Genomic DNA, 113,308 nt, shown 5'->3' on the forward strand with positions numbered 1-113,308 from the left:
GAATGACCCGCTGTTTTTCCGCGAAGGGCATCGTATGTCCCCCAGCGTTTATGCCTCTCAGCTCGCACCTTCGATTGCTTCCGCACTCTCGTTCCTTAATCATGAACTGACCCCGCAGCCGGAGTTTGATGCAGCCACCAGTACGGAGAGCCTGCAGATTGCGATAACGGACTTTACCGCGCTTTGCATTTTTCCGGCTCTGATGCACAGTCTGCAGCTTACTGCCCCTGGGTTACGCTTTGAATTGCGCTATCTGCCGCACAGTCCGGCGCTGACGGAACTGCTGGCGGGCGAGGTGGATCTGGCGCTGGGCTTCAGCACTCAGGATGATATCCGACACCCGGAACTGGAAGAGATCGACTGGTTTGAAGATGAGTATGTGGTCATCAGCAACGCGCGGCGGACGCGTCTGACGCTGGAGGATTATCTCGCGGCCCGACATCTGGTGGTGACCCCATGGAATGAGAAGCAGGGCGTTCTTGACGTACGGCTTGAGCAGCTGGGCTATACACGGCAAATCGCGATCAAAACGCCGTCAATGCTCAGCGCACCGTTTATCATAGCGGAAAGCGACCTGCTGATGGCGATCCCTCGTTACGCCGCTGAGAAGCTGGTTGCGGCAGCAGACCTGAGGATTTTTGCTTTACCGTTTTCGATACGCACGTTTGAAGTGAAAATTTACTCGCATAAACGCAGCGGCCAGCGGGGCGCGACCCGCTGGCTGAAGGAGGAACTGCAGGCGCTGGCGCAGGCTGTCAGGGGACGGTAGGCTATTTGTTAGCGGTCAGCCCAGCCCGCGCTTTAATATAGAGCAGAGCGAGTCTGTCCATAGAAGCTTAGGTCCTGAAGATTTTATTCATCCAGTAACGGTTTTCGATTATCTTTCGCTGGCTCTGGCTTGAGTTTTTCAACGGGAATACTGCACATGCTTTCCGCTATTATCCCAAAAAGAGAGTCTTTCGGGTAACTTTCCCATTGTCCCACATCCTGTGTCACATGTACGACATCGCCTTCCGCGAACGGTTTCGAAAAATAGGTTCGTGCCATAATAGCACGCTGGTTTTTGTCGCAGTTAATCACGTCGATTGCCCGGGAGCTCGCTATGTAGACGGGAGGATTTTTTATAATGAGTGTTTTCTCGGCGTAGTTATTGATGAAATAAAAGCGGCGCAAGTGGCCGTTACCCTGATAAGTTGAAATCACCCGAAAATCGATATACGAAGCAATTCTTTTATCTTCAAGGATTTTTATGACGCCTGCCGGTGGCTTGGGGGTAGACTGGGGCTGGGGTTTACTTGTCCCGGTACAACCTGTCAGCATAAGTAATACCAGCCATGTTAGCTTTTTCATTTCGCATCCCCTGCGGATAAATCAGGTCGTAATGTCGTCAGCATGTCAGGCGTTACATTTCCCTGAACGGTACAGAGCAATAATGTCCCGTCTTTACCTTTGCTGAGCATTAACAGCTTTTCGGTACTTTCTTTTGCCGGAGCAATACCTGACACCGCCTGCGCGTTGTCTTCCCAGTCACTGTTTGGGTTGATTTTAATCATTGTCTGAGAAACATAATCATCTCCCGCCTTTTTCCAGGATAAATGATCAAGTCTGGACATTACTTCTTCTTGCGACTCTTTGAAAATGAGTCCCCAGTAATAGTACTTACCGTAATTGATTTCATCGAGATTGCTGGTTTGCAGGTAATATCCCGATACCGTCAGATTTAATTCATGCAGCGGTTGAGCAAACCAGATGGTGCGATTGCCGTCTTCAGGGGCTTTGAACCAGGCTTGCGAATGCTTGTTGAGCGTTAAGGGGGCTACGCGGCTGAGTTTGGCTCGCTGATGATAAATCTCGTTGAAAAAGGTTGAGTCGCAGCGGGTTAACGTTTGTGTCAACGTGCTGGCGTGAACCGCGGGTGTGGCTACAGCCATACCTGCTATGAGCCCAATGGAGGAGATGTGTTTACGCATGTAATATCCCTATATTAAAAAAAGACCCTATTTTTATCGGCTTATCAGGATGAGACTTTACGCTTTTTTATTTTGCTTCGTTATCAGGCGTATTGAATACCTAACCTACAGTCAGTTAACCCTGCTCATCGAGCATCTGGCGATGGGTTATTGCCTTCGTTTAAAACCCTGCGAAGTTTTAGTATCCATGAAAGAAGTAGCGAATCTTCAGGCCGATAAACTTCAGTACAGGCCAGACATAATGCTGAATTACATATAAGACAGGTGGCACAACCAATGTCGCACCAGTTGCGCAGATTGCGTATACCGCCGAATCCTTTGCAATTAACCCATAGTTTAGGTTAAGTGTTTCAAGATTAATTGCCTTGGCTGTATTCGAACCTACAAATCCAGAACTAAAAACGACCAGGAACACATAAAGTGATGCTGTTATGAGTTTTAAAATTAGCCAAAAAAATTTCACAATAATCACCTGCTGATTGATGCCACCATTTAACACAATAACGTCCAGCTTAGCGAGTTTATGGTTTGGGTTGTTCTGAATAGTATTCAGATCATGACACCTCATCATCTTCCAGGAATGTCGCCGGGTATTTAATTCAGGCAGCAGAAAATCACTTTCAGATACCTCGTCACTATTTATCTGATGTCACGAATAGGGCAGAGAGAAAAGAATTGCGTAACGAAACTTTTAACATGTTAAGTAACTGGCTGATAATCATAGAAAACATAAGGTTTACATAAAGCACCTTTAAAAGATACAATACCCCCCTATAGTATCAGGAGGGCGTATGCCGCATTCACCCGAAGATAAAAAACGTATTCTTACCCGCGTCCGGCGTATTCGGGGCCAGGTAGATGCCCTTGAACGCGCGCTGGAGTCGGGCGATCCCTGTCTGGCCATCCTTCAGCAAATTGCCGCCGTGCGCGGGGCTGCCAATGGCCTGATGGGCGAAATGGTTGAGATTCACCTCAAAGATGAGCTGGTAGAGGGGGAAACCACGCCGGATCAGCGTGCCGTACGCATGGCGGAAGTCGGCCATTTACTGCGCTCTTATCTAAAATAAATCCACATACCTGACAAGAAGGGAAGACATATGAAATCTCGCGCTGCAGTTGCATTTGGCCCCGGCCAGCCGCTCAAAATCGTTGAAATTGACGTGGCACCGCCAAAGAAAGGGGAAGTGCTGATCAAAATTACCCATACCGGCGTATGTCATACCGATGCGTTTACGCTCTCGGGCGACGACCCGGAAGGCGTTTTCCCGGCGGTACTCGGCCATGAAGGCGGCGGGATTGTGGTGGAAGTGGGCGAGGGCGTGACCAGCCTGAAGCCAGGGGATCACGTGATCCCGCTGTACACCGCGGAATGCGGCGAGTGTAAGTTCTGTAAATCCGGCAAAACTAACCTCTGCCAGGCGGTGCGCGCCACTCAGGGGAAAGGGCTGATGCCGGACGGTACTACCCGTTTCTCGTATAACGGCGAGCCGGTTTATCACTACATGGGCACCAGCACCTTCAGCGAATACACCGTTTGCGCGGAGATCTCGCTGGCGAAGGTGAACCCGCAGGCGCCGCTGGACAAAGTCTGCCTGCTGGGCTGCGGCGTAACCACCGGCATCGGCGCGGTGCACAACACGGCAAAAGTTAAAGAGGGCGATACCGTGGCGGTGTTCGGTCTCGGCGGCATTGGTCTGGCGGTGATTCAGGGGGCGGTTCAGGCGAAAGCCGGTCGTATCATCGCGGTCGACACCAACCCGGAGAAATTCAGGCTGGCGGGTGAAATGGGCGCGACCGATTTCGTGAACCCGAAAGATCACGAGAAGCCGATTCAGGACGTCATCGTTGAGATGACCGACGGCGGCGTGGACTTCAGCTTCGAGTGTATCGGCAACGTCAACGTGATGCGTTCCGCGCTGGAGTGCTGCCACAAAGGCTGGGGCGAGAGCATCATTATTGGCGTGGCCGGAGCGGGCCAGGAAATTAAAACCCGTCCATTCCAGCTGGTCACCGGGCGCGTATGGCGCGGTTCCGCGTTTGGCGGCGTGAAGGGGCGTACACAGCTTCCGGGTATGGTTGAAGATGCTATGGTCGGCAAGATTCAGCTCGATCCGTTCATTACCCACCGCTTACCGCTGGAGCAGATTAACGAGGCGTTCGATTTGATGCACGAAGGAAAATCCATCCGTACCGTTATCCATTTCGGCGACAAGTAACTCTTCTGCCAGCGGTTTTTCGCCGCTGGCGTTTCTTTAATAATCTTCTCTAAAGTGTGACCAGTGCGGCGTTTTTAGCCGTAATCTAAATCTCTGCCGTGCCGATGACTATTTAACAGGCGTGTTTTTACGCATCTTACCTACAAGAGAGTCGACGGTCATGGACAACACTACTTCGATGCTGGCGCAGCGCAAGCTGGGCTTCTTGCATCACATCAGGCTGGTTCCGCTGTTTTCCTCCATTCTCGGTGGCATTATTCTTCTGTTTGCCTTGAGCTCGGGTCTGGCAGGGTATTTCCTGCTGCAGGCCGATAACGATCAGCAGGATGTCACATCCGAAATTCAGGTGCGTATGGGGCTGTCGAACAGCTCAAACCATCTGCGAACCGCGCGTATTAATCTGATCCACGCCGGTGCGGCAAGCCGAATCGCGGAGATGGATGCGATGAAGCAGAACATCAGCGAGGCGGAAACACGCATTAAGCAGTCTCAGGATAGCTTTACCGCCTACATGAATCGCGCCGTGCGTACCGCCGAGGGCGCAGCGCTGGATGCGGAGCTTAAGACCCGGTATGACGCCTATATCGCGGGCATGCAGCCGATGGTGAAATTCGCCAAAAACGGCATGTTCGAGGCGATTATCAACCATGAAAACGAAACGGCGCGCCCGCTGGACGACGCTTACAACGCCGTACTGCTGAAGGCAATTAAAATCCGTACCGACCGTGCCAATGCGCTAACGGCGCAGGCTCACAGCCGCACGCAGTTGGGCCTGATGTTTATGGTGGGCGCGTTTGCGCTGGCGCTGGTGCTGACGGCGATGACCTTTGTCGTGCTGCGCCGCACGGTAATCAATCCGCTGCAGCGTGCAGCGAAACGTATCGAGAATATCGCTAAGGGCGACCTGACGATGCCGGACGACGTGGCCGGGCGCAGCGAGATTGGCCGCCTGACGCGCGATCTGCAAACCATGCAGCACTCGCTTGAAAAAACGGTCGGCACCGTGCGTCAGGGGGCGGAGGAGATTTACCGCGGCACCAGCGAGATCTCTGCCGGTAACACCGACCTCTCTTCCCGCACCGAGCAGCAGGCTGCCGCCATCGAGCAAACCGCCGCCAGCATGGAACAGCTGACCGCGACGGTGAAGCAGAACGCCGATAACGCCCATCATGCCAGCAAGCTGGCGGAAGATGCCTCCGGTAAGGCCAGTCGCGGCGGTCAGATGGTTTCCGGCGTGGTGAAAACCATGGGCAATATCTCCAGCAGCTCGAAGAAGATCTCTGAAATCACCGCCGTGATTAACAGCATTGCCTTCCAGACCAATATCCTGGCGCTTAACGCGGCGGTAGAAGCGGCGCGGGCGGGCGAGCAGGGGCGCGGATTTGCCGTGGTGGCAAGTGAAGTGCGCACCCTGGCAAGCCGCAGTGCGAACGCCGCAAAAGAGATCGAAAGCCTGATCAACGAATCCGTATCGCTGATCGACCAGGGTTCCGGTGAAGTTGTCGCCGCCGGTAACACTATGAATGAAATCGTCGAAGCGGTTAAACGCGTGACCGACATCATGCTGGAGATTGCCGCAGCGTCCGATGAGCAGAGCCGCGGTATCGTGCAGGTGAGCCAGGCGATTTCCGAGATGGATAAAGTGACCCAGCAGAACGCCTCGCTGGTGGAGGAAGCCTCCGCGGCGGCGGCGTCTCTGGAAGAACAGGGCGCGCGTCTGACCGAGGCGGTCGGCGCATTTCGGTTGAGCAGCAAGACACAGGGGCGTACTCAACCGCAGAACTCCGCAGCGGTAAAACCGGCTGCACTACGTCCGGCGGTTGCAGATAGCGGGGACAACTGGGAGACGTTCTGAGTCGACAGCCGTGTCGGGTGGCGCTTCGCTTACCCGACCTACAAAAACTGACCTACAAAAAAGGGACCTTTCGGTCCCTTTTTCACATCTTATTTCTTATCGGGTAATGCGTACGCGATAACGTAATCACCGCGATCCGGCGACTGGCGGGCGCCACCGGCGTTAATGATGATGTACTGCTTACCGGTTTTCGGCGACACGTAGGTCATCGGGCCGGACTGGCTGCCAACCGGCAGGCGGTCTTTCCAGATCTCTTTCCCGGTGGCGGTATCAAACGCGCGCAGGTAGAAATCCTGGGTACCGGCAAAGAACAGCAGGCCGGACTGGGTAGAGAGCGACGCGCCCAGGGTCGGCATACCGATCGGTATTGGCATGTGCATGCGAATGCCCAGCGGGCCGGTATCTTCCACCGTGCCGACAGGAACCTGCCACACCAGCTTGCCGGTTTTCAGGTCAACGGCTGACATGGTGCCAAACGGTGGCTTCTGGCACGGAATACCCAGCGGCGACAGGAAGCGTTCACGCATCGCGCCGAACGGCGTGCCGTCCATTGGAACTATCCCCATCTCAATGCCGCTGGCATTTTTCGCCACGTTCGCGCGCGGCACCATATAGTTTGCCAGACCCAGGCGCATATCGTTGACGAACATCAGGCTGTTGTTCGGGTCAACTGAGATGCTGCCCCAGTTCATCCCGCCGAGTGAGCCAGGGAACTGCAGGGAACGATCGAGACCAGGAGGGGTGAAGACGCCCTGATGACGCATCTCTTTAAACTGAATGCGGCACAGCAGCAGGTCGACAGGCGTCGCGCCCCACATGTCGGATTCGGTCAGCGTCTGGTTGCCAATCATCGGCATGCCGACGGAGTACGGCTGGGTCGGGGAATAGCGTTCACCTTCAACGTTACCCGCCGGGACAGGGCGTTCCTCTACCTTCGCGACCGGCTTACCGGTTTCGCGGTTAAGCATGAAGATCATGCCCTGCTTGCTGGTCTGCACCAGCACAGGCGTGGTGCCGCCCTTACCGTCAGGCAGGTCGTACAGCAGCGGCTGGGAAGGCAGGTCGAAGTCCCACAGGTCGTGGTGGGTAGTCTGGAAATGCCAGCGAACCTGACCGGTGGCCGCGTCGACGGCGACGATGGATGAACTGTACTTATCGTCCAGCGCGGTACGCTCTCCCGCCCAGAAGTCTGGCGTGGCGTTGCCGGTTGGCAGGTAGATTAGATTCAGTTTGGCGTCGTAAGACATCGCTGACCAGACGTTCGGCGTACCGCGGGTGTAGGTCTGGCCTTCCGGCGGCAGGCCGGTCAGGTTCGGATTACCCGGATCCCACGCCCAGGCCAGCTTACCGGTGTGAACGTCGTAGGCGCGCACCACGCCCGGCGGCTCGCCGGTTGAGTAGTTATCCGCGACGCGACCGCCGACGACGACAACGTTCCCGGCAACCAGCGGTGTGGAGGTTTGCTGATAATATCCGGGCTTAATCTCACCCATGCCGACGCTCAGATCCACGGTGCCATGGTCGCCAAAGTCGTCGCAGACCTTGCCGGTATCCGCGTTGATGGCAATCAGACGGGCATCGGTAGTGGGCAGGAACAGGCGGCGAGGGCATGCTGCAGGCTGCGTTTCTGCCTGTGACGTTGTCACGCTGGAGTGGTCTTCAAAATAGCCCAGACCGCGACAGCGCTGCCAGTTAGGGGCCGTGGCTTTGGAATCGTAGCGCCATTTTTCTTTACCGGAATCCACGTCCAGCGCCACAACTTTACTGTATGGGGTACAGACGTACAGCGTGTCGCCAATCTGCAGAGGCGTGTTTTGATCTTCCGCACCCGAGCCGTTGCTCTGCGGAATATCGCCGGTGTGTGCAACCCACGCGACTTTCAGCGAGCTGACGTTTTGCTTGTTAATCTGGTCCAGCGCGGCGAAACGGTCGCCGTGGGTGGTATTGCCCCAGTGCTCCCAGTTCTTTTGCTGCTCGCCAGGGGCGACGGGTTTCACCGGAACGGGCTCGTTGGCAGCCACGAGGGTCTGAGGCTTAAACATCCAGCCCAGGCTGGCCAGCATGGCCACCGCGAGCAGGGCCGCGACGCCAAAGGCGGGCGTCTTGTTCGGTGCAGCGTAGTTTGCCGCGCGCAGGAAGGGCCAGACGATGGCGCACAGGAACGCCAGTACGGCAAAGGTAAACAGGCGGGAGAAGAGCGGCCAGAAATCCCAGCCCGCATCGCTTACCGCCCAGAACAGCGAGGCAATAAATCCAATGCTATAAAGCACGATCCCGCTGGTGCGGTTGAGGAAAATCAGGATCGCGGCAATCACCATTACCACGCCCATTATCAGGAAGTAACTACTTCCGCCCACGGTGGCGAGCTTTAAGCCCAACCCGCCGACGGCCAGACCGATGAGCATCATCAGTCCGGCAAGAAGCCACTGCAGAATACGAGGTATCCCGCGCGGCGCGCTGCCAAATGCCATTTCTGTCTCCTTAGCTCCCCCCGCCGTGTCGGGTATGTACCAGTTGGGTAATAAATGCGGTGGGATTGATGGTTGATACCGGTGAATTCGTTTATATCAAATAATTTGCGAACCATTTGGTGAATTCGCCGCTATGATAAAACTGTTAAATTGTTTTACGCAATTGTTAATGATTTATTCCGCATTATTTGATTAACGCACAGGTCAACCCCCTCGCCCCTAAGGGGAGAGGGTCAGGGCGAGGGGCAAAAAGGTTCTAAACCGGCATTGATTTACGGATGGCGCTCAGCAGCGTCTGCGCACCCGTTGAGAGTGGGGTGTCGACGCGGGTCAATATGCCGATAGGTTCACCGGGGCCAGGGGAGGTAATCGGCAGCGCGATCAGCGTTGCCTGGCGTAAATCATCTTTTACCGCCCCGGAAGGGACGAACCAGACGTAGTCATAATCCAGCGTAAGCTGGCGTGAAAGCGAGGCTGACAGCGTTTCGATACACCCTGAGGGCAGCGTACACCCCTGCATTTGCAGCAAGGTTTCGGCGGTCTGGCGCGGGACGGTCCCTTTCGGGCACACCACCACCGGCCACTCCATGACGCGGCTTAACGTCACCGTGTCCTGCAGCAGCGGGTGATCGGGACGAACCACCAGCTTCAGGGACTCCAGGAACAGCAATTCGTAATTGAGCCCCCCCATCAGTTCAGGGTCGGACATGCGGCCGATACCGATATCCAGCTCGCCCGATTTCAACCCCGCGAGCAGCATCGTGTTATTCATGGTGGCAACCTGAATCGTGGTATGCCGTTGCTGCTTGTGGAACTGGCCAATCACCGGCGGAAGAATGCCCAGCGCGGCGGTGGGCAGGGCCCCGACGCGGACGACCTCGCTGGTGTGTTCTTCTTTACGGTGCAGGGACTGGCCTGCGGTATTGAGCGCATCCAGCACCTTAACGGCGTGCGTAAGGAACTGTTCGCCCACGATGGTAAGCTGCGCCCCCAGCCGACCGCGGTCAAAAAGACGGGCGCCGGTCAGCTGTTCAAGCTCGTTGAGGGTTTTTGAGAGCGCAGGCTGGCTCAGGTTAAGAGTTTCAGCCGCACGCCCCAGCGTTCCCTGTTGAGCGACGGCCACAAATGTATGCAAATGGCGCAAGCGTATGCGCTGACTGAACAGACCATTTTTTTCCATAGGCGATGTTAAAAACAGAGCGATGCGGGTGACAAGTTAAGTTATTTAATTTTGATAACCTGATAGCAAAATATTTTTAACATTTGATCTGTTTGAGTTACAACATGTTTTTCGGCGGGGAATAAGAGCGAACGTCCTTGTTCATTTATTGCTCATTGCTGAGGGGAAAGGGTTAAGCGTTTAGATTACGCCGTCACCGCCGTCAGAACACCACACCTGGCCGGACGTAAACGAACATTCATCCGAGGCCAGCGTGACGTACAGCGGGGCGATCTCGACGGGCTGACCCGGACGTCCCAGCGGCGTATCTCCGCCAAACTCCTTCACTTTTTCCATCGGCTGGCCGCCGCTGGACTGCAGCACCGTCCAGTACGGGCCGGGAGCGACCGCGTTGACGCGAATGCCTTTCGGACCCAGCTGCTTGGCTAAGGATTTGGTAAATACCGCCAGACAGGCTTTGGTCTGGGCGTAGTCCAGCAGCACCGGGCTGGGCTTCACGGCCTGAACGGAGGAGGTATTAATGATAACGGACGAGGCCTTCAGGTGCCGCAGGGCCGCCTTCGTGATCCAGAAAGGGGCATACACGTTAGTTTTAAACGTTGCGTCAAAATCTTCGGTAGTCAGCTCTTCAAGGGATTCACGGAACTGCTGGCGACCGGCGTTGTTGATCAGAATATCCAGCCCGCCCAGCTTCGAGACGGCTTCTTCGACCAGGTTCTGGCAGAAGGTTTCGTCCCGAACGTCCCCCGGCAGCGCGACGGCGTTCCGGCCTTCGGCTTTGATCAGGTCGATGACCTCCGCGGCGTCTTTTTCCTCTTCAGGCAGATAGTTAATCGCCACGTCAGCGCCTTCACGGGCATAGGCGATGGCCACTGCGCGACCGATACCCGAGTCACCGCCGGTGATCAGCGCTTTTTTACCTGCCAGGCGGCCATGCCCTTTGTAGCTGGTTTCCCCGTGGTCGGGTACAGGCTGCATTTCGGATGCCAGTCCCGGTGGCGTTTGTGGCTGTTCCGGGAACGGGGGCTGCGGATAAGCGTTCGTACGTTGTTGGGTATCACTCATAGCTGACTCCTTAAGCCAAGGGGTGAGATTTGATGGATAACTGCAGCGTTAACGCTTCGCTGAATTATTTCTGCAAACGATCGACGCGGACGACGGCAGGAGATGATTTTTTATCAAGCGAACCGTTGATGCTGATCATCTGGTCGGGTTTTACCGTTCTGCCATCGAAGACTGCCTGGGGAATAATAACGTCGATTTTTCCGGTTTTATCCTGAAATACAAACTTATCGCCGCTACCGTCAATAAGATTACCGCGCAGTGAAATGGTGGCACCGTCGTGCAGTTGTTTTGCCTGATCGATGGACATAATACGCGCATCATCGGTTCCGCGATATCCGCTATCCAGCGCATGGGGTGGCGGCGGGGCTTCACCTTTTTGTAACCCGCCGTTATTATCTGCGAAGGCGGCCGGAACCAGAAATATCATAAAAGCGGAAATAAGCGATAATTTCATCGGATATCCTTCATTTTGGGTGTCTTGACTTATTAAGTATTGTTGCTATTCCTTTATGTGGCAAATGTGATAAGTCCTAAAAACATTCGCGTGAGAAATCAAACTTATCGGATAATAAGCGAAACGGTGACGATGACCATGAAGCGTGAAAATGAAAAGTTGCCCGGGATAGATGAGAGTTTTCGCTTGCTGACGTTTGAATACGCGTTTCGTCAGGTGGGTTTTATTGTTCTGCTGGCTATTATCATCGCGGCTATCGCCGGTCTGTTTTCAAGCGGGTGGGTCAGCGATACGGTCAAAACCAATTCCGCAAAATCACTGACCATAAGCTATGAACGGTTTGGCCGCCGGGAGACGGAGACGCGAATGGAGCTGGCGTTCCCGGTGCAATCAGAGGGTAAGTATGTTCTCAGCATGACCAGCGAGAGCAGCGATGTTTACGAGCCTGGCAGCGTCTGGCCGCAGCCGGACAGCATGTTCAGCCGTGGCAAGACCCTCTATTTCGTCTATAACAACCTGAAAAAGTCAGACCGCTTCGCGGTGTTATTCTTCACCACGCCTTCGAGAGCCGGTAAATGGAACACAACCATCCGTATTAACAGCGAGCCGGAGATAACCTTCTGGCAATTTATTTACCCCTAGGAGGCTGATATGGATATGGTCTTTCGTGCGCTGGCGATTTATCTGTTCCTCGTGGTGGTTTTTAAAGTGGCCGGGCGGCGTGCGCTGCTGCAGATGACCAGCTTCGATCTCATTCTTCTCCTGATAATTAGTGAAGCTACTCAGCAGGCGCTTCTCGGACAAGATTTTTCCGTCACCGGTGCGATGATTACGATTACCACCCTGGTGGTAGTGGATATTATTTTTGGCCTTATGAAGAAGTATTTTTCCCCGGTGGAGAATATTCTGGACGGCACTCCAGTGATTCTTGTGGAAAACGGCGTACCCCTGGCTGATAAACTCAAAAAGGTCGATGTCTCTTGCGATGATATTCTGGTGTCAGCGCGTCAAAATAATGGTATTAACGAAATAAGCCAAATTAAATATGCCATACTGGAGCGCAATGGACATATTTCAATCATTCCATTCGAGAAATAAGAGGCGCAAAGATGAGCAATCTTTTTCACGACAACAATTATACCGTGGGTGAACTGACGAAAAAACTGGCGAGCAAATTAACCGATCTCGGGCTTCGCTTAACCACGGCGGAATCCTGTACCGGCGGAAAGCTATCGGTAGCACTTTGTGCCGAAGAGAACACGGCCGATTTTTATGATGTTGGCCTGGTCGTATTCAGCGACGAAGCCAAAGCGCGGATCCTCGGCGTTCGTCCTGAGACGCTCGCGCGGTATACCGCGGTCAGTGAGCAGACGGTGACCGAGATGGCCGCCAGCATCCGCGACATCGCCCAGGCTGATATCAGTATCGCCATCAGCGGCTATGCTGGCCCGGAAGGGGGCGACGACGGCACGGCGGCGGGGACGGTCTGCTTTGCGTGGAACATTCGCGGCGAGACGCAAACCCGCACCGTACTGTTTTCCGGAGACTGTCAGGACGTGGTGGAAAAAGCGGTGCATTTTTCGCTGGCCGAGCTGGTGACAGCATTGTCGGACGGGCATAAAGGTTGAGTTTACGTGGAGGTTCTATGGCTGTCATAGTAATTACCGGTGGGACGGCGGGCGTGGGAAAAGCCACGGCGCTGCGCTTCGCAAAAGCAGGTTACGATGTCGGCCTTATCGCCCGCGATGAGGCCAGCCTGCACTCAACCCAGGAAGAGCTGCGCCGCTTCGGCGTAAATGCACACGCCGTGCAGGCGGACGTCGCCGACAGTCAGGCGGTGGTGGATGCGGCTAACGAGATTGAGTATCGCCTCGGCGCGATTGATGTCTGGGTGAACAACGCCATGGGGGCCGTGCTGGCGCCGTTTCGCACCCTTACGCCGGACGAGTTTCGTCGCGTGACTGAGGTGACGTACCTCGGCTACGTGAACGGCACCCGCGCGGCGCTGGAGCTTATGGTTCCGCGCGACAGGGGCGTGATTATCCAGGTAGGGTCCGCGCTGGCCTACCGTTCCATTCCCCTGCAGTCCGCCTACTGCGGGGCCAAAGCGGCGATCCGCGGGTTTACCGATGCGGTGCGTACCGAGCTGATGCATGAAAACAGCCGGGTTCAGCTTTCGATGGTGCAGATGCCGGGGCTTAACACGCCGCAGTTTGAATGGGCAAGGAACAAGTTCGCGTGGGCAATGCGCCCGGTACCGCCGGTGTTCGAGCCTGAAGTCGCCGCCAGCGCCATCTTCAGGGTGGCGCAAAAGCCGGTACGCGAGCTGTGGGTTGGCAGCAGCACCATTCAGTCGATTGTCGGGCAGTTCCTCTTTCCGGGTTTTCTGGACAGGCTGATGGTGAAGAAAGCCTGGGAAGGCCAGATGACCGACGATCTGAACGCGCCGGACCGTCGGGATTATCTCGACCAGCCGGTTAACGACCTGCACAAAATCCATGGCCGTTTCACTGATGAAGCGAAAACCCGCGCGTCGTCCGTGACCTCCGGTATGCCGGGCAAAGTGGCGTTAGGGGGGCTGGCGTTGGCGGGTATTGTGTTGACGCGTTTGCTAACCCGCCGGAAACCATAATCAGCGCAGCGCGCTGCGGTGCGTCCAGAACCAGCGATAGCCGTAGCCGCCAAGGCTGAGCTCAACGGTTTTACCGCAAACCAGCGCGTCATCGTAGCGTTTGTCCGCAAGACAGGCGGTCCAGGTGGCGTTGCGGATCCCCTTGACGGTGAACCGTACCGGCTGGTCGCTGAAGTTAACAAAGGTCAGGATGCTGCGTTCTTCGGTCTCGTAATAGATCCCCAGCACCGCGTCATTATCGATCGTGAGGAGCCGAAAGGGCGCAACGGCGATTTCGGGGAACTCCGAACGGGTATTGGCGATATCAATGATCCGGTGCAGAAGCGAGTTGCGGTGGAGGAGCGAATCGGCGACGTTGATTTTCTGATAGCGATAAGGGCCGCGGTCGATAATCGGCGCGATAAATTTTTTCGGGTCGGCAGCCGAAAAACCGCCGCCTTGCGATCCCGCCCACTGCATCGGGGTGCGCACAGCGTAGCGCTCCTCCAGATCGAGGTCATCCCCCATGCCGATCTCATCGCCGTAGCGCATCACCGGAACGCCGGGCAGGGAAAATAGCACCGCATGGCAGAACGCCAGCCGCTTCCGATCGCCATTGAGCATCGGCGCCAGGCGGCGGCGGATCCCGCGCTGATAGACGTTCATCTCCTCTTCAGGGGCGAAGGTATCGAGGACAAACTGTTTGTCTTTCTGGCTAATGCCCTCCAGATCCAGCTCGTCGTGATTGCGCAGCCAGTTGGCAAAACAGCATGAATCGGGCGGGACGATCATCTTCTTCACCGCGTTGCGCAGCGAACGGGCGCTTTTGCGGGCCAGGCTGACGTAAAAATATTTGTTGAGCCAGAAGTTGAGCACCAGATTCAGGCGGTCATTATTGCCAAAGTAGTCCTGATAGGCCTCCACCTCAACGTCGACCTCACCCAGCAGGATCGCGTCCGGGTTGTGTTGCTCGATAAGACGACGCATATGCTCGAGGATCCACAGGCCCTTTTTTTCATCACCGTTTCCCGCCTGGGTGGTCAGGTGGGACGCGGCATCCAGGCGAAATCCCGACACGCCCAGCTTGAGCCAGAAGAGGATGATGTTCTCAATCTCTTTCAGCACCGCGGGCGAGGTCAGGTTCAGGTCCGGTTCGTGGCGATAGAACATGTGCCGGTAGTATTGTCCCGCCTCGTCGTCCCAGCTCCAGATGCTCTTTTCGACGCCGGGAAACATGGGGGGCGTATCGTCCTCGTCACTATCTGACCAGAGGTAGTAATCCCGGTAGGGTGACGCCGGGTTGCGGCGGGCCTGCTGGAACCAGGGATGCGCGTCGGAGGTGTGCTGGATCAGCAGCTCGATAATGACCTGCATGCCCAGCTCGCGGGCCTGTTCGATAAAGGCGATGATATCGGCCAGCTTTCCGAATCGAGGGTCCACCTGGAGATGGTCGCTGACGTCATAGCCTTCATCAAGAAAGGGCGTGAGGTAAAACGGGGTGATCCAGATAACCGTCGCCCCCATGCGGCGAATGTAGCGCAGCTTGGCCGCTATCCCGGCGATGTCCCCGCAGCCATCGCCGTTCAGGTCATAAAAGAGTGCGGTATCAATCTGGTAAATAATGGCCCGTGTATGCCAGTCCGTCATAGCGTTCCTCAGTGATAGCCTTCAGTATCCGAAACCTTGCCCCGGAACACGTAATAGCTCCAGGCGGTGTACACCAGGATCACCGGAATAATCAGTAACGTCCCGACCAGCATAAACAGCTGGCTGGCAGGCGGGGCCGCGGCCTCCCACAGAGTGATACGCGGCGGAATAATGTTCGGCCAGAGGCTGATGCCCAGCCCGCTGAACCCGAGGAAGATCAGCCCCAGCGTCAGGAGGAAAGGGCGCGCGTGGCTGTCCGGATTGCGGGTCAGGCGCCAGATCAGCACGCTGAAGATCCCGACCAGCAGCGGAACCGGCAGGAACCAGAAGAAGTTGGGCAGGGTAAACCAGCGGTCGGCGACGTACTGCCAGCCGAGCGGCGTCCAGACGCTGACTACCGCGATAACTACCATCAGGGCCAGCAGCACGTGGCGGGTCAGCTCGCGCATGCGCTGTTGCAGCGCGCCTTCGCTTTTCATAATGAGCCAGGTGGTGCCCAGCAGCGTGTAGGCGACGACCAGCCCGATGCCGCAGAACAGGTTGAAGGGGGTGAGCCAGTCCAGCGCCGAGCCGACAAAGCGTCGGCCCTCCACGTCAAAGCCGTTGATCACGGCGCCCACCACCACGCCCTGGCTGAAGGTAGCGAGCAGGGAGCCGCCGGCAAAGGAGTAGTCCCAGAATTTGCGGTGTGAAGGGGTGGCTTTGAAGCGGAACTCAAAGGCGACGCCGCGAAAGATGAGGCCGATCAGCATTGCGGTGAGCGGGATCGTCAGCGCATCAATAATGACCGCATAGGCCAGCGGAAACGCGCCGAAAAGCCCCGCACCGCCGAGCACCAGCCATGTCTCGTTGCCGTCCCAGACGGGCGCGACGCTGTTGACCATCACATCGCGCTCTTTCGCATCGCCCACGAAGTTAAACAGCAGGCCAATCCCCAGGTCGAAGCCGTCCATAATGATATACATCAGCGTGGCAAACACGATGATGGCAAACCAAATCACCGAGATATCGACGCCCATCAGATTCTCTCCTCTTCCGGAACAGACTCAGCGGCAGACAGCGGACGGGCAGGCGTGCCCGAGGTGTTTGACGTCAGCGTATCGACGGGCTGAGGACCTTTCTTAATCAGCCGGATAAGATAAACATAGCCCACGCCAAATACGGATGAGTAGACAACGAAGAACGCCAGCAGGCTGATGCTCATCTGCAGGGTGCTGTGCAGCGATACCGCGTCGATGGTGCGCAGGTAGCCATAGACAACCCACGGCTGACGGCCCACTTCGGTGGTCACCCAGCCGGCGAGCAGCGCCAGCAGCCCGGCAGGCCCCATGCAGAGGGCAAACCAGTGGAACGGACGCGAGTGGTAAAGTCGATGGCGATAGCGCAGCCAGAGGCTGACCAGACCGAGGGTAATCATCAGCAGCCCCATCCCGACCATCACGCGGAACGACCAGAAAACGATGGTAGAGTTTGGGCGATCCTCTTTCGGGAAGTCTTTCAGCGCGGGGACCTGTTTATCCAGGCTGTGCGTCAGAATCAGGCTGCCAAGCGCGGGGATCTCCAGGCCGTATTTGGTGCGCTCTTCCTCCATATCCGGCAGGCCAAACAGCAGCAGCGGGGTGGCCTCACCGGGCGGATTTTCCCAGTGACCCTCAATGGCGGCAATTTTTGCCGGCTGATGCTCAAGCGTGTTCAGGCCGTGCATATCGCCCACCACCGCCTGAATGGGCGCGACCAGCAGCGCCATCCACATCGCCATCGAAAACATGGTGCGAACGGCTGGCGTATCGTTCCCGCGCAGCAGGTGCCAGGCGCCCGACGCGCCGACAAACAGCGCGCTGCTCAGGAACGCGGCGATAGCCATATGAATAAGACGGTAAGGGAAGGAGGGGTTAAAAACGATGGCCAGCCAGTCCTGCGGGATAACCTGCCCATTTTCGATAGTGAAACCCTGCGGCGTATGCATCCAGCTGTTGGAGGCGAGGATCCAGAAGGTCGACATTAGCGTGCCGAGCGCCACCATGCAGGTCGAAAAGAAGTGCAGCCCCGGGCCGACCTTGTTCCAGCCGAACATCATAACGCCGAGGAAGCCGGCCTCCAGGAAGAAGGCGGTTAACACCTCATAGGTCAGAAGCGGGCCGGTAATGCTGCCCGCGAACTGGGAGAACCCGCTCCAGTTGGTGCCAAACTGATACGCCATAACCAGCCCGGAAACGACGCCCATGCCGAAGTTAACGGCAAATATCTTTAGCCAGAAGTGGTATAGCGATCGCCAGACGTCGTTTTTGGTGCGCAGCCACATGCCTTCCAGCACCACCAGATAGCTGGCGAGGCCGATGGTGATCGCGGGAAAAAGGATATGGAACGAGACGGTAAAAGCGAACTGAATTCTGGCCAGATGAAATGCATCGAGTTCGAACATGGTCCGTACCTCTGAGACGATGGGGCACGCGACTTGCCGGGCAGTTCAGGACTGCCCGGCAAACCGATTACGGTTTAGTCTTACCGGCACCCAGCTCGGCACCGGTCAGCGGGTCGGAATGTGGATCGGACTTCGTGCGGGCAGACATCGCCTTAACCAGGGTTGCCTGCTCGGTTGTGAGCGTCACGCTGGCACTGCCATCGCCGCCGTCAACCGCAGGCTGGGGGGACTCAACGTAATCGAAATGTTTATCGCTGTTCCAGCTTCCGCGAACCTCTCCACCTTCTGACATATTGTAGTACTTGTTGGTGAATTCCTCGATTGGCGGCAGTTTTCCCGGCGGGAAATTATTACGGATGGACTGCAGCGCCTTCTCAAAGGAGAGCTGATGCGCCGCCTCACGCGTCATCAGAAACGCCAGCGCGTCCTTAACGCCGGGATCGTCGGTCACGTTGATCAGCCGTTCATAGATGATTTTGGCTCTGGCTTCGGCCGCCACGTTCGAACGCAGATCCGCCGTCGGCTCGCCAATGGTGTCGACGTAGGCCGCCGTCCAGGGCACGCCCGCTGAGTTGGTGAGCGGAGTGCCGCCGCCGTAGAGCAGGGAGGTGATGTGGCTGTCATTCCCGTTTTCGGTCATGGAGCGATACAGCTCGGCCTCATTTTCCACCCCTTCCGCCAGCGCCCCCTTGGCACCTTTATTCAGCATACCGACCAGGGTGCCGATAATTTCGAGGTGGCTTAACTCCTCGGTTGCGATATCCATCAGCATATCCTTACGGCCCGGATCGTCATCGCTCAACCCTTGCGTAAAGTACCGGCAGGCGGCGGCCAGTTCACCCTGCGGCCCGCCAAATTGTTCCAGTAAAAGGTTGGCAAGGCCGGGATTCGGTTCGGCGACGCGAACCGTGTATTGCAGCTGTTTGACGTGTCGAAACATGCTCACTCTCCTGTGGGTTATTTTTTCGCTTCGACACCCGACGCGTCTGAACGCAGCAGGAACTGTTCCGTCGTTTGCGGGATATGACGAATCAGCCAGTCGGCCATTTCGCGCTCTTCGGCGAGGATCGTCTCAATAGCGGGTATTGAAGCGGTATCGCCCGCTTTTTTCGCCGCCGCGAGCAGGGAGGTATAGCAGGCGATTTCAAACTGTTCGAAAACATAGCCGCTGATCGAGCCCTTCACGATTTCGTCGGAAGGGAACATGCCGCCGATGGATTGTCCCAGCGCCGCCATTTTGCTCATCGAGTCTTTTAAGACCGAACGAGAAATATCATTACGGTCGAGGATTTCCTCCAGCAATGTGATTTGCCGTTTTGTCTCATTAATATGTTGCTCAATTCTGGCGCGAACATCAGGATAATTATCGATACGGCTGGCCATGGATTCCAGCATTGATTCGGCTTGCTTTTCCATTGCATGGGCATCGCGTAGCCAGTCATGGTAGTGTTCTACGTGATTCATCATTGTATCCTCATTAGGGGTTCGCTTATTTGTTCTCACTTTCAGCAGCCTGATCGGCACGTGCGGCACTGTAGCCAGATAAATGGCCGACAATATTGGCATAAATACTGATGATAATGACCCATAGCACGCTGTTCTTCCACCATATTACGGAAGGAATAGCGAGAATGAACCATATTATTGCTGCCGCTAAATGGCACCGTTTAATTGTCCTGGGACTGATGCTCATTTTATTTAACCTGTGTTATAGCGTCATTTTTGCGCTTTTTGGTTAATATTGCCTACGGCCAGGTCGGTGAGTTTCAGGTCGGTCTCTTTTTCTTCTTCCAGCGTTTCGGCAAGAAGCTTAACGGCTTTTTTATAGCCCAGTTGTTCTGCTAATGTGGCAAGAGTACCGTAGCTGGCTATTTCATAATGCTCGACTTTTTGCGCAGCGGCAATTAAGGCAGCATCACGCACTTCATTTTTTTCCGTACTTTCGATAACTTCGTTGGCTTCTTCAATTAAGCCTTCCATCGCCACGCATTTCATGCGTTTAATCTTAATTCCTTCTTCCTGTTCGACAATCTGGTCGATACGTTCGATCTGACCCTGCGTTTCCTCCAGGTGCGCGGTAAAGGCTGCGCTCAGCTTCTCGCTGGACGCGGCGCGGGCAAGCTTGCTAAGCGCGCGAGTCAGCTGCTTTTCCGCACTGTAAGTATCCGAGAGAAGATGAATAAATACATCCTCAACACTTTTCATATTCATAATAATTACGCTCCGGTAAAATAAAGAAAGGGAACTGCGAGCTTTTCAGCCCGCAGCATGCTCTCTGGTTTTATTAAAAGAGTACTAAATAAGATCAGGAGTTATCAGACTTACGGCCTCCGCCGTGACTGTTCTGTCCCCCTTTCTTACCCGCTTCAGATGCGCGTTGCGGATCGTTTTTAAAATTACCACCGCTGTGCTGGCCACCTTTACGTCCAGCTTCTGATGCTTTTTCACGGTCTTCAGCGAAATTACCGGAACCACCACGATGCTCTGCCATATTAAACCTCATAGTCATATATTGGTTATGTCAGTACGATACGAAAATATTCCGTATCACTCGTCGTTCGAGTAATAACTCTAGTCGCTGTGTGAGATCCGTCAAATGCGTTTTGCTATTTACGGCTGCGTTGTTTTTAAATATTTGTAAATTTGCGCTTCGCTTGCTTTGGAAATATGGATAGACAGGAAGGACTTGTAAACAACCGTTCAGATTATTCCTAACTTTGAGCTAAAAATTTGAAAGGTGAGGATAAAAATAATGACGCGTTAAAATTGGTTAATTTGCGGTCAGAGGAAAATAAAAAATACTCCTTTATAGCTAGAAAGCGAAACCCTAAATAATTATAAGGAAAATCCTGGATAAAAAGCGTCGGGCACGAAAGGGCGGTTTCGTTGAGGCTTGTTAAGAGGCCAGCCGCACACGGTTTGACCACTGTCGTCTTAAGATCACAAATCAGAAATCTTTCCCCCCGGAAGGAACGGGTTTCTCTACACTCCAGGTAATATTCACTGGAGGCATGACATCATGGCGAACACCATCACGGCTGATGACATTCGGGAACACTTTTCGCAGGCTATGTCGGCGATGTACCAGCAGGAAGTTCCGCAGTACGGCACCTTGCTTGAACTGGTAGCGGACGTAAACCTGGCGGTGCTGGAAAATAATCCACTATTACATGAACAACTGGCAAACGCTGATGAGCTTGCGCGCATGAACGTGGAGCGTCACGGAGCAATTCGCGTTGGCAGTGCGCAAGAACTTTCAACCCTGCGCCGTATGTTTGCCATTATGGGCATGTACCCGGTCAGCTATTACGATCTCTCCCAGGCGGGGGTGCCGGTTCACTCAACGGCGTTTCGCCCGATCGATGATGCGGCGCTGTGCCGTAATCCGTTCCGCATCTTTACGTCGCTGCTGCGCCTTGAGCTGATTGAAAACGTCGCGCTGCGCGAACGTGCGGCGGAAATCCTCTCTCACCGGAATATTTTCACCCCGCGCTGTCTGGCGCTTCTCGATCTGTATGAATCGGAAGGGCAGTTTACTGACGAGCAGGCGCACGAGTTTGTGCAGGAAGCGCTGGAAACCTTCCGCTGGCACCGTCACGCGACGGTCGATCAGGAAACCTATCTTGCGCTGCACAACGAGCATCGCCTGATTGCTGACGTGGTCTGCTTCCCCGGCTGCCACATTAACCACCTCACCCCGCGCACGCTGGATATTGATCGGGTGCAGGAGCTGATGCCGAAGTACGGTATCGAGCCGAAAATTCTGATAGAAGGCCCGCCGCGTCGCGAGGTGCCCGTCCTGCTGCGTCAAACCAGCTTCAAGGCGCTGGAAGAGCCGGTGCTGTTTGCCGGGGAACATAAGGGCACCCACACCGCGCGCTTCGGTGAGATTGAACAGCGCGGCGTGGCGCTGACCCCGAAAGGCCGGGAACTGTACGATAGCCTGCTTGCCCAGGCCGGTACCGGTAAAGATAACCTGACCCATCAGCTGCATCTGCGGGAGATCTTTAGCGCCTTCCCGGACAGCGAACTGTTAATGCGCCGTCAGGAGCTGGCGTATTTCCGCTATCGCCTGACGCCTGCGGGTGAAGCGCATCGCCATGCGTTCCGGCCGGGAGACGATCCGCAGCCGCTGATCGAGCGCGGATGGGTGGTTGCCCAGCCGATCACCTACGAAGATTTCCTCCCGGTCAGCGCCGCGGGGATTTTCCAGTCCAATCTCGGGAATGAAACACAGGCCCGCAGCCACGGTAACGCCAGCCGCGATGCGTTTGAAGACGCGCTGGGCTGCCCGGTGTATGACGAGTTTACCCTCTACCAGGAGGCTGAAACGCGCAGCAAACAGCGTTGCGGTTTGCTCTGAAATCGTTACTCTGCTGGGGTGTGATGGAAAAAATAAGGTCGTTATGCAAAATCCTTCCGCCCCTGTGGTTGAAACGCGCCAGGGCGCACTCTCTGGTTTAACCGATGAAAATGTCCACGTCTGGTGCGGTATTCCTTATGCTGCACCACCCGTGGGCGAGTGGCGCTGGCGCTCTCCGCGGCATCCTGATCCGTGGGATGGCGTTCGCGAGGCCACCGCCTTTTCGGCCTCAAGCTGGCAAAGCAGCGAATATTGTCAGGAGCTGGGCGGGGGCGATCCCGGCCAGTTCTCGGAAGACTGTCTTTATCTGAACGTCTGGTCCCCCAAAGAGCGCGCCGGGGCGCTTCCGGTTATGGTCTGGCTGCACGGTGGTGGCTTTACCATTGGCGCGGGGGGCTTACCGCCCTATAACGGCAAAGCGCTGGCAACGCGCGGCGTTGTTGTCGTGACGATCAACTACCGTCTCGGCCATCTCGGCTTTTTCGCCCATCCCGCGCTGGAGGGCGAGGAAGATCGCGTGGTGCATAATTTTGCATTGCTGGATCAGATCGCCGCGCTCGAATGGGTTAGGGACAATATCACCGCATTTGGTGGCGACCCCGCTAACGTGACCCTGTTTGGCGAATCCGCCGGTGCGCGTAGCGTGCTCTCTCTGCTGGCATCGCCCCTGGCGGCTGGCTTGTTCCACAAGGCTATTGTGCAAAGCGGGTACACCTTGCCGGACACGCCGCGCGAACAGGCGCTGCAAAAAGGGGAGGCGCTGGCCGCCCATTTTGGCCTGGAGAAGGCGACTGCTGAGCAGCTGCGCGCCATTCCGCCGGACGCGTTCTGGCCGTTAACCGCGCCGCTGAACGTCGCACCGGCGCCCATCGTCGGGGACTGCGTTCTGCCAGAAGCGATGCTTGACGTCTTTTTCGCGGCCCGCCAGCATCCCGTACCGGTGATGATTGGGTCGAACAGCGATGAGGCCAGCGTGATGGCGGTGTTTGGCATCGATCTCGCCGGGCAAATCCAGAAGCTCCGCCGGGAGCGGCGCTTCGGACTGGGGCTGATTAAGTTGCTCTATCCGGGCGTTAAAGGCGATGAAGAGCTGGGCAGGCAGGTGTGCCGCGACATGGCGTTCACCACGATGGGCTACGTCGTGATGCAGGCTCAGCAGCGCGTCGGCGGATTGTGCTGGCGCTACTGGTTTGACTATGTCGCGGAGGCGGAACATGCCACCTATATCAACGGTGCCTGGCACGGCAACGAGGTTCCCTATGTCTTTGATACGTTAGGTCAGGTGGAGCCTTCACGTCAGTACGTCAACGAACGGGATCTGCAGTTTGCTGCCCACGTGGCCGATTACTGGGTGAGCTTTGCGCGTGACGCTGGTCCTCGCGAGATCCTGCCAGGGCCGACGCACTGGCCCGCATGCCGAAAAGGGCGGGACGTTTTGTTACGCATTGGTGTGAATAAACATGCAGGTTTCCGGCTTGAAAACCGCTTTATGCGCGCCCGCATGAGCCTCTTCAAACGGGTGATGAAGCACCACGTCAGCCTCGATTAAGCAAACAGGCGCGAAACGCCGCCAGTCCATTTTCCTCGCCTGGCGTTTCGCGCAGCACCAGCCGGTAGCTCGCGCCGGTTTTTATGCTGGTTTCATAAGGTCGCATCAGTCTTCCCGCGCGGACATCTTCGGCCACCAGCGTTTCGTCGGCAATGGCCACGCCCAGCCCCTGAATGGCGGCCGTAATCGCGAGATCCATCGTGTCGAAGTGTTGATTTTTGTGCATGGTAAAGCCCGGCCCTTCCTGTTTCGTCAGCCACAGCGACCAGTCTGTCTTATCTCTTGTCGGGTGCAGGAACGTCAGCGATCCCAGCGTTGCGCCCGCCCGCACCGGGCTTATCACCGGGGTGAGCGCCTCTTCGAACAGCAGGTCGCCTGCGCTCATGTGCGTCCCGAACACGATGGCCGCGTCGTAAGATTCGGTTTTGAAATTGACGTTGTGATCGGTAGTGGTGGTCAGGGCGATCTGCAGATCCGGCTGCTCACGCTCCACCTCCAGCAGGCGCGGCACCAGCCAGCGCATGGCGCAGGTGGGTGCCTTGAGCCGGATCACGGTCTGCTGGCTTCGGGCCCGATCGGCTACGGTCAGCAATTGTTCAAAAGCAGACTGCAGCTCCGGAAGCAGGGCGCTGCCCTGCGAAGAGAGGCGCAGGCCGCGCGCGTGGCGTTCAAAAAGCGGAAAGCCAAACCACGCTTCAAGGGACGCGATCTTGCGGCTCACGGCTCCCTGCGTCAGGCAAAGTTCTGCGGCAGCATGGGTCAGATTCAGGTGACGCGCGGTGACTAAAAATGCGTCTATGGCATTGAGCGGGAGCGAACGGCGCGACATGGAAAACCCTCAGCTATGCATTTTACTCATTGCTATTATGACAACAATTCGATTGTCCCGACAACAGAGATGTTGTTTGAATAGTTATGCAATGTCCATGAGAAGGGAAAGAGGATGACTTTACGAACGCCAGTGCAGACGCGCTCCAAACTGCCCGATGTGGGCACCACCATTTTTACCGTTATCGGCCAGCTCTCGGCGCAGCATAACGCGATTAACCTTTCTCAGGGCGCACCGAATTTTTCCTGCGACCCGAAGCTGATTGCGGGCGTCACCCGCGCAATGGAGTCGGGGCATAACCAGTATGCGGCGATGACCGGCCTGCAGCAGCTTAAAGAGCGCATTGCCGATAAAATTGCCACGCTTTACGGCACGCGCTATGACCCGGCCGGCGAGGTCCTGGTGACCGCCAGCGCCAGCGAAGGTCTCTATTCGGCGATTAGCGGGCTGGTGCACCCGGGTGATGAGGTGATTTACTTTGAGCCCTCTTTTGACAGCTACGCGCCGATTGTCCGTCTGCAGGGGGCAACCCCAATTGCCATCAAGCTGACCGTGCCGGATTTTGCCGTCAACTGGGATGAGGTCCGGGCTGCCATCTCCCCGCGCACGCGCATGATTATCATCAATACGCCACACAACCCGAGCGGTCAGGTCTTCTCCGCCGACGATCTGCAGCAGCTGGCGGCGCTGACCCGCAATACTGACATCATTATTTTGTCTGACGAAGTGTACGAACACGTGGTGTTTGACGGTGAGCCGCACCACGGGATGGCCACGCACCCGCAGCTGGCGGAGCGTAGCGTGATTATTTCTTCTTTCGGAAAAACCTATCACGTCACCGGCTGGCGCGTGGGTTACTGTGTTGCACCGGCGGTGCTGATGGACGAGATTTGTAAAGTCCATCAATTTTTAATGTTCTCTGCCGATACGCCAATGCAGCACGCGTTTGCTGAACATATGGTCGACCCGCAAACCTGGCTGTCGCTGTCGGCGTTTTACCAGCGTAAGCGCGATCTGCTGCAGAGTCTGCTGGCCGATTCGCCGTTCACGCTGCTGCCCAGCGCCGGCTCGTTCTTCATGCTGGCGGACTACAGCCAGTTCAGCGACGAGCGCGACAGCGATCTGGTGAAGCGGCTGATCGTCGAGTACGGTGTTGCCACTATTCCGCTGTCGGCGTTTTATGCGGACGGTACGGATAATAAATTGATTCGTCTCTCTTTTGCGAAAGATGAGGCGACGTTACGGGCAGGTGCCCAGGCCCTGTGTCGGGTTAAACCACGCTAAGGAGTTTGAGATGAAATTACGCGCGCTAGTTGTCGGCATGGGATTGCTGTGTACCTTTTCCTCCTTCGCAGCGTCCGAGCTGCGTTACGGTCTGGAAGCCGAATATCCGCCGTTTGAAAGCCGCAATGCGGCAGGCGAACTGGAAGGGTTTGACGTTGAGCTGGGGAATGCCATCTGTAAAGCGGCAGCGCTGAAGTGCAGCTGGGTGGAAACCTCGTTTGATGCGCTTATCCCGGGGCTGGTGGCGAAGAAATTCGACGCCATCAACTCGGCGATGAATATCACCGAGCAGCGCCGCAAGAGCATTGATTTTACCCAGCCGATCTACCGTATTCCGTCGCAGCTGGTCGGCAAGGCCGGTACGGCGGTCGAGGCGACGCCTGAAGGGCTGAAGGGGAAAACCATCGGCGTGCTGCAGGGCTCCATTCAGGAAACCTATGCCAAAGAGCACTGGGAAAAGCAGGGTGTCACCGTGGTGTCTTATAAAGATCAGAATATGGCCTGGGGCGATCTGCTGAATGGTCGTATCGACGCCTCGCTGGTCATGTCCGCGGCCGGGCAGGCAGGTTTCCTCAGCAAGCCGCAGGGAAAAGGGTTTGGCTTCATCGGCAAGCCGGTGTCTGACGACACTATCCTCGGCAGTGGGATCGGCTTTGGGTTGCGTAAAGGTGACGAGGCCACCAAAAAGCAGCTTGACGCCGCAATTGATAAAGTACGTGCCGACGGCACGATCGCCAAACTCGCTGATAAGTACTTCCCGGGTATCGATGTCAGCGTAAAATAACCGCCTCATTAGCCCCGGCGAACGATGTCGCGCCGGGGCATTTTTCTACACATTTTCCAGGCTTTCTTTACACCACTTTCGGGCCGTTCTGGTCGACAGAAAATATTTCTCACTTTGTTCATATAATCACCGGCCAACAATTGGATTCTTAACCATTTTTGTTTAGGCTGTGCGTTCTTTCTTGCCGTCATTTCGCCGAGCGCGGAACACATTCACACGACCATAAGGACGTTTTTCCAGGCATGAATCGCAGACGTTTTCTAAAAGGCTCGCTGGCAGTGGCAGCCCTGAGCGGCACATCCGGCCTTGCCTCCCTGTTTTCCAAAGCGGCATACGCCGCCGACTCTGACATTGCTGACGGCCAGAGCCGTCGTTTTGACTTCTCCGTACTGCAATCCATGGCGCATGACCTGGCAAAAACCCCGTGGGGTGGCGCGCCGCGCCCGCTGCCGGAGACGCTGGCCACCATGACGCCGCAGGCGTACAACGCCATCCGCTACGATGAAAAGCAGTCTCTGTGGAACAACATTGAAGGGCGTCAGCTGGACGTGCAGTTCTTCCATATGGGAATGGGGTTCCGCCGTCGCGTGCGGATGTTCTCGCTGGACCAGTCGACCTCTATGGCGCGCGAGATCCACTTCCGTCCTGAGCTGTTCAGCTACGGTGAAACGGGCGTGGATACCAAACAGCTGGAAGGGCAAAGCGATCTCGGCTTTGCGGGCTTCCGCGCCTTTAAGGCGCCGGAGCTGGCGCGTCGCGATATCGTCTCCTTCCTGGGCGCGAGCTACTTCCGCGCGGTGGATGACACCTACCAGTACGGCCTTTCCGCCCGCGGTCTGGCGGTAGACACCTTTACCGACACGCCGGAAGAGTTCCCGGACTTTACCTCCTTCTGGTTTGAAACCGTCAAGCCTGGCGACACGACCTTTACCGTTTATACGCTGCTCGACAGCCCGAGCATCACGGGTGCCTATAAATTCGTGATCCACTGCGAGAAGAGCCAGGTGATCATGGAGGTGGAAAACCACCTCTACGCGCGTAAGGACATCAAGCAGCTCGGCATTGCGCCGATGACCAGCATGTTCAGCTGCGGTAATAATGAACGCCGCATGTGTGACACCATTCACCCGCAAATTCATGACTCCGACCGCCTGGCGATGTGGCGCGGCAACGGGGAGTGGATCTGTCGTCCGCTGAACAACCCGCAGAAGCTGCAGTTCAATGCCTATATGGACAAAAACCCGAAAGGGTTCGGTCTGCTGCAGCTCGATCGCGATTTCTCGCACTATCAGGACGTGATGGGGTGGTACAACAAGCGTCCAAGCCTGTGGGTGGAACCGCGTAACGACTGGGGTAAAGGCGCGGTTGGCCTGATGGAGATCCCGACCACCGGCGAAACGCTGGATAACGTGGTTTGCTTCTGGCAGCCGGAAAAAGCCGTCAAAGCGGGCGACGAGCTGGACTTCAAGTATCGCCTCTACTGGAGCGCGATGCCGCCTGTGCGCTCCCCGCTGGCCAACGTCTTCGCCACCCGTACCGGCATGGGCGGCTTCCCGGAAGGCTGGGCGCCGGGCGAAAACTACCCGAAAGTATGGGCCCGTCGCTTTGCGATAGATTTTGTCGGCGGCGATCTGAAGGCCGCTGCGCCAAAAGGCATCGAGCCGGTGATTACGCTCTCAAGCGGTGAAGCGAAGCAGGTGGAGATCCTCTACGTTGAGCCGTTTGACGGCTATCGCATTCTCTTTGACTGGTACCCGACGTCGGATTCGACGGAGCCGGTGGATATGCGTCTGTTCCTGCGCTGCCAGGGCGACGCCATCAGTGAAACCTGGCTGTACCAGTATTTCCCACCGGCGCCGGATAAACGTAACTACGTTGACGACAGGGTAATGCGTTAACTATCGATTCCCTCTCCCTCCGGGAGAGGGTTAGGGTGAGGGGCTATGACCGCAGTAAAATCCGAAATTATCCCGGTATCTGACGCTCTCGAGCTTCGCGCCGTCGAAGAGCGCTATACCGCCGATCTGCACAACCTCGTCGTCAAAAACAGAATCTTTCTGCAAACCGCCTTTGACTGGGCGCAGCACGTAGGTAGCGAAGAGGATACCCGCCGCAACGTGCAGAGTAACCAGATGCTGCACCAGCGCGGCTACGCCAAAATGTTTTTGATCTTCAAGGATGATGCGCTGGTTGGCGTCCTGTCGTTCAACACCATTGAACCGACCAACAAGGCCGGGTACATCGGCTACTGGCTGGATGAAGCCCACCAGGGGCAAGGTATTCTCTCCCGGTCGCTGCAGGCGTTTATGCGCTACTACGCAGAGCGCGGTGAGATCCGTCGTTTTGTGATCAAGTGTCGGGTGGCGAATCAGCACAGCAACAACGTTGCCGTGCGCAACGGTTTTTCGCTGGAAGGGTGCCTGCGGGAAGCGGAATACCTGAACGGCCGCTTTGACGACGTGAATATCTACGGCAGAATTTATACCCTATAACGCACCCAGCAGCGGCGTGCGGGTGATGCGCTGGTCGCCGTTAATCACTTTTTCGCCGCGCAGGTGAATGCTCTCGCCGGCAAATGCTTCAATGACCGCATCGTCGGTGATTTCAACCCGATGTTCGATAAGCACATCCCCGCTGATGCGCGCGCGCCCCTGAATCACGACTTTATCATCCAGCATGATCGGCCCGCCGCGCAGCCAGGCCTGACCGCCAATCAGGACGTGATGCTTGATGACGCAGTTGCCTTCGACCACGGCATTCTCCGCAATCTGCGAGCTGTAGCGCACCGTCGGGATGGCATCGTCGTCAAAGCCGGCTATCACGCGGGCGTTACCATAGACTTTTGCGCAGTCGCACACCCAGACGTTGTTCAGTTCGTTTCCCTCCAGGATCGCGTTGTCGAAGACTTCGGCCCGGTGTTCAACAAAAGCAAAATTAACCATCGCCTCGCCGTAGATTTGCGCCTGGTGCACAATCCGCGACTGGCTTACCGTTGCCTTGTCGTAGATTTGCAGGATCTGCTCATGGTCCGGCGTCAGCCCTTTGGCAGCAATGACCACGCTGTGATGCAGCACGCGCGCTTCGCCGTAGATATGACACTCCCCCCGTACGCAGGATTGTTGAATGGTGACGTTGTCACTTATTCGCGCCCCGTGGCTAACCTCCGCGCCGTCCAGCCAGCAGCTGTCGCCGATGTGCGCGTCATGGCTAATGATGCACGGCAGGGTAAGACGCGCGTTGCCGGAGACGACTGCCCCCGCGAACACCACGCTGTTTTCATCGTAGATCCAGCAGTCGCCGTCCTGCGCGAGGGCGCGCTCATCGTCAATCCAGCCGCCTCTCGTGCCGACCGTCACGTCGTTAAAGTCCGCCGTGGCGATAATCTGCCGCAGCGTGGTGGCGTGGGTGGTTTCGCCATTTTTCCATTGCCAGAGTCGGGTCTCGTCGCTGAGGCGATATTTGTTCATCTTTATTTCTCTGATAAGCGTCTTAACTAAACGTAGCAAATTTTTCGATTTTCGAGCGGCTGGCAACCAGACGGTAAACGCCTTAAAATAGCATCCAGGATGCACTTTCACTTTATGAGAACGCAGGAAAACAATGACTGTCGATGAGAATTACTTCACAGAGAAATATGGCTTAACCCGTACCCATTCAGAAGTGCTGTACAGCGCGGAGATTGTGAAGCCCGGTAAAACGCTGGATCTGGGCTGCGGCAACGGCCGTAACAGCCTCTATCTTGCAGCTAACGGCCACGATGTCACCGCGTGGGACAAGAACCCGATGAGCATCGATAATATCGAGCGCATTAAGGCGGAAGAAGGGTTCGATAACCTCCACACGGCGATTAAAGATCTCAACAACCTGAGCTTTGACGGCCAGTACGATTTTATTCTTTCCACCGTGGTGCTGATGTTCCTGGAGTCAAAAACCATCCCGGGTCTTATCGCTAATATGCAGCGCTGCACCAGGCCTGGCGGCTACAACCTGATTGTTGCCGCGATGGACACGGTGGATTACCCGTGCACCGTCGGCTTCCCGTTTGCGTTCAGGAGCGGTGAGCTGAGCAACTACTATGAAGGCTGGGAGTTGCTCAAATACAACGAAGACGTTGGCGAACTGCACCGCACCGATGAACACGGCAACCGCATCAGGCTGCGCTTTGCCACGATGCTGGCACGCAAGCCCGCTTAACGGGCGGCCAGCAGGCAGATCTGCAGGGCCGTGTTGTAAGACGCTTCGAACGACGACAGCGGCAGGAATTCAAACTTCGAGTGGAAGTTATGCGCCCCGGTGAAGAAGTTCGGCGTGAGTAGCCCTTTTGCCGAGAGCGCCGCGCCGTCGGTGCCGCCGCGCATCGGCGTCGGTTTCGGCGTGATGCCGAGCGATTCCATCGCTTCGAACATCAGATCGATAGCGCGCCGGTCTTCACCAATCGCATTGCTGATATTGCTGTAAGTATCTTCAATGCGATAGTCCACTCTGGCCGTCGGATATTGGGCGGCAATCAGTGCGGCCACGTCGGCAATCTGCTGCTTGCGCGCGGCAAAGCTGTCCTTGTCAAAGTCGCGGATATTGGCCTTAAGAACGGCCTCGTTCTGTCCGGCCTGAATGCTGTTAAACCAGATATAGCCTTCACGTCCCTCGGTGCACTCCGGCGTTTGCTGGCGGTCAAAATGGCTGATGTAATCAGTCGCCATCAGCAGGGGATTCACCAGCACGCCTTTGGCGGACATCGGGTGCGCCGTTACGCCGGTAAAGCGGATCTCCGCGGCGGCCGCATTAAAATTCTCGTAAACAATTTCACCCAGCTCGCAGCAGTCGATGGTCCAGGCAAAGTCGACGTCGAAGCGCTTAAGATCCAGCGCCTTGGCACCGTTCAGGCCGATCTCTTCGTCAGGCACAAACGCCACGACGATATCCCCATGCCGATGCTCCGCCGTGAGGTTTTCCAGCACCGTCATGACCACCGTGACCGCCGATTTATTATCCGCGCCCAATACGCTGGTTCCGTCGCTGAAAATAATCTCCTCATTCGGATAAGCCAGAATTTCAGGGTGCTCGTTAACCCGCAGCCAGATGTCTTTCTCTTTATTCAGACAGAGATCTTCACCGGTAAACATTAATATTTGTGGATGAATATCCGGTGAAAGTCCCACGTCAACGGTATCAATATGGGTAATAAAGCCGATGCGCGGCGCACCGGGCACATTGCCTTTTTTTACCGCCGTCACCGTGGCGAATTCATCAATCATAATGTCTTCTAACCCCAGCTGTGCCAGCTCCTGCGCCAGCTCGCGCGCCATGTCATGCTGTCCCGGCGTTGAGGGAAGGGTTTTGACTTTGGGATCGCTCTGGCTGGTGATAGCGAGATAGCGGAAAAAACGATGCGTTAATTGTCTGGAAAGCGGCGAGCCCATAGTGATTTATTCCTTATTTATTTTTCAGGTGTTTGCCACATCACTTTAATGTTATTTATGAAATGGCAAAAGAATTAATTAGCCGTCGAATTAAAAAGACAGGAATAAATGATGACAAGCAAACTCACAACTATAGCGCTGGCGTTCGCTGCACTCACGGTCAGTTCCACCGTTGCTGCGAAAACGCTGGTGTATTGCTCTGAAGGATCGCCGGAGAACTTTAACCCTCAGCTATACACCTCGGGAACCAGCGTGGACGCCAGCGCCGTGCCGGTCTATAACCGTCTGGTCGATTTCAAACCCGGCACCACGGAGCTGGTGCCAAGCCTTGCGGAGCGCTGGGAGGTGAGCGACGACGGCAAGGTCTACACCTTCTTTCTGCGTAAGGGCGTTAAGTTCCAGAGCAATAAATCCTTCACGCCAACCCGCGACTTTAACGCCGACGACGTGATCTTCTCGTTTATGCGACAAAAAGACGTGAATCATCCCTACCACAACGTCTCTAATGGCAGCTACTCCAACTTCGAAAGTCTGGAGTTCGGCAGCCTGATAACCGCGATTGATAAAGTCGATGAGCATACCGTGCGCTTTACCCTGGCGCACCCGGAAGCGCCGTTTGTCGCCGATCTGGCCTGGTATTTTGCCTCAATCCTTTCGGCGGAGTATGCCGACGCGATGCTAAAAGCGGGCACGCCGGAGAAGGTGGATATGGAGCCCATCGGCACCGGGCCGTTTAAGCTGGCGCAGTATCAGAAAGATTCCCGGATCCTTTTCACGGCGTTTGCCGACTACTGGCAGGGGAAATCGAAGCTGGACAGGCTGGTGTTTAGCATCACCCCAGATGCCTCCGTGCGCTTTGCCAAAATTGAGAAGAACGAATGTCAGGTCATGCCCTTCCCAAACCCGGCCGATCTGCCGCGCATGAAGGTCAACAAAGACATTAATCTGATGAGTAAGGCGGGGCTAAATACCGGCTTCCTAGCGTTCAACACGCAGAAGCCGCCGCTGGATAACGTGAAGGTCCGTCAGGCGCTGGCGATGGCCATCAATAAACCAGCCATTAGTGATGCGGTGTTCCACGGTACCGGCACCGCTGCGAAGAACCTGCTGCCGCCGGGCGTATGGAGCGCAGACAGCGAGCTTAAGGATTACGACTACGACCCTGAAAAAGCCAAAGCGCTGCTGAAAGAGGCCGGTTTTGCCAGCGGCGTCAGCATCGATTTATGGGCGATGCCGGTGCAGCGTCCCTATAACCCGAATGCGAAACGCATGGCGGAGATGATTCAGGCGGACTGGGCGAAAATAGGCGTGCAGACCAAAATCGCTACCTACGAATGGGGCGAGTATTTGAAACGCGTGAAGGGCGGAGAGCATCAGGCCGCGCTGATGGGCTGGACGACGGCAACGGGCGATCCGGACAACTTCTTCGGCCCGCTATTTACCTGCACCTCGGCAAACGGTGGGTCAAATTCGGCGAAATGGTGCTATAAGCCCTTTGATAAAATTATTGCGGAAGCAAAATCAACGACCGATCGCGATAAGCGCGTGGCGCTGTATAAAGAGGCGCAGCAGATGATGCATGACCAGATGCCCGCGGTGATGATTGCGCATTCAACCATTTTCGAACCGGTGCGCAAGGAGGTGACGGGCTATGAAATTGACCCGTTTGGCAAACATCTGTTCTGGCAACTGGATATAAATCAGTAATTTTTCACTGCCCGGCACGCTTCCGGGCAGTCTTTTCGCAATTTGTGCTCTCCGCATCATTTTTTGTCACAACAAATCCGCCGGTCTTTTGCTATAACTTCAAATGCATACTTGCAGATAACATGGAAAACTATCATGCGTACTCAAACTTTTTTTAAAGTTGCAGTGCTTACTGGTCTGTTGGCGTTAGCGGGCTGTTCTTCAAAAGTCGCGGCTCCCGAACAATATTCTGGCTTTTTAAAAGACTATTCAGGCTTGCAGCAGACAACATCTGCCACGGGTAAACCAACGCTGCGTTGGGTTGATCCTTCCTATAACGAAGCTAATTACGACAGTATTCTCTGGACACCGATTACGTATTATCCAACGCCAAAACCAACCACGCAAATTGGGCAAAAAACGCTTGATGAGCTGTTGAACTACACCAATACCAAAATGAAAACGGCGATTGGCACGCGTAAGCCGATTGTGACCACGCCGGGTAAACATAGCCTGATTTTCCGCGGCGCGATTACCGGGGTGAGTTCGCAGAAAGAAGGTCTGCAGTTCTATGAAGTGGTGCCGGTCGCGCTGGTGGTAGCAGGTACGCAGATGGCAACCGGGCATCGCACTATGGATACGCATCTCTTCTTTGAAGGCGAACTGATCGATGCGGCTACCAACAAACCGGTCATGAAGGTGGTGCGCAAAGGCGAAGGTAAAGATCTGAACAACGAAAGTACGCCGATGACCTTTGCAACCCTGAAGCAGGTTGTTGATGACATGGCGACGGACGCCACCATGTTTGATGTGAAAAAGACCGCGAAATAAAATAAAAAGGCCTGCATAATGCAGGCCTTTTTATTTACGCCATTCGTAAGCGTCTGAACCAGGTTTCTGGTTTGGTAAACATCACCATATTTCCCCCCAGAATCAGCAATAACCCCACGATACCGTTGATATGCCAGACGTAGCCTTCATACACCGTAGAGATGGACAGCGCCACCAGCGGGAAGAGCAGCGTACTGTAGGCCGCTTTGCCCGGGCCAATGCGTCCCACCAGCGTGAAGTAGGCGCCGAAGGCAATCACCGAACCAAACACAGCCAGATAGAGCAGCGCGCCAATGTAGCTGATGGTCCACTCTGGCGCGAAGCTATCGCCTCTAAACAGCGCAATGCAGCCCATCACCAGCGTGCCGTAGAGCATCGCCCAGGCGTTGGTGGTCATGGTTTCCAGGCCTCTGCGCTGATGGCGCATGCTGATCATATTGCCCAGCGAGAAGCCGTAGGTACCGAGCGCGGAGAGGCCAATCCCGGTCAGGAGCGATGCGCTCCAGCCGCTGGCCAGCAGATCGTCCCAGAAGAGTGTGACGATCCCGAACAGGCCCAGCGCCGCCGCCGTCCAGAAACGCGCTGGCGGGCGCTGCCCGAAAAAAATAAAGCTGTTGATGGCGTTATAGAGCACGGCCATTGAGAAGATCACCGACTCCAGCCCGGTATTAATGTGCGAGGCTGCGGTGTAAAAACACCAGAAGTTAAAGCAGAAAACGCAGCATCCCTGAAGCAGGCAAAAAAGGTGATCCCGCAGCGCCAGCTTGCGCAGGCGGCGCAGGGCGATTAACACCGCCATCATCGTGAGGCTGGCGACGGCGAAGCGCCAGAAAATCGACACCGGCGCCGCGACGGGGCCCTGCTGCAGGAAAATCGCAATCCAGGTGGTTCCCCAGATAATGACCACGAGTCCATATAATAATGCGTTCATAGTTCTCTCTTCTCAAACCGCGGAAGCCCGCAGTATGGCGCTGAAACTCGCGACGGGCTTTCACCGGGTTGCGGGTGACTTGCAAAATCTTGCGCTTTTTTCTTCCGGCGGGACTGGCAACGGGGGGCAACTCTTCTTAGACTGATATTCCCATCAATTATGCGCTAACGGTTATGTCTCACGCTTACGATACCTTTGAAACGCTTTGCCAACAGAATGCAGTCCTGCGGGAAACCGTCTCGCTGAATTCGGGTATTCAGCTGGCAGCGTGGTACAACAAGCACGATACGATAACGGTAAAAAGTAACCATCATACCCTCAGCCTGTACGTGGCGGACGGCTACGAAAGCTATCAAAAAACGCCGGGCGGCTGGAAGAACGGCGGGGGACCGGACCGTTTCTGTCTGATGCCCAAAGAGAGCGAATCAACGTGGGATATCCGCGATGACCTTTCGTTTGTGCATCTCTACTGCACCGATGAACACCTGCGCGACGTGGGGGAAAAAATCTGGGACAAGCGCCCGCTTTCGCTGACGCTGGACGAGCGCATTTTTGGCAGCGATCCGAAGATCACCGCGCTGTATCGGCAGTTTTTGCTCGGCTGTGACTGGCAGCAGCACGCCAACCAGCTCACCCTGAGCACGGCCTCCACGCTGCTGCTGACCCATCTGCTGCAAAACTACTCTAACGTGCAGTGGAAGCTGCCGGTCGTCACCGGAGGGTTATCGCCATTCGTGCTGCGCAACGTGCTGGCCTTTATTGAAGAGAACCTGGGCCAGCCCCTGACGCTGGCCGAGCTGGCGGCGCAGGCCGCGCTCAGCGAATACCACTTTGCCCGCATGTTCCGCCAGTCGACGGGGCTGGCGCCGCATCAGTACGTGATGCAGAGGCGAATGGATAAAGCTAAGGCCCTCGTCCAGCATACGACGACGCCGCTGACGGACATCGCGCTTGCCTGCGGGTTCAACTCCGCCAGCCACTTCAGCAACCGCTTTCGCAGCGCGACGGGCATGACGCCTTCGCAGCTACGTGCGGCGAGGGCGTGAAAACAGGGCGTAGCACATCCCGCCCAGCACCAGTCCCCAGAATGCCGAACCGATGCCCAGGATTGTCACGCCGCTTGCGGTCATCAGAAACGTGACGATAGCCGCGTCGCGCTCCGCTTCATGATTCAACGCCTGATATAAACTCCCGCTGATGGTGCCCAGCAGCGCCAGACCGGCCAGCGTCTGGATCCAGCTGAGCGGCAGCGCGGCCATCAGCCCGGTAATGGAGCCCCCGAAAATTCCCGCCAGCAGGTAAAATCCTCCCGCTGCGATGGCCGCCAGCCAGCGTTTATCCGCATCCGGGTGTGCATCCGGGCTTTGACAAATGGCGGCGGTTATAGCCGCAATGCAGATGGAAAAGACGCCAAACGGAGAAAACAGCAGCGCCAGCCCTCCCGTGACGATGATGAGCGGTGAGACCGCCAGCGGGTAACCGGAGGCTTTCATCGTGGCGAACCCCGGCGCGTTTTGCGAAGCCATGGTCACGAGGAAGAAGGGCAAGCCAATACTCACCAGGCTGGTGAAGGTGAAGGCGGGTGCAATAAATTCGGGCATTACCAGAGAAAGGGTAAGTTTATCCGTGACAACGTCACCTGCCGCCCATGCCACAATCCCGCCCACCAGCAGCGTGACCACGATGGCATAGCGCGGCGACAGCGCTTTTGCGATTAGCCACGCCGCAATCATGCTGCCGCACAGCAGAAAGTGCCCCTCAAGATGCGCAAACGCGTGGAGGCCAAACTGCAGCAATACCCCTGCCAGCATGGCGGCAGCAAGCGAATGAGGGATCAGCTTCATCAGACGGGCGAAGAGCCCGGTAATGCCGCAGAGCAAAATAAGCGCGTTAGCAAAGATGAACACGCCGATGGTTTCTGCCAGCGTGATCCCGTGCAGGCTGGTGGCGAGCAGCGCCGCGCCGGGCGTCGACCAGGCGGTCAGTACGGGCGCTTTGTACCACCAGGAAAGCGCCAGCGTACTGACGCCCATTCCAATTCCCAGCGCGGTCATCCAGCCCGCAATCTGCTGTGCGCTGGCGCCTGCCGCGGCGGCGGCCTGCCAGATGATGGCGGCCGAGCTGGCGTAACCGACCAGAACGGCGACAAATCCAGCCAGTGCGACCGGAATAAAGTGAGAGGAAGGGCGCATGAAAACTCCATTGTGCGTTATAACGTCCGGAGTAAGGTAGCACTGTGCGCTATAGCGTACAAGTGGTATGCTGATCGTCACCAGGAGGGAACATGGATATCACACTACACCTTGCAACAACGCTGAAAACGCTGCGCCAGGCGCGCGGCTGGAGTTTGTCGAAGCTCGCGGACGAGACCGGCGTGTCAAAAGCCATGCTCGGGCAAATCGAGCGCAATGAATCCAGCCCGACGGTGTCGACGCTGTGGAAAATTGCCACCGGGCTGAACGTGCCGTTTTCCGCGTTCATCACCCCAGAGGCGGACCGGCAGGCGGTATTTGACCCCCAGCAGCAGGCGATGGTCGTCAAGCCGCTCTTTCCGTGGGACGAGACGCTCGGGTTTGATTATTTCTCCATCACGCTGGCACCCGGCGCGCTGAGCGAATCCACGCCGCATGAGGCCGGGGTAATAGAACATGTCGTCGTAGTAAGCGGCGAGCTGGAGATGAAGCTTGGCGGCAAATGGCAGACCATTTCTGCCGATTCGGGCATCCGTTTCGCCGGCGATAAACCGCACGCCTACCGCAACAGCAGCGACCGGACGGTGCATTTTCACTCCCTGATCCATTATCCCCGCTGACGCTGCGCAAAACTGTTTCGCTGACGCATACTTCTGACTACAATAGCCGCCATTTTGACCATAACGGATAACGACGAAGTATGCGCCTGCAATCCCATCATCTTGAACTTTTAAGCCCGGCCCGCGACGCCGCCATTGCCCGTGAAGCGATCCTTCATGGCGCAGATGCCGTCTACATTGGTGGCCCAGGCTTCGGTGCCCGCCATAACGCCAGTAACAGCCTGAGCGATATTGCTGAACTGGTGCCGTTCGCCCACCGTTTCGGGGCGAAAGTGTTCGTGACCCTGAACACCATTCTTCATGATGATGAGCTGGAGCCTGCGCAACGTCTGATTACCGATCTCTACCAGGCCGGGGTGGATGCCCTGATTGTTCAGGATATGGGCGTGCTGGAGCTGGATATTCCTCCCATTGAACTGCATGCCAGTACCCAGTGTGATATCCGCACGGTAGAGAAGGCGAAGTTTCTCTCTGACGTCGGCTTTTCGCAGATCGTTCTGGCGCGTGAGCTGAACCTGAATCAGATCCGCGATATTCACCAGGCGACAGACGCGACGATTGAATTCTTTATCCACGGCGCGCTGTGCGTCGCCTATTCCGGTCAGTGTAATATTTCCCACGCGCAGACGGGCCGCAGCGCCAACCGCGGCGACTGCTCTCAGGCCTGCCGTCTGCCGTATACCCTGAAAGACGATCAGGGCCGCGTCGTGGCGTTCGAAAAACACCTGCTCTCCATGAAGGATAACGATCAGACGGCCAACCTGGGCGCGCTGATCGACGCGGGCGTGCGTTCCTTCAAGATTGAAGGGCGCTACAAAGATATGAGCTACGTGAAGAACATCACCGCGCACTATCGCCAGATGCTCGACGCCATTATCGAAGATCGCGGCGATCTGGCGCGCGCGTCCGCCGGGCGCACCGAGCATTTCTTCGTTCCGTCGACGGACAAAACGTTCCACCGCGGCAGCACGGACTATTTCGTTAATGCCCGTAAAGGGGATATCGGCGCGTTTGACTCACCGAAGTTTATCGGTTTACCGGTGGGTGAAGTGCTGAAAGTGGCGAAAGATCACCTTGATGTCCAGGTGACGGAACCGCTGGCGAATGGCGATGGCCTTAACGTGATGATTAAGCGTGAGGTCGTGGGCTTCCGCGCCAACACGGTCGAGAAAACCGGCGAGAACCGCTACCGCGTCTGGCCGAATGAAATGCCCGCCGATCTCTACAAGGCGCGGCCGAACGCGGCGCTTAACCGTAACCTCGATCATAACTGGCAGCAGGCGCTGCTGAAAAACTCCAGCGAACGTCGTATCGCTGTGGACATTGAGCTGGGCGGTTGGGAAGAGCAGCTGATTCTGACCATGACCTGTGAAGACGGCATCAGCGTAACGCATACGCTCGATGGCCTGTTCGAGGTGGCAAACAACGCGGAAAAAGCGCTCAACAGCCTGAAGGATGGGGTGGCGAAGCTTGGCCAGACGATTTACTACGCCCGTAACGTTGAGGTCAGTCTGCCGGATGCCCTGTTCGTGCCGAACAGCCTGCTTAACCAGTTCCGTCGTGAAACGGCAGAGATGCTGGATGCCGCGCGCCTGGCGCAGTATCCGCGCGCTAGCCGTAAAGCGGAAGCCGTACCTGCACCCGTATACCCGGAGACACATTTATCCTTCCTGGCCAACGTTTATAACCATAAAGCGCGTGAATTCTATCATCGCCACGGCGTGCAGCTGATCGACGCGGCTTATGAAGCGCATGAAGAGAAGGGCGATGTGCCGGTGATGATCACCAAGCACTGCCTGCGCTTTGCGTTTAACCTTTGCCCTAAGCAGGCGAAAGGGAATATCAAGAGCTGGAAGGCAACCCCCATGCAGCTTGTAAACGGTGATGAAGTTCTGACTCTCAAGTTCGACTGCCGTCCTTGCGAAATGCATGTGATTGGCAAGATGAAAAACCACATCTTCAAAATGCCGCAGCCGGGCAGTATTGTGGCGTCCGTCAGTCCGGACGATCTGATGAAAACTCTGCCTAAACGCAAGGGCAGTTAATTACCGAACGTCCGTATTAGGTTTGCGCGATTTCTGCCACAGGTGGTGTTCGCGCAAACCCTCCGCCGACTCTTCCGCAGCGCTTCGTAACTCATCGCTGTCGGCTTCATGACGAAGCTGATGCGCCACATTCTTGACCCATAAATATTCGTGTCCTTTGTGCCCGGCCATAAGCTGGCCTGAAAAGAGTGCACAGATAAGCATGACGAGAGATAAGCCTTTTTTAATCATGAGATCGCCGCCGAATGACATTGCGGGGTAATCATGCCGATTATTTTTTAGTGTTATTATTTAATAATTCAAACTCGTGAAAAGAGATTGTCAAATATTGTGTGTCCGGAAAATTGTCCAGGACATTTCCTAAAAAGTCATGAATGTTTGTAAATTGCCATTTCTGGTCCATAATCGGATATTTGCATTAAGGATAAATCTTATATAATAGTTAATCTCTGGCTAAGGAACGGGTCATTAATAAATGAAAAAAATAATTGCGCTTGCGCTTCTGGCGGTTGCTGTTGGGGCCGTTGCAGGGATTCGTTATGCTGGTGATAACAAACCAGAATATATACAATCAGCAGAAATTCGCGTTGGTTCCTATTTGACCAGCGATTATGGAGCCGTAACCTGTAACAGTAAAAAAATTAACGATGTGCGTTGGGAATTAGACTGCACCCAGCAGACGATAGGAAAAACATTCCAGTTTGCGGCGTACCCCTCTGATAAAGCACCTTATGGAGTGGCGCGGTCATTTTATCTTGAAGCCATAAATGATGACGCAAAACAGAGCGCTGAACAGGGCCTTATGCGTTATTTGCAGATCAATACTCATGCAGGTTAATAAGACTGTTTAACCTTCGTTAAGACAACGGGTGTTAGGTTGTATGGGATCCGCAGCCCGGCCATGGAGTGTCGGGACGTAGAGACCAAAATACAAATCTATCCATGCAAGCATTTACCGCCATTTTTTGGCGGTTTTTTTTGCGCAGTGTTTACCGTCGTTTTATGACAGCAGTCGATAGTGCGACTGTACCAGACCCGAAGGGAAGCTGCGGCTGGATACCAGCGTCAAATCGATATCCTCTGGCAGGGCGCCAAACAGCGATTTTCCCGAACCGAGCAGGACAGGAACGGTTGTGATCACCATATCGGCCACCAGTCCTTCTCGCAGGAACGACTGTATCACCTGCCCGCCATCGAGATAGACGCGATGGACGTTCTGCAACGCCAGGTAGTCGAGCACCTCCTTTGGCTTGTGCCCTAAAAATTGTACTTTTCCCTTCAGCGCGTCGGGCACGGGCGTGTCGGCCAGCTGTCTGGAGAGCACCAGCACGGGCCGGTCATAAGGCCATGCGTCAAAGGTCAGCACTTTCTCATAGCTGCCTCTGCCCATCACTATCCACTCTTTGTCCGCGATGAACGCCGCATAGCCATGATCTTCAGTCGGATCATCGCGCTGCAGAAGCCAGTCGATATCATCATTGTGTCGGGCGATGTAACCATCAAGACTGGTTGCGATAAAAACGTGTGTGGTGACCATAAGGTTCTCCGTATTCCTGCGAAACCAAAAGACTGACGCCTCAGCGGGCTGTAGCGGAATGAGAAAATTGTTTGCGGTACTGGGCCGGGGAAATCGCGAACTGCTGGCGAAAGTGATGACGCAGCGTCGATGCCTGGCCAAACCCGGTCTGTTCCGCGATGCTGTCGATACTTAAACGACTGCTTTCCAGATAATCTTTCGCTCGCAGCAGGCGCTCATTGAGTAACCAGCGGGCAGGCGTCGTTCCTGTTGCCGCCTCGAAGCGACGAAGAAACGTGCGCTGACTCATACCGACACGACGCGCCAGCGAGTCGACGCTGTGCGGCTCGGTAAGATGCGTGTGCAGAAAATCAAACAGCTGGCCGAGGCGCTGGCTTTCCCGCAGCTGCGCCACCGGGCGGCTCAGCTGTTGCGGCTGAGAGCCATCCCGGTGTGGGGGAATGACCAGCCGCCGCGCCACGCTGTTAGCGGTTTCCATTCCATAATCCCTTCGTACAACGTGAAGGCAGAGATCGATCCCCGCCGCGCTGCCTGCAGAAGTCAGGATATCGCCTTCGTCCTGGTAGAGCACATCCTCAACCACGTCGATGTCAGGGTAGCGGGCTTTAAGCGTCTCAATGTAGCGCCAGTGCGTCGTGGCTTTGCGCCCGTTGAGCAGCCCCGTAGCGGCCAGCACAAATACGCCCGAACAGATGGACAGCAGCTGGCATCCTCGCGCGCTGGCCTGACGTAATGCCTCGCTGAGTGCGTCCGGAACCGGCGAGTCCAGCCCACGCCAGCCGGGAACCACAATCAGGTCCGCAGACGCAAGCAGGCTTAAATCACCATCGGTGACGATACGGATCCCGCCTGTTGCCCGAAGTTCACCGCTATCCACGCTCGCCACCGCAAAACGATACCATTCATCGCCCAGCTCGGGACGTGGCAGACCGAAGATCTCCACCGCTACGCCAAACTCAAAGGTACACAGGCCGTCATAGGCCAGCACCACCACCTGCGGGCGGGCAATTTGTCTTAAGTTTGTCATCTTTTTGCTGTTTTCTGGCATAAGCGAGCGCATTCACGTGCTGAATTTCTGGATAGAGTAGTGTTAACACAAACGCCAAAGATGAGGAAGGATCATGAGCTATGTTACTGAATTTCCGGCTGCCGAGCCGCAGGAAGCCGTCACCCATTTTCTGCGTCGCCTGAGCGTAGAAACAGACTGCGCCGATGTGCATCACGCCATCGCCAATAATGAGCAGGACTTTGTTTTGCTGCACGTGGTGGGGAGCCCGGAGCAGTTTGCCCGTCGCCATGTGCCGGGCGCTCTGCATATGCCGTGGAGCCAGATGACCGCTGAGCGCATGGCTCAATGGCCTGAAGGGACGCTGTTCGTCGTCTACTGCGCAGGGCCGCACTGTAACGGCGCGGACAGAGCCGCGCTGAAGCTGGCGCGTCTCGGGCTGCCGGTCAAAATCATGCTCGGTGGGATCACCGGTTGGGAAGATGAACGCTACGCGTTTGCCAGCAGCGAAACCACTGCCGCGCTGTGAAGATGAATTTTTTTCAACACCCGTGAAATTTTCTCGTTTGCCGGCACCGGGGAGGTATGACATTGTTTTTGGACATTTAGACATCCAGAAGTCTAAAAGTTCAAATAATGAATTATCACTGCGGGCAATTATTGCCGGCAGACTGAGGAGATTTCCATGCAACGACACCACGCCCCGTACCGCGCCGACGTAGTCGGCAGTTTTTTACGTCCGGATGCCATCAAGCAGGCTCGCCTGCAATTTGCCAGCGGCGAGATTGACGCGAGACAGCTTCGCGCGGTGGAGGACGAAGCCATTCGCCACGTCGTTGAGCAGCAGTGCGCGTGCGGCCTGCATGTCGTGACCGACGGTGAGTTTCGCCGTGCCTGGTGGCACTTCGACTTCTTCGACGGTCTGCAGGGCGTTGAGCGTTACGATTCCCAGCAGGGCATCCAGTTTAACGGCGTGCAAACCAAAGCCCACGGCGTGCGCGTCACCGGCAAACTGGGCTTTGGCGAGCACCCGATGCTGGACGATTTCCGCTATCTGAAAAGCATCAGCGGTGAAGCCCAGCCGAAAATGACCATTCCCAGCCCGAGCGTGCTGCATTTCCGCGGCGGTCGCAAAGACATTGATGCGACGGTATATCCGGACCTGAACGTCTATTTCGACGATCTGGCGACCACCTGGCGCGACGCGATTCGCGCATTCTATGATGCAGGCTGCCGTTACCTGCAGCTGGACGATACCGTATGGGCCTACCTCTGTTCGGACGATCAGCGTCGTCAGATCCGCGAGCGCGGCGACGATGCCGATGAGCTTGCACGTATCTATGCCCGCGTCCTGAACAAGGCGCTGGAGGGCAAGCCGGACGATCTGACCATCGGGCTGCACGTCTGCCGCGGTAACTTCCGCTCCACCTGGATTTCCGAAGGCGGCTACGAGCCGGTGGCGGAAGTGCTGTTCGGAACGGTCAACGTTGATGCCTTCTTCCTGGAATACGATAACGACCGCAGCGGGGATTTCGCGCCGTTGCGCTTTGTTCGCCCGGGCAAGCAGCAGGTGGTGCTGGGCCTTATCACCACGAAAAACGGCGAGCTGGAGAACCCGGAGGGAATCAAAGCCCGTCTGGAAGAGGCGGCGAAATACGTGGCGAAAGAGCAAATTTGCCTCAGCCCGCAGTGCGGCTTTGCCTCTACCGAAGAGGGCAACAGCCTGAGCGAAACCCAGCAGTGGGACAAAGTCCGTCTGGTCACGCAGATCGCCAGCGAAGTCTGGTAAAACCTTCCTCCTCAGCGCTGCATTATAAAAGTGCAGCGCTGTGCCATTCTGAGACGTTCTCTTTACATCCTGCGCTCCCCTCCCGGAAATAGCGCTATCTCCATTCTGGCATTCTTTTTGCTCCTGCTTCGCTGACACATTTATTTCCGCGTCCACGCCGTAACGGACGTTTTCGCACAGCGTTCTTTTTCAGGAGTGAAAATATGCACCGTCGTACCTTATTAAAAGCCTTTGCGTTATCCGCGTCCGTCGTGGCGATGGGAATGAGTTTTGGCGTGCAGGCGGCCGATACCATCAAAGTGGGGATCATGCATTCTCTTTCCGGCACGATGGCTATCTCCGAGACCCCGCTTAAAGATGTCGCCCTGATGACCATCGATGAGATCAACGCCAAAGGCGGCGTGCTGGGCAAGAAACTGGAGCCGGTAGTGGTGGATCCGGCCTCAAACTGGCCGCTGTTTGCCGAGAAGGCCCGACAGCTGCTGAGCCAGGATAAAGTGGCGGTGGTATTCGGCTGCTGGACCTCGGTTTCGCGCAAATCCGTACTGCCGGTCTTTGAGGAGCTGAACGGCCTGCTGTTCTATCCGGTGCAGTATGAAGGCGAGGAAATGTCGCCAAACGTGTTCTATACCGGCGCGGCGCCGAACCAGCAGGCCATCCCGGCGGTTGAATACCTGATGAGCGAAGACGGAGGCGCGGCGAAACGCTTCTTCCTGCTGGGTACTGACTACGTTTATCCGCGCACCACCAACAAGATCCTGCGCGCGTTCCTGCATTCGAAAGGGGTGGAGGATAAGGATATCGAAGAGGTTTACACCCCGTTTGGTCATAGCGACTACCAGACCATCGTTGCCAACATCAAGAAATTCTCCGCGGGCGGCAAAACCGCCGTGGTGTCGACCATCAACGGCGACTCTAACGTGCCGTTCTACAAAGAGCTGGCGAACCAGGGTCTGAAGGCGACCGACGTGCCGGTGGTGGCGTTCTCCGTCGGCGAAGAAGAGCTGCGCGGGATCGACACTAAACCGCTGGTGGGTAACCTGGCGGCCTGGAACTACTTTGAGTCCGTCGATAACCCGACCAACCAGGCCTTCGTCGCGGATTACAAAGCCTATGCGAAGGCGCACAAGCTGCCGAACGCCGATACCGTGGTGACCAACGACCCGATGGAAGCTACCTATGTGGGCATCCATATGTGGGCGCAGGCGGTGGAAAAAGCGGGGACTACCGACGTGGATAAAGTCCGTGAGGCGATGGCCGGTCAGTCCTTTAAGGCGCCGTCAGGCTTTACGCTTACCATGGATGCCACCAACCATCATCTGCATAAGCCGGTCATGATCGGTGAAATCGAAGGTAACGGCCAGTTCAACGTGGTATGGCAGACGGAACAGCCGGTACGCGCCCAGCCGTGGAGCCCGTTCATCGCCGGAAATGACAAAAAGCCCGACCAGCCGATGAAAACCGCCAGCAACTAAGCCATTACCGCAGGGAGAAACGTCATGAACGCCATGCGCATGTTCATCGCTATTGTATGGCTTTCCGGACTGCTGCCAGGGATGGTGCAGGCATCGGATGCCGATCTTTTTGTTGCCGCCAGCCGCAGCCAGCAGGCGGATTTGTTGACGCAGTGGGCCGCCGCGCCGGATGCCGCCAGGCTTCCGCTGCTTCAGTCCCTGCAGAAGGAAAACCTGTATGCCGACAGTCAAAAGCATGCCTTTGCGCAGCGTAACGGGCAAATGGTGTCGCTTGGGGACGCCCGTGCGGCAGAAGCGCCAACCAAAGCCGTTCGTCTGACGAACCGGCTGCGCGTGCTGGCTGCGACCGCCATCGCCACCCATCAGCTGGTGAGTGACAGTGTCACCGAGAGGCGGGCGGCTGCGCGTCAGCTGCAGCGCGATGCCCAGCCCGGTATGCTCGCTTTTCTGGAAAAACGTGTGAACGATGAAACGGACGCCGTGGCGCGTCAGGCGCTGCTGCTGGCGGTCGCGAACCTCCAGCTGGCAAGCCCGCAGGCAGAGGTGCGCCGCAAGGCCGTCGAACTATTAGGTCAGTCCGACGATCCGGACGTACAGTCGAGGCTCACTCCGTTTACCCAGCCTGACACTGAGCCGGATGGCGGCGTGCGCGCGGCCGCAGAAGAGAGTCTTAGCCAGATCCAGCATCGGCTGATGTGGGGCGATCTGCTGGGCCAGGCGTTTATGGGGCTCTCCCTCGGGTCGGTGCTGCTGCTGGCCGCGCTGGGGCTGGCTATCACCTACGGCCTGCTGGGCGTGATTAACATGGCCCACGGCGAGATGCTGATGCTGGGGGCATATGCCACCTGGATGGTGCAGCAGGCGATGGCCGGGCTTGCGCCCCAGTGGCTGGCGCTCTATCCCGTTATCGCCTTGCCGGTCGCGTTCTGCCTGACGGCGGGCATTGGAATGGTGCTGGAGCGCACGGTGATCCGTCATCTGTACGGTCGCCCGCTGGAAACGCTGCTGGCAACGTGGGGGATCAGCCTGATGCTCATCCAGCTGGTGCGTATGACCTTTGGCGCCCAGAACCTGGAGGTGGCTAACCCGGCCTGGCTTTCAGGCGGGGTGCAGGTTTTTGCCAACCTGACGCTGCCGTGGAACCGTATTGTGGTGCTGGGCTTCGTGCTGCTGGTGCTGTTCTTTACCTGGCTCATTCTGAATAAAACCCGTCTGGGGCTCAACGTGCGGGCGGTGACGCAGAACCGCAGCATGGCCGCCTGCTGCGGGGTACCGACAGGGCGCGTCGATATGCTGGCGTTCGGGCTTGGCTCCGGGATTGCGGGTTTAGGCGGCGTGGCGTTATCGCAGCTCGGTAACGTTGGGCCGGAGCTGGGCCAGAGCTATATCATCGACTCCTTCCTTGTGGTGGTGCTTGGAGGCGTAGGCCAGCTGGCTGGCAGCGTGGCCGCGGCGTTTGGTCTGGGGATCTTTAATAAAATCCTTGAACCCCAGATGGGGGCGGTGCTGGGCAAGATCGTGATTCTGGTGGCGATCGTGCTGTTTATTCAAAAACGCCCGCAGGGGCTGTTTGCGCTGAAAGGGAGGGTGATTGACTGATGAGCCAGCCGCTGACCTTAACGCTGGCGCGCAAAGCGCCGCGCACTACGCAGATTGCAGGCAGCCTGCTGGTGGTGTGCTTGCTGATATTGCCGTTTTTCGCCTTACTGCCTGCGACGCATCCGCTGGCGCTGTCAACCTGGATGCTGACGCTGACTGGCAAGATCCTCTGCTATGCCATCGTTGCGGTGGCGCTGGATCTGGTATGGGGCTACGCCGGGATGCTCTCTCTTGGGCACGGCATCTTTTTCGCCCTGGGCGGCTACGCGATGGGCATGTACCTGATGCGCCAGGCCGCGGGTGACGGTCTGCCCGCGTTTATGTCGTTTCTTTCCTGGAGCGAGCTGCCGTGGTTCTGGTGGGGAACCCAGCATTTTGCCTGGGCGCTGGTGCTGATTGTGCTGGTGCCGGGGCTGCTGGCGCTGGTGTTTGGCTGGTTCGCCTTCCGCTCGAAGATCAAAGGGGTCTATTTTTCGATTATGACCCAGGCGCTGACCTATGCCGGGATGCTGTTGTTCTTTCGCAACGAAACCGGCTTTGGCGGCAATAACGGCTTTACCGGCTTCACCACGCTGCTCGGGTTTTCGGTAACGGAAACGACGACCCGTATCGCGCTGTTTCTGGCGACCGTGCTGTTGCTGCTCCTGGCCCTAGGCACAGGGTTTGTGCTGGCGAAGAGCAAGTTTGGCCGCATTTTGACCGCCGTTCGCGACGCCGAAAACCGGCTGACGTTTTGCGGCTACGATCCGCGCGGGTTCAAGCTGCTGGTGTGGACGCTCTCTGCCGTGCTGTGCGGTCTGGCGGGGGCGCTCTATGTGCCGCAGGTGGGCATTATCAACCCGGGCGAAATGTCGCCGACAAACTCGATAGAGGCCGCCATCTGGGTTGCGCTGGGCGGGCGCGGCACGCTGGTGGGGCCGGTGATTGGCGCGGCGCTGGTGAACGGGGCGAAAAGTTTCTTCACCGTCGCGATGCCGGAATACTGGCAGCTGTTTCTGGGGCTGATTTTTATCGCCGTTACGCTGTTTTTACCGCGCGGCGTCTACGGACTGTTTCGTAAGGGAGAAAAATAATGCAGCCAGCCGAAGGGTTATTCACCCGCCAGCTGCCCGGCGATCGCTACCGCGAGCAGACCGACCCGGTCCTGCAGCTTGAGGCGATTAACGTCAATTTTGACGGTTTTCAGGCCCTGACCGATCTCTCGCTGAATATCGGCGTGGGCGAGCTGCGCTGCGTGATCGGTCCCAACGGGGCCGGTAAAACCACGCTGATGGACGTCATCACCGGCAAAACGCGTCCAGAGAGCGGCAGGGCGATTTACGACCAGTCCATCGACCTGACAGCGCTGGAGCCTGCGGCCATTGCCCGCCAGGGCATCGGGCGTAAATTCCAGAAGCCCACGGTTTTTGAGGCGCTGACGGTGTGGGAAAACCTGGAGATCGCGATGAAAAGCGATAAGTCCGTCTGGGCGAGCCTGCGGGCAAAACTCAATGGCGCGCAGCGCGACCGGATCGATGAGATGCTGGTTTTACTGCGGCTGACCGCCGAGCGCGACCGCCGCGCCGGGCTGCTTTCCCATGGACAAAAGCAGTTTCTGGAGATCGGCATGCTGCTGGTGCAGGACCCGCATCTTCTGCTGCTGGATGAACCCGCAGCCGGGATGACCGACGCGGAAACGGAATACACCGCAGAGCTGTTCAAAACGCTGGCAGGCAAGCATTCCCTGATGGTTGTTGAGCACGATATGGGCTTTGTCGAAACCATCGCCGATCGCGTGACGGTGCTGCATCAGGGGCGCGTGCTGGCGGAAGGTTCACTTCGCGAGGTGCAGGCCAACGAGCAGGTGATTGAGGTCTATCTGGGACGTTAAGGAGCGATGATGTTACAGGTTAATGAACTGAATCAATATTACGGCGGCAGCCATATCCTGCGCGGCGTCAGCTTTGAGGCTGTAACCGGCGAAGTCACCTGCCTGCTGGGGCGCAACGGCGTAGGGAAAACCACGCTGCTGAAGTGTCTGATGGGGCTGATCCCGGCCAAAACCGGGGAGGTTATCTGGCAGGGAAAAACGATCACCCACAGTAAACCGCACCAGCGGGTGCAGTCTGGCGTGGCGTATGTCCCGCAGGGCCGAGAGATTTTCCCGCGCCTGAGCGTAGAGGAGAATCTCCTGATGGGGCTGTCGCGATTTTCCGCACGCGAGGCGAAGCAGGTGCCGGAGGAGATCTGGCAGCTGTTCCCGGTGCTCAAAGAGATGAAGCATCGTCGCGGGGGCGATCTCTCCGGCGGGCAACAGCAGCAGCTGGCGATTGGTCGCGCGCTGGCGAGCCGTCCGCAGCTGCTGATCCTGGATGAACCGACCGAAGGCATACAGCCTTCCGTTATTAAAGAGATCGGCCACGTGATCCGTACTCTGGCAAGCAGAGGCGACATGGCGATCCTGCTGGTGGAGCAGTTTTACGACTTTGCCGCCGAGCTGGCCGACAGCTATCTGCTGATGTCGCGCGGCACGATTATTCAGCGCGGGCGGGGTGAAAACATGGAGCAGGAGGGCGTTCGCGGCCTGGTTGCGATCTGAAATGTTATATTATAACATTCTCATTCTTATAAAACGGAATGAGGATGTTATCTTGGCTGAATATATTGGAAAATTTGCCATGACTCTGGGGGCGCTGCTGGTCAGCGGCCAGCTGTTTGCTCATTCGCACGGCCATCAGATGACCGAAGCGGAACAGAAGGCGGCGAACGGCGTGTTTGAGGATAAGGACGTGAAGGACAGAGCATTGTCTGACTGGGACGGGACCTGGCAGTCGGTCTATCCGTTCCTGCTCGATGGTTCGCTGGATCCGGTCTTTAAGCAGAAAGCGCAGAAGGATAAAAGCAAATCCTTTGACGAGGTGAAAGCCTACTACCGCACGGGCTATGCGACGGACGTAGATGCCATCGGCATCGAAAATAACGTGATGGAATTCCATCAGGGCAAAGCGGTCAGCCGCTGTCAGTATAATTACAGCGGCTACAAAATACTGACCTACGCGTCAGGTAAGAAAGGCGTTCGCTATCTGTTTGAGTGTAAGGACGCCAGCAGCAAAGCGCCGAAATTTGTGCAGTTCAGCGACCACACCATCGGACCGAAGGCCTCTTCGCACTTCCACATTTTCATGGGCAATACCTCCCACGAGGCGCTGCTGAAAGAGATGGATAACTGGCCGACCTATTATCCGAATGAGATGTACAAAGAGCAGGTGGTGGAGGAGATGTTGCACCACTGATGCTTTATTGCCGGGTGGCGGCTTCGCCTTACCCGGCCTGCATTTGCTACGCCGCTTTGGGTGACTCGCACCAGGCCTTCACGCTCATCCCGCGCAGAATCATCAGCCAGGCCATGACGATGGCGACCATCATGATCGCAAACAAGGACCAGTGCGGCAGATTGGTCAGGATAATACCGGTGATCATCGGGTTTGCCGCCGCGCCGAGCCAGCCCAGCGCCTGGGCGGAGAAATAGCTCGCCTTCATTCCCGGTGGGGCAATGTTGTCGATCAGCATGTATTCACCCGGCGCATAGATAATCTCCCCCAGCGTGAAAATGGCGGCAGCGATGCCCCAGTAAACCAGATTTTCCCCGGAGAGCATAAAGCCGCCCAGCCCCAGGATAAAAAACAGGGTGGCGAGGGTCATCAGCGGGCGAATATTGCTGGCTGAGAGCTTGCGGCCCAGCGCATATTGCAGCGTCACCACCACGGCGGCGTTGACGGGCAGCACCACGGCGACCACCTTTTCGGCGAAATCACTGTCCGCATGCGCGGCCAGAACGTATTGCGAAATACAGCTCGCGAACGACCCGCCCACGTACGACGCCAGCAGGCCAGAGAGCGTGTACCAGAACAGCGCGCGGTCTTTCAGCAATACCGATGGCTGCCACGGCGTCTTCTCCTCTGCGGTATCTAACGCCACGCTTTTCTGTACAAAGAAATGGATAAAGCCCAGCGGCAGGGCGGCGCAAAAGGCCGCCAGCCAGAACGGCAGCTGCAGGCTATACATCACCAGCAGGGTGCCAATCGGCGGGCCGACCGTCCAGCCAATGTTCAGGAAGCTGTAGTTAAGCGAGAAGACCCGCGCCTTCTGGCTGGAGGTAAGCACGTCGGAGAACCAGGCTTTCAGCACCGTCGAAAAGACGGAGTAGGCGCAGTTGATCAGCGCAAAGAACAGCACCACCAGCGTGACGTTATTGACCAGCGGAATCGCCACAAAGCCGGCGATAAACGCCACGATCGCGATCAGCATGTAGCGTTTTTTATCAAACTTATCGGCCAGAATGCCAAATCCCAGGCTGAATACCACGCCAATAGTCAGCGCCACGGTCAGGGCATAACCAATATTCTCAACGCTCATGCTGTAAACGCGCGTGAGATAAATGGTCATGAACGGTAGCGTTGCCCCTCTACCGATGGTTAACAACAATGACGATGCCAGCAGCGCTGCGGTTGAGCGCCTGAGAGATGGTTTCATATTCCTGCCCGACAGTTGCTTATGCTTTTATTAGATGTGTGTTAACAGGATTACCATGACATAAGGGGCTTGTATAGCGCCTGATTTATCCCTAAGTGCTTCAGCTGCCTGCCAGAATTAATGATCTTCTCGCAGCGTGCTTTTTTCTGTTACCTTGAAGTGTTAACAAATTATTAATAATTCAGGGGCAGGGTATGACGCGTAAAGACGGGCTGCTGGCTTTGCTGGTGGTCGTAGTATGGGGGCTCAATTTTGTGGTCATTAAGCTGGGGCTGCACAACATGCCGCCGCTGATGCTGGCCGGTTTACGCTTTATGCTGGTCGCGTTTCCGGCCATCTTCTTTGTGGCGCGTCCAAAGATCCCCTTTAAACTGCTGCTGGGCTACGGTCTGACCATTAGCTTTGGCCAGTTCGCGTTTCTCTTTTGCGCCATCAAGTTCGGTATGCCGGCGGGTCTTGCCTCGCTGGTGTTACAGGCGCAGGCGTTCTTTACCATTATTCTCGGGGCGTTTGTGTTTGGCGAGCGCCTGCAGGGCAAACAGCTGGCGGGGATCACCCTGGCGGTGTTCGGCGTGCTGGTGCTGATCGAGGCCAGCCTGAATGGTCAGCATGTGGCGCTGCTCGGGTTTATGCTGACGCTGGCGGCGGGGCTGAGCTGGGCCTGCGGGAATATCTTCAACAAGCTGATCATGCAGCACGAGGCGCGCCCGGCGGTGATGTCGCTGGTGGTCTGGAGTGCGCTGATCCCGGTTATCCCGTTTCTGCTGGCGTCGTGCATTCTGGACGGTCCGGCGGTGATGCTGAACAGCCTTGTCGACATTGATATGACCACGATCCTTTCTCTTGTCTATCTGGCCTTTGTCGCCACCATAGTGGGCTACGGGATCTGGGGATCGCTGCTGGGGCGTTATGAAACCTGGCGCGTCGCGCCGTTATCCCTGCTGGTGCCGGTGGTAGGACTTGCCAGTGCGGCGATATTGCTGGATGAAACGCTGAGCGCGCTGCAGCTGTTTGGCGCCGTGCTGATCATGGCCGGGCTGTATATTAACGTGTTTGGTCTGCGGGTGCGTCGGACGACGCGGGTAAGCGAAAAGGCATAAAAAAAGCCCCGCGTCTGCGGGGCAAAAACGAATCAGAAGCCGTGCTGATTATAATAAGGCACGCCTAATTCGTCGGATTTGTCGCTACCAGCACCCATGTGGTTGAAATCATAAGGCGACTGGTCATGTGCTGACGGCAAAATCATCGAATCAGGATTATTTTGCTGCGTTGCACGAGGGGTTTGCTCCGCGAAGGTCTGGCTGGAGAACAGCACCAGCAAGGCGAGGGCGGCGGAGGCGATAGCTTTCATGATTTCCTCGGTTACGTCTGTTACAGGCGATAATTAACTACAGTGTTTTAACGGATACAGGTATCGGGATTCGCCCGGCACGCTCGTGATTCGGTACTTATGAGGCGGCACGTCAAAATAGTTTTTGAAAGTACGCGTCAGGGTTTGCTGCGATTCAAAGCCGTAACGCTCCGCCAGATAAAGGATCGGCTCGTTGCTTTCTTTCAGTTTCTGGGCAATTTCCGTCAGCTTGCGGCTGCGAATATATTGACCTAATGAATGGCCGGTCTCTTTTTTGAACATCCGTTGCAGGTGCCATTTGGAGTAACCCGAACGCTCTGACACTTTTTCAAGGGAGAGCGGCGATTCCAGGTTATCCTCGATCCAGTCCAAAATGCTATGAATGGTGATAGCGTCAGTATTGCGTCTGGACATCGTCATACCTCTTTTTTCTGTTTACGGCAGGATTTTCTTCAGCAGAAGCTCAAGGGTTGCCACTTCATCTGCCGTTAAGTTTTTTGTTAGTTCCTGATGCAGTGTTTGTCCTACTAATTGATGACATTTCTCGCACATGGCCGCGCCATCGCTGGTTAGCTTCACCAGTACGCCGCGTTTGTCATTCGGGTTAGGGCTTCGTTCTATCCATCCTTTGCAGACGAGACGATCGAGCATGCGGGTTAACGCACCCAGATCGACAGAGAGCACCTTTTTGAGCTCAACCGGCGTGATACACACTTCGCAGCGAATGGAACACAGCACTTTGAACTGTGTTGCGGTGATATCCAGCGGTGACAGGTAGTCATTGAGCAGGCGATCTTTTTTCTGATTGACCATATGAATAAGACGACCCAGCGGAACAACGTCGTTAAAGATATCACTGGTGCTTTTCACAATGGTTGCCCTGGCAAGTAGTTAGTCACGGCAGATATTATTGCTCAGGCAAGTATAAGTCAACTGAATGAATCAGCCGATGCCACGAATTGCTAAAACGTTTCATGAACTTTTTTTAAGGTGTTTCAAATCATAGAGATAACTTCCTGTTATCTTTTCAGAAGGAAAATAATCGTTACGTTGCGCCCATGGCTGAATGTCACACTTTCCCCCTATAATTGCTGTGTTAAATATGGATAAGGACGACAACGCACTATGTTGGATTTAATAAAAGCAATCAGCCTTGGGCTGGTGGTCTTGCTGCCGTTGGCTAACCCGTTAACGACGGTAGCGCTGTTCCTCGGGCTGGCAGGGAACATGAACAGCGCCGAGCGCAACCATCAGTCGATGATGGCCTCGGTGTATGTGTTTGCCATCATGATGGTGGCTTATTACGCCGGACAGGTGGTGATGAATACCTTCGGGATTTCCATCCCTGGCCTGCGTATCGCCGGTGGGCTGATTGTGGCCTTCATTGGTTTCCGCATGTTGTTCCCGGCGCAAAAAGCGCATGAGTCGCCGGAAGCGACCAGCAAATCGGAAGAGCTGGAAACCGAACCGAGTGCGAATATCGCCTTTGTGCCGATTGCCATGCCCAGTACGGCGGGGCCGGGGACCATCGCGATGATCATCAGCTCCGCGTCGACGGTGCGCGACAGCGCAACCTTCCCGGACTGGGTCCTGACGGTGGCACCGCCGCTGATTTTTGCGATTATCGGTCTTATCGTGTGGGTGTCGCTGCGCAGCTCCGGCGCTATTATGCGCTGGGTAGGTAAGGGCGGTATCGAGGCAATTTCCCGTCTGATGGGCTTCTTACTGGTCTGTATGGGCGTGCAGTTTATTATTAACGGCGTGCTGGAGATTATTAAGACCTATCATTGATGTGATTGCCGGGTAAGCGCAGCGCTACCCGGCATAAATAAACCTTACCCGTGCTGCCCCTGTTCCTCCAGCGCCACCGGCCACTTACGGAAGATGAGCACTGACCAGATCAGCGCCACCAGTGCCGGAATGGCACCCAGATAGCCAATTGCCGACATCGACATATGCAGTATGACCTGATTTCCCACCAGCGCACCCGCGCCAATGCCGAGATTGAAAATTCCCGAGAACAGCGACATGGCGACATCCGTTGCATCCGGTGCCAGGGCCAGGACTTTCACCTGCATGCCCAGGCCAATAATCATGATCGCCACGCCCCAGAACAGGCTGAGGATTGCCAGATGGCTTTCGCTGCCCGCGGCAGGTAGCAGCAACAGCAGGCAGGCCAGCAGCAGACCAATAGCGCAGCTCACCAGCGTCGAGGCGTGCCGGTTACCCAGCTTGCCGAACAGCACGCTGCCAATAATGCCCGCGCCGCCGAGGATCAGCAGTAATACGGTGGCAAAGTTGGCGCTAAAGCCCGCCACCACCTGCACAAACGGTTCAATGTAGCTGTACGCCGTGTAGTGTGCCGTCACGACGATGGCGGTCAGCAGGTAGATGCTCAGCAGCGCAGGGCGACGCATCAGCAGCGGCAGGCTTTTCAGCGAGCCGGAATGTTCGCTCGGCAGCGCGGGCAGAAGTTTAATCAGACACACCAGCGTCACCAGCGCGCCCATGCCGATAGCGAAGAAGGTGGTACGCCAGCCGAAGTATTGCCCCACGATGCGGCCAATCGGCAGACCCAGCACCATCGCCAGTGCGGTACCGGTGGCAATCAGGCTCAGCGCCTGGGCGCGTTTACCCGCCGGTGCGAGTCGAATAGCCAGCGAGGCGGTGATCGACCAGAACACCGCATGGGCAAAGGCAATGCCGATGCGGCTAATGACCAGCACCGTAAAACTCCACGCCATAAACGACAGTACGTGGCTTGCAATAAATAAGACAAACAGGCCGATCAACAGTCTGCGTCGCTCCATCTGGCTGGTCAGCAGCATAAACGGCAAGGACATCAGCGCCACTACCCAGGCGTAGATGGTCAACATAATGCCTACCTGAGCCGTTTCCATCTGAAAACTTTCAGCGATGTCAGACAACAGCCCAACCGGAACAAATTCTGTGGTGTTAAAAATAAACGCGGCAATGGCCAGCGTGACCACGCGTAGCCACGCAACCCTGCGGGAAACTGTGTTCGTTGTCATAGGGATGTCGGAGATTCGTTGCTGAAAAGAAGAGGAGACGATCTTAAAACGTTGAACGGCGAAAACTCAACCATTATGTGATGCAGATCTCAAAATTTACCTTGTGAAAGCGGTAGCCGGGAACGCTGTTTTCATTGAATATAAAAGAACAACACAATAAAAACAGGCGGTAAGACAATGCAGGAGATTGATTTTTATCTGATCGATGCGTTCAGCGATATCACGTTCGGCGGCAACCCGGCTGCCGTTTGTCCGCTCAAGGAATGGTTGCCCGATGAGACCTTGCTGAAGATGGCGCAGCAGCATAATCAGTCGGAAACGGCTTTTTTCGTCTGCACTAAAGGGGGCATTGAGCTACGCTGGTTTACCACGCTTACAGAGGTCAATCTCTGCGGCCACGCCACCCTTGCCGCTGCGTACGTTCTGTTTAATGAACTGGATTACCCCGACTCGCGGATCCACTTTGACACCGCCTCTGGTCGCCTGACGGTAACCCGGGAGGGGGAATGGATGACGCTGGACTTCCCGGCATGTCCAACCCATCAAGAGACACCTCCGCCGGAGATGCTCTCGGCGCTGGGTATCAGCCGCTACGTTGAAGCCCGTAAGGGGCGCGCCTGGCTGATCGTGCTGGAAAATCGCCAGCTGGTCGAGGCGCTTGCGCCACACTTTTCGGCGATGACGCCGGGCGAGCATAAGGTAAGCGTGACGGCGCGCGGCGAGGGGAAATACGATTTTGTCAGCCGCTTTTTCTCCCCCGGCGTTTCCGTTCCGGAAGACCCGGTCACCGGCTCCGCGCACACGATGCTGATCCCGTACTGGGGTGAACAGCTGGGGAAAACAGCCATGCTTGCCCGTCAGGTTTCCGCGCGCGGCGGCGACGTGCGCTGTGAGCTGAAAGGCTCGCGCGTGCTGATGAGCGGACAGGCTTCACTTTATCTGAAAGGCACAGTTTTTCTGCGCTAAATACCCATAACAAGAGAGGAAGAGACAATGCAGGAAATTGATTTTTATCTGGTGGATGCCTTTAGCGACAAAACCTTTGGCGGCAACGCGGCAGCGGTATGTCCTCTGGAAGAGTGGCTGCCTGACGAGACGCTGCTCAAAATGGCGCAGCAGCATAACCAGTCTGAAACCGCCTTTTTCGTGCGCACCGACGGCGGGTTTGAGCTGCGCTGGTTCACCACGCTGGATGAAATTAACCTCTGCGGTCACGCTACGCTGGCCGCATCGCACGTCATTTTCGAATACCTTGATTATCCGCACACCGAAATCACCTTCACCACGCGCTTCGTGGGCGAGCTGACGGTGAAACGCAGCGGCGACTGGCTGACGCTGAACTTCCCGGCGTGGTCAACGGAGGTTGTCGAGAACCCACCTGCGCTGCTGTTTAGCGCGCTGGGCATCACAGAGGCAAAAGAGGTGCGCGTCGGACGTGATTACCTGGTGGTGCTGGAGAGCCAGCAGCAGGTGGAAGCGTTAACGCCGGATATTGGGGCGCTGCTTCCGCTGGATAAAATGGTCTGCGTGACGGCGCCGGGAGAAGAATATGACTTCGTCAGCCGCTTCTTCTGCCCGGGCGAAGGGGTGCCGGAAGACCCGGTCACCGGATCTGCCCACAGCATGCTGATCCCTTACTGGAGCGAAAAGTTGGGCAAAACGTCGCTCAACGCCCGCCAGGTGTCACACCGTGGCGGAGATCTGCGCTGCGAGCTGAAGGGCGATCGCGTGCTGATCGCCGGTCAGGCCACCCTGTATCTGAAAGGGCGTGTCTTTTTGCGCTAACAGAGCGGAGCGATAAGTTAATACTATGAAGCACCCTGGCAGGCCTGCGCTATGTTGAAATTTAGCCTCATAAAAAAGCAAGGAGCCTGCCATGTATTCCATTACCTCTGAATCTGCACGTCACCCGGACATCCTCAGTCTGATCGCGGCGCTTGACCGCTATCAGAGCGAACTCTATCCCGCTGAAAGCAATCATCTGCTCGATCTGGCTTCGCTGCCGGAAGCCTCGCTGATCCTGATGGTCATTCGCGACCAGCAGCTTCAGGCCGTTGGCTGCGGCGCAATCGTGCTCAACGGCGACGGAACGGGCGAGATGAAGCGGGTTTATATCGATCCGACCCATCGCGGGCAGCATCTCGGCGAGACGCTGCTGGCCGCCCTGGAAGATGAGGCCCTGAGCCGTCATTGCCACACGGTACGGCTGGAGACCGGTATTAAACAGCGCGCCGCGGTGCGTCTTTATGAACAGTGCGGATACGATTTACGCCCGGCGTTTGCCCCGTACGTTGACGACCCGCTCAGCCTGTTTATGGAGAAGGCGCTGGTTGAAGACGTTCGTTTAGCAGCGCTATAAAGGCCTCCAGCTGGCGGGTCATCGCCCCGCGTCGCCACACCAGCCAGGTCGTGAGCCACCGCCAGTTTTCCGCCAGCGGCCAGGCTTCAATCTGATGATGCCCGGGCATACTCTCCAGCATTGAGCGCGGCATCAGCGCGATGCCTGCGCCCGCGATAACGCAGGCGAGCATGCCGTGATAGGACTCCATCTCATGAATGCGGCCGGGCGCGGCGCGGTCAGCATGAAACCAGCTCTCCAGGTGTCGACGGTACGAGCAGTTGGCGCGAAAAGCGTAAACGTCGCTGCCGCTAACCTGCGCGGCGCGTGCGACCTCCGCGTGCCCGGCAGGCGTGACCAGCATCATCTCCTCCCGATAGACCGGCATGCCTTCCAGCTCCGGGTGCGACAGCGGCCCGTCGACGAAGGCGGCGCTGAGGGTTCCCTCCAGTACGCCATCGATCATCGTTCCGGATGGCCCGGTAGAAAGGGCAAACTGGATGCGCGGATAGCGCTGGTTAAACTGCGCCAGCGTTTCAGGAATACGCACGGCTGCGGTACTTTCCAGCGCGCCGAGGGCAAATAACCCCTGCGGCTCATCTCCCGCTACAACCATGCGCGCTTCATCCACCAGGGCGAGGATTTGCTTGCTGTAGCGCAGGAAGTTATGCCCGGCCGGGGATAAACGCAAACGTTGGTTCTCACGAATAAACAGCTCAACGCCAAGATCGGCTTCCAGCTGGCGAATGCGGGTCGTCAGGTTAGACGGCACGCGATGCACCTTCTGCGCCGCCTGGGTGATACTGCCCGTCAGTGCGACGGCGTTAAACATTTCAAGCTGGGTTAAATCCATAATGTTCTCGTTTCGTGAATAAGGTGGTTAGTATTATTCATTTTTAAGAAATAGCAGAGTGAGCCACAATTAATCAACCGAAACACGTGGAGAACAACATGACTTATTCATCTGCTACACATGCCTTCTCTGTCAGCCCGGCCACGGGTGAAACCCTCTCAACCTGGCCTTGGGCGACGCCGGAACAGGTTGACCGCGCAATTTCTCAGTCCGACGCGGGGTACCGCCAGTGGCGTCGTGAAAGCGTTGCCCACAGGGCGCAAAAGCTGCGCGATCTCGGCGCAGCGCTGCGACACCGCGCGGAAGAGATGGCGCAGACGATCTCCCGTGAAATGGGCAAACCCATCCTGCAGGCGCGGGCGGAAGTGGCAAAATCCGCGGGTCTGTGCGACTGGTATGCCGAGCACGGCCCGGCGATGCTGCGTGCGGAGCCTACGCTGGTGGAAAACCAGAACGCGGTCATTGAATACCGTCCTCTGGGGCCGATCCTCGCGGTGATGCCGTGGAACTTCCCTCTCTGGCAGGTGCTGCGCGGCGCGGTGCCAATTCTGCTGGCCGGTAACAGCTATCTGCTCAAACACGCCCCCAACGTGCTCGGCTCTGCGGATCTTATCGCGCAGATCTTTGCGGATGCGGGTTTCCCAGAAGGCGTGTTCGGCTGGGTGAACGCCACCAATGACGGCGTCAGCCAGGCGATTAACGATCGTCGTATTGCGGCGGTGACCGTCACCGGCAGCGTGCGTGCCGGGGCTGCCATTGGTGCTCAGGCGGGGGCCGCGCTGAAAAAATGCGTGCTTGAGCTGGGTGGCTCAGACCCGTTCATCGTCCTCAACGATGCCGACCTGGATCTTGCCGTGAAGGCGGCGGTGGCGGGTCGCTATCAGAATACCGGGCAGGTGTGCGCGGCGGCCAAACGCTTCATTGTGGAAGAGGGTATTGCGAAGAACTTTACACAGCGCTTTGTCGATGCAGTTGCTGCGTTAAAGATGGGCGCGCCGGAAGAAGAAGAGAACTACCTGGGCCCGATGGCGCGGTTTGACCTGCGCGATGAACTGCATCAGCAGGTGCAGGCGGCGCTTGCAGAAGGGGCAACGCTGCTGCTGGGCGGAGAGAAGATCGGCGGTGAGGGGAACTATTACGCGCCAACCGTGCTGGCGAACGTTACCCCGTCGATGACGGCCTTCCGTCAGGAGCTGTTTGGTCCGGTCGCGGCCATTACGGTCGCGAAAGACGCGGATCACGCCCTGACGCTTGCCAACGACAGCGACTTTGGCCTGTCTGCGACGGTCTTCACCGCTGACGCAGAGCTTGCGGATAAATTCTCGCGCGAGCTGGAGTGCGGCGGCGTGTTTATCAACGGCTATAGCGCCAGCGATGCGCGCGTGGCCTTCGGTGGCGTGAAGAAAAGCGGCTTTGGACGCGAGCTTTCCCACTTTGGGTTGCACGAGTTCTGTAACGCGCAGACGGTATGGAAGGATCGCGTGTAATCCTTAATTTCGGCCCTCAGCACGAGGGCCGTTGTCACTAATCTGCAATGGTTCTGTCATTTTCATTTCGTAGACTCGCTCGCGTCTAACGCCTTGTAAATGAAGCTAATTATGAACCTAACGCAAATTTTTCGCCGTATTGCGCAGCGTCTTACTCCCCGTCACTTTGGCCTGTTGACGGGGATCTTTTGTATTATTGGCCTTTTCTCCGCGCTGCAGCTCTCCTCGTCATTTCTGCTTAACGCCTCCCTGAACGACGCCCAGCGCAACGAGCAGCAAAACCTTCTGGCATGGCAGCAGCAGAGCAAGCTGGATCAGGCCCGTGTTTCCCTGCTGGCGGCAAGCGACCTGCTTAACCGGTCCGGCGTCTGGTTTATGCAGGATAAAGAGACCGGATCCGACGGGAGCTGGCATAGCCTGATGGATGATGCGCAAAAGGCGCTGACGGTGTCTCAGCAGGCGTGGAAGGCCTGGCTGGCGCTGAATCCGCCGAAAGACGACGCGCTGGTGAACAGCTATCAACTTTTCTACGGCGCGATCGAAGAGCAGGCTGAAGGTCTGGTCAAAACCAACACCATCGACGCTTTTTTTGCCGTCCCGGCGCAGGCGTTTCAGACGGATTTTAACGACAACTATGCGCGCTATCAGCAGGCAAGCGAGAAGCTGGCCATGCAGGGGCGCCAGAGCCTCATGGCACAGCTATCCGGCCTGCAAACGTTGTTCCTGTTTGCGCCTGTGCTGTTGCTCGCCATCGCGGTTATCGTGTGGTTCGGCATGTCGAGATGGGTGATTACGCCGCTTCGTCGGCTCATCGCGCATATCAACCGGCTGGCAGCAGGGGATCTCTCCGGCACGCCGCCCAACGTCATGCGCTTCAACCGGGAGATAGGGCAGCTCAGCGACAGTATCGCCACGATGCAGCACGGCCTGCAGCAGCTGGTGACGCAGGTCAGCCATGCCACCGCCACGATGGTGGAAAACATCGGCTCCCTGGCGGAGGGTAACCAGAAGCTGTATCAGCAGTCAGCGCGTCAGGCGAAAGAGCTTGAGGATGTGACGGCGCATATCGCGTCGCTGGAAAGCCATGTGGAAGGGAATACCGGCTATGCCAGGCTCGCCAGCTCGCGGGCCGATGAGGCGCGCCAGGCCGCCGTGGGCGGCGACCAGATAATGTTAACCGTAAACGCGTCCATGCAGGCGATCGTCGACCGATCGTCTGAGATGCGCGGGATCGTGGCGATGATCGACAGCGTGGCGTTTCAGACCAACATCCTGGCGCTCAATGCCGCCATCGAAGCTGCCCATGCAGGAAACCAGGGACGCGGGTTTGCCGTCGTCGCCCGGGAGGTCGGTCTTTTGGCCAGAAAGAGCAGCCACTCGACGCAGACCATACAGGAGCTGATCAACCGCTCGCTGCAGGGCATTGAAGACGGTTCCCGCGCCGTCACCCTGATGGAAGAGAATCTCCAGCAGGTCACCGGGCTGGTGGGCAATCTAAGCAGTTTGCTTAATGAGATCTCCACCGCCACGCTCAGCCAGGGAGAGAGTATTCACCAGATGACGCGTCAGCTTCAGGCGCTGAATCAGGTCTCCCGTCAGACGGATTTGCTGGTCTCAGACGCCTCGGATGCCTCAGAGCGGCTGCAAAAGCAATCCGATCTTTTATTGCAGGCCGTTTCGCGTTTTCGTCTTAGCGCCTGACGTAATACATAAGCCTCTGTTATACTCGCAGCCCGTTTTAGCCTGAGGGCAAGGAGCAAAGTGTGGCTGCGGTCATCCATAATGAGATGTTGGACGAGATTCTGGCGCAGGTTCGTCCGTTAATTGGAAAGGGGAAGGTTGCCGACTATATTCCGGCCCTTGCCTCGGTAAGCGGGAATAAGCTGGGCATCGCTATCTGTACCATAGACGGACAACGATTCCAGGCAGGCGATGCCACTGAACGTTTTTCCATTCAGTCCATTTCGAAAGTGCTGAGTCTGGTTGCAGCGATGCGCCAGTACGAAGAAGAAGAGATTTGGCAGCGCGTGGGTAAAGATCCTTCCGGCCAGCCTTTTAACTCGCTGCTTCAGCTCGAAATTGAACAGGGGAAACCGCGAAACCCCTTCATCAATGCCGGGGCGCTGGTGGTCTGCGATATGCTGCAAAGCCGCCTCAGCGCTCCGCGCCAGCGAATGCTTGAGATTGTTCGTCAGCTCTCGGGCGTTGACGATATTGCCTATGATGCGCTGGTAGCGCGCTCGGAGTTTGAACACTCCGCCCGTAACGCGGCTATCGCGTGGCTGATGAAATCCTTCGGTAATTTCCACAACGACGTGGCGACCGTCCTGCAAAACTACTTCCATTACTGCGCCCTGAAAATGAGCTGCGTTGAGCTGGCTCAGACGTTCCTGTTCCTTGCGCATCAGGGTCATGCGCCGCATCTCGATCAGGAAGTGGTTTCTCCTCTACAGGCTCGCCAGGTTAACGCGCTGATGGCCACCAGCGGGATGTATCAAAACGCCGGTGAGTTTGCCTGGCGCGTTGGATTGCCAGCTAAATCGGGCGTTGGCGGCGGAGTCGTGGCGATTGTGCCGCACGAAATGGCGATTGCAGTCTGGAGCCCGGAACTGGATGAAACGGGAAATTCGCTTGCCGGTGTCGCGGTTCTGGAGAAACTGACCCAGCGTCTGGGACGTTCCGTATACTGATGTCCGATCTTGATCCTCTTTTTTCCCGCCTGGCGCGATCGACATTTCGCTCGCGCTTTCGCTTAGGCGATAAGGAACGACAGTACTGCTGGGACAAAGGCCCCGAAACCATTGACCAGCATGCCGCGGATTTTGTCGAAAAGCGCCTTGCGCCTGCACACCCTGCAAACGACGGCAAGCAGACGCCCATGCGCGGACACCCGGTGTTTATCGCCCAGCATGCCACGGCCACCTGTTGTCGGGGCTGTCTGGCAAAATGGCATAACATTCCACAGGGTGTGACGCTCACTGCGCAGCAGCAAAATTATATTGTCGGCGTCATTCACCACTGGCTGGTGTTGCAAATGAACGCCTAAATTTGACGAGTTATGCTCCTGTGTTATTTGTGTTATAGATGCATCCTAAGTTAGTCCCAATCGTGCTGACGACCGCAATAATTGCCGTAAGCTTTCATATGGAATGATATTTAATGCGTTCTGCTCTTACTGCCTTCAGGCCGTTCCAGGTTGACACGCCGCTGCGAAATGCATCGACGATCTTTATCCTCACCACCTTATTCTATTTTGTGGGCGCGGAGTTACGGCTCGTTGAGGCCCTCTCTCTGTTCTGGCCGCTGAATGGCGTCATGGCAGGGATCTTCGCCCGCTATGTTTACCTGAATCGCCTGCACTACTATGCGGTATGTTATGTCGCGATGCTGTTGTACGACGCGGTGACGACCAACTGGGGTATCGCTTCAGCGGTGATCAACCTGTCTAACATGATCTTTATCGTTGCCGTCGCCGTGCTGATTCAGCGCGACAAGCGGCTAACGAAGAAAACCCCCGATCCGCTTAACGCATTACGCCTGTTTAACTACTGCCTGATTGCCGCGCTGCTTTGTGCCTTGCTCGGCGCGGTGGGGTCGGTTGGGATTGACAGTCACACCTTCTGGCCGCTGTTTGCCGACTGGTTTAGCGAGCAGTTCTCAACCGGCGTGCTTGTTGTGCCTTGTATGCTCACGTTACGCATGCCCGGGCGTGAACTCAGGTTACGTCTGGAGCAGTTGCTGCCTGTGATTGCGCTGATCGTCTCGGTGGTCGCTTCGGTGGTGATTGGCGGAGCGGGGAGCCTCTCGTTTCCTCTGCCTGCACTTATCTGGTGTGCGGTTCGTTACTCATTGCCTGCGACCTGTCTGCTAACGTTTATCACGGGCGCCACTGAAATTATTCTGGTCGCCAACTCGATTATTAACATTGCCGTGGCGACGCCGTTTACCACCCCAATGATGTTTTCAGCCCGGCTGGGGATCGCCACGATGGCGATCTGTCCGGTGATGGTCTCCGTTAGCATGGCGGCGATTAACTCTCTGATCCGTCAGGTTTCGCTCAGGGCGGATTATGACTTTTTAACGCACGTCTATTCGCGTTCCGGGCTTTATGAGGCGTTAAAGCAGGAAGAAACCTACCAGCATACACGTTTTCTGACCGTCATGCTGTTGGATATTGATTATTTCAAAAGCATTAATGATAACTACGGCCACGAGTGCGGAGACCGCGTGCTGGCGTCGTTTGCCCGACAGGTTCAGCAGGTTGTCGGTGAAGACGGCATGGTGGCGCGCATGGGCGGGGAAGAGTTCGCGGTGGTAGTTAATTCAGGCGACGCGCAGCACGGTTTTGAACTGGCTGAACGTATCCGGTCCACCGTGGCCAGCCATCCTTTTACATGGCGTCACCAGACCCTCTATCTGACGGTCAGTATTGGCCTCGGAAGTGGAAAGGCAGAGTCATGGCAGTTGACCGAGGTCTTCAACAAGCTCATGGCCGAGGCGGACGATCATCTCTATCGTTCAAAAAAAGCGGGTCGAAACCGTACCAGCGCCCGGGTGGCGGACGAGCAAATTGCTACGCCTTCCGGGAGTGAAACATAGCTGCGTTAATCGTCATAAGGCATTGACGTGAATAGTAAGCGGCTTAACAGGACGTCAGAACACTGACAATGTCTCTGTTTAAGCTACGCTTTTAGTAACGCTTTACGTCAGGAGACATTATGAAAGAACCTGCAACCCCTGAAAATGAAACGGAACGTCTCAACTCGCTGCGCGAGTCTGGTTTGCTTGAGATTGACAGTTCCCCGGCGTTTGACCGCTTAACGCGTCTGGCAAAACGCTTTTTCCAGGTGCCGCTGGCGATGGTCAATCTTATCGATGAGCATTCGTTGATCGTCAAGTCGGCTGATGGTCAGGCACCGAGCGCCGTTCCGCGTAACATCTCATTCTGTGGACATACGATACTCACCGAAGCGCCGCTGGTGGTGGGGGATATGCTTCAGGACGATCGCTTTGCGAATAATCCGCTGGTGGCCGGTGAGCCGCGCGTGCGGTTTTACGCGGGCTTCCCGCTGCGCCTGCGTGACGGCGCGAGCGTGGGCTCGCTGTGCCTGATTGATTACGCTCCCCGTGAATTTTCAGCGTCCGACCTCGCCGTGCTGGGGGACCTGGGCGCGCTGGCGGAAGATGAATTTGCTGCCATCAGTGCGGCGACCACGGATGAATTAACCGGGTTATTCAACCGTCGGGGCTTTAATCAGCTTGTACGTTTCACGCTTTCCGTTGCCCGGCGCCGGGCTGAGCCGCTGACCCTTGGCTGGCTGGATTTGGATCGTTTTAAGGAGATTAACGATCGCTACGGCCATGAAGAGGGAGATAAGGCGCTGAAAGCCATGGCGCAACTGATGCGCAGCTCTTTCCGTGAAGCAGATCTACTGGTGCGTTTTGGCGGGGACGAATTCGCCGTGCTGTTTGCGGATACGGATGAGCAGGGGGCCTGGATTGCCATGCAGTATCTCGCTGAGCAGGTGGAACACTATAACGCCCGCAAGCTGCATCCCTGGTCGCTTCATTTCTCATGGGGGCTTAGCGAATTCGATCATAACGGCAACGATCTGCAGCAGTGGTTAAAAGATGCCGATGAAAAGATGTATGCCATGAAACAGCAGCGCCAGCGCGCCCGGTGACATAACAAAAGCCTATGTTCGATCCGTTTGCGTTAAGAAGATGTTAAATGCACAGTGATGGTATTCAACGTAAGGAAAAACAATGAATACCTCACTGCAAATCAAAAACCTCACCCGAGACGAAATTCTTACCCATATTGATGTGCTGGCCGGGATCCTCGAAAACTGTGTGAACGGCGGGGCATCCGTCAGCTTTATGCTCCCTTATAGCCTGGATAAGGCCCGTATTTTCTGGCGCGGTATTGCCGAAAGCGTAGCGCGAGGCGAGCGGCTGGTGCTTGTCTGCGTCGATGCGCAGGACGGCATCATCGGAACGGTGCAGCTGATCACAGACCAGCCGGAAAACCAGCCGCATCGGGCCGATGTGGCAAAGCTGCTGGTTCATGAGAAAGCGCGCCGGAAAGGGGCCGCGATGGCATTGATGGAAGCGCTGGAAGCTGAGGCCCGGGCCAAAGATATTTCGGTTCTGGTGCTTGATACCTCCACCGGCAGCGGGGCCGAAACCTTCTACCAGCGTGCCGGCTGGCAAAAGGTTGGTGAGATCCCGCGCTACGCGCTGATGCCGGACGGTGCCATGACGGCCACGTCCGTGTTTTATAAGTTCCTATAAATATTCTGCACAACTACGCGACGTATTGATCAAAACAGGGTTTCTGGTCGTTAAGTTTTGATAAGTTATCGTACCAATTCTATCAGGCTGTATGACTAATCATAAAAGGAACCCCTTGTGAACACGCTCAACCGTCGTGATTTTCCCGGTGCTCAATACCCAGAACGCATCATTCAGTTTGGTGAAGGCAACTTCCTGCGTGCGTTTGTCGACTGGCAAATCGACCTGCTAAATGAACATACCGATCTTAATGCCGGCGTGGTTATCGTCCGTCCTATTCAGAGCGATTTTCCACCGTCGCTGAGCACTCAGGATGGTCTCTATACCACTATCGTTCGTGGCCTGAACGGGCAGGGGGAAGCGGTGAGCGAGAGCCGTCTTATCCGCTCCGTTAACCGTGAAATCAGCGTCTACGAAGACTATGACGCGTTTCTGAAACTGGCTCGCAATCCGGATATGCGGTTTGTTTTCTCGAATACCACCGAAGCGGGTATTAGCTACCACGCAGGTGACAAATTCGACGATGCCCCTGCAGTGAGCTATCCGGCGAAGCTGACGCGACTACTGTTTGAGCGCTTCAGCCACTTTAACGGCGCGCCGGATAAAGGCTGGATCATCATCCCGTGCGAACTGATTGACTACAACGGAGATGCCTTACGTGAACTCGTTCTGCGCTATGCGCAGGAATGGGCGCTGCCTGCGGCCTTTATCCGGTGGCTAAACGACGCCAACTGCTTCTGCTCGACGCTGGTAGACCGTATCGTGACCGGTTACCCGCGCGATGAAGCGGCTGCGCTTGAAGCTGAGCTGGGTTATCACGATCGGTTCCTGGACACGGCTGAACATTTCTATCTGTTCGTTATCCAGGGGCCAGCATCCCTTGCGCACGAGCTTCGTCTGGATAAGTACCCGTTAAACGTGCTGATTGTCGATGACATCAGGCCTTACAAAGAGCGCAAAGTCGCCATCCTGAACGGCGCGCACACGGCGCTGGTGCCGGTCGCGTTCCTGGCCGGGCTGGATACGGTAGGCGAGGCGATGAATGATGCCGAGGTCTGCGCGTTCGTCGAAAAAGCGATTTATCAGGAGATTATTCCGGTCCTCGATCTGCCGCGTGACGAGCTGGAAACTTTCGCCAGTGCGGTAACTGGACGTTTTCGCAACCCCTACATCCGACACCAGCTGCTCTCCATCGCGCTTAACGGCATGACCAAATACCGCACCCGCATCCTGCCGCAGCTGCTGGCAGGGCAGAAGGCGACGGGGCAATTACCAGCACGCCTGACGTTTGCTCTGGCCGCACTGATCGCTTTTTATCGCGCGGAGCGTAACGGGGAGAACTATCCGGTGCAGGATGATGCATTCTGGCTGGAACGTTATCAGCAGCTGTGGGCGCAGCACCGCGATCGGCAGCTGAGCACCCGTGAACTGGTGCAGTCGGTGCTCAGCGTGAGTGAGCACTGGGAACAGGATCTGACGCAGGTGAACGGTCTTGTCGACCAGGTGACGCTGGATCTGGATGCCATTCTGCTTAAGGGCATGCGCACCGCGGCTAAACCGCTTTGTTAACAGGTTCACCCGGCTTCGGCCGGGTTTGAATACGACATTATTTAGTTACAACATACTATTGGCTTTGTTTTTAAAAAGCACATGCAGCACCGTACGGTTTTCGTTGCTCAGGGGAGAAAATGCAATGTTCCGTTAACATGCTTGCAACGGTGACGGGGATCACGTTTAATAGCCTCGCTCTTTTCTTTCCTGAAACTCACTATGATCGTTCGTCCTAAACAGCACTGGCTACAATTGATTTTTGTCTGGCACGGTTCGGTACTTCCCAAGATCTATACCCGATTGCTGCTCAACTTCCTGCTCTCTATCGCCGTTATCCTGATGTTACCGTGGTATACGTCGCTCGGTATCAAATTTACCGTGGCGCCATTTAGCATTCTCGGCGTGGCGATCGCTATCTTTCTGGGTTTCAGAAACAACGCCTGTTATTCACGCTACGTCGAGGCGAGGCTGCTCTGGGGGCAGCTGATGATAGCGGCACGCTCGCTGTTTCGCGAGGTAAAAAACACCTTGCCTGACGATAAGCACCTGGGCGAATTTGTCCGCCTGCAGATTGCTTTTGCCAACTGCCTGCGCATGACCCTGCGCCGGGAGCTGAACGCCGAGCAACTCTCTCGCTATCTTGCTGCGGATGATTTACGTCACGTGATGAGCGCCAACTCACCGGCGAACCGTATTTTACTGATCATGGGGGAGTGGCTGGCCGTGCGGCGGAGAAACGGGCAACTCTCAGACATTCTGTTCCATAGCCTGAACAATCGTCTGAACGACATGTCTATCGTCCTTTCCGGCTGCGAGCGCATTGCAACCACGCCGGTACCGTTTGCCTATACGCTGATTTTGCACCGCACGGTATATCTGTTCTGCATCATGCTGCCTTTCGCGCTGGTTGTGGACCTGCACTACATGACGCCCTTCGTTTCGGCGCTGATCTCCTACACCTTTATCTCGCTGGACACCCTTGCGGAAGAACTGGAAGATCCGTTTGGCACCGAAGATAACGACCTGCCGCTGGACGCCATCTGCAATATGATGGAACGCGATCTGCTGCAGATGAACGATGAAGAGAACATCCCGGAAAGGCTGATGCCGGATAAACATTATCAGCTGACCTGACGGGCGTTCCACTCTTCGCGGGTGATTTCCCACAGCTCGGAGTCCAGCATCCCGCTGACGTAGGCTTTCTTTTCCGTCCTGATAAGCCGCATGCCGCTACTGTCTGAAATACGCCGGGAGCGGCTGTTGGCGGCGGCTTTCGGTGCGCGCAATACGGGTTTGTTTAGCGTATTGAACCAGTAATCCGTCGCGGCAATACTGGCTTCGCGCATATATCCGTGCCCCTGAAATTCCGGCGCGAGCCAGAACCCGCGGTTGTTGTCCTCGACGTCGTACAGGCAAATAATGCCCATCAATTCATCCGGCATATCGCGTCGCCGGATGCTCCAGAACCAGGCAATCCCTTTTGCCATATCCGGCAGCGCCACGTTGTTGACATAGTTTTCCGCGCCGTTATCCGGGTAGGGCCAGGGCACTGAGGAGACCATATAACGGACAATCTCCCAGCGCGGATATAGCTTTTGTATCTGGACGGCATCTTCCGCTACCAGCGGTTTCAGCAGTAAGCGTTCTGTCGTGAGCGTCGGTATCGTCATGCGCTGATCTCCCTTTTTAGGCGTTATGCTTTTGTTTGCGTTCTGGTATTTTCATCTATATGACGTTCTGTTTAGTTGCGTTGTAACGTATTTACTACCAAAATTTTGCTCTGCTGAGCGTTCGACTACCATCAGATTAGTTGGGCTAACTTACCTACCCACATAAGGAATAATGTATGGTTTTGCCTGGAATGAATCCTGAGACCAATCTCCCCGGTTATGATTATGCGCGAATGGCAGGTTTAGGGGCTGCAGATTTCGATTTCAAAGCACTGGGTTCCGCCATGGACTGTAATCGCGAATTTGCTCAGGCCGGTATCATTTATTCTGATGGTACTCAACGCTACCTGGTTCGCTCTGGTCAGCGTCATCCTAATGGCCAAAGTGGTATTGTAACCCACGTAATTGTAACGAAAGCGAACTCGCAGCCATCCACCTCCAGCGTAGGTAAATCATTGACTGACGCTGTGACATCGACATCCATGGGTACTGAGCTTGCGTCGACTGTACTATCCTGTGGCGCGATGATCATTACTGGAGGTGTAATGCTTGCAGGCACGGCAGCAACACCTCTTACCGCAGGAGGCAGTGGTGTTTTAGTGGCTATCGGCTACGCTGGTACTCTCGCTACCGGATTACAATGTGTTAACGGTCTTTATCGAATTTATGATCTGGTTGAAAACGGTGGCGGAAATGTTGCATGGCTCGATACGCAAGAATGGTACGTCGCCACCTCCACATCACTGGATGTAATTTCGTTAGCAAGTGCAGGTGGGGCATTAAAAGAAGCCGTTACCACCTGGCGTGCAATGAAATCCATATCTTCCTTGAAAGCCACTGAATGGTTAAAAAGCTATCCTCGTCAGGATCGTGCTCGTTTGACCGAATTGATAATTCGCGCGCAAAACCCCGGTATAAGCAACAAAGAAATCAAGGCTCTTATCCGCGCGGGTCTTTATCCGAAACGCTTTCCAACCGGGCCGGTTCAGGTAGAACTCACTCGACAACTTGGGCAAGTGGTAACAAGTGCCGCAGCATTGGCAGGAAGTGCGGTGAGCGGCGTTATTGCAGCGCCCAGTAACTTACCACGGACCGGTAAATACATTATCGGTACCATTCAGTCACTGGCGGTATTCTGATGAAGTTTTTGAGTTTGTTAACCGGACGGGTTTTCCAGGATCTCCTGCAACATGGTAAAGATATAGAGGAGGCTATTGCTCGTCGTGATACCCGCCTTCTGGATAATTCCACTCCCGAGCTGGAACGGTATTTTTCGCGACCCCTCAGTGAGCTTCCGCGTCAAAATCCTTACCCGGTAGCTATGCTGTTACCTCTGTTTTTAGTGGCGTTTGCGCTAAACCTTTTGCCTTTTCTCAGCACGTTGCAGGGTTTGTCACCTTTACATCATGCATTGAGCTTTTTCTTGCCATCATTGACGATGACAGGCGCGCTCATTGTGACAAGCGTACTACTGGCTCGTGGAAAGACGTCGGGATTGTCGGGCTTTATGGCGTTGTTCATCATCCTGCTGATAACGACCCTCGTTCAGGTTCTACATGTCATGCTTTCTCATGATGGAAGCCTCTGGCCACACGTCATTGCATCTTTCGCGCTGTTACTTTGTCGGGTGGTGATGAACGGCAGCGGCTTTGTTCTATTTACGCTCTATTGTCGTACTCAGCGTCTTGCCAGATTGGCACGGGAAATGCGGCTAAAAAGCCGTTAAAGGGGGAGGTTATGACATTACGAAAAGCCACGCCGCAGGAAGCCGAAACACTCTGGAACATTCGCAACCAGGCGATTCGTCACGGCTGTAAAACCAGTTACGATGCCGACGTCATTGCGCGCTGGACGCCGGATCTCATGCCCGAACGCTATCGGCAGATGGTCATTGAATACCCTTTTTACGTGGTGGAAGATGAAAAGGGCGACGTTGCGGCGACCGGCTATCTGGATCTGGATACCCACTGTCTGGAGGCGATATTCACCTTGCCCGCGGCATTCGGTAAAGGCATGGCGACCCGGATTATCGAGGCGCTCAAAAATGAAGCCCGTAGCCGGGGGATAACCCGTCTGAGGCTGGATGCAACCCCTAACGCCCAGTCGTTTTATCAGAAGCTGGGGTTTGTCACGCTGCGCGAAAACTATCATCATTCGCGTATGGCGGGGGCTGATTTACGCTGTTTTGAAATGGCGATCGACTTGTAATGTGAGGAACACATGGCCGTCACGGTAAGACCTCTATGCGAAAACGATTATTCCCAATGGCGACCGCTGTGGGATGGCTATACCCATTTTTATGATTGCTACCTCGAGGAATCCGTCACCGCAGCGACGTGGGAAAGGGCGCTCTCAGCGCATTCACCGATGTTCTGCCGGGTGGTCGAGAAGGACCAAAAGGTCATCGGTTTCGCGATGTGTATTCTGCATGAAGGAACCTGGTCTACCGCGCCCATCTGCTACCTGGAAGATCTGTTTGTTGATGCCGATGAACGCGGGGCGGGAGCAGGTAAAGCGCTCATTGACGCCCTGATTGAGGAAGGCAAGCGCGAAGGGTGGTCAAAACTGTACTGGGTCACCCGGGAGAACAACCCGGCGCGTAAACTCTATGACAAATACGGTGAGGCTGACGATTACGTCCGCTATCGTCTCTCCATCTAAGACTCCAGCACCTGTGTTTGTATCACACTGTATCAAGGTCCCGGATACGTACACAGGCTTGCAATAAACCCGCTTTCGCACATATCCGCTATACACTGCAGTGTTGTTATATCCCCGTGAATTGTAATCAACCGGAGATACCAACATGTTTAGCAAACTCGCGTACTCGACCCTTGCACTGACCATTTCTCTTGGCACCGTGATGTCCTGTCAGGCTGAAGTCACCGGCACGAATATCGCGGCCGCCTTTGATCATCCGCAGCAAATTAACGCCGGCGATCTGAACGTCGGTTATGTCGACCTCGGCCCGAAAGACGGTCAGCCGGTTATTTTACTGCACGGCTGGCCCTATGATATTCACAGCTACGCCGAGGTTGCACCCGCACTGGCGGCAAAAGGCTATCGGGTGATTGTGCCTTCTCTGCGCGGCTACGGCACCACGCGCTTCCTGTCAGCCAAAACGCCGCGCAACGGCCAGCCTTCAGCCATGGCAAAAGATATTGTGAACCTGATGGACGCCCTGAATATTAAGCAGGCGGTATTTGCAGGATATGACTGGGGTGCCCGAACGGCAGATATCGTTGCGGCGCTGTGGCCCGAGCGCGTTAAGTCACTTGTTTCAGTGAGCGGGTATCTCATCAGCAGCCAGCAGATTGGCAAACAGCCGTTGCCGCCAAAAGCGGAGCAGCAGTGGTGGTATCAGTTCTACTTCGCCACCGCGCGCGGTGCTGAAGGCTATGCGAAAAACACGCATGACTTCGCCCGTTTAATCTGGTCTCAGGCATCGCCTGACTGGAAATTTAGCGATGCTGTCTTTAACGCCAGCGCCAAATCCCTCGACAATCCGGACCACGTCGCCGTGACGCTCAGCAACTATCGCTGGCGCTTAGGGCTGGAAAAAGGTGAGCGCAAATACGACAGCTACGAGCAGAAACTGGCCACGCTGCCGAATATCACCGTTCCAACGATCACCATCGAAGGTGGGAACAACGGCGCGCCGCATCCTGCACCGCAGGCCTATACGGGTAAATTTACCGGTAAGTACGAGCACCGCACTTTTGGGGCCACCGTAGGGCACAACCCGCCTCAGGAAGATCCGCAGGATTTTGTTAAGGCCGTTGTTGACGCTGACAAACTCTGAAATGTGCTATTTTCAGTACGTTACCCTTCGGTCTGGAGATTTCGGTGGAGCATATTGATCATATCCTTGTCGTCGATGACGACAGGGATATTCGTGAACTGATTGTCGATTACCTTGCTAAGTCTGGTTATCGCGCGACGGGCGCGGCCAACGGCAAAGAGATGCGCATCGTGCTGGATAAACAGCATATCGACCTGGTTGTGCTGGATGTCATGATGCCCGGCGATGACGGCCTTACGCTGTGTCGAGAGCTGCGCGTCGGGAAACATAAAGATCTCCCCATCCTGATGCTGACGGCGCGCAACGAGGAGACGGACAGGATCCTGGGTCTGGAGATGGGCGCGGATGACTACGTGGTGAAACCATTTGTCGCCCGCGAGCTGCTGGCGCGTATCAAAGCGATTTTACGGCGTTTTCGCACGATGCCGCCCAATCTACAGGTGACGGAAGCAGGGCGGCTAGTGATGTTTGGTGAATGGCAGCTCGATACCGTCGCTCGCCACTTAATCGATCCGGAAGGGGTAATTGTGGCGCTCAGCGGCGCGGAGTATCGGCTGCTGCGCGTTTTCCTTGACCATCCGCAGCGCGTGCTGACCCGTGACCAGCTGCTCAACCTGACGCAGGGGCGAGACGCCGAGCTGTTTGAACGCTCAATCGACCTGCTGGTTAGCCGGGTTCGCCAGCGTCTCAACGAAGATGCCCGCATGCCCGCTTATATCAAAACCGTGCGCAGCGAAGGCTACGTTTTTACGATGCCAGTGACCATCAAAGAGGTTAACGAATGAGGCTCTGGCCACGCTCGCTGCTGGCCCGTTTGCTGCTCGTCGTGCTGGCCGGTCTGCTGCTGGCTAACGCCCTGAGCCTGACGCTGGTCATGGTTGAACGCATGCACAGCGCCCGCACGGTGATGCTCGGTAATCTGGAAAACGATGTCGCAACCAGCGTCGCCATATTAGACCGCTTACCGGCGAGCGAACGTGCCGCCTGGCTGCCGCGGCTTGAACGGGGTAACTATCGTTATATTCTGGGCACAGGGGAACCTGGCGCAGCGCCGACGGATAAGCGTTCGCAAGATGCTATCCGAACCTTAAAAGCGACGCTTGCCGCGCATTACCCGCTTAGCTTTACCGCGGTTCCCGGCGCCATTTCGCATATTCAGGCCCATCTTACGTTACGCGATGGCGCACCGTTGACCATTGACCTGATCCCGCGCATGCCGCCCGTCGCCAGCTGGCTACCGGTCGTTCTCATCCTGCAGCTGCTGGTTCTGGCTGTCTGCTCCTGGATAGCCGTGCGGCAGGTCGTGCGGCCTTTTTCACACTTTACCCGCGCGGTGGATGCGCTGGATCCGGCGGCCAGCACGCCAATGACGGAAAAAGGGCCGCTTGAGGTGCAGCGGGCAGCGCATGCCTTCAACGCCATGCAGGCGCGCATTCAGTCTTATCTCCGGGAACGCGCGCAGATCCTGGCCTCGATTTCTCACGATCTCCAGACGCCCATTACCCGCATGAAGCTCCGCGTCGAAATGGCCGGAGAGCCTGAACTTCGCGACAAGCTCCTGAACGATCTTGATAACATGTCTCGTCTGGTACGGGAGGGCATTGCGTATGCCCGGTCATCGGAATCACTGGAGGAGACGTCGCTTAAGCTGGAGCTGAACGCCTGGATCAACAGCATCGCCTGCGATTACCAGGACATTGGTAAAAACGTGCACTTTCAGGCAGGCGAAACCCGCTTGCCCATCGTCACGCGGCCGCAGGCGCTTCGCCGGGTGATGACCAATCTGCTGGATAACGCCCTCAAATTCGGCGAGCATGTTGCGATTTCAATAGACGATTCATCAGACAGCGAGGTCATTATTCACATTGTGGACGACGGACCGGGGATCCCCGAAGCCGAGCTTGAGGCAGTTTTACAGCCGTTTTATCGGGTTGAAACCTCGCGCAACCGCGAGACTGGCGGGACAGGACTCGGACTGGCGATCGCCGCGCAGCTCACCGCTCAGCTGGAAGGAAAGCTCGGGCTGGCGAACCGTAACGGGGGCGGGCTGGACGTCTCCATTACGCTACCGCGCCGTGAGTAAAATTGTACGGCTTTGTATCTCCCTGCCTGGGCGATACAGAGCCAGACAAAACCCTCGCATTTACACATATCCTGAACACATCCGCACGCTGAAATAGCCTCACTGCAGCGTCGCAGGACTTGTATTGTGAGGTTTCTATGTTTCTGGTAATCGCTTTTCTGGGTGGGATGATAAGCCTGCTCAGCCCGTGTACGCTCCCGGTTATTCCACTTTTGTTCGCCGGTTTCCAGGGCCAGCGTCGGCATATTCTGGCCCTGCTAGTGGGGATGATCGTGATGTTTACCCTGGTGGCGATGGCCGTCACCGTCGCCAGCGAGTGGATCGCAGAGGCAACCATCGTCGGGCGCTGGATCGCGCTCGTCATTCTGGCCACTGCCGCGCTAGCCTTAATTTTTCCGTCTTTCGCCCAGCGTATTGCGGGACCGGCCGTCAGCGCGGGTAATGTTCTCAACACCCGAAGCGGGCAAACGCGCGGAATGGCATCGGCTTTTCTGGCCGGGCTTGCTGTAGGACTGCTCTGGTCTCCCTGCGCCGGTCCCATTCTGGGTGCGATTTTCGGCATTAACATTGCGGGGCATTCCGCTATTACCACCGGCGCTCTGCTGGCCGCCTATGGCAGCGGATGCGCAATGATGCTGGGATTACTCGTCATTGGAGGCCGCACGCTGATGGCACCTTTAAGGGCAAAATCGGCGCTAATGGAAAAGCTGCGACAGGGTGCAGGCGTTGTGATGTTAGTGACCGTCGCATTTAACGCGACGGGGATGACTTCGCTGCTTAAAGGGGCAAACGGCGTCTCGGACCGTCTTGAAACCGCGCTGTTAAATCTGACGAAACCCACAGCCACGCCGGTGAAGCTTGAGCCGATAGTGATTACAGAGCCCAGCAGTCAGCTGCCTTCGCTCAGCGGTGGAACAGGGTGGGTGAACGGTGACCCTGTCACGTCTGAATCGTTACACGGGAAGGTTGTACTTATTGATTTCTGGACGTGGGACTGCATTAATTGCCAGCATACGCTCCCCCATGTGCGGGAGTGGGCCACTAAGTACCAACCGCAGGGTCTGGTGGTGATCGGAGTTCACACCCCGGAATACCCCTGGGAAAAACCGCTTTCGTCGGTTAAAAATGCGGTGAATAAATGGCAACTGCCGTATCGGGTGGTCACGGATAACAACTATAAAATCTGGAATGCTTTCGGCAACCAGTACTGGCCAGCGCATTACTTTTTTGATGCCAAAGGGCAGCTGCGCTATACCGCCTTTGGCGAGGGTGACTATGAGCAACAGGAAAAGGTTATCCAGCAGTTGCTCAAAGAAGCTCGGTCATAGCCCGTTCAGGGCTGGCGTTGAGCCACGATAAACAACCGGGGGAAAGCCAGCAGTATCTGCCCGTTTTCCTGAAGCGGATACTGCTCTTCCAGCAGTTCATGGTAGCGTTTCAGGAAACGTTTCTGCTCGCTTTCATTCAGTTCCTGGAGCCAGGGCCGCAGGCCGGTGGCGCTTACCCAGTCAATAATGGCCTGATGAGAGCTCATTTTGTGATAATAGGTCGTCCGCCAGATATCCACGTCACAGCCAGCCTCCGACAGAATATCGTAATAAGCATGTACGCCTGGCAGAGGCTCGCGGCCACGGTCTGGGTAGTCTTGCTCAAGCGCCACTTCACGCATCGCCACATGGGTCGGTTCCAGCCAGTTGTCAGGCATCTGGATCGCCAGTACGCCATTTAGCTTAAGCAGGGAGACAAGATGCGGCAGGAGATCGTAATGGTCCGGAACCCATTGCAGCGACGCGTTGGCATAAATCAGGCCCAGCGGCTGGCCAGGCTTGTACTGACGTATATCGGCCTCAATAAAGTGGCAGTCAGGTAAGGCTGCGCGTGCTTCCTCAAGCATGGCAGGGGAGTTATCGACCCCGGTAATGTGAGCAGAAGGCCAGCGATGCTTCAACAGCGCCGTGCTGTTTCCTGGTCCACAGCCTAGATCAGCGATGGTAGCGATCTCATCCAGAGGAATTCTGGCGAGCAGTTCTGCAGCTGGACGCGTTCTTTCTGCGCCAAATTGCAGGTAAAGAGAAGGGTTCCAGTCGGTCATCATCAATTCTCAGTTTGGCATGCTTCTGCAAGAATAGCACAGGCAGGCGCCTTCAAAGCGGTACGGGAGAGGTTCAGGGCAGATGAATTCCGCAGTTTCTGTGAAACAAAAGAGAGGAAAAAAATAAGAAAACGGAAATATTACCCCTTAAAGGATTAAGGGGCAATGTTTTTATTGTAATAATTTTATGATTATTGTTTTTTAATATTTTATCGGCAAAGTGCTTCTTATGTTCTGTACCCGAAACTTTAAATATTAGATAATAATCGATGGGTATATCCCTGGTGTTTCATAGGTCTTTGACCTCCTGACCGCTTAGTTTTGCGAGAACTTCGTGGTCAGGTACTTTTTAAGTATAGGGAATATGCGGCACAATGAAAGCTGTCCTAAGAGACAGGTGAAACTAGTTTCAGGTGTTATTATCAGGAACATGAGAATGAATTCTGTCATTGAATTTTTTTTACACGACTACGATGAATTACCACCAGCATTAGCGCGCGAACTCTACAGACTCAGGAGAAAAACTTTTCGGGACCGACTCGACTGGAAGGTGGAATGCGTCGAAGGTATGGAAAAGGATCAATTTGATTCCCATAACACGACATACTTACTGGGTATGTATGATGGGCAGCTGCTATGTGGCGCGCGATTTATTAACGCAACGCAGCCGACAATGATAAGCGAGATCTTTCACAACTATTTCGATAATCCCATTGTTTTTCCAGAAGATGTTCCCTGCTGTGAAGTGAGTCGTTTATTTTTAGATAAAGAAATACGAGACTCCGCAAGCCTGCAGGGCGTGCCCGCCAGTAAAGCATTGTTTCTTGCAATGATTATTTATTGCATTAAGAATAAATATCATGGGATGTACGCAGTAGCCAGCCGTGGGATGTATGCCATATTTCGCCATGCTAACTGGAAAGTTGAAGTTATTCAGCGCGGTGTTTCTGAAAAAGGGGAGGTTATTTACTATATTTACATGCCTGCCAGTATAGGCATTATTGAAGACATTATTAGCAAAGATAAATCCAGTCACTGGCTTCGTGAAATGCTCGAGCATCTACACCATTTATAACCAGTGGCTGAGGCTTACTCCTCCAGTAACCGGAGTTCCGTTCCAAGTTTTATTGCGTGTCTGGCATTATTCACACCGAGTTTTTTCATTATATTGCCCATATGGAATTTAACGGTGCGCTCAGCAATAGACAAAATAACAGCAATTTCTGCGTACGTTTTCCCGGCACTGACCCATTTAAGGATTTGGCGCTCACGTGGCGACAAGAAAACATTCTTTTTCTGCTGATGCTGACTATACAGATTGAGTGTCTTCTGATGTAACTGAACAAGGAAGCGTAGAAATTGCGGCCGATACTTCTCTATGTCAATGCCAGAATGCTTAGGACTGATGACGGATAAGACAACAAGATTATTCAGATAGTCATGCAGAGGAAACGTCTGTCCCTGGTAAATATCATACTGGACACTTTCGTTGAAAATGCGTGTCAGGTTATAACCATCCGACAATACGACATCACTTTCCCAGAAAAAATCTTCAACACAGCGCAAAGCCCTAATAATGACAGGGTCAATGAACTGGTATTTTCTTTCAAGGTAGATATTAAACCACTCAGGGCTATTATTGATTATCCTCATCTGTGAAGGATCTTTCTTGTTCATAATAGCGTAGGCGAAGACGATCCCTTTGAAATCCTCAAAAAACGCGTCAAGCTCACTCTGAATTAGCGTATTGATCGTTATGTCGTTGTAATATGTATCCTTCACGTGAGATGCTGCCTCCTGTTCGAATGGAGGAGCAAGTATAATATGCTTCGTTATCCGTAGCGAGTCGCATTTTAATCCAGACAACAGATAAGACAGGCTACCTCAGCGGGCAGCCTTGTGAACGTTTGGCATTTTTGAATGGTAAATGCAGATGACTCAGGGAATTGTTGATGATTTTATCGAATTGCGAAATCGTTCGCTAAATATAGTAGGCTGCAAAATTTAGGAGGTTTTCCCTTTTCTTACGCGTAACGTACAAGCGTACCGTTTACATACGTCTATAAATCAGGATTTAAACCAGTAGGTTACAGAATACCTTTAAGGGCAACATGATACAGCAGCATGATGGTTTTACCGTCGACAATCTTGCCCGTTTCAATGCTGCGTAAAGCCTCTTCAAGGGTCATTTCCAGCACGTCGATATCTTCTCCTTCAGCCTTGATCCCGCCGCCTGCGCCGGTTCTGTCATGTGGTTGGTACTCGGCAAGATAAAAGTAGAGTTTCTCCGTGACGGAGCCTGGGCTCATATAGGCTTCAAAGATTTTCTGCACGCGCGAAACGTGAAATCCGGTCTCTTATTCCGCTTCTGCTTTAATGCGGCTTTCGGGATCCATGTTGTCCAGCAATCCTGCTGCTGCCTCAATTAAATCGTCTTCATGGCCGTTGATAAAGACAGGGAAGCGGAACTGGCGCGTCAGGATCACCGTCTTTTTCTCACGGTTATAGAGTAGAATCGTCGCGCCGTTGCCACGGTCATAGACTTCCCGATGCTGCCGCTGCCATTCACCATCACGCCGCTGCAGGTCAAAGGTGTATTTTTTGAGGATGTACCAGTTGTCTGACAGGGTTTCACTGTCGATGATGCGCACATCTGCACGTTTTGATTGCACGAATGTCCCTCCTTACGTAGAGTAATGATCATAAACAGCATCATCATGCATGTTCAGGATAAAACATGCAACATCAGGAATTCACCATGCTCACCAGTCAGCGAAAACAATTGATCCTTGAGAAGCTGGGTGCCGAAGGTCAGGTACAGTCAAAAGCGCTCAGCATTCTCTTTGACGTCTCTGAAGACACCATCCGGCGCGATCTGCGCGAGCTGGCGGCAGAAGGGCGTTTGCAGCGTGTTCACGGCGGCGCGCTGCCGTCATCTTCCGCTATTGCTCCGTTTGCCGAACGGCAATCCGTGAAGATGGATGCGAAAAAAAGGGTGGCCCGAAAAGGGGCACAGCTAATTTCATCAGGCCAGGTGGTGATTGTCGACGGTGGCACGACAACCTCCGAGCTGATTACGTTTTTCCCTCCTGACTTGCGCATCACCGTGGTGACGCACAGCCCGAGCATTGCTCTGGGGCTCGTTGATCATCCTTCCATTGAGGTGATTTTGATCGGCGGACGCTTGTATAAACACTCTATTGTTGCGGTCGGCGCTGCGGCCATCGAAGGCATAGCGAATATACATGCGGACCTGTTCTTTATGGGCGTGACCGGCATTCATCCTGACGCGGGGCTGACAACCGGTGATTTCGAAGAGGCATGCATCAAACGTGCATTTTCCGGCAGAGCCGCGGAGACGGTTGTTCTGGCTTCTCCGGAAAAGATCAACACCGCGTCTTCGTTTGTGATTGGCGATGTGTCTTCGGTAAATACCATCGTCGTTGAAGACGGTACAGATAAGGACTGGATCCGCGCGGTATCGGAAAAGGGCGTATCCGTCGTTCTGACCTCAGATCGTGCCCCCCTCTGACAGCCAGCCTTTGACCACGGGCTGGCTGGCGTCCCGGATTAAGCTTCTGGAATGTTCTCAAGCGCGGTATAAACGATGAGACCATATTTTCGGGCTACTTCAATATCCATATCGGCGCCTTTAGACGCACCGGCAATACGATAAATCGCATCGCATTTAGCGATGAGCCGGTGAGCAACGGGGTACAGCATCGCTTCGCTGATTTCATCACCCACCGTTATTGAGCCTGCGGCTTTTGCCAGCGGCAACGCAAGCCATTCACCGATGACCGGAATGTGGCCACGCTGGTATACGGCTAATGCTGCGCTTTCGAGACGCGCCAGATTCTCATCAATTCGTGCCTGAACGCCATCGGTTCCGCTGCGATAGGGACCGGCAATTAAAATCAACTGTTGTGTCATAAATACCTCTGTCAGTGTTGTTGCATGAAAATGCACATTTACAGACGAGACTTTACGACATCACTGGCCAGAAATACAGCTTTTCGTGCAGTATCGTGCAGAAAACCGCATGAGTAAATCGTTTTACGGGTTCTGAAAGACCCGTTGAGCTACTCGCTCTCCGGCGTATGGCACACGGCCTCGATGTTATGTCCATCAGGTGAGATGACAAAAGCGGCATAATAATTTTCACCGTACGAACGCAATCCCGGCCCGCCGTTATCACGTCCGCCAGCGCGCAGCGCGGCATGGTAAAAATCATCAACCTGCTGACGCGTATTAGCCACAAACGCCAGATGCAGGGGCGCGGGTTTGTCATTTGTATGGAAAAGGCAAAGTGAAACGTCCCCTGAGCTCATTTCAACACCATACTCCGGCGCGCCTTCATCGATGATTTTTACTCCAAGCGGGCGAAGTGCCTCGAGGAAGAAAGTTTTACTTGTTTCATAATCGCTGACGCCGAATTTCACATGATCGAACATTATCGACTCCTCAAAAGAGATAGAGAAATGAAGAGTATAGAAGGTGAGAGGAGTCGAATACGATAAAAGGCGTGTCAATGTGACAGGTATCTCTCTACATAGCAGACCGTTTCCGCCCAACAAATGTCCAGCGCAGGTAGTCGTAAATCCAGTTAAACAGTAACGTGTACGGCAGGAAAAACAGTACAAGACCGATCTCAACAAAAAATGCCTCAGTCACTGTAAGATTCAGCATAACCATCGCGACAGGAATTAGGGTGATGATGAGTCCCGTTTCAAAACCTACCGCATGGATCGCTCGAATGAGAAACGTCCGTTGAAAGCGGTATTTTTTCTGCAGCGAGTCGAAGAGTTTATTAAAAATAAAATTCCAGACCGTTGCGGTAAGGGCGGATATCACGGACAACGAGCCCGACTGGAGTATCGACACGTTCATCAGCCAGGCAAGAGATAGCGCGATAATAATGTTGGCCATCACTTCAAAAATAACTGCGTGTAAAATTCTCTCTTTAACACTTTTATTTAATTCAATTTCCATTTGCTTAGGGCTGCGTTTTTCAAAAGCTGAAGTATATCAGACATCGTTCAACCTTTTCTAAACGTACAGGTTATGTTAAATGCAGCCCAGGCCCGCTAATGTGGAATGTACAGCTTCAATAAGAGGGGTCTGGGGCTCATGGCCCAAAAAGGAAATCAGTTTTGAATTATCCATTTCTATTGACTGCTCCCAGAGATAACGCATCTCCTGCATTTCATGAAGTGTGGTATTAAAGGGGCTTATCGCCGAGATAAGCCACCAGGGAAACGATTTCACCTTCGCCTGAATACCGGCACGCTCCGCGACGTGCTTTATGGCGGCAGTCATCGCTGTCCCGTCAGGATCCCAATGCCCGCGCATATGGAAACTGGCAAACGGTTCGAGTTCCTCCCGACGCGACAGCAGTGCAACGAGCGTTTCGGCGACATCCGGCAGATAAGCCCACTGGTGGCCTGCGCCGGTTTTCCCGGGCTTTTGAATTATCTTCGGTGGTTGCCCCGGTTTGACCAATCCCTGCGAAAACCAGTTATTGCCGGCATGGGGACCAAAAAAGTCACCTGCACGTAAAATCAGCACCTTTCCGCCACGCTGCGCATAGTCTGCGAGTTCCTGCTCCATTTGCACCCGTATAGCGCCTTTTCGGGTAAACGGATTCTGAGGAGAATCCTCGCGTAAGAGGGGAAAAGCATCCGGGCCGTAGTTATAAATTGTGCCCGGCAGAACGATTAACGCACCGTTTCGCTCCGCTGCATTTATGGTGTTATGCAGCATGGGCAAAACCAGCTGTTCCCAGTTTCGATAACCCGGCGGGTTTACGGCATGGACAATAACGCTGCATTCGGACGCCGCTGCCTCAACCTGTTCTGCATTCAGCGCATCTCCGCTTATCCACGAAATGCTTTTGTTGCGATCGTCAGTTTTCGGAGCGCTGCGGCGCAATGCACGCACATCCCATTTGTCACGGATCAATTTGCGGGCTATTTCGCCACCGATCCCACCCGTTGCGCCCAGTATCAGTACCTTATTTGTGTTTTTCATCGTTTGACCCTTATTGGATATCTGCTTGACATCATAATGACCGCACGGGCTAAATGTAATTGCATAATATAAGCCAGCAGGTATTCATTTTTGTATGAAGCTAAATATCCCGTGGGAATGGTATCGCACCTTTCTGGCCGTGATAAGGGAAGGGTCTTTGTCAGGGGCCGCACGCAGGCTTGCCATTACTCAGCCAACCGCCGGACGCCATATTGCGGCGCTGGAGTCAGCCCTGGGCCTTGTTTTATTTACCCGTTCGCAGACAGGATTACAGGCCACGGATGCAGCCGTTGAGCTGAAGGGCCATGCGCAGGCGATGGAAAATACGGCCATGATGATTGAGCGATCGGCAGCCAGTTTCAGTTCCGGCGCAACCGGATTACGAGGCATTGTGCGCGTCGCCGCCAGTGAAATCATCGGCACGGAGGTTCTGCCTCCAGTGATCGCACAAATAAAGGAAGAATACCCGCAGATAGTTATTGAACTGGTTCTGTCTAATCGCGTTCAGGATTTACTGAACCGGGAAGCGGATATTGCCGTACGCATGGCCACGCCGGTGCAGGAGCAACTGATTGCACGTCGGATGGGCAGGGTTGAAATAGGTCTTCATGCCGCGCCAGCCTATCTGTCACGATGTGGTGCTCCGGAAAGTATTGATGAGTTATTCACCCATACGCTCGTGGGTTTCGATAATACGACTCCCTTTATTTTACAGGCACTTAAACAATATCCACAGCTAAACCGTGAATTGTTTACCGTGCGGAGCGACAGTGATATTGCACAATTAAACCTCATTCGTGCAGGAGTAGGTATCGGTATGTGCCAGGTACAACTGGCCGATTTTTCTCCGCCGTTACAGAGGGTAATGCCTGATTTCTTTGCATTTCATCTCGACACATGGCTGGTGATGCATGAGGATTTACGCCATAGCCAGGCCTGTAAAACGGTGTTTGATTATCTTGCGGAGGGTTTGCAGGCTTATGTACCGTCAAGCTGATGTGCTATCTGCGTTTTCACGACCTTTGGTTGAGACGTTGAGCAAAAGCTGAATGCACATAAGATGGTCAGTTAAGACGCTTTAATAGACCATCAGCATCCAGGCTAACGATGTCCACAAAACGCCAGATTTCCCCTGACTTCATATCGGTGCGCATAATGTATATTATGTTAAATTGCATTTATGGTTCTATACTCCATCGTGTTTTCATGCAGAAATCAGGACGTTGGTGTCCTCCCTTCTCGATAAAATCCACCGTCGATTACAAACCATTTGTGAGAAAAACTCACATTACCCATCTGGCGTTCTACTCAAGACGCGGGACCGGGTTACGAAAGCTTATCCCATTTCAGTCGGGAATATACGCGGATGTTCGGTCAATCACCTAAGAGGGATATTACTGTGCTGAGAAAGTCTGCCGCTAAGCTTTAATACACCCTGGTATCGTTTACATTTAAGTCAAGCAATATCATTTGATCACCGAGTTAACGCTGCTATTATCTAAGTCTTAGTGTTCGAATCATAAATTTTTTCAATAAATTACCCTGCTAATTAATAGTCCTCACGGAATGAAGGAGCTTCCTCGATGAACTTACCCGGTCAGCAGTCGCCTGACAGCACCCTTCCCTCATATGATCTCTCGCGAAGCCTTGGCCTACAGGCCGGTGCAGATATCGATTTTAAAAAGCTGGCCGCGCAGCTCGACTGCTCGCGTAATTTTTACAATGTCGGCATCATTTTTGATGATGGCAAGCAACGCTGGCTGGTTCGCCCGTCTCGACGCATTGCTGATGTGAATCAGAGCACCGTCAGCCATGTAGTCATCAGTAAAATTCCAGATGCTAAGGAAATCAGTGCAGAAAAAGCTGTGGTTGCGACGCTAACTACTCCGTCACTTGCTACGGAAATTACCTCGACCGGTTTTGCCTGTGGCGCGATGATTGTTACGCTTGTCATGGCGTTTGGTGCCGGTGCGGCAGTACCGTTTACCGCTGGCGGGTCTGGTGTGATTGCGGCGATTAGCCTGTCCGGTACGCTGGCTACGGGAGCGCAATGCATGATTGGCGCGGGCCGTCTGCTGGCTATCCATAACGACCATGGTTCCGACGTTGCATGGCTTGACAGCCAGGACTGGTACGTTGCTACCACGACAGTTCTGGATGTTATTTCGCTTGCTGCGGCAGGAACCGCGCTAAGAGGTACTTTAGAAACGTACAAGCTAATGAAAGCGGCGTCTTCAAGTAAAGTTACCGCCTGGTTCCAGAGCCTGAGCCGTGCCGAGCGTAAGCGCATCACGGAAGAGATCATTAAAGCGCAGAATCCAGGTATCTCCAGTGCCGGGGTAAAGGCCGCGATCCGCGCAGGTGTTTATCCGAAACGTTTCCCAAGCGAATCGTTACAAAAATCACTGCAGCGCGAGCTGATGAGTACGGTCAACAACGCATCGGCCTTTGTGGGGAGCTCACTCACTGGGACTATCCGCAATCCGCAAAATACCGTCCAGTCAGGACGCTATGTGGTTGGTGTGCTGCAATCATTTTTACCTAACTGAACGCTGAGTATTCAAATGTTTAAAGTTTTAACCCGTCGCCTGCAACACTGTAACGAGGTGGCTACCAGCATAAGCAATACCTCCCCGACACAGCTGCAACTGCTAAAGACTCAGTTGGCTGAAGAAATGGGCAAACCTGTGGGTCTACACACCATGGGTATTCCGGCGGCAATCAGTACTCTCGGGGTAATTGTTAGCTTCGCGATTCCTCAGCTGTGGTTGGGCTATGGCGTATTCGCCGCACTCGGCCAGCCACCAGAACGCGTATTCGTGTGGATTGTGCTGATCGCCCTACTGTTCGCAGGCATCAACGGCGTGACGATGTTTATGATTGGCAAAGGAAGCATGCGCGCCGTGCGGTTACATCTTACGCTGGCGGTGATAAGTCTGGTATTAACGGCAGCCTATCTGCTGGCCGCGCTGAGCGGTAGCGCTGCTCCGGGCGTCAGTCTGGCCGCTGCGATGGTGAGTACCGTCATGCTGGGGCTTAGCGGCAGCTGCATCTTCTCTACCGCTTTCTATAAGATGCTGCTATTTACTCTGCATAACAGAGCCTGGCGCAAACTGATCAGCAAGGCGCGCTAAGCATTCATCACGTAAAAACCCGCCGCTAGCGGCGGTTTTTTTATGGTTTTTTAAGCCTGCGCAACCAAATCAACTTATACGCCGCAGGGATAATAAACAGCGATAGCAGCGGAGCCGTGATCATGCCGCCAATCATTGGCGCCGCTATCCGGCTCATGACTTCTGATCCGGCACCGGTTCCCCACAAAATGGGCAGCAGACCGGCAATAATCACCGCAACGGTCATCGCCTTTGGCCGCACGCGCAGCACGGCGCCATGATAAAGGGCGTCATCAAGTCCCTGTACGGTGAAGGTTTCCCGATAGGATAACGTCGGATGCGCTTCAACGGCATGACGCAAATACATCAGCATTACCACCCCAAATTCTGCCGCCACCCCGGCCAGAGCGATAAAGCCGGTGCCGGTTGCCACAGACATATGGAAGCCCTGCCAGTACAGGAACCATATCCCCCCGACCAGCGCGAACGGCAGGCTCATCAGGATCAGCAACGCTTCATCCACGCGACGGAATGCCAGATACAGCAGAATGAAGATGATCATCACCGTCATCGGTACCATTAGCTTCAGTTTCTTGTTGGCGTGCTCGAGCAGTTCGAACTGTCCGGAGAATGACACGCTGGTACCCGGCCTCAGCTTTACGTTCTGACTGATGGCCGTTTTAATGTCGTTCACTACGGACACCATATCCCTGCCGCGGGCATCAATATAAATCCAGCTTGCAGGTCGGGCATTCTCCGTTTTTAGCATCGTGGGGCCGGAAACCACGTTGATATCCGCCACATCACCCAGCGTGATCTGCTGTTTCATCGGCGTCAGGATCGGCATCTGCCTCAGCGCGGTCGGGCTGTTTCGGTAGTCCTGAGGATAGCGAATATTAATCGGATACCGTGCGACGCCTTCCACCGTTTCTCCCACCGTCGCCCCGCCGATGGCCGTGGAGACGAACAGCTGCACGTCGCCCACCGTCATCCCGTAGCGGGAGGCTTTTTCCCGGTTGATATCAACGTTAATGTAGCGCCCGCCTCCCAGACGTTCAGCCAGGGCTGACACCACGCCCGGCACCGTTTTAGCTACCGCTTCAATGCTCTGCGCCGTGGCGTCGATATCAGCCAGAACGGTACCTGACACCTTGATGCCAATGGGGCTTTTAATGCCGGTCGAAAGCATATCGATGCGGTTGCGGATGGGCGGAACCCAGAGATTCGCCAGGCCAGGTAAACGAACGGTCTTGTCGAGTTCGTCAACGATCTTGTCAATCGTCATTCCGGGTCGCCACTCATTCTCAGGCTTAAGCTGAATGGTGGTTTCGACCATTTCGAGCGGCGCGGAATCCGTAGCGGTCTCTGCTTTACCCGTTTTACCAAAAACAGAGGCCACTTCCGGTACGGTTTTAATGAGCTTGTCCGTGGTCTGTAAGAGCGCGGCCGCTTCTGCCGGAGATACTCCAGGCAACGTCGACGGCATATACAGCAGGTCACCTTCATTTATCTTTGGCAGGAACTCGCCGCCCACCTGGCTAAGTGGCCAGATCACCGTGAAGATGGATAAAGCCGCAATCAGCAGGGTTGTTTTAGGCCAGTGGAGCACCCTAATCAGAAGCGGATGGTAGGCGTTAATCAACAGTCTGTTCAGAGGATTACGGGTCTCTGCGGGGATTTTACCCCGGATCCAGAATCCCATCAGAATGGGGATCACGATGATGGCCAGCGCGGCCGCCCCTGCCATGGCGTACGTTTTGGTGAAGGCCAGTGGACCAAACAGCCGCCCTTCCTGCCCCTCGAGGGTAAAGATGGGAATGAACGACAAGGTGATGATCAGCAGGCTGATAAACAGCGCGGGGCCAACCTCTACAGAGGCGTTGGTGATGACCTTCCAGCGGGTGACGTTGTCAATCGGCTCCCCCGGGTGGCGGTGGTCCCACTCTTCCAGCCGTTTGTGCGCATTTTCAATCATCACGATAGCGGCATCCACCATTGCGCCGACGGCAATGGCAATGCCTCCCAGAGACATGATATTGGCGTTCAGCCCCTGGAAATGCATAACGATGAAGGCAATACACAGGCCAAGCGGCAGAGAGATAATCGCCACCAGCGCTGAGCGAATGTGCCAGAGGAACAGCGCGCAGACGATGGCCACCACGATAAACTCTTCGAGAAGCTTGCCGCTCAGGTTATCAATGGCCCGATCGATGAGCTGGCTGCGATCGTAGGTAGTCACAACCTCAACGCCTTCCGGCAGGCTGGCCTTCAGCGTCTCCAGCTTGTCTTTCACCGCCGTTATGACCTCGCGCGCATTTTTGCCTGATCGCAGGATCACCACCCCACCAGCAACTTCCCCCTGCCCGTTCAGCTCGGCAATACCGCGCCGCATTTCCGGCCCGGTTTGTACGCGGGCAACATCACGCAGGTAAATCGGCACGCCGTTCTCACCGGTTTTCAGGACGATGTGATTGAAATCATCAATGGTCTGCAGATAGCCGCTGGCCCGCACCATATATTCCGCTTCCGCGAGTTCTACGGACGATCCCCCCGCTTCCTGATTAGACGACTCAAGGGCCTGCTTAACCTCCGGCAGGCTGACGCCGAACTGCGCCAGCTTTAACGGGTCAACCTGAATCTGATACTGCTTCACCACGCCGCCGACGGAGGCCACCTCGGCTACGTTCGGGATAGTTTTTAGCTCAAACTTCAGGAACCAGTCCTGCAATGATCGCAGCTCGGCGAGATCGTGTTTTCCGCTGCGGCCCACCAGCGCATACTCAAATATCCAGCCTACGCCCGTGGCGTCCGGGCCGATTTCCGAGTTCACGCCGGCAGGGAGTTTGCCCTGAACCTGATTCAGGTACTCCAGCACGCGCGAACGGGCCCAGTACAAATCGGTGCCATCTTCGAAAATGACGTACACGTACGAATCACCAAACTGCGAAAAGCCGCGCACTGTCTTTGCGCCGGGAACCGACAGCATGGTGGTGGTGAGTGGATAGGTCACCTGGTTTTCAACAATCTGCGGGGCCTGGCCGGGATAGCGGGTTTTGATAATCACCTGCACGTCAGACAGATCGGGCAAGGCATCGACCGGCGTATTGATGATGGTCCATGTTCCCCAGACGCTGAGAAACAGCGCCCCCATCATAACCAGGAAACGATTGGCGACTGACCGTCGGATAATCCATTCAATCATCATCGTCTCCTTAATGGCCAGAATGGGCGTCGTCAGGGGTTTCAGCGTGGCGCATGCGCTCCAGCGCACCGGTAATATTGGCCTCCGAGTCAATCAGGAACAGACCGCTGACCACCACCGACTCCCCCTCCTCCAGCCCGCTACCAATGCCGGACTGCTGCTGAGATTCATGCAGAACGTGGATCCTTTTCGGTACAAAATTCCCGTTAGCGTCAACGGTAATAACGCGCTGCTCTTTGCCGGTATCGATAACGGCCTGGGAGGGAATCAGCAGCATTTCCTGACTGTGGGTATTCAGCCTCAGGTAGGCATTCATGCCCGGTTTCAGCAGCTCATCCCTGTTGGAGACCTGCAGGCGCAGCTGCAGCGTACGGGTGGTTTGATCCACGCTCGGCAGAAGGCTCCATTTTTCAACCGGGAAGGATTTATCCGGATAAGCAGGTATCGAAACAGCAAACTGCGAGGTGTCTTTCAGAAGATAAGCCATGGATTCAGGGACCGCCGCACCGATCCAGACCGGATCCATCCCCTGAATTTGCGCCACGACCTTATCTTTCGAAATATTCATCCCGGTACGGAGGTCAAAGGCCGTAATCACCCCGTCGATCGGCGCCCTGATGGTAAACCGGGTCTGGATCGTGCGGGTCGCACGCAGCCTCTGAATATCCTCCTCCGGCATACCCGCCAGCCGAAGCCGTTCCAGAACCCCTTTGATTTGCGTCGGCGTTCCGCCGGTGCCGGATAACAGCAGAAACTCGCTCTGCGCCTCTACCCAGTCCGGAATGGTGATATCAATCAGCGGTGTGCCTTTCTTCACCTTATCGCCCGTCGTCAGCGGATAGACTTTCTCAACGAACCCTTCCGCGCGCGCCTGCACAATGACAAACTGATAGTCGTTATAGCTAACATTGGCCGGGATCGTCTGGGCATAATTCAGCGTTCCGCGCTTCACTTTTTGCGTTTTTAATCCTAAATTCTGGACCTGCGTCGGATCGATACGGATACCGCCACCGCTTTTATCGTTATTTTCGTCCGCATATTTAGGCACCAGATCCATATCCATAAACGGTGATTTACCGGGCTTATCGAATTTCACGTCTGGTTTCATCGGGTCATACCAGAAAAGTACCCTTCTTTCAGAGACGCTATTTTCTGTTTTTTCAGATGAATGAAACGCCTGCAAAGCCGTCACCGATATCAGCCCTCCCGCAATAAGGCTGCTGACTATCATGGCAGCATATTTTATTTTGAATGAGGCCATGCCGTTTCTCGCTATTTAATGCTCTTTAGTAAAGAGATATTGCCCTGCTGAACAAATGAAAAATCAACGTGACTGCCGACCTTTAAGGCGTTGATGCTCTCGTCAGCCTGAATAAAGGTGAAACGCATGGTCATCGCGGGCCAGCCAATTTCCGGGATGGCTTCATGAGAAATCGTCACTTTTTTGTTCGTCAGATCAATGTCCTTCACGATGCCGGTCGCGGTGATGAGCTGCTCTGAGGTCGCTTCGCTGGTAGAATTCATCCCCTCGTGCTGATGAACCTCAGCCTGGAGACTGGCAGAAAACATAATAATTGCACCAAATACAAGAGCCTTAAGAGAATTGCGCATGCTTATTTTCCTGTTTAATTAAATGAGGTTATTCGACCCAACCGCCGCCCAGCGCGGTGAAGAGATTAATTTCATTAACCTGTCGGGCATAAATAAGGTCGAGAATATTTTGCTGTGTAGCGAAAAGAGAACGTTCCGCGTCCAGAACTTCGATATAGCTGACTGCACCGCTGGAATATAACCCTCCTGCACGTTGAAGAGTAATGCGGAGGGAATCAAGGTACCGCTGCTGCGCAGCAAGCTGCTGGTTGATGCTGTCCCGCAGCGCGAGCGCGTCGGCAACCTGTTTGAATGCGGCCTGTATTTTTTGTTCGTAATTAATAACCGACTGCTGCTGGCGAATTTCAGCCAGCTTCAGGTTGGCCTTATTCCTGCCCGCATTGAAAATGGGAATTTCGATTTTAGGAATAAAATTCCACATCCCGCTCCCTGACGTGAACAGGCTGGATAATTCCGTACTGCCAGTTGAAAGCCCGCTGGTTAATGATATTGACGGGAAAAAGGCGGCACGCGCGGCGCCGATATTCGCATCGGCCGCTTTAAGCTGATACTCCGCTTCCAAAATGTCCGGGCGCTGCAGCAGTATCGCTGAGGAGAGATGAGGCGGCAGTTTTACCGGCGCAACGTCGCTGGCGTTCATGCCGCTCTCGCCCGGGAGCGCGCGATACGTGCCGAGGACCAGCTGCAGGGCATTATTGGCCTGCGCCAGCTCTCCCTCTCTTTTGGCAATCTCTGCCTGCGTGCTTTCGATCTGTCCCCGGGCCTGTTCCAGCGCCAGCACGTTCGTACTGCCCGTCACCAGCTGTTGCTCAACGAACGCATAAGACTGCCGGTAATTTTTCAGTGTATCCCGCGCGATACGCAGCTGTTTAAACGCCAGCTGCTGGTTGAAATAACTCTGTGAAACGTTAGAGACGAGCAGGATATGCACCGCGCGACGGGCCTCTTCGCTGGCGAAATAGCTTTGTCGGCCGGCCTCGCTCATGTTCTTCAGCTTGCCGAAGAAGTCGAGTTCATAGCTAAGCTCAAAACCCGCGTCGTACTGTTGAGAGGTCGGTTTGTCACTTTTCAACCCACCGCTGTAGGTGATACCCGAGGAGGCATTCAGCTGCGGATAACGATCCGCATCCGTCACGCTGAACTGCGCCCGCGCCTCTTCAACCTTCAGGGCGGCCATTTTTACATCGCGATTATTGTTCAGCGCTTCCGTAATCAGCCCGGCTACCTGCGGGTCGACGAAAAAGTTGCGCCAGCCGGTGTCCTGATACCCCACCATCGCGGACGTCAGGCCGTTGCGCGAAAGTGAAAACTGCTGGGGTACCGGTGATGCCGGGCGCTGGTATTCGGGGGCCAGCGAGACGCAGCCCGCCAGGATAAATACCGTACTGATGCTGAGTCGTTTTAACAGGAACATAGCGGTTCAAATGAAGTCCAGAGTATTTTTAGGGCTACTCTACTGAACGCTTCCTGTTTGACGGGTGACGGGATAATGACAATGTTGTCATTTTTAACGTAAGTCATTGTGAACGGTTGCGGGCTCCATAGAATGTCATCAGCAGCCAGTCAGGGGAGCAAGATGAAAATACTGATCGTTGAAGATGAAATGAAAACCGGTGAGTACCTCAGCAAGGGGCTCACTGAAGCGGGGTTTGTCGTGGACCACGCTGTTAATGGCCTCAACGGCTACCATCTCGCCATGACCGCTGAATACGATCTGCTGATTCTGGATATCATGCTGCCCGATGTGAACGGCTGGGACATTGTCCGCATGCTCCGCTCTGCCGGTAAAGGGATGCCCATACTGCTTCTGACGGCTCTCGGTACGATTGAACATCGGGTTAAGGGGCTGGAGCTGGGCGCGGATGACTATCTGATTAAGCCTTTCGCCTTTGCCGAGCTGCTCGCCCGGGTCAGGACGCTGTTGAGGCGCGGAAATACGGTGATCGCGGAAAGCCAGCTTCAGGCGGCTGACCTGACGGTTGACCTTGTGTCGAGAAAGGTCAGCCGTGCCGGAACCCGCATCCTGTTAACCAGCAAAGAATTCAGCCTGCTGGAGTTTTTCATGCGCCATCAGGGAGAGGTGCTTCCCCGTTCACTGATTGCCTCCCAGGTGTGGGACATGAATTTTGACAGCGACACAAACGCGATTGACGTGGCGGTAAAACGGCTTCGCGCGAAAATCGATAACGATTTTGAACCGAAGCTGATCCAGACGGTGCGCGGCGTGGGCTATATGCTGGAGGTACCGGATGCGCGTTAAGCCCCTCCGACGCCCGTTCTCGCTTGCGCTGCGGCTGACCTTTTTTATCAGCCTCTCCACGATACTGGCCTTCTTCGCCTTTACCTGGTTCATGCTGCATTCCGTTGAAAAGCACTTCGCCGAGCAGGATATCAGCGACCTGCAGCAAATCAGCACCGCGATGCACCGCATCCTGCAGTCACCGGCCGATCCTGACCAAAAGAAAATCAGCAAGATCAAAGAGTCGATCGCCAGCTACCGCAACGTGGCCGTCCTGCTTCTGGATCCGCAGGGCAATACCCTGTTCAGCTCGGCGCAAGGAGCGGCACTGCGCCCGGCGATGAACACGGCGAACTTTAGCGAACACCGCCGCGCGCAGGATGTGTTTCTCTGGACGGTTGAAGGCCCGGCCGCCCCCATGCACGGCGGGTCCGACATGAAAATGGAAACGTACCGTATTATCGCCTCCTCAGGCACGGCGACGCTGCAGGGCAAAACGCAGGGCTACGTGATGCTGATCGGGCTCTCCATTAATTTTCATCTGCACTACCTTGAGGCGCTGAAAAAAAACCTTCTGGCGATTGCCGCCGTTATCAGCCTGCTGATTATTCTTGTCATCCGCATCGCCGTGCGCCAGGGACATTTGCCCCTGCGTAACGTCAGCAACGCCATTAAAAACATCACTTCCGAAAATCTTGACGCGCGGCTGGAGCCGTCCCGCGTCCCCGTTGAGCTGGAGCAGCTGGTCATCTCCTTCAACCAGATGATCGAAAAGATTGAAGATGTTTTTACCCGTCAGGCTAACTTTTCCGCCGACATCGCGCACGAAATCAGAACTCCCATCACCAACCTGGTGACGCAAACCGAAATCGCGCTGAGTCAGAACCGTTCTCCAAAGGAGCTGGAGGATGTGTTGTACTCCAGCCTCGAAGAGTACAACCGGATGACCCGCATGGTCAGCGACATGCTGTTCCTTGCGCAGGCGGATAATAATCAGCTTATCCCGGATCGGGTGATGTTTGATTTAAGCGCCGAGGTCATGAAGGTGTTTGATTTCTTCGAAGCCTGGGCGGATGAACGCCACATCGCGCTGAAATTTAACGGGATGCCCTGCCTGATAGAAGGCGATCCGCAGATGTTCAGAAGAGCAATCAATAATCTGCTCTCCAACGCCCTGCGCTATACGCCGGAAGGGAAAACGGTAACGGTCTCCATCAGAACACAGGATAACGACGTTGAGCTGGTGACAGAAAACCCCGGTACGCCGATCCCGCAGGCGCATCTGTCGAAGCTGTTTGACCGTTTTTATCGCGTCGATCCGTCCAGGCAGCGTAAAGGCGAAGGCAGCGGCATTGGGCTTGCCATCGTGAAGTCCATCGTCACGGCGCACCACGGAAAAGTCCGCGTGGAATCGGATGCGGTGTCGACGCGCTTCATCCTCACCGTGCCGGGAAAGGTTGCCTGAGCGCTCAGCGCACGGAACGGCACACCTCCAGCACTTTCTCTCTGAGCCACCGGTGCGCCGGGTCCTGCTCCATGCGCGGGTGCCACATCTGTGACACCGTGATGGTCCTGGTCTTAAAGGGCAGTTCAAAGACGTGTACGCGCTCGGTCATCGCCTGATTGAGCAGGTACAACGCAGGCACCATGGCAATCAGATCGGAGGCCAGCGCCACGGATAACGCCGTCGGAAAGCCGGGCACCACGCTGGCGATCTTGCGTTTCATCCCCCGTTCTGCCAGCGCGTCATCGACAGACCCATGCAACGATCCGTTCGGAGAGGCCACCACATGGCCCCAGGCGATATAATCGTCAAGGCTGACATCATGCCGTAATGACAGCGGATGCCCCTTGCGCACCGCGCCAACAAACCGATCCTGAAAGAGCCTTTGCAGCCGTATTTCAGGCCCCATATTGTTCTGCACGCCAATCTCCAGATCGACAAGCCCCTCGCGCAAATAGCGCGACGTTTTTTCAGGTTTCGGCGAAAAACGAATACAGACGTCGGGCGCCACCTCCGCCACCGCCGCAATAAGTAGTGGCCCAAATGCCACCACAAAACCGTCGTTGGCCCGGATGGTGAACAACCGTTCGAGATTTTCCACCTTCAGCGTGTCGGTGGAGGGCTGCAGAACCGCCCTTGCCTCGTAGACGGCGCTTCTGGCGCGGTCCCGGGTGGCTTCGGCCCAGGGCGTCAGCACCATATGACGTCCGGCCCGCACCAGGATCGGATCGCCGGTCACCTCCCGCAGCCGGCTCAAGGTGCGGCTCATGGCGGAGGTGCTCAGGCTTAAACGTCGCGCCGCGCCCGCCACGCTGGCTTCTGCCAGCAAAACGTCGAGCGCAACCAGAAGGTTAAAATCAGGATCGGACACGGTTGCTCCTCAGATATGGCGTTATGTGCAATGATTAAGTGCAAATGCTGCGTCTTCCGCCCTGTATACCGCATGATTATAGTTTCGTCATCACGATTCTTATCCGGAGTAACGACGATGACGCTATTTTCAAACCTGCCCGGCGATGAAGGTTTACCCGGGCATGAACGCGCCCGGGTCCTGGCCGCCGTTATGACCACCACGCTGATGGGCGTCTTTGACGGCACCATGATCAACATCGCGCTCCCCTCTATGGCAAGGGCGATGCAGGTCCCCGCGAACGTTACGGTCTGGTTCGCCAACGGCTATCTGCTGTCAGCGGCGATGACGTTGGCCATCTTCGCGGCGCTGGCGGCGCGCGTGGGCTATCGCCCGATCTTTCTGACCGGGCTTGCCGCCTTTACGCTCACCTCGCTCGGCTGCGCGCTGGCAACAACGCCGGAAATGTTAACCGGGATGCGGATCCTGCAGGGCATCGGCGGGGCGGCGACCCTGAGTATCGCCCCGGCGATCCTGCGTTCGGTTTTTCCTGGCCGACTGCTTGGCCGCATTCTGGGGCTGCACGCCCTGCTTATCGCCTCCAGCACGGCGATTGCTCCTGTGCTCGGAGGAACAATACTGGACGCCCTGAGCTGGCAATGGCTGTTCGCCATTAACCTCATTCCGGGCAGCATCGCCCTGCTGCTGGCATGGCGGGCCTTGCCGCGGGAATCGGCCGTGGACCGAACTCCATTTGACGCGCCGGGCGCCGTGCTCTCCGCCGTACTGTTAGGTTCCGCGATCATGCTGGCCGACAGCCTTCAGCACGTGGCGCAACAGATTAGCGCGCAGGCCATCTTCTGGGGCGTTCTCGCGCTGGTCAGCGCCTTCGCCTTTACCTGGCGGATCCGGCGTGCGCAACATCCGTTACTGCCGCCGGTGATGTTCAGAAACGGGCGCTTCACCCTCGCCGCGCTGACCTCGCTGGCCTCGTTTGTGAGCCAGGGGATCACGTTTGTCGCGCTGCCGTTCCTGTTTCAGAGCGTATATGGCTACAGCCCTGTAATGTCCGCGCTGCTATTCACCCCGTGGCCGATTGGCATCGTACTGATCGCGCCGCACGCGGGTCGCTGGGCGGATACCATTTCCGCGCCGCTGATCTCGACCCTCGGGCTGATCGTGTTTGTTGGTGGGCTGGTCCTGCTGGCGACGTTGCCGGCAAATCCTTCCGTATGGAATATCTGCCTGCGCAGCCTGGTTTGTGGGATTGGGTTTGGCTGCTTCCAGAGTCCCAATAACCGGGAAATGCTCTCTAACGTGGCGCGGGAATATGCCAGCTATGCCTCTGGCGTGCTTTCTATCGTCAGGACATTCGGCCAGTGTCTCGGTGCCGCCGCGGTGGGGGTGCTGCTGGCTGTGACGACAGGGTCAGATCATCAAACGCTTGATGACCGGGCCGTGCATCTGGCGCTGTGGATTGCGGTGATTGCCTCAACGGGATCGGTCTTATTTAGCCTGAGCAGGCTGCGCCCTGCGGTTCGGGCATCGGCTTAACAGGCTGCGCCTCACGGCGCAGCGCGTTTATTTACTCCAGCGCCAGTAGCGCAAAGCTCGCCAGCCAGTGCCCGCCGCTGTAGTGGCTGCCAACCACATGCTCAACGCTTGCGGCCAGATGTTTCGTCACCGCCTCGCGCAGCGCCTGCTGCGCCGGATGGTTTGCGGGAAGCGCTTTAGCAATATGCTTCATGCACCAGGCGCGGCTGAGGTTTAATCCGTCCAGATGGGCAATTTTCGGGTCGGTGCGATCGCTCACTTCCGCCGGATTCATCAGCGCCGTAACGGCACCCACCTCCGGCAGAAACGCGTCAAACCAGGCCGGGAAGTCTTCAGACACTTTGCTCATCAGCAGCGCCTCCGTCAGCGCGCCGGAAATATACTCGTCTCCGCCGGGCTCATAATGAGCCGGATAGCGCGTGTCGGCGAGATAAAACCGCTCCGCCGCTGCCACAATCGCCTGTTCAAGCGCCTTGTCTCCCACTGCGCGACCGTAATCGAGCGCCAGCGCGAGGGCAAACGCGGTGTTGTAGTGCGTCCCGACGCGGATCGGATAGGTGAGCTTGCCGAGGTAATCCACCAGCCGGTTGCGAATGTCCTGAGTTAACGGCTCCAGCATCTGATACCAGCCCGCGGCCTGCGGCAGCGACGACTGTTTCAGCTCCTGGGCCAGCGCAAGTAGCCAGCCGTAGCCATACGGCCGCTCAAACGAGGCGCGGAACGGCGCGGTAAAATAGGCGAGCTCCTTCGCCACGTTCTCTTCGGTTATGTGCTCGTCAAAAAGCGCGACGATCGCGTCCCGGCAAGGTAATTCTGGATAGAGCCGCACGCAGCGCAGCAGCAGCCAGTAGCCGTGCACCGCCGAGTGCCAGTCAAAACAGCCGTAGAAAATGGGATGCAGCTCGCGCGGCGGCAGAACGTCACCATCATCATTCAGCAGGTGCATGATGTGGTTCGGGTATTCCTGGCGCAAATAGGTCAAAGGCATGCGGGCAAACGCGTCGGCCTGATCTTGCGTTAATTCCATGACAGCTCCTTAGCGAAACACGAGGAAATACATTAAGAACACGTTCACCACCAGAAGGGTTAACGCGGTCGGGATCTGGATCTTGATCACCTGATATTTGTCCTTCAGCTCCAGCAGCGCGGCGGGAACGATATTGAAGTTCGCGGCCATCGGCGTCATCAGCGTGCCGCAATAGCCCGCGTACATGCCAATCGCCAGCAGCGGCGCCGGGTTGCCGTGATGCACGTTGATGAGAAACGGCAAGGCGATACCGGCACTTAACACCGGGAATGCCGCAAAGGCGTTACCCATGATCATGGTAAACAGCGCCATACCCACGCAGTAAATGACCACCAGCATGAAGCGGCTATCCGGGTTCACAAACAGGCTCACCACCTTCTGCACCGAGTCGCCGGTGTTGGCCACCACGAACACGCCGCCGAGCATGGCCAGCATCTGCGGCAGGATCACCGCCCAGCCGATGGTATCGACAAGACGACGAGACTGACGAACGGCATGCAGCGGCGTGCCTTTGGTCAGCCACCAGCCGGTGAGGATCGCCGCGACGCAGGCCACGCACAGCGCCGCCAGGGTCAGCTGTTTCTGATCGAGCAGAAACACGCCGCCGATCGAAACGCCCTTCAGGAATAACGTGCCCAGCACCGTCACCACCGGGATCATCAGCGCGGGCAGGAACAGCCAGTTTTTAAGCCGGTTTGACGACGCGACGCGCTCCTCCTCGGTCGACATTTTATAGTGTCCTTTCCCGACGAGGCCAAAACCCGCCAGCAGCGCGATAACGATAACGCCGCCGCCGATTATCCGGTACGCCAGCGATTTCCCCAGCTCCTGAACCATCAGATCGCCAAACAGAAAGATCCCGCCAAACAAGAACCAGAACAGCGCGGTGGTAAAACGCTTCGGATTAGCGCGATCGCGCAGGGTCATCACAACCAGCAGCATCACGACAAAGCCAATCAGGTAGTACACGCGGTTAATGGTGATAAGCGTCATCATTGCGCAGCCTCCTGCGTACCCTGCTCTGCACGCCAGGCCATCACGTCGCGGCGGATGCTTGCATCGAGGCGCAGCAGGCGCGTCATATGAATAACTAATGCCGCAATGGCGGTTGGAATGGCCCACAGGCCGATATGCAGCGGTTCAATGCCCTGAATACCATTCTCTTTCAGGAACGTGTCGATCAGCAGCACCGCCCCGAAGGCAATAAAGATATCTTCCCCAAAGAAGACCGCGATGTTGTCGCACGCGGCGGCGTGGGCTTTGATTTTGTCGCGGATGTGCTGCGGCAGCTCGCCATATTCGTTCAGCGCCGCCCCTTCGGCCATCGGCGCCAGCAGCGGGCGCACAGTCTGGGCATGACCTCCCAGCGACATCAGGCCCAGCGCGGCGGTGCCTTCCCGCGCGACAAAATAGAGCATCAGAATACGCGCCGAGGTGGCGCTGGCGATCTTCGCCACCCAGGCCTGGGCGCGCTCTTTTAGCCCGTAATATTCCAGCAGACCAATCACCGGCAGGATCAGGATGAAGGTGGCCAGCGATCGGCTATTGACGAACTTCTCGCCAAAGGTCTCCAGCAGCATGCCGAAATCCATGCCGACCAGCAGACCCGTCGCCAGCCCCGCCACCACGACCACCAGCAGCGGGTTGAAGCGCAGTGCAAAACCAATAACCACGATCGGTATCCCGATCAGCGGCAGCAGCGTAGTACCGTCCATAACGTTTACCCTATCGAAAGTGAGCGTTGCGCGCCGACGGCTATTTTTTTAATTTGCGGCGAGCGATGTTGTGTTTTGTTGGCAGGCTTCGCAAAACCTGCGCTAAAAAGCTATATCTGAACCTCAAAAACATGTAAACAAATTATCAATAAAATGTTCTTATTTTATCGATGAGTTTACATTTCTGGCTAAGGAACGTTATGACCTCAGAAAAGAGTGCTTCACCCGATCGCGACGATATCAACGATGGCCGGATCGTCTCTTCCCGCCATCTGGTATCCGAGCGCTGCGCGGAGTTATCAGAGCTGGAATATGCGCTGATCATGACCAGCAACGCGTTTAACAAATGGATGGTGCGCTGCATGACGGCTGCCGGCGAGCCCGATATGGGCGCCTTTGACGTTTCGCTGCTGCATCACGTGAACCACCGCGACCGCAAGAAAAAGCTGGCCGATATCTGCTTCGTCCTCAACGTGGAAGATACCCACGTGGTGACCTATGCCCTGAAAAAACTGGTCAAAGCAGGCTACGTGACGAGCGAGAAAGCGGGCAAAGAGCTCTTTTTCTCTACCACCGAGGAAGGGAAAGCGCTGTGCATGAAATACCGGGACGTGCGGGAAGCGTGCCTGATTGCGATCCACGCGGAGAGCGGCATTGCCGGGAAGTCGATTGGCGAGACCGCGCAGCTGTTACGCACGATCTCCTCCCTGTATGACACCGCCGCAAGGGCGGCGGCTTCACTGTAATTAAGGACGCCGGAACAGCGTAATGCTCCGTCCGGCCAGCGCGTACTCAACGGTTTCGGTGATCGCTGTCCCGTTGGCAGCGTCATCCGCCGTAGACAGCTCCAGCACCCATCCCCCTTCGCCAAACTGCGGGATCTGGAACGGCACGGTGCCTTCAAACGGATTGAACAGCATCAGCACGTCGTGCCAGATGCCGTCCTCCTGCTGAAGATCCGGCCTGCTGATGGAGACCCCGAGCGTCGAGCCTTCATCCCACTGCTCGGCCTGCTGTGGGCCACCCCCGGCATTGAACCAGCGGATCTCCAGCCCGTCGCGCCAGCTTTCACGGCGCAGCAGCGGCTGTTGCGCGCGAAGGGCAATGAGACGACGGGTAAACTCGCGCAGCGCAGCGTCGTTTTCGGAGAGCCCCTTCCAGTCGATCCACGAGATCTCACTGTCCTGACAGTAGCCGTTGTTGTTCCCCTTCTGCGTACGGCCAAACTCGTCCCCCGCCAGCAGCATCGGCGTGCCGTGGGAGAACAGCAGCGTGGTCAGGAAATTACGTTTCTGCCGCTCCCGGGTAGCAATGATATCCGGGTTCTCGGTTGGCCCTTCCTCGCCGTAGTTGTATGAGCGGTTATCGTTATGCCCGTCGTTATTGTTCTCACCGTTGTCGGCGTTGTGCTTTTCGTTGTAAGACACCAGGTCATTCAGCGTAAAGCCGTCATGGGCGGTGATAAAGTTGACGCTGGCCCACGGACGACGTCCGCGCAGATCGTACAGATCGCCGGAACCGAGCAGGCGCGCGGCAAAGTCCGTGGAGACGTTGTCCCCTTTCCAGTACTCGCGAACGGTGTCGCGGTATTTGTCGTTCCACTCCCCCCAGCCCGGCGGGAAACCGCCGACCTGATACCCGCCGGGGCCGATATCCCAGGGTTCACCAATCAGCTTCAGTCGGGATAACACCGGATCCTGAGTCACGGCGTCGAAGAAACCGCCGCGCGGGTCAAACCCTTCGGGCTCGCGGCCCAGGATCGTCCCGAGGTCGAAGCGAAAACCGTCGATGTGCATCGATTCCGCCCAGTAGCGCAGGGAATCCATCACCATCTGCAGCACGCGCGGGTGCGAGGTGTTGACCGTGTTTCCCGTCCCGGTGTCGTTGATGTAGTACCGGTGCTGGTCCGGGAGCGTGCGGTAATAGCTGTAGTTATCAATCCCCTTAAACGAGAGCGTCGGTCCAAGCTCGTTCCCTTCCGCCGTGTGGTTGTACACCACGTCCAGAATGACCTCGATGCCCGCGTCATGATAGGCGCGCACCATATCGCGAAAGCCCTGGATCCCCGCCGGGCCGTAGTAGCGTGACGCAGGGGCAAAAAAGCCCAGCGTGTTATAGCCCCAGAAGTTCTTCAGGCCGCGGTCGAGCAGGTGCTGATCGTCCGGAAACCAGTGAACCGGCAGCAGCTCCACCGAGGTAATGCCGAGGCTTTTGATATAGTCGACCGAGGCTTTGTGCCCCATCCCCTCAAACGTGCCCCGCAGCTCGGGCGGAATGGCTGGGTTCATCTGGGTAAACCCTTTCACGTGGCTCTCATAGACAACGGTATGCGGCCAGGGCACGTTCGGCCGGCTGTTGTCCTGCCAGTCAAAGGCGTTCGGGTCGATGACCCTGCATTTCGGCGTAAACGGCGCGCTGTCGCGCGTATCAAAACTGAGGTCCAGTTCATCATGCCCCAGCTCATAGCCGAAATGGGCGTCGTTCCAGTCGATATCGCCAACCATTTCGCGGGCGTAAGGGTCGATAAGCAGCTTATGCGGGTTGAAGCGATGACCATTTTCCGGGTCGTAGGGGCCGTAGACGCGATAGCCGTACAGCGCACCCGGCTTCAGATCGGGCACATAGCCGTGCCAGACCTCATGGGTATACTCCGGCAGCTCCAGCCGGGCGATTTCCGTTTTCCCGGACGGGTCAAACAGACAGAGCTCCACCCGTTCAGCGTGAGCGGAGAACAGCGCGAAGTTGACCCCTTTCCCGTCATAATTCGCACCCAACTGCTGGCCATGACCGGCCCGAATTTCAAACGTAGTATCCTTTGCCATTTTCGTTCTCCACGATTATTCGCAGGTAAGCAGAACCAGTACACATCCCTTTTCTGACGTTAAATCCAGCGTCTCTTGCAGAATGCGGCTCTCACCGCTGAACAGATCCCGATAGCGTTTCCCCGTCAGCTCCTCGGGTATCGCCACCGTGGTATTGACCCACAGCTGATGATTATCGGTGACATCAAAAACCAGACGCGGCACGGCAACAATCAGCGCCTCGTCGTCCTTAACGCGCGCGTAGACAATCAGGTTATCTTCGCGCTCGCCGCTGACCTTAAGCGGCAGCCAGTCGCCGTAGCGGAAAAGCGCGTCGTAGTGCGGTCGAAGCCGCAGCAGCGTGGCGGTAACAAACTGCTTCACCCTGCCGTCCCGCCAGCATGCCGGGTTGTCAAACACCCCGGCATCCGCCGCGCTGAGGCTCTGCACCAGGGCCGGAAAGTCCGGCTCCCGTCGGTTATCCGGGTCAACGAGGCTAAAGTTAAGCGCCTCGCTGCCCTGATAGATATCCGGCACGCCGGGCGCCGTCAGCTTGATCACCGTCTGGCTGAGGCTGTTCATTAACCCGGCGCGGATAAAGGGCTGCATCGCCTCGCTGAAATCATGCAGGAACGGGCTGTTGTCCGGCGAAAGCAGGTGCCGCGCGTAGCTCAACACCACGCTCTCATAGCTCTCGTTGCTGTCGATCCAGTCGGTGCGCTGTTTCGCCTCGCGCAGCGCTTTTTCGAGGAAGCCGAGGAAGCGTTCTTGCAGTGATTTCAGCCCGTCGGCGTCGTCCGGTGACAGCGTGGCGGGCCAGACGCCCGCCAGCGCCTGGTAGATCATCCACGTATCGGCGGCGTTCGGCGCGGTACCGTCATTGAGAAAACGCACCTGGGTCTGGTTCATCTGCCGCCAGCGGGCAAGGTTGTCGCCCCACCGCTCCGGGGCTTCCGTCAGGGTGTAAAGGCGTGCGCGGGCATCCTCCCCGCGCTTGGTATCGTGCGTGGAGGTGCCCAGCAGTGCGTCGGGCTGACGGGCCAGACGAATGCGCATTTCCTGGTGGAAGCGGGATAATGAAAACGCGCGCGGCGTCGGGTCGGCGCCCACTTCGTTGAGCGCAAGCTCGAGGTTGTGGCGAAAGAAGAGCGTGTCTTCAACGGACTTCGCCATCAGCGGCCCGGTAAGCTGCTGGAAGCGGGTCCTGAAAAGCGCGGCGCTCTCGCGGCAATCTTCCGGCAGATCGCCGGTAAGAATGCGCACGATCAGGCTGAGCGCCGCTTCCGACGTCTCCACGCTGGCGACCACGCGGTTAAGCAGCGCCACGTCCGGCGGGGTTAATCCTTCCCGGGTGCCGTAGGTGCGGTAGACCGGAAACGCAATAAGCAGTTCGCGCAGCGCGTGACGGATTTCCTCGCGCGGCAGCGCAACCTCATTGCGACGGGCCAGATCCTCAGCAATGTTTAGCAGCGTGGTGAATTCACCCTCAAAATTGCGATCGGCCATCAGGCCTTTGGCATCGCGCAGTTCCGCATGGCGATCGACCGTGATGCCCAGCGTCTCGTCGTGGATTTTCTCCAGACGCCCCAGGCTACTGTCGTCAACCAGCACTTCCGCCAGCGAGGCGATAAACTCGTAGCCGGTGGTGCCGGATACCGGCCAGTCAGCGGGGAGCTGTTCCCCTTTGGCGAGAATTTTTTCGACCGTGATGTAGCAGTCGGGCCCGGCCGCCTGCCGCAGGCGCTGCAGATAGCCCAGCGGATCCGCCAGACCGTCGACATGGTCAATGCGCAGACCATCCACCACGCCCGCGTGGACCAGCTCAAGGATCAGCCGGTGCGTATCGTCGAAGACTACGTCATCTTCAACCCGAACGCCGACCAGCCCGGTTATCTCAAAGAAGCGCCGCCATGAGAGCTGCTTCGGCGCCTCCCGCCAGGACATCAGCCGCCAGCTTTGCGCGTTGTGCAGTTCGGCAATGCTCTTCTCCTCGCTGTAGGTACCCGGGTTGAGCGGATACTCGGCGTCGTAGTAGACCAGCGCGGCCTTTTTCGTGACAGTGTCACGTTTTAGGGTGATAGCTCCCTTCTCCAGCTCCGCCTCAAAGGTATCGCCAAGAAACGGCAGCGTAAGCGGTCGTGACCCGTCGATATCAAAATAGCGAAAATAGCGGCTTTGCTGGCCGTATTCAATCACGTCCCGCCACCAGAGGTTTTCCAGCGAGGTGGACATATGGTTCGGGACAATGTCCAGAATCAGCCCCATGCCGGCCTGCTTAAGCGCCGCGGCCATGCGGTCAAAGCCTTCTCGTCCGCCAATCGCGGGGTCGATTTCATTCGGGTTGGTCACGTCATAGCCGTGGGTAGACCCCGTCGTGGCAGTGAATACGGGCGACGCGTAAAGGTGGCTGATGCCGAGGTCCTTCATATACGGCACCAGCGCCACAACGCGGTCGAAGGTCATGCCGTTACGGAACTGAATTCGGTACGTGGCGGAAGGGATCATAACGGTGCTTCTCCATCAGCAAAGCGAACGACAATACCGTTCGGCGGTAAAACGTCAGTGACTTCCGGCCAGGCAAAGCGCGTCTCACCCGCGAGATCGGGCAGCGCGACGGGCTTAAAGCCGATATTAAGCGCCAGCGAGAGCGTCCCCGACGGGAAGCGCCAGCACACCGCCACCATGCCGGGCGCGGTCTTGAGCACATGGCCCTCAACGGCGCCACCCGGATGCAGAAGCGGAACGATATAGCGATGGCGCAGCGTCAACAGATGGCGCGTATAGCGCAGCCACGTTTTGCCCTCGTCGGTGGCGATTTTGTGCCAGTCGAGCTTTGAGCGGATAAACGTATTCACGTCGTTCGGGTCCGGGACGGTTTCATCGTGCCCGGCATGGCCCGTAAACTCTTTCGCGCGCCCTTCCCGCACAGCTTTTGCCAGATCGCCGTGAAAGTCGGTGAAGAACAGGAACGGATGCGTTTCCCCAAACTCCTCGCCCATAAACAGCAGCGGGATATGAGGGGAAAGCAGCAGCGCGGCAAGCAGCACCCGCGTCTTGTCGGCACCCGCGAGGGAGATAAGCCGCTCGCCCTGGGCGCGATTGCCTGTCTGATCGTGGTTTTGAATAAAATCGACGAAGAACTGCGGCGGCTGCGTGCGGCACTCCACACCGCGAGATTCTCCGGTTTGCAGAGACACCTCGCCCTGGTAGACAAATCCTTCCGCCAGCGCCCGGGCGAACTTTTTCTCCGGCTCAAAGGCAAAATCCTGGTAATACGCGTGGGTCTCGCCGGTGGCAAACACGTGGGCAGCGTTGTGAAAATCATCGTTCCACTCGCCGGTAAACAGCGGCGCGTTGCCCTGTTCATCGCGCGGATGCAGGAAAATCACGTTGCGGCTGTCTTCCGTGGTCAGGTGAACGTGACGGTGCGGAATGGCCTCGCGGATCCGGGCGGCAATCTCCTCGAGAACATGGGTGTCCGAGCCGTCTTTAATCTGGTCGATGGCATCAAAGCGCAGGCCGTCCAGACGGTATTCCGTCAGCCAGTAGAGCGGCGCGTCGGTGATGTACTGCCTGACCGGCTCGCGCTCGTAGGCGATGCCGTTGCCCCACGGCGTCATCCGCTGTGCATCGAAAAACGCGGGCGACAGCAGAGGCAGATAGTTTCCTTCGGGCCCAAAGTGGTTGAGCACGATATCCAGCACCACGGAAAGCCCCAGCCCGTGCGCGGCGTCGATAAACGCGTGGAAATCCTCCGGCGTGCCGTACGCTGAGTGTGGGGCATACAGCAGCACGCCGTCATATCCCCAGCCGCGGGAACCGCCAAACTGGGAGACGGGCATCACTTCAAGCTGGGTAATCCCGAGTTCTGCCAGATACGGCAGCTTGTCGATGGCCGCCCGGAAGGTGCCCTCCGGGGTAAAGGTGCCGATGTGCAGTTCGTAAATGACCGTCTCTTCCCACGGACGCCCTGCCCAGTCGCGGTTGACCGGCTGGTAACGTCGGGGATCGATCACCACCGAGGGGCCGTTAACGTCGCCCTTTTGCGCCCGCGAGGCGGGATCGGGCACCGCCATGCCGTCCTGAAGAACAAACTGATATTCTGCACCGTGCGTGACGCCGGGGACGTCTGCCTGGAACCAGCCGCCGCCTGTTGCCGTCATCGGCACGTCGGTGGCGGCAAGACGTAGCGTAAGTTCTTTCTGTCCTTCTGCCCAGACGCGAAAACGTACAACGTCATCGGAAATAAACTCAGCACCCCACTGCTTTTGAAATGTCCTGAATTCCATTCATTGTCCTCGAATGACCCACATTTTACGCGGAACGAAGTACAAGCTTAGTTCAGGATTAAAAGTGCGTGAGCTCAGCGGATTTAACCGCTTCGTCTATTCTTTATGAAATAACTCACTAACGGGAATACTATGCAGATTCGAAAAGGATTAAATACGGACCTCGTCCGTCTTGAATGTTGTGACTTTTCTTTCACCATTAGCCACATTGCGCGAGAGCCCTTTATCCATTGTGATTTGCATATCGAAGCCGTCGCCGAGCCCTGGATAAAAACCTACGAACTCGACATTCAAACGCTTGAAAACCATTGCGTTAATCCGGACGCCATATTTCTTGTGGCGGAAACGGACGACGGTGAATTAGCCGGATTTATTACCGCGTCAATCGGCTGGAATAAGTTTATCTCGGTGGATTACATAGCCGTGGATCGCACGAAACGCAGAACCGGCGCCGCGCAAAAATTGATGGCCGCCGCGCACGTGTGGGCCCGCAGCGTAAACGCGCCGGGATTACGGCTTGAAACACAAAATGTGAACGTCTCTGCCTGTCTGTTTTACCGTAACTACGGGTTCACCCTGGGCGGATACGATCGTTATCTCTACAACGCCCTACCTGAAAAAGACGAGGTCGCCCTGTTCTGGTATTACATGCTGGTCTAGCGGAAACACATTGCCACATCGCGGTCATATTTCTGTCACTGAATTTCATTACGCTTTCGGGATTTTAACCACGGTGTTGAGGAAAGAAGCGTGAATTCAATGGCTAAGGCATTACTGCTGGCATTACCTGTTTTGAGTGCAACGGCAGCGGCGACGGCCGCGGAGCACGACCTGTGTGAACCGAAAGCGTACGAAATGGCGCTGCGCTATCAGCAGAAATCGGCAGAGATTATGGCCCTTCAGCTGCAAACCTATCGGTTTGCCACCGAGCGTTTCAACGAAAAGTTAAAGGATCTGAAAACGCCCGAAAATTACGCCGTGGTAATGGACCTGGATGAAACGGTACTGGATAACACCCCTCTGCTGGTGCGCGACATGGAGCAGTGTCACGACTACACGAAATGGGACACCTGGAGCGACTGGGAGAAACAGGGAAAACCCGGCTTAATTCCGGGGGCGAAAGCGTTTCTTGACCACGTGAATCAAAGCAAGGTCCGCATCTACTACGTTTCGGATCGAATGCAGGAAAACAAAGCCGACACGTTGAAGACGTTAAATGCTCTCGGCCTGCCGCAGGTGTCTGACGAAAGCGTGCTGCTGGATACGGTCAGCAAGGAAGAGCGTCGCCAGAGCATCCTCAAAAAGCAGCAGATCGTGATGCTGTTCGGCGACAGCCTGCCGGATTTCGCCGTGCAGTTTAAAAACAAAAAGCCGAGCGAACAGCAGCGTCAACTGGTTGAGGCCAGCGCGGAACGCTTCGGCAACGACTGGATTGTGCTGCCTAATGCCGCTTATGGCTCATGGTCCAAAGCCACGCAGGACAGCTGGAACGCGCCGCTGAAAAAATAATGTCTACGGGCCGGGAAAGCTATCGCGCGCCTTCCCGGCCCTTCGGTTTCCTATCCATCCCGTTTATAGGTCCTATCATTTCTGGGCAGGTTCTTATAATTTTACGGAGCAGTAAGATGAGCACTTTCAAAGGAGACTCGTATGCTTACCGTGAAAAAACTTGCTCTTTCCACGCTGATTTCCAGTTCACTGCTTTTTTACCCTGCGCTCCAGGCCTCGGCGGAGACGCCCCAGCACGTCGTTAAACAACCGGCGGGCGGTTACAGCGTGCAGGTCGGCGACGTTCTGGTCACCTCGTTTACCGACGGGACCGTCGCGCAGGATCTGCACAAGCTGCTGCGCCGGACAACGCCGCAAAACATTGATGCGCTGCTCGCGAAAAACTTTCAGACCAACCCGGCTGAGGTCTCCATCAACGCTTTTCTGATTGCGATACCCGGACATAAAATCCTGGTGGATACCGGCTCGGGCCAGCTCTTTGGCCCTGATACCGGCGGACGTCTGGTTGAAAGCCTCGCCACGCAGGGGATAAAACCCGAGGACATTACTGAAGTCCTGCTGACCCACGCCCACTCCGATCATGCCGGTGGTCTGGTGAAGGATGGCAAGGTGGTGTTCAGCAACGCGCGCGTTTTCGTTGGCAAACCGGATATCGACTTTTTCTTTAACGACGACAATCAGAAGAAAACCGGCTACGGCAAGAACTACTTTGACGTCGCGCAGAAGACCTTAAAACCCTATCTGGATGCGGGAAAAGTGGTGCCGTTTAGCGGCACATCGGAGATTCTACCGGGGCTGACCGGCACGGTTCATCCCGGCCACACGCCGGGCTCAGCCTTCTACACGCTGACGAGCAAAGGCGAGAAGATCACCTTTGTCGGCGACATCATTCATGCCGCGGCGGTTCAGTTTCCGCAGCCTGCGGTGACCATCACCTACGATGAAGATGAGAACAAAGCGGCAAGCGTTCGCGAGCATGCGTTCGCTGACTTTGTGAAAAACAAGGACCTGGTTGCCGCCCCGCACCTGCCTTTCCCGGGCATCGGCTATGTGACGAAAGGCGAGAAAGGCGGCTATGCCTGGGTCCCTGTGACCTATACCAACCGTGACGCCAGCAGCGCGAAATAGGATGACGCCCATCTCTGATATGGACATAGACCTGATCCTGACGCTGGACGCCCTGCTTCAGGACAGGAATATCACCCATGCGGCCGCGCGGCTGGGCATCAGCCAGCCCGCGCTGTCCGCCCGTCTGGCGCGTCTGCGCACGCTGTTTGGCGAACCGCTGTTTATTCCCTCCCCGCATGGACGCGGGGTATTGCCCACGCCGCGCGCGGAAGCGCTCAGGCCGCAGGTGGCAAGCGTGCTGCGCGGCATCAGCGCGATGTTTGCGCCCACCGCGTTTGATGCGCAAACCAGCAGCCGGACCTTTGTAATCGCGCTGCATGAGAATCCGGCGCTGATGCTCGGCACCGGGCTGCTTAACCAGATTAGAACCGATGCCCCCGGTATCCGCCTGCGCTTCGCCCTGCCGGAGATAGCTGACCTGCCGCAGCAGCTGGAAAACGGCGATGTGGATATCTACATTGGCGTGAGCGCAGGAGCCCATGAGGGATGGGTGAGGCGCAAACTCCTTGACGACGCGTTTGCCACCGCCCAGCGTAAAGGCCACCCGCGCGGAACGGGTCCGTTAGATCTGGAAAGCTATTGCGCGCTTTCCCATCTGGTGGTGTCGTCGGCGGGGGATCCGTTTACCGGCTTTGTTGACCAAACCCTCGCCGGGCTGGGCTACCAGCGACACGTCGCCATGTCCACCCAGAGCTATGCCGTGGCGCCAGCACTTATTGCCGGTACGGACCTGGTGTGCACCCTGCCGGAACGGATGCTGAAGCAGTTTGCCAGCACGCTGGATCTCTTTGCACCACCTCTGCCGCTCCAGCCGATTACCATCAACATGTACTGGCATCCGAAAAACAGCCAGGATCCGGCGAATGCCTGGCTGCGCGAACAGCTGCTGCGGGCCGCCGGACGTCAGGTGTGATCGAGCGTTGCCAGAAACTTTTTAAGCACTTCTGAGCGAATAATCCGGTGGCAAACCAGGGTGAGTTCACTCTCCCGCAGCCGGTCGAGGATGTCCACGTAGACGACATTCTCGACGCTCACCGCCTTTGCCGACGCGGGGAGCAGCGCCAGCCCAAACCCCGCCGAAACCAGGCTTATCACCGTGGGCACGTCGGTCGCATTCTGCACTACGTCCGGCTGAAAGCCCGCTCCGCTGCAGGCATCATAGAAGTACTGCTCCAGCCCCATTCCCTCCGGATCGCGCAGGGAGATCCATTTTTCGCCTTTCACCGACGAAAGCGTCAGCGCGGCGGATCCGGCCAGCGGATGCTGACGATACAGCGCCAGCACCGTTTTCTCCGAGGCAAACGGGCGGCTTTGCAGATCGTCCGGCAGCGACGGCAGCGGCGCGCGGATGATGGCCACATCCAGCTGGTTGCTCTGCACGGCGGCGTAGAGCGTCTGCACGTTTCCCGTCATCAGGGACATGGTAATGGCCGGCCAGCGGCTGTGCATCTGGCGAAGCGCGGCGGGCAGCCTGCCGTCAAACATCGCGCTCGACACGCACCCGAGGTTTAACACGCCCTGCTCGCCCCGTGCCGTTTGTCTGGCGTCCAGCACCGCCTGTTCGGTCAGCGAGATGGCGAGCCTGGCCTTTACCAGAAACGCTTCGCCCGCGGGCGTCAGGGTTAAGCGGCGGTTCGCCCGGCTGAAAAGCGTGACGCCTAAACGTTCTTCCAGCGCCTTTATCTGCTGGCTCAGCGCCGGCTGCGCCATGTTCAGACGCTCGGCGGCCCGGTGCATGTGGAGCTCTTCGGCCACGACGATGAAGTGGCGCATCTGACGAAACTGCACGAGACGTCTCCCTGTATTGATATAGATTTACTTATCAATTTAACAGTAATGA

At 55.9% G+C, this 113,308-nt stretch carries 112 protein-coding genes and 2 pseudogenes (1 of these 114 only partly in view); 65 read left to right on the top strand and 49 right to left on the bottom strand.

The annotated features are described in order from the left end of the window. Nucleotides 1-769, top strand: the 3' portion of a protein-coding gene (locus tag LRM19_RS06350; RefSeq protein ID WP_271367839.1) for a LysR family transcriptional regulator. 161 nt of this gene lie to the left of the window's left edge; 769 of the gene's 930 nt are visible here — the last part of the coding sequence; its start codon lies off the left edge, out of view; it ends in the stop codon at nt 767-769. Nucleotides 770-852: 83 nt separating this feature from the next. Here LRM19_RS06350 and LRM19_RS06355 read toward each other — a convergent pair whose 3' ends face one another. From LRM19_RS06355 to LRM19_RS06365, 3 genes are all read right to left on the bottom strand, one after another. Further along, nucleotides 853-1,350, bottom strand: a complete 498-nt coding sequence (locus LRM19_RS06355; protein ID WP_244599408.1) for a surface-adhesin E family protein — start codon at nt 1,348-1,350, stop codon at nt 853-855. Continuing rightward, entirely contained in the window at nt 1,347-1,970 is a 624-nt protein-coding gene (locus LRM19_RS06360; RefSeq protein WP_271367840.1) for a hypothetical protein, read from the bottom strand. Before LRM19_RS06360 ends, LRM19_RS06355 begins: the two co-directional genes overlap by 4 nt. A 178-nt stretch (nt 1,971-2,148) precedes the next feature. After that, nucleotides 2,149-2,469 carry a hypothetical protein gene (locus LRM19_RS06365; protein WP_127730790.1) on the bottom strand — a complete coding sequence of 107 codons (321 nt, stop codon included), beginning with the start codon at nt 2,467-2,469 and terminating at the stop codon, nt 2,149-2,151. Nucleotides 2,470-2,761: 292 nt separating this feature from the next. Here LRM19_RS06365 and LRM19_RS06370 point away from each other — a divergent pair, with 292 nt between their 5' ends. The 3 genes from LRM19_RS06370 (at nt 2,762) to LRM19_RS06380 (ending at nt 6,041) form a co-directional block, all read left to right on the top strand. Continuing rightward, the gene (locus tag LRM19_RS06370; protein WP_248261114.1) at nt 2,762-3,037 is read left to right on the top strand and encodes a metal/formaldehyde-sensitive transcriptional repressor; all 276 of its coding nucleotides are present in this window, start codon (nt 2,762-2,764) and stop codon (nt 3,035-3,037) included. A 30-nt stretch (nt 3,038-3,067) separates the two neighbouring features. Next, nucleotides 3,068-4,186, top strand: a complete 1,119-nt coding sequence (locus LRM19_RS06375) for an S-(hydroxymethyl)glutathione dehydrogenase/class III alcohol dehydrogenase (protein WP_021242543.1) — start codon at nt 3,068-3,070, stop codon at nt 4,184-4,186. Nucleotides 4,187-4,346: 160 nt separating this feature from the next. After that, nucleotides 4,347-6,041 carry a methyl-accepting chemotaxis protein gene (locus LRM19_RS06380; RefSeq protein WP_271367841.1) on the top strand — a complete coding sequence of 565 codons (1,695 nt, stop codon included), beginning with the start codon at nt 4,347-4,349 and terminating at the stop codon, nt 6,039-6,041. A gap of 89 nt (nt 6,042-6,130) precedes the next feature. Here LRM19_RS06380 and LRM19_RS06385 read toward each other — a convergent pair whose 3' ends face one another. The 4 genes from LRM19_RS06385 to LRM19_RS06400 all read right to left on the bottom strand — a co-directional run bounded on the left by LRM19_RS06385 (nt 6,131) and on the right by LRM19_RS06400 (nt 11,211). Continuing rightward, nucleotides 6,131-8,512 (bottom strand): membrane-bound PQQ-dependent dehydrogenase, glucose/quinate/shikimate family, encoded by a 2,382-nt coding sequence (locus LRM19_RS06385; protein ID WP_271367842.1) that lies wholly within the window; start codon nt 8,510-8,512, stop codon nt 6,131-6,133. A 256-nt stretch (nt 8,513-8,768) separates the two neighbouring features. Then, nucleotides 8,769-9,692 (bottom strand): LysR substrate-binding domain-containing protein, encoded by a 924-nt coding sequence (locus tag LRM19_RS06390; RefSeq protein WP_127730796.1) that lies wholly within the window; start codon nt 9,690-9,692, stop codon nt 8,769-8,771. 180 nt (nt 9,693-9,872) lie between these two features. Next, the gene (locus tag LRM19_RS06395) at nt 9,873-10,757 is read right to left on the bottom strand and encodes an SDR family oxidoreductase (RefSeq protein WP_248221361.1); all 885 of its coding nucleotides are present in this window, start codon (nt 10,755-10,757) and stop codon (nt 9,873-9,875) included. A gap of 64 nt (nt 10,758-10,821) precedes the next feature. After that, nucleotides 10,822-11,211, bottom strand: coding sequence for a YdeI family stress tolerance OB fold protein (locus LRM19_RS06400; RefSeq protein WP_271367843.1), 390 nt, complete (start codon nt 11,209-11,211; stop codon nt 10,822-10,824). A 138-nt stretch (nt 11,212-11,349) separates the two neighbouring features. Here LRM19_RS06400 and LRM19_RS06405 point away from each other — a divergent pair, with 138 nt between their 5' ends. From LRM19_RS06405 to LRM19_RS06420, 4 genes are read left to right on the top strand one after another with little or no spacing between them, the layout of a single operon-like run. Further along, entirely contained in the window at nt 11,350-11,853 is a 504-nt protein-coding gene (locus LRM19_RS06405) for a hypothetical protein (RefSeq protein WP_133294378.1), read from the top strand. 9 nt (nt 11,854-11,862) lie between these two features. Continuing rightward, nucleotides 11,863-12,309, top strand: a complete 447-nt coding sequence (locus LRM19_RS06410) for a DUF421 domain-containing protein (RefSeq protein ID WP_127730802.1) — start codon at nt 11,863-11,865, stop codon at nt 12,307-12,309. Nucleotides 12,310-12,320: 11 nt separating this feature from the next. Beyond that, nucleotides 12,321-12,839: a 2-oxo-tetronate isomerase gene (locus LRM19_RS06415; RefSeq protein WP_271367844.1), complete on the top strand. Its 519-nt coding sequence runs from the start codon at nt 12,321-12,323 to the stop codon at nt 12,837-12,839. A gap of 17 nt (nt 12,840-12,856) precedes the next feature. Continuing rightward, complete coding sequence (locus LRM19_RS06420) at nt 12,857-13,843, top strand: SDR family oxidoreductase (RefSeq protein WP_271367845.1); 987 nt, start codon at nt 12,857-12,859, stop codon at nt 13,841-13,843. Here the strand turns inward: LRM19_RS06420 and LRM19_RS06425 are convergent, their stop codons facing one another. The 8 genes from LRM19_RS06425 to LRM19_RS06460 form a co-directional block, all read right to left on the bottom strand. Continuing rightward, nucleotides 13,844-15,469 (bottom strand): alpha-amylase family protein, encoded by a 1,626-nt coding sequence (locus LRM19_RS06425; RefSeq protein WP_271367846.1) that lies wholly within the window; start codon nt 15,467-15,469, stop codon nt 13,844-13,846. A gap of 8 nt (nt 15,470-15,477) precedes the next feature. Next, nucleotides 15,478-16,488, bottom strand: coding sequence for a cytochrome d ubiquinol oxidase subunit II (gene cydB / locus LRM19_RS06430; RefSeq protein WP_248261482.1), 1,011 nt, complete (start codon nt 16,486-16,488; stop codon nt 15,478-15,480). Next, entirely contained in the window at nt 16,488-17,891 is a 1,404-nt protein-coding gene (locus LRM19_RS06435) for a cytochrome ubiquinol oxidase subunit I (RefSeq protein ID WP_143345098.1), read from the bottom strand. The genes cydB and LRM19_RS06435 overlap by 1 nt, the downstream gene beginning before the upstream one ends. 67 nt (nt 17,892-17,958) lie before the next feature. Continuing rightward, a complete protein-coding gene (locus LRM19_RS06440; RefSeq protein ID WP_008502274.1) occupies nt 17,959-18,831 on the bottom strand; it encodes a manganese catalase family protein in 873 nt (290 codons plus the stop codon). A 17-nt stretch (nt 18,832-18,848) separates the two neighbouring features. Then, complete coding sequence (locus tag LRM19_RS06445) at nt 18,849-19,355, bottom strand: ferritin-like domain-containing protein (RefSeq protein ID WP_014883791.1); 507 nt, start codon at nt 19,353-19,355, stop codon at nt 18,849-18,851. A gap of 25 nt (nt 19,356-19,380) precedes the next feature. Then, nucleotides 19,381-19,584, bottom strand: coding sequence for a hypothetical protein (locus tag LRM19_RS06450; RefSeq protein ID WP_111964639.1), 204 nt, complete (start codon nt 19,582-19,584; stop codon nt 19,381-19,383). Nucleotides 19,585-19,607: 23 nt separating this feature from the next. Beyond that, complete coding sequence (locus tag LRM19_RS06455; RefSeq protein WP_111964638.1) at nt 19,608-20,102, bottom strand: YciE/YciF ferroxidase family protein; 495 nt, start codon at nt 20,100-20,102, stop codon at nt 19,608-19,610. Nucleotides 20,103-20,196: 94 nt separating this feature from the next. Further along, nucleotides 20,197-20,382, bottom strand: coding sequence for a general stress protein (locus LRM19_RS06460; protein WP_004150795.1), 186 nt, complete (start codon nt 20,380-20,382; stop codon nt 20,197-20,199). A gap of 528 nt (nt 20,383-20,910) precedes the next feature. Between LRM19_RS06460 and hglS the strand changes: the two genes are divergently transcribed. After that, nucleotides 20,911-22,254 (top strand): 2-oxoadipate dioxygenase/decarboxylase HglS, encoded by a 1,344-nt coding sequence (gene hglS / locus LRM19_RS06465; protein ID WP_271367847.1) that lies wholly within the window; start codon nt 20,911-20,913, stop codon nt 22,252-22,254. 43 nt (nt 22,255-22,297) lie between these two features. Further along, nucleotides 22,298-23,803 carry a carboxylesterase/lipase family protein gene (locus LRM19_RS06470; RefSeq protein WP_271367848.1) on the top strand — a complete coding sequence of 502 codons (1,506 nt, stop codon included), beginning with the start codon at nt 22,298-22,300 and terminating at the stop codon, nt 23,801-23,803. On the opposite strand, the gene LRM19_RS06475 is transcribed toward LRM19_RS06470, so the two are convergent. Continuing rightward, nucleotides 23,790-24,632 carry a LysR family transcriptional regulator gene (locus LRM19_RS06475; RefSeq protein WP_271367849.1) on the bottom strand — a complete coding sequence of 281 codons (843 nt, stop codon included), beginning with the start codon at nt 24,630-24,632 and terminating at the stop codon, nt 23,790-23,792. The two genes, LRM19_RS06470 and LRM19_RS06475, sit on opposite strands and share 14 nt — an antisense overlap. A gap of 114 nt (nt 24,633-24,746) precedes the next feature. Between LRM19_RS06475 and LRM19_RS06480 the strand changes: the two genes are divergently transcribed. The 4 genes from LRM19_RS06480 (at nt 24,747) to rimL (ending at nt 29,192) form a co-directional block, all read left to right on the top strand. After that, nucleotides 24,747-25,916 carry a pyridoxal phosphate-dependent aminotransferase gene (locus LRM19_RS06480; protein WP_271367850.1) on the top strand — a complete coding sequence of 390 codons (1,170 nt, stop codon included), beginning with the start codon at nt 24,747-24,749 and terminating at the stop codon, nt 25,914-25,916. 10 nt (nt 25,917-25,926) lie between these two features. Then, nucleotides 25,927-26,700: a transporter substrate-binding domain-containing protein gene (locus LRM19_RS06485; RefSeq protein ID WP_021242531.1), complete on the top strand. Its 774-nt coding sequence runs from the start codon at nt 25,927-25,929 to the stop codon at nt 26,698-26,700. Nucleotides 26,701-26,942: 242 nt separating this feature from the next. Next, nucleotides 26,943-28,598 (top strand): glucan biosynthesis protein D, encoded by a 1,656-nt coding sequence (locus LRM19_RS06490; RefSeq protein WP_111964632.1) that lies wholly within the window; start codon nt 26,943-26,945, stop codon nt 28,596-28,598. A 45-nt stretch (nt 28,599-28,643) separates the two neighbouring features. Next, the gene (gene rimL / locus LRM19_RS06495) at nt 28,644-29,192 is read left to right on the top strand and encodes a 50S ribosomal protein L7/L12-serine acetyltransferase (RefSeq protein WP_127730824.1); all 549 of its coding nucleotides are present in this window, start codon (nt 28,644-28,646) and stop codon (nt 29,190-29,192) included. On the opposite strand, the gene ydcK is transcribed toward rimL, so the two are convergent. Further along, nucleotides 29,187-30,167, bottom strand: coding sequence for a YdcK family protein (ydcK, locus tag LRM19_RS06500; protein WP_127730826.1), 981 nt, complete (start codon nt 30,165-30,167; stop codon nt 29,187-29,189). The two genes, rimL and ydcK, sit on opposite strands and share 6 nt — an antisense overlap. 133 nt (nt 30,168-30,300) lie before the next feature. Between ydcK and tehB the strand changes: the two genes are divergently transcribed. Further along, entirely contained in the window at nt 30,301-30,894 is a 594-nt protein-coding gene (gene tehB, locus LRM19_RS06505) for a tellurite resistance methyltransferase TehB (protein WP_271367851.1), read from the top strand. Here tehB and pepT read toward each other — a convergent pair. Continuing rightward, nucleotides 30,891-32,120 carry a peptidase T gene (gene pepT, locus LRM19_RS06510; RefSeq protein ID WP_271367852.1) on the bottom strand — a complete coding sequence of 410 codons (1,230 nt, stop codon included), beginning with the start codon at nt 32,118-32,120 and terminating at the stop codon, nt 30,891-30,893. The two genes, tehB and pepT, sit on opposite strands and share 4 nt — an antisense overlap. A 111-nt stretch (nt 32,121-32,231) precedes the next feature. Here pepT and LRM19_RS06515 point away from each other — a divergent pair, with 111 nt between their 5' ends. After that, entirely contained in the window at nt 32,232-33,827 is a 1,596-nt protein-coding gene (locus tag LRM19_RS06515; RefSeq protein ID WP_271368226.1) for an ABC transporter substrate-binding protein, read from the top strand. Between the two features lie 135 nt (nt 33,828-33,962). After that, nucleotides 33,963-34,637, top strand: coding sequence for a DUF3313 domain-containing protein (locus tag LRM19_RS06520; RefSeq protein WP_111964626.1), 675 nt, complete (start codon nt 33,963-33,965; stop codon nt 34,635-34,637). 34 nt (nt 34,638-34,671) lie between these two features. Here LRM19_RS06520 and LRM19_RS06525 read toward each other — a convergent pair whose 3' ends face one another. Beyond that, nucleotides 34,672-35,568 carry a DMT family transporter gene (locus LRM19_RS06525; RefSeq protein ID WP_271367853.1) on the bottom strand — a complete coding sequence of 299 codons (897 nt, stop codon included), beginning with the start codon at nt 35,566-35,568 and terminating at the stop codon, nt 34,672-34,674. A 173-nt stretch (nt 35,569-35,741) separates the two neighbouring features. Between LRM19_RS06525 and LRM19_RS06530 the strand changes: the two genes are divergently transcribed. Then, the gene (locus tag LRM19_RS06530) at nt 35,742-36,614 is read left to right on the top strand and encodes a helix-turn-helix transcriptional regulator (RefSeq protein WP_271367854.1); all 873 of its coding nucleotides are present in this window, start codon (nt 35,742-35,744) and stop codon (nt 36,612-36,614) included. Here LRM19_RS06530 and LRM19_RS06535 read toward each other — a convergent pair. Then, complete coding sequence (locus LRM19_RS06535) at nt 36,594-37,760, bottom strand: benzoate/H(+) symporter BenE family transporter (RefSeq protein ID WP_271367855.1); 1,167 nt, start codon at nt 37,758-37,760, stop codon at nt 36,594-36,596. The genes LRM19_RS06530 and LRM19_RS06535 overlap by 21 nt on opposite strands. A 92-nt stretch (nt 37,761-37,852) precedes the next feature. Here LRM19_RS06535 and LRM19_RS06540 point away from each other — a divergent pair, with 92 nt between their 5' ends. After that, entirely contained in the window at nt 37,853-38,380 is a 528-nt protein-coding gene (locus LRM19_RS06540; RefSeq protein WP_111964622.1) for a helix-turn-helix domain-containing protein, read from the top strand. 80 nt (nt 38,381-38,460) lie between these two features. Next, the gene (locus tag LRM19_RS06545) at nt 38,461-40,425 is read left to right on the top strand and encodes a peptidase U32 family protein (RefSeq protein ID WP_271367856.1); all 1,965 of its coding nucleotides are present in this window, start codon (nt 38,461-38,463) and stop codon (nt 40,423-40,425) included. Here the strand turns inward: LRM19_RS06545 and LRM19_RS06550 are convergent, their stop codons facing one another. After that, nucleotides 40,426-40,656, bottom strand: a complete 231-nt coding sequence (locus tag LRM19_RS06550; RefSeq protein WP_271367857.1) for a DUF2554 family protein — start codon at nt 40,654-40,656, stop codon at nt 40,426-40,428. It abuts the gene before it with no gap. Nucleotides 40,657-40,900: 244 nt separating this feature from the next. Here LRM19_RS06550 and LRM19_RS06555 point away from each other — a divergent pair, with 244 nt between their 5' ends. Then, on the top strand, nt 40,901-41,263 hold the full coding sequence (locus LRM19_RS06555; RefSeq protein WP_115875040.1) for a hypothetical protein: 363 nt from the start codon (nt 40,901-40,903) through the stop codon (nt 41,261-41,263). A 162-nt stretch (nt 41,264-41,425) separates the two neighbouring features. On the opposite strand, the gene LRM19_RS06560 is transcribed toward LRM19_RS06555, so the two are convergent. Together LRM19_RS06560 and ftrA are read right to left on the bottom strand one after the other, a co-directional pair. Then, on the bottom strand, nt 41,426-41,962 hold the full coding sequence (locus LRM19_RS06560; protein ID WP_271367858.1) for a dihydrofolate reductase family protein: 537 nt from the start codon (nt 41,960-41,962) through the stop codon (nt 41,426-41,428). 40 nt (nt 41,963-42,002) lie between these two features. After that, entirely contained in the window at nt 42,003-43,010 is a 1,008-nt protein-coding gene (ftrA, locus tag LRM19_RS06565; protein WP_133294401.1) for a transcriptional regulator FtrA, read from the bottom strand. Nucleotides 43,011-43,083: 73 nt separating this feature from the next. Here ftrA and LRM19_RS06570 point away from each other — a divergent pair, with 73 nt between their 5' ends. The 8 genes from LRM19_RS06570 to zinT all read left to right on the top strand — a co-directional run bounded on the left by LRM19_RS06570 (nt 43,084) and on the right by zinT (nt 51,103). Then, nucleotides 43,084-43,497, top strand: a complete 414-nt coding sequence (locus LRM19_RS06570) for a rhodanese-like domain-containing protein (RefSeq protein ID WP_271367859.1) — start codon at nt 43,084-43,086, stop codon at nt 43,495-43,497. A 156-nt stretch (nt 43,498-43,653) separates the two neighbouring features. Further along, the gene (locus LRM19_RS06575; RefSeq protein WP_271367860.1) at nt 43,654-44,757 is read left to right on the top strand and encodes a cobalamin-independent methionine synthase II family protein; all 1,104 of its coding nucleotides are present in this window, start codon (nt 43,654-43,656) and stop codon (nt 44,755-44,757) included. A gap of 203 nt (nt 44,758-44,960) precedes the next feature. Next, nucleotides 44,961-46,232, top strand: a complete 1,272-nt coding sequence (gene urtA / locus LRM19_RS06580) for an urea ABC transporter substrate-binding protein (protein ID WP_271367861.1) — start codon at nt 44,961-44,963, stop codon at nt 46,230-46,232. A 24-nt stretch (nt 46,233-46,256) separates the two neighbouring features. Next, on the top strand, nt 46,257-47,831 hold the full coding sequence (gene urtB / locus LRM19_RS06585) for an urea ABC transporter permease subunit UrtB (RefSeq protein ID WP_271367862.1): 1,575 nt from the start codon (nt 46,257-46,259) through the stop codon (nt 47,829-47,831). Then, nucleotides 47,831-48,904, top strand: a complete 1,074-nt coding sequence (gene urtC, locus LRM19_RS06590; RefSeq protein ID WP_271367863.1) for an urea ABC transporter permease subunit UrtC — start codon at nt 47,831-47,833, stop codon at nt 48,902-48,904. Before urtB ends, urtC begins: the two co-directional genes overlap by 1 nt. Further along, nucleotides 48,904-49,701, top strand: a complete 798-nt coding sequence (gene urtD / locus LRM19_RS06595; protein ID WP_252092923.1) for an urea ABC transporter ATP-binding protein UrtD — start codon at nt 48,904-48,906, stop codon at nt 49,699-49,701. Before urtC ends, urtD begins: the two co-directional genes overlap by 1 nt. A 9-nt stretch (nt 49,702-49,710) precedes the next feature. Continuing rightward, the gene (gene urtE / locus LRM19_RS06600) at nt 49,711-50,409 is read left to right on the top strand and encodes an urea ABC transporter ATP-binding subunit UrtE (RefSeq protein ID WP_111964612.1); all 699 of its coding nucleotides are present in this window, start codon (nt 49,711-49,713) and stop codon (nt 50,407-50,409) included. Nucleotides 50,410-50,461: 52 nt separating this feature from the next. Next, entirely contained in the window at nt 50,462-51,103 is a 642-nt protein-coding gene (gene zinT / locus LRM19_RS06605; RefSeq protein WP_271367864.1) for a metal-binding protein ZinT, read from the top strand. A gap of 46 nt (nt 51,104-51,149) precedes the next feature. Here the strand turns inward: zinT and ydeE are convergent, their stop codons facing one another. Next, nucleotides 51,150-52,343, bottom strand: coding sequence for an efflux MFS transporter YdeE (gene ydeE / locus LRM19_RS06610; protein WP_248174176.1), 1,194 nt, complete (start codon nt 52,341-52,343; stop codon nt 51,150-51,152). A 194-nt stretch (nt 52,344-52,537) separates the two neighbouring features. On the opposite strand from ydeE, the gene eamA reads away from it, so the two are divergent. Then, the gene (gene eamA / locus LRM19_RS06615; RefSeq protein WP_111964610.1) at nt 52,538-53,443 is read left to right on the top strand and encodes an O-acetylserine/cysteine exporter; all 906 of its coding nucleotides are present in this window, start codon (nt 52,538-52,540) and stop codon (nt 53,441-53,443) included. Between the two features lie 32 nt (nt 53,444-53,475). Here the strand turns inward: eamA and marB are convergent, their stop codons facing one another. The 3 genes from marB to marR are packed head-to-tail and all read right to left on the bottom strand — an operon-like array spanning nt 53,476 to nt 54,564. After that, complete coding sequence (gene marB / locus LRM19_RS06620) at nt 53,476-53,694, bottom strand: multiple antibiotic resistance protein MarB (RefSeq protein WP_115875048.1); 219 nt, start codon at nt 53,692-53,694, stop codon at nt 53,476-53,478. Between the two features lie 33 nt (nt 53,695-53,727). Beyond that, entirely contained in the window at nt 53,728-54,108 is a 381-nt protein-coding gene (gene marA, locus LRM19_RS06625) for an MDR efflux pump AcrAB transcriptional activator MarA (protein ID WP_008502237.1), read from the bottom strand. A 21-nt stretch (nt 54,109-54,129) separates the two neighbouring features. After that, on the bottom strand, nt 54,130-54,564 hold the full coding sequence (marR, locus tag LRM19_RS06630; RefSeq protein ID WP_111964608.1) for a multiple antibiotic resistance transcriptional regulator MarR: 435 nt from the start codon (nt 54,562-54,564) through the stop codon (nt 54,130-54,132). A 255-nt stretch (nt 54,565-54,819) separates the two neighbouring features. Here marR and LRM19_RS06635 point away from each other — a divergent pair, with 255 nt between their 5' ends. Continuing rightward, nucleotides 54,820-55,485, top strand: a complete 666-nt coding sequence (locus LRM19_RS06635) for a MarC family NAAT transporter (protein WP_032651801.1) — start codon at nt 54,820-54,822, stop codon at nt 55,483-55,485. 44 nt (nt 55,486-55,529) lie between these two features. Here the strand turns inward: LRM19_RS06635 and LRM19_RS06640 are convergent, their stop codons facing one another. Beyond that, nucleotides 55,530-56,726: a sugar transporter gene (locus LRM19_RS06640; protein WP_271367865.1), complete on the bottom strand. Its 1,197-nt coding sequence runs from the start codon at nt 56,724-56,726 to the stop codon at nt 55,530-55,532. Between the two features lie 177 nt (nt 56,727-56,903). Here LRM19_RS06640 and LRM19_RS06645 point away from each other — a divergent pair, with 177 nt between their 5' ends. The 3 genes from LRM19_RS06645 to LRM19_RS06655 all read left to right on the top strand — a co-directional run bounded on the left by LRM19_RS06645 (nt 56,904) and on the right by LRM19_RS06655 (nt 59,085). Beyond that, nucleotides 56,904-57,692, top strand: a complete 789-nt coding sequence (locus LRM19_RS06645) for a PhzF family phenazine biosynthesis protein (RefSeq protein ID WP_271367866.1) — start codon at nt 56,904-56,906, stop codon at nt 57,690-57,692. A 27-nt stretch (nt 57,693-57,719) separates the two neighbouring features. After that, nucleotides 57,720-58,511, top strand: coding sequence for a PhzF family phenazine biosynthesis protein (locus tag LRM19_RS06650; RefSeq protein WP_271367867.1), 792 nt, complete (start codon nt 57,720-57,722; stop codon nt 58,509-58,511). Between the two features lie 91 nt (nt 58,512-58,602). Then, nucleotides 58,603-59,085, top strand: coding sequence for a GNAT family N-acetyltransferase (locus LRM19_RS06655; protein ID WP_271367868.1), 483 nt, complete (start codon nt 58,603-58,605; stop codon nt 59,083-59,085). Here LRM19_RS06655 and ptrR read toward each other — a convergent pair. Continuing rightward, entirely contained in the window at nt 59,039-59,917 is an 879-nt protein-coding gene (gene ptrR, locus LRM19_RS06660; protein ID WP_127730867.1) for a putrescine utilization regulator PtrR, read from the bottom strand. The two genes, LRM19_RS06655 and ptrR, sit on opposite strands and share 47 nt — an antisense overlap. Before the next feature lie 98 nt (nt 59,918-60,015). Between ptrR and sad the strand changes: the two genes are divergently transcribed. The 9 genes from sad to LRM19_RS06705 all read left to right on the top strand — a co-directional run bounded on the left by sad (nt 60,016) and on the right by LRM19_RS06705 (nt 70,383). Beyond that, entirely contained in the window at nt 60,016-61,404 is a 1,389-nt protein-coding gene (gene sad, locus LRM19_RS06665; protein WP_271367869.1) for a succinate-semialdehyde dehydrogenase, read from the top strand. 111 nt (nt 61,405-61,515) lie between these two features. Next, the gene (locus LRM19_RS06670) at nt 61,516-63,105 is read left to right on the top strand and encodes a methyl-accepting chemotaxis protein (protein ID WP_271367870.1); all 1,590 of its coding nucleotides are present in this window, start codon (nt 61,516-61,518) and stop codon (nt 63,103-63,105) included. 62 nt (nt 63,106-63,167) lie between these two features. Continuing rightward, nucleotides 63,168-64,094, top strand: a complete 927-nt coding sequence (glsB, locus tag LRM19_RS06675; protein WP_111964600.1) for a glutaminase B — start codon at nt 63,168-63,170, stop codon at nt 64,092-64,094. Then, nucleotides 64,094-64,450 carry a DUF4186 domain-containing protein gene (locus LRM19_RS06680; RefSeq protein WP_111964599.1) on the top strand — a complete coding sequence of 119 codons (357 nt, stop codon included), beginning with the start codon at nt 64,094-64,096 and terminating at the stop codon, nt 64,448-64,450. Before glsB ends, LRM19_RS06680 begins: the two co-directional genes overlap by 1 nt. 113 nt (nt 64,451-64,563) lie before the next feature. After that, entirely contained in the window at nt 64,564-66,003 is a 1,440-nt protein-coding gene (locus LRM19_RS06685) for a sensor domain-containing diguanylate cyclase (protein ID WP_271367871.1), read from the top strand. A 119-nt stretch (nt 66,004-66,122) separates the two neighbouring features. Continuing rightward, a complete protein-coding gene (locus LRM19_RS06690) occupies nt 66,123-67,088 on the top strand; it encodes a sensor domain-containing diguanylate cyclase (RefSeq protein ID WP_271367872.1) in 966 nt (321 codons plus the stop codon). A gap of 82 nt (nt 67,089-67,170) precedes the next feature. Continuing rightward, the gene (locus LRM19_RS06695; RefSeq protein WP_136194863.1) at nt 67,171-67,698 is read left to right on the top strand and encodes a GNAT family N-acetyltransferase; all 528 of its coding nucleotides are present in this window, start codon (nt 67,171-67,173) and stop codon (nt 67,696-67,698) included. A gap of 117 nt (nt 67,699-67,815) precedes the next feature. Beyond that, entirely contained in the window at nt 67,816-69,267 is a 1,452-nt protein-coding gene (locus LRM19_RS06700; protein WP_271367873.1) for a tagaturonate reductase, read from the top strand. A 201-nt stretch (nt 69,268-69,468) separates the two neighbouring features. Continuing rightward, complete coding sequence (locus LRM19_RS06705; RefSeq protein ID WP_111964594.1) at nt 69,469-70,383, top strand: bestrophin family protein; 915 nt, start codon at nt 69,469-69,471, stop codon at nt 70,381-70,383. On the opposite strand, the gene LRM19_RS06710 is transcribed toward LRM19_RS06705, so the two are convergent. After that, nucleotides 70,371-70,919: a GNAT family N-acetyltransferase gene (locus LRM19_RS06710; RefSeq protein WP_111964593.1), complete on the bottom strand. Its 549-nt coding sequence runs from the start codon at nt 70,917-70,919 to the stop codon at nt 70,371-70,373. The genes LRM19_RS06705 and LRM19_RS06710 overlap by 13 nt on opposite strands. 176 nt (nt 70,920-71,095) lie before the next feature. Here LRM19_RS06710 and LRM19_RS06715 point away from each other — a divergent pair, with 176 nt between their 5' ends. The 8 genes from LRM19_RS06715 to LRM19_RS06750 all read left to right on the top strand — a co-directional run bounded on the left by LRM19_RS06715 (nt 71,096) and on the right by LRM19_RS06750 (nt 78,132). Further along, complete coding sequence (locus LRM19_RS06715; RefSeq protein ID WP_032674783.1) at nt 71,096-72,058, top strand: hypothetical protein; 963 nt, start codon at nt 71,096-71,098, stop codon at nt 72,056-72,058. Next, on the top strand, nt 72,058-72,645 hold the full coding sequence (locus LRM19_RS06720) for a hypothetical protein (protein ID WP_023292418.1): 588 nt from the start codon (nt 72,058-72,060) through the stop codon (nt 72,643-72,645). Before LRM19_RS06715 ends, LRM19_RS06720 begins: the two co-directional genes overlap by 1 nt. An 11-nt stretch (nt 72,646-72,656) precedes the next feature. Then, nucleotides 72,657-73,127 (top strand): GNAT family N-acetyltransferase, encoded by a 471-nt coding sequence (locus LRM19_RS06725; protein ID WP_126303312.1) that lies wholly within the window; start codon nt 72,657-72,659, stop codon nt 73,125-73,127. A gap of 12 nt (nt 73,128-73,139) precedes the next feature. Next, nucleotides 73,140-73,580: a GNAT family N-acetyltransferase gene (locus LRM19_RS06730; protein ID WP_127730880.1), complete on the top strand. Its 441-nt coding sequence runs from the start codon at nt 73,140-73,142 to the stop codon at nt 73,578-73,580. A gap of 145 nt (nt 73,581-73,725) precedes the next feature. Beyond that, nucleotides 73,726-74,721 (top strand): alpha/beta fold hydrolase, encoded by a 996-nt coding sequence (locus LRM19_RS06735; RefSeq protein WP_271367874.1) that lies wholly within the window; start codon nt 73,726-73,728, stop codon nt 74,719-74,721. Nucleotides 74,722-74,765: 44 nt separating this feature from the next. Continuing rightward, a complete protein-coding gene (locus LRM19_RS06740) occupies nt 74,766-75,506 on the top strand; it encodes a response regulator (protein ID WP_111964589.1) in 741 nt (246 codons plus the stop codon). Next, nucleotides 75,503-76,804, top strand: a complete 1,302-nt coding sequence (locus LRM19_RS06745; RefSeq protein WP_127730886.1) for an ATP-binding protein — start codon at nt 75,503-75,505, stop codon at nt 76,802-76,804. The genes LRM19_RS06740 and LRM19_RS06745 overlap by 4 nt, the downstream gene beginning before the upstream one ends. Before the next feature lie 137 nt (nt 76,805-76,941). Further along, the gene (locus tag LRM19_RS06750; protein WP_127730888.1) at nt 76,942-78,132 is read left to right on the top strand and encodes a cytochrome c biogenesis protein/redoxin; all 1,191 of its coding nucleotides are present in this window, start codon (nt 76,942-76,944) and stop codon (nt 78,130-78,132) included. 5 nt (nt 78,133-78,137) lie between these two features. Here LRM19_RS06750 and tam read toward each other — a convergent pair whose 3' ends face one another. Beyond that, complete coding sequence (gene tam, locus LRM19_RS06755; RefSeq protein ID WP_133295429.1) at nt 78,138-78,896, bottom strand: trans-aconitate 2-methyltransferase; 759 nt, start codon at nt 78,894-78,896, stop codon at nt 78,138-78,140. 436 nt (nt 78,897-79,332) lie between these two features. Between tam and LRM19_RS06760 the strand changes: the two genes are divergently transcribed. Next, a complete protein-coding gene (locus LRM19_RS06760) occupies nt 79,333-79,971 on the top strand; it encodes an acyl-homoserine-lactone synthase (protein ID WP_271367875.1) in 639 nt (212 codons plus the stop codon). Between the two features lie 14 nt (nt 79,972-79,985). On the opposite strand, the gene LRM19_RS06765 is transcribed toward LRM19_RS06760, so the two are convergent. Beyond that, nucleotides 79,986-80,678, bottom strand: a complete 693-nt coding sequence (locus tag LRM19_RS06765) for a helix-turn-helix transcriptional regulator (RefSeq protein WP_271367876.1) — start codon at nt 80,676-80,678, stop codon at nt 79,986-79,988. Nucleotides 80,679-80,983: 305 nt separating this feature from the next. After that, a pseudogene (locus LRM19_RS06770) lies at nt 80,984-81,568 on the bottom strand (GDP-mannose pyrophosphatase). Between the two features lie 86 nt (nt 81,569-81,654). Between LRM19_RS06770 and LRM19_RS06775 the strand changes: the two are divergent. Then, on the top strand, nt 81,655-82,428 hold the full coding sequence (locus LRM19_RS06775; protein ID WP_271368227.1) for a DeoR/GlpR family DNA-binding transcription regulator: 774 nt from the start codon (nt 81,655-81,657) through the stop codon (nt 82,426-82,428). A 38-nt stretch (nt 82,429-82,466) separates the two neighbouring features. Here the strand turns inward: LRM19_RS06775 and LRM19_RS06780 are convergent, their stop codons facing one another. The 4 genes from LRM19_RS06780 to LRM19_RS06795 all read right to left on the bottom strand — a co-directional run bounded on the left by LRM19_RS06780 (nt 82,467) and on the right by LRM19_RS06795 (nt 84,926). Next, the gene (locus tag LRM19_RS06780; RefSeq protein WP_115875067.1) at nt 82,467-82,829 is read right to left on the bottom strand and encodes a DUF4406 domain-containing protein; all 363 of its coding nucleotides are present in this window, start codon (nt 82,827-82,829) and stop codon (nt 82,467-82,469) included. A 149-nt stretch (nt 82,830-82,978) separates the two neighbouring features. After that, complete coding sequence (locus LRM19_RS06785) at nt 82,979-83,350, bottom strand: VOC family protein (RefSeq protein WP_115875068.1); 372 nt, start codon at nt 83,348-83,350, stop codon at nt 82,979-82,981. 94 nt (nt 83,351-83,444) lie between these two features. Beyond that, nucleotides 83,445-83,888, bottom strand: a complete 444-nt coding sequence (locus LRM19_RS06790; protein WP_127730898.1) for a PACE efflux transporter — start codon at nt 83,886-83,888, stop codon at nt 83,445-83,447. Nucleotides 83,889-83,963: 75 nt separating this feature from the next. Continuing rightward, a complete protein-coding gene (locus LRM19_RS06795) occupies nt 83,964-84,926 on the bottom strand; it encodes an NAD-dependent epimerase/dehydratase family protein (RefSeq protein ID WP_271367877.1) in 963 nt (320 codons plus the stop codon). Nucleotides 84,927-85,020: 94 nt separating this feature from the next. On the opposite strand from LRM19_RS06795, the gene LRM19_RS06800 reads away from it, so the two are divergent. From LRM19_RS06800 to LRM19_RS06815, 4 genes and pseudogenes are all read left to right on the top strand, one after another. Further along, a complete protein-coding gene (locus LRM19_RS06800; protein WP_271367878.1) occupies nt 85,021-85,923 on the top strand; it encodes a LysR family transcriptional regulator in 903 nt (300 codons plus the stop codon). Nucleotides 85,924-86,250: 327 nt separating this feature from the next. After that, nucleotides 86,251-86,355 (top strand): annotated as a pseudogene (locus LRM19_RS06805) (AraC family transcriptional regulator); the annotation flags it as partial. Nucleotides 86,356-86,509: 154 nt separating this feature from the next. Next, entirely contained in the window at nt 86,510-87,475 is a 966-nt protein-coding gene (locus LRM19_RS06810) for a hypothetical protein (RefSeq protein ID WP_271367879.1), read from the top strand. A gap of 15 nt (nt 87,476-87,490) precedes the next feature. Beyond that, nucleotides 87,491-88,060, top strand: a complete 570-nt coding sequence (locus tag LRM19_RS06815; protein WP_271367880.1) for a hypothetical protein — start codon at nt 87,491-87,493, stop codon at nt 88,058-88,060. 40 nt (nt 88,061-88,100) lie between these two features. Here LRM19_RS06815 and silA read toward each other — a convergent pair whose 3' ends face one another. The 4 genes from silA to LRM19_RS06835 are packed head-to-tail and all read right to left on the bottom strand — an operon-like array spanning nt 88,101 to nt 94,266. Beyond that, nucleotides 88,101-91,241 carry a Cu(+)/Ag(+) efflux RND transporter permease subunit SilA gene (gene silA, locus LRM19_RS06820; protein ID WP_271368228.1) on the bottom strand — a complete coding sequence of 1,047 codons (3,141 nt, stop codon included), beginning with the start codon at nt 91,239-91,241 and terminating at the stop codon, nt 88,101-88,103. A gap of 10 nt (nt 91,242-91,251) precedes the next feature. Then, on the bottom strand, nt 91,252-92,502 hold the full coding sequence (locus LRM19_RS06825) for an efflux RND transporter periplasmic adaptor subunit (RefSeq protein WP_271367881.1): 1,251 nt from the start codon (nt 92,500-92,502) through the stop codon (nt 91,252-91,254). 11 nt (nt 92,503-92,513) lie between these two features. Then, the gene (gene cusF, locus LRM19_RS06830; protein ID WP_127730911.1) at nt 92,514-92,852 is read right to left on the bottom strand and encodes a cation efflux system protein CusF; all 339 of its coding nucleotides are present in this window, start codon (nt 92,850-92,852) and stop codon (nt 92,514-92,516) included. Between the two features lie 28 nt (nt 92,853-92,880). Further along, a complete protein-coding gene (locus tag LRM19_RS06835; protein WP_271367882.1) occupies nt 92,881-94,266 on the bottom strand; it encodes an efflux transporter outer membrane subunit in 1,386 nt (461 codons plus the stop codon). A gap of 162 nt (nt 94,267-94,428) precedes the next feature. Here LRM19_RS06835 and LRM19_RS06840 point away from each other — a divergent pair, with 162 nt between their 5' ends. After that, the gene (locus tag LRM19_RS06840) at nt 94,429-95,112 is read left to right on the top strand and encodes a copper/silver response regulator transcription factor (protein WP_271367883.1); all 684 of its coding nucleotides are present in this window, start codon (nt 94,429-94,431) and stop codon (nt 95,110-95,112) included. Continuing rightward, nucleotides 95,102-96,556, top strand: coding sequence for a Cu(+)/Ag(+) sensor histidine kinase (locus LRM19_RS06845; RefSeq protein ID WP_271367884.1), 1,455 nt, complete (start codon nt 95,102-95,104; stop codon nt 96,554-96,556). Before LRM19_RS06840 ends, LRM19_RS06845 begins: the two co-directional genes overlap by 11 nt. Nucleotides 96,557-96,560: 4 nt before the next feature. Here the strand turns inward: LRM19_RS06845 and LRM19_RS06850 are convergent, their stop codons facing one another. After that, a complete protein-coding gene (locus LRM19_RS06850; RefSeq protein WP_127730920.1) occupies nt 96,561-97,466 on the bottom strand; it encodes a LysR family transcriptional regulator in 906 nt (301 codons plus the stop codon). A gap of 117 nt (nt 97,467-97,583) precedes the next feature. Here LRM19_RS06850 and LRM19_RS06855 point away from each other — a divergent pair, with 117 nt between their 5' ends. Next, a complete protein-coding gene (locus LRM19_RS06855) occupies nt 97,584-98,999 on the top strand; it encodes an MFS transporter (RefSeq protein ID WP_271367885.1) in 1,416 nt (471 codons plus the stop codon). Nucleotides 99,000-99,030: 31 nt separating this feature from the next. Here LRM19_RS06855 and LRM19_RS06860 read toward each other — a convergent pair whose 3' ends face one another. Genes LRM19_RS06860 through LRM19_RS06870 form a run of 3 tightly spaced genes read right to left on the bottom strand, consistent with a single transcriptional unit; the run spans nt 99,031 to nt 101,741 of the window. After that, nucleotides 99,031-100,026 (bottom strand): DUF2891 domain-containing protein, encoded by a 996-nt coding sequence (locus LRM19_RS06860; protein WP_127730926.1) that lies wholly within the window; start codon nt 100,024-100,026, stop codon nt 99,031-99,033. Between the two features lie 9 nt (nt 100,027-100,035). Beyond that, nucleotides 100,036-101,022 carry a DUF979 domain-containing protein gene (locus LRM19_RS06865; RefSeq protein ID WP_115875082.1) on the bottom strand — a complete coding sequence of 329 codons (987 nt, stop codon included), beginning with the start codon at nt 101,020-101,022 and terminating at the stop codon, nt 100,036-100,038. Then, entirely contained in the window at nt 101,019-101,741 is a 723-nt protein-coding gene (locus LRM19_RS06870; protein WP_271367886.1) for a DUF969 domain-containing protein, read from the bottom strand. Before LRM19_RS06870 ends, LRM19_RS06865 begins: the two co-directional genes overlap by 4 nt. 200 nt (nt 101,742-101,941) lie before the next feature. Between LRM19_RS06870 and LRM19_RS06875 the strand changes: the two genes are divergently transcribed. Beyond that, nucleotides 101,942-102,487, top strand: a complete 546-nt coding sequence (locus LRM19_RS06875) for a winged helix DNA-binding protein (protein ID WP_024908533.1) — start codon at nt 101,942-101,944, stop codon at nt 102,485-102,487. Here the strand turns inward: LRM19_RS06875 and glgX are convergent, their stop codons facing one another. Genes glgX through treZ form a run of 3 tightly spaced genes read right to left on the bottom strand, consistent with a single transcriptional unit; the run spans nt 102,488 to nt 108,831 of the window. Beyond that, the gene (gene glgX / locus LRM19_RS06880) at nt 102,488-104,563 is read right to left on the bottom strand and encodes a glycogen debranching protein GlgX (protein WP_271367887.1); all 2,076 of its coding nucleotides are present in this window, start codon (nt 104,561-104,563) and stop codon (nt 102,488-102,490) included. 15 nt (nt 104,564-104,578) lie between these two features. Further along, nucleotides 104,579-107,047: a malto-oligosyltrehalose synthase gene (gene treY, locus LRM19_RS06885; RefSeq protein WP_271367888.1), complete on the bottom strand. Its 2,469-nt coding sequence runs from the start codon at nt 107,045-107,047 to the stop codon at nt 104,579-104,581. After that, nucleotides 107,044-108,831 carry a malto-oligosyltrehalose trehalohydrolase gene (treZ, locus tag LRM19_RS06890; protein WP_271367889.1) on the bottom strand — a complete coding sequence of 596 codons (1,788 nt, stop codon included), beginning with the start codon at nt 108,829-108,831 and terminating at the stop codon, nt 107,044-107,046. Before treZ ends, treY begins: the two co-directional genes overlap by 4 nt. A gap of 132 nt (nt 108,832-108,963) precedes the next feature. Between treZ and LRM19_RS06895 the strand changes: the two genes are divergently transcribed. From LRM19_RS06895 to LRM19_RS06910, 4 genes are all read left to right on the top strand, one after another. Then, on the top strand, nt 108,964-109,491 hold the full coding sequence (locus tag LRM19_RS06895; protein ID WP_111963574.1) for a GNAT family N-acetyltransferase: 528 nt from the start codon (nt 108,964-108,966) through the stop codon (nt 109,489-109,491). Nucleotides 109,492-109,590: 99 nt separating this feature from the next. Then, nucleotides 109,591-110,340: a 5'-nucleotidase, lipoprotein e(P4) family gene (locus tag LRM19_RS06900; RefSeq protein WP_442876245.1), complete on the top strand. Its 750-nt coding sequence runs from the start codon at nt 109,591-109,593 to the stop codon at nt 110,338-110,340. A gap of 141 nt (nt 110,341-110,481) precedes the next feature. After that, nucleotides 110,482-111,468, top strand: a complete 987-nt coding sequence (locus LRM19_RS06905) for an MBL fold metallo-hydrolase (RefSeq protein ID WP_271367891.1) — start codon at nt 110,482-110,484, stop codon at nt 111,466-111,468. 1 nt (nt 111,469) lies between these two features. Then, nucleotides 111,470-112,381 carry a LysR family transcriptional regulator gene (locus tag LRM19_RS06910; protein WP_271367892.1) on the top strand — a complete coding sequence of 304 codons (912 nt, stop codon included), beginning with the start codon at nt 111,470-111,472 and terminating at the stop codon, nt 112,379-112,381. On the opposite strand, the gene LRM19_RS06915 is transcribed toward LRM19_RS06910, so the two are convergent. Further along, nucleotides 112,372-113,256, bottom strand: a complete 885-nt coding sequence (locus LRM19_RS06915) for a LysR substrate-binding domain-containing protein (RefSeq protein ID WP_271367893.1) — start codon at nt 113,254-113,256, stop codon at nt 112,372-112,374. The genes LRM19_RS06910 and LRM19_RS06915 overlap by 10 nt on opposite strands. Nucleotides 113,257-113,308 lie beyond the last annotated feature (52 nt).

Origin of the sequence: Enterobacter sp. PI-10 (assembly GCF_027947695.1) — a bacterium.
Taxonomy (GTDB): Bacteria; Pseudomonadota; Gammaproteobacteria; order Enterobacterales; family Enterobacteriaceae; genus Enterobacter; species Enterobacter vonholyi.

Coding starts and splice junctions, on each gene's coding strand:
- LRM19_RS06355 (WP_244599408.1), bottom strand. CDS start 1,350: ATGAAAAAGCTAACATGGCTGGTATTACTTATGCTGACAGGTTGTACC.
- LRM19_RS06360 (WP_271367840.1), bottom strand. CDS start 1,970: ATGCGTAAACACATCTCCTCCATTGGGCTCATAGCAGGTATGGCTGTA.
- LRM19_RS06370 (WP_248261114.1), top strand. CDS start 2,762: ATGCCGCATTCACCCGAAGATAAAAAACGTATTCTTACCCGCGTCCGG.
- LRM19_RS06375 (WP_021242543.1), top strand. CDS start 3,068: ATGAAATCTCGCGCTGCAGTTGCATTTGGCCCCGGCCAGCCGCTCAAA.
- LRM19_RS06380 (WP_271367841.1), top strand. CDS start 4,347: ATGGACAACACTACTTCGATGCTGGCGCAGCGCAAGCTGGGCTTCTTG.
- LRM19_RS06385 (WP_271367842.1), bottom strand. CDS start 8,512: ATGGCATTTGGCAGCGCGCCGCGCGGGATACCTCGTATTCTGCAGTGG.
- LRM19_RS06390 (WP_127730796.1), bottom strand. CDS start 9,692: ATGGAAAAAAATGGTCTGTTCAGTCAGCGCATACGCTTGCGCCATTTG.
- LRM19_RS06395 (WP_248221361.1), bottom strand. CDS start 10,757: ATGAGTGATACCCAACAACGTACGAACGCTTATCCGCAGCCCCCGTTC.
- LRM19_RS06400 (WP_271367843.1), bottom strand. CDS start 11,211: ATGAAATTATCGCTTATTTCCGCTTTTATGATATTTCTGGTTCCGGCC.
- LRM19_RS06405 (WP_133294378.1), top strand. CDS start 11,350: ATGAAGCGTGAAAATGAAAAGTTGCCCGGGATAGATGAGAGTTTTCGC.
- LRM19_RS06410 (WP_127730802.1), top strand. CDS start 11,863: ATGGATATGGTCTTTCGTGCGCTGGCGATTTATCTGTTCCTCGTGGTG.
- LRM19_RS06415 (WP_271367844.1), top strand. CDS start 12,321: ATGAGCAATCTTTTTCACGACAACAATTATACCGTGGGTGAACTGACG.
- LRM19_RS06420 (WP_271367845.1), top strand. CDS start 12,857: ATGGCTGTCATAGTAATTACCGGTGGGACGGCGGGCGTGGGAAAAGCC.
- LRM19_RS06425 (WP_271367846.1), bottom strand. CDS start 15,469: ATGACGGACTGGCATACACGGGCCATTATTTACCAGATTGATACCGCA.
- cydB (WP_248261482.1), bottom strand. CDS start 16,488: ATGGGCGTCGATATCTCGGTGATTTGGTTTGCCATCATCGTGTTTGCC.
- LRM19_RS06435 (WP_143345098.1), bottom strand. CDS start 17,891: ATGTTCGAACTCGATGCATTTCATCTGGCCAGAATTCAGTTCGCTTTT.
- LRM19_RS06440 (WP_008502274.1), bottom strand. CDS start 18,831: ATGTTTCGACACGTCAAACAGCTGCAATACACGGTTCGCGTCGCCGAA.
- LRM19_RS06445 (WP_014883791.1), bottom strand. CDS start 19,355: ATGAATCACGTAGAACACTACCATGACTGGCTACGCGATGCCCATGCA.
- LRM19_RS06450 (WP_111964639.1), bottom strand. CDS start 19,584: ATGAGCATCAGTCCCAGGACAATTAAACGGTGCCATTTAGCGGCAGCA.
- LRM19_RS06455 (WP_111964638.1), bottom strand. CDS start 20,102: ATGAATATGAAAAGTGTTGAGGATGTATTTATTCATCTTCTCTCGGAT.
- LRM19_RS06460 (WP_004150795.1), bottom strand. CDS start 20,382: ATGGCAGAGCATCGTGGTGGTTCCGGTAATTTCGCTGAAGACCGTGAA.
- hglS (WP_271367847.1), top strand. CDS start 20,911: ATGGCGAACACCATCACGGCTGATGACATTCGGGAACACTTTTCGCAG.
- LRM19_RS06470 (WP_271367848.1), top strand. CDS start 22,298: ATGCAAAATCCTTCCGCCCCTGTGGTTGAAACGCGCCAGGGCGCACTC.
- LRM19_RS06475 (WP_271367849.1), bottom strand. CDS start 24,632: ATGTCGCGCCGTTCGCTCCCGCTCAATGCCATAGACGCATTTTTAGTC.
- LRM19_RS06480 (WP_271367850.1), top strand. CDS start 24,747: ATGACTTTACGAACGCCAGTGCAGACGCGCTCCAAACTGCCCGATGTG.
- LRM19_RS06485 (WP_021242531.1), top strand. CDS start 25,927: ATGAAATTACGCGCGCTAGTTGTCGGCATGGGATTGCTGTGTACCTTT.
- LRM19_RS06490 (WP_111964632.1), top strand. CDS start 26,943: ATGAATCGCAGACGTTTTCTAAAAGGCTCGCTGGCAGTGGCAGCCCTG.
- rimL (WP_127730824.1), top strand. CDS start 28,644: ATGACCGCAGTAAAATCCGAAATTATCCCGGTATCTGACGCTCTCGAG.
- ydcK (WP_127730826.1), bottom strand. CDS start 30,167: ATGAACAAATATCGCCTCAGCGACGAGACCCGACTCTGGCAATGGAAA.
- tehB (WP_271367851.1), top strand. CDS start 30,301: ATGACTGTCGATGAGAATTACTTCACAGAGAAATATGGCTTAACCCGT.
- pepT (WP_271367852.1), bottom strand. CDS start 32,120: ATGGGCTCGCCGCTTTCCAGACAATTAACGCATCGTTTTTTCCGCTAT.
- LRM19_RS06515 (WP_271368226.1), top strand. CDS start 32,232: ATGACAAGCAAACTCACAACTATAGCGCTGGCGTTCGCTGCACTCACG.
- LRM19_RS06520 (WP_111964626.1), top strand. CDS start 33,963: ATGCGTACTCAAACTTTTTTTAAAGTTGCAGTGCTTACTGGTCTGTTG.
- LRM19_RS06525 (WP_271367853.1), bottom strand. CDS start 35,568: ATGAACGCATTATTATATGGACTCGTGGTCATTATCTGGGGAACCACC.
- LRM19_RS06530 (WP_271367854.1), top strand. CDS start 35,742: ATGTCTCACGCTTACGATACCTTTGAAACGCTTTGCCAACAGAATGCA.
- LRM19_RS06535 (WP_271367855.1), bottom strand. CDS start 37,760: ATGCGCCCTTCCTCTCACTTTATTCCGGTCGCACTGGCTGGATTTGTC.
- LRM19_RS06540 (WP_111964622.1), top strand. CDS start 37,853: ATGGATATCACACTACACCTTGCAACAACGCTGAAAACGCTGCGCCAG.
- LRM19_RS06545 (WP_271367856.1), top strand. CDS start 38,461: ATGCGCCTGCAATCCCATCATCTTGAACTTTTAAGCCCGGCCCGCGAC.
- LRM19_RS06550 (WP_271367857.1), bottom strand. CDS start 40,656: ATGATTAAAAAAGGCTTATCTCTCGTCATGCTTATCTGTGCACTCTTT.
- LRM19_RS06555 (WP_115875040.1), top strand. CDS start 40,901: ATGAAAAAAATAATTGCGCTTGCGCTTCTGGCGGTTGCTGTTGGGGCC.
- LRM19_RS06560 (WP_271367858.1), bottom strand. CDS start 41,962: ATGGTCACCACACACGTTTTTATCGCAACCAGTCTTGATGGTTACATC.
- ftrA (WP_133294401.1), bottom strand. CDS start 43,010: ATGCCAGAAAACAGCAAAAAGATGACAAACTTAAGACAAATTGCCCGC.
- LRM19_RS06570 (WP_271367859.1), top strand. CDS start 43,084: ATGAGCTATGTTACTGAATTTCCGGCTGCCGAGCCGCAGGAAGCCGTC.
- LRM19_RS06575 (WP_271367860.1), top strand. CDS start 43,654: ATGCAACGACACCACGCCCCGTACCGCGCCGACGTAGTCGGCAGTTTT.
- urtA (WP_271367861.1), top strand. CDS start 44,961: ATGCACCGTCGTACCTTATTAAAAGCCTTTGCGTTATCCGCGTCCGTC.
- urtB (WP_271367862.1), top strand. CDS start 46,257: ATGAACGCCATGCGCATGTTCATCGCTATTGTATGGCTTTCCGGACTG.
- urtC (WP_271367863.1), top strand. CDS start 47,831: ATGAGCCAGCCGCTGACCTTAACGCTGGCGCGCAAAGCGCCGCGCACT.
- urtD (WP_252092923.1), top strand. CDS start 48,904: ATGCAGCCAGCCGAAGGGTTATTCACCCGCCAGCTGCCCGGCGATCGC.
- urtE (WP_111964612.1), top strand. CDS start 49,711: ATGTTACAGGTTAATGAACTGAATCAATATTACGGCGGCAGCCATATC.
- ydeE (WP_248174176.1), bottom strand. CDS start 52,343: ATGAAACCATCTCTCAGGCGCTCAACCGCAGCGCTGCTGGCATCGTCA.
- eamA (WP_111964610.1), top strand. CDS start 52,538: ATGACGCGTAAAGACGGGCTGCTGGCTTTGCTGGTGGTCGTAGTATGG.
- marB (WP_115875048.1), bottom strand. CDS start 53,694: ATGAAAGCTATCGCCTCCGCCGCCCTCGCCTTGCTGGTGCTGTTCTCC.
- marA (WP_008502237.1), bottom strand. CDS start 54,108: ATGTCCAGACGCAATACTGACGCTATCACCATTCATAGCATTTTGGAC.
- LRM19_RS06635 (WP_032651801.1), top strand. CDS start 54,820: ATGTTGGATTTAATAAAAGCAATCAGCCTTGGGCTGGTGGTCTTGCTG.
- LRM19_RS06640 (WP_271367865.1), bottom strand. CDS start 56,726: ATGACAACGAACACAGTTTCCCGCAGGGTTGCGTGGCTACGCGTGGTC.
- LRM19_RS06645 (WP_271367866.1), top strand. CDS start 56,904: ATGCAGGAGATTGATTTTTATCTGATCGATGCGTTCAGCGATATCACG.
- LRM19_RS06650 (WP_271367867.1), top strand. CDS start 57,720: ATGCAGGAAATTGATTTTTATCTGGTGGATGCCTTTAGCGACAAAACC.
- LRM19_RS06655 (WP_271367868.1), top strand. CDS start 58,603: ATGTATTCCATTACCTCTGAATCTGCACGTCACCCGGACATCCTCAGT.
- ptrR (WP_127730867.1), bottom strand. CDS start 59,917: ATGGATTTAACCCAGCTTGAAATGTTTAACGCCGTCGCACTGACGGGC.
- sad (WP_271367869.1), top strand. CDS start 60,016: ATGACTTATTCATCTGCTACACATGCCTTCTCTGTCAGCCCGGCCACG.
- LRM19_RS06670 (WP_271367870.1), top strand. CDS start 61,516: ATGAACCTAACGCAAATTTTTCGCCGTATTGCGCAGCGTCTTACTCCC.
- LRM19_RS06680 (WP_111964599.1), top strand. CDS start 64,094: ATGTCCGATCTTGATCCTCTTTTTTCCCGCCTGGCGCGATCGACATTT.
- LRM19_RS06685 (WP_271367871.1), top strand. CDS start 64,564: ATGCGTTCTGCTCTTACTGCCTTCAGGCCGTTCCAGGTTGACACGCCG.
- LRM19_RS06690 (WP_271367872.1), top strand. CDS start 66,123: ATGAAAGAACCTGCAACCCCTGAAAATGAAACGGAACGTCTCAACTCG.
- LRM19_RS06695 (WP_136194863.1), top strand. CDS start 67,171: ATGAATACCTCACTGCAAATCAAAAACCTCACCCGAGACGAAATTCTT.
- LRM19_RS06705 (WP_111964594.1), top strand. CDS start 69,469: ATGATCGTTCGTCCTAAACAGCACTGGCTACAATTGATTTTTGTCTGG.
- LRM19_RS06710 (WP_111964593.1), bottom strand. CDS start 70,919: ATGACGATACCGACGCTCACGACAGAACGCTTACTGCTGAAACCGCTG.
- LRM19_RS06715 (WP_032674783.1), top strand. CDS start 71,096: ATGGTTTTGCCTGGAATGAATCCTGAGACCAATCTCCCCGGTTATGAT.
- LRM19_RS06720 (WP_023292418.1), top strand. CDS start 72,058: ATGAAGTTTTTGAGTTTGTTAACCGGACGGGTTTTCCAGGATCTCCTG.
- LRM19_RS06725 (WP_126303312.1), top strand. CDS start 72,657: ATGACATTACGAAAAGCCACGCCGCAGGAAGCCGAAACACTCTGGAAC.
- LRM19_RS06730 (WP_127730880.1), top strand. CDS start 73,140: ATGGCCGTCACGGTAAGACCTCTATGCGAAAACGATTATTCCCAATGG.
- LRM19_RS06735 (WP_271367874.1), top strand. CDS start 73,726: ATGTTTAGCAAACTCGCGTACTCGACCCTTGCACTGACCATTTCTCTT.
- LRM19_RS06745 (WP_127730886.1), top strand. CDS start 75,503: ATGAGGCTCTGGCCACGCTCGCTGCTGGCCCGTTTGCTGCTCGTCGTG.
- LRM19_RS06750 (WP_127730888.1), top strand. CDS start 76,942: ATGTTTCTGGTAATCGCTTTTCTGGGTGGGATGATAAGCCTGCTCAGC.
- tam (WP_133295429.1), bottom strand. CDS start 78,896: ATGACCGACTGGAACCCTTCTCTTTACCTGCAATTTGGCGCAGAAAGA.
- LRM19_RS06760 (WP_271367875.1), top strand. CDS start 79,333: ATGAATTCTGTCATTGAATTTTTTTTACACGACTACGATGAATTACCA.
- LRM19_RS06775 (WP_271368227.1), top strand. CDS start 81,655: ATGCTCACCAGTCAGCGAAAACAATTGATCCTTGAGAAGCTGGGTGCC.
- LRM19_RS06780 (WP_115875067.1), bottom strand. CDS start 82,829: ATGACACAACAGTTGATTTTAATTGCCGGTCCCTATCGCAGCGGAACC.
- LRM19_RS06785 (WP_115875068.1), bottom strand. CDS start 83,350: ATGTTCGATCATGTGAAATTCGGCGTCAGCGATTATGAAACAAGTAAA.
- LRM19_RS06790 (WP_127730898.1), bottom strand. CDS start 83,888: ATGGAAATTGAATTAAATAAAAGTGTTAAAGAGAGAATTTTACACGCA.
- LRM19_RS06795 (WP_271367877.1), bottom strand. CDS start 84,926: ATGAAAAACACAAATAAGGTACTGATACTGGGCGCAACGGGTGGGATC.
- LRM19_RS06800 (WP_271367878.1), top strand. CDS start 85,021: ATGAAGCTAAATATCCCGTGGGAATGGTATCGCACCTTTCTGGCCGTG.
- LRM19_RS06810 (WP_271367879.1), top strand. CDS start 86,510: ATGAACTTACCCGGTCAGCAGTCGCCTGACAGCACCCTTCCCTCATAT.
- LRM19_RS06815 (WP_271367880.1), top strand. CDS start 87,491: ATGTTTAAAGTTTTAACCCGTCGCCTGCAACACTGTAACGAGGTGGCT.
- silA (WP_271368228.1), bottom strand. CDS start 91,241: ATGATTGAATGGATTATCCGACGGTCAGTCGCCAATCGTTTCCTGGTT.
- LRM19_RS06825 (WP_271367881.1), bottom strand. CDS start 92,502: ATGGCCTCATTCAAAATAAAATATGCTGCCATGATAGTCAGCAGCCTT.
- cusF (WP_127730911.1), bottom strand. CDS start 92,852: ATGCGCAATTCTCTTAAGGCTCTTGTATTTGGTGCAATTATTATGTTT.
- LRM19_RS06835 (WP_271367882.1), bottom strand. CDS start 94,266: ATGTTCCTGTTAAAACGACTCAGCATCAGTACGGTATTTATCCTGGCG.
- LRM19_RS06840 (WP_271367883.1), top strand. CDS start 94,429: ATGAAAATACTGATCGTTGAAGATGAAATGAAAACCGGTGAGTACCTC.
- LRM19_RS06845 (WP_271367884.1), top strand. CDS start 95,102: ATGCGCGTTAAGCCCCTCCGACGCCCGTTCTCGCTTGCGCTGCGGCTG.
- LRM19_RS06855 (WP_271367885.1), top strand. CDS start 97,584: ATGACGCTATTTTCAAACCTGCCCGGCGATGAAGGTTTACCCGGGCAT.
- LRM19_RS06860 (WP_127730926.1), bottom strand. CDS start 100,026: ATGGAATTAACGCAAGATCAGGCCGACGCGTTTGCCCGCATGCCTTTG.
- LRM19_RS06865 (WP_115875082.1), bottom strand. CDS start 101,022: ATGATGACGCTTATCACCATTAACCGCGTGTACTACCTGATTGGCTTT.
- LRM19_RS06870 (WP_271367886.1), bottom strand. CDS start 101,741: ATGGACGGTACTACGCTGCTGCCGCTGATCGGGATACCGATCGTGGTT.
- LRM19_RS06875 (WP_024908533.1), top strand. CDS start 101,942: ATGACCTCAGAAAAGAGTGCTTCACCCGATCGCGACGATATCAACGAT.
- glgX (WP_271367887.1), bottom strand. CDS start 104,563: ATGGCAAAGGATACTACGTTTGAAATTCGGGCCGGTCATGGCCAGCAG.
- treY (WP_271367888.1), bottom strand. CDS start 107,047: ATGATCCCTTCCGCCACGTACCGAATTCAGTTCCGTAACGGCATGACC.
- treZ (WP_271367889.1), bottom strand. CDS start 108,831: ATGGAATTCAGGACATTTCAAAAGCAGTGGGGTGCTGAGTTTATTTCC.
- LRM19_RS06895 (WP_111963574.1), top strand. CDS start 108,964: ATGCAGATTCGAAAAGGATTAAATACGGACCTCGTCCGTCTTGAATGT.
- LRM19_RS06900 (WP_442876245.1), top strand. CDS start 109,591: ATGGCTAAGGCATTACTGCTGGCATTACCTGTTTTGAGTGCAACGGCA.
- LRM19_RS06905 (WP_271367891.1), top strand. CDS start 110,482: ATGCTTACCGTGAAAAAACTTGCTCTTTCCACGCTGATTTCCAGTTCA.
- LRM19_RS06910 (WP_271367892.1), top strand. CDS start 111,470: ATGACGCCCATCTCTGATATGGACATAGACCTGATCCTGACGCTGGAC.